The following is a 113541-nucleotide window of genomic DNA, read 5'->3' as shown; positions in this document are numbered from 1 at the left end:
TCGGCGCCGACGTCGTGGTCTATTCCGCGACCAAGCACATCGACGGCCAGGGCCGCTGCCTCGGCGGCATCATCCTGTCGTCGGAAGCCTTCATCGCCGAGCACGTCCACAATTTTATGCGCCAGACCGGCCCGTCGATCTCGCCGTTCAACGCCTGGGTCCTGCTCAAGGGCCTGGAGACGCTGGCCGTGCGCGTGCGCGCGCAGACCGACACGGCTGCGCGCATCGCCGACGTGCTGGCGAGCCATCCCAAGATCTCGCGGCTGATCTTTCCCGGCCGCCCCGATCATCCGCAGGCCGCATTGGTGAAGAAGCAGATGCGCGGCGGCTCGACCCTGGTCGGCTTCGAGGTCAAGGGCGGCAAGCAGGCGGCATTCCGCGTGCTCAACGCGCTCAAGCTCGCCAGGATCTCCAACAATCTCGGCGACGCCAAAAGCCTCGTCACGCATCCGGCGACCACGACGCATCAGCGCCTCAAGCCGGAAGACCGCGCGGCCCTCGGCATCAGCGAAGGCTTCATCCGCTTCTCGGCGGGGCTCGAGCATCCGGACGATCTGATCGAGGACCTGACCGCGGCGTTGGAGAAGGCGTAGCCACACGCTCGCAGTCGTAGGGTCGGCAAAGCAAAGCGTGCCCACCATTCACGATCGCGGTGCCGATGGATGGTGGGCACGACGCGCGAAGAGCGCACCTTTGCCCACCCTACGGCACTACGGCACCGAACCTACATCGGTCGATAAGTCCGCACGTCCGCCGGCACGTTGACGCCGATCTTGATCTGGCCGACGGAGCGGATGATGTCGTCGCCGAGCAGCTGGGCGAAACAGGCATAGCCCCAATCGTTCATGTGCAGACCGTCGGCAATGACGAAGCTCTCGACCGGGATCGATTGGTTCTCGTGCCAGTCGCGCATCACCTCGAAACGCGGGAAGATGCCGACGTGGCGCAGCTCGGCGACCTTGCCGAGCAGCTTCACCATCTTGCCGGCGCTCTCCTTGCGCTGGTTCACGGCCGGCGAATATTGCGGATCGACCAGCACGATGTCGGCGCCGCCCGAGGCCTGGATGCGGGAAATGCCCTCTTCGACTATTTTGGCGGTCTCGCCGGGATCGAGATTGCGCAGCACGGCGTTGGTGCCGACTTGCCAGATCACGAGATCCGGATGCGCGTCGATCACCTGCGTCTGGAGGCGCTTCATCATCTCGGGCGCATCCTCGCCACCAACGCCGGCATTGATGACGGTGATGTCGGCGGTCGGATAGTGCCGGCGCAGCTGCGCGGCGAGACGGTTCGGATAATTGAACTCCGGCGAACTCGCGCCGAAGCCCGCGGTCGACGATGAGCCAAACGCGACGATGACGACGGGCTGGCCGGCGGCGAGCTTGCTTGCGACATGCGGCAGCGAGCCCATCGCCTTCGAGCCGCCCTTCGGCGGCAGGCAGGGCACGCGGCTGAAGATGTCGCCGGCGGATTTCGCGACCTGCTTCACCTTGTCGACGGCGCGCGCCGTGATGCCGCGCTGGTCGGGGGACGTCGCTGCGACGGTAGTCTGGGAGGGCAACGCGAAAGCGGGATTAGCCGATTGCTGCGGAGCCGGCGCGGCCTGGGCCTGCACGGCTTGCTGCGCGCGCGACGGTGACACCGGCGCCAGCAACAACAGCACGGCCGCTGCGGGCGCAGCCAGCCATGCCGTCAGGCAAAAAGGGCGGAGAGAACTCATTAACGCTAGACCTCAATTTTGCTGCTGGGCCGGCCCGAGATGGGCTGCGTCAATCACGAACTGTGCCAACGCCCGGCCAAGGCAATCATGGACCTGTTTCGCCAGCTCGGGCCCGCGGGACGGGCTGAACAGGTCGAACTGACCCTGATCATTCCACTGCCGCATGATCGCGAAACGGTCGAACAGCGGGATGTCATGCTCCTGCGCCACCACCCGCATATTATCGAGATAGGGCGGCACCGAGATCATGGTCTCGGTACGCGGACTGTACTGCAAGTTCATCAACACGACGTCAGCCCCTGCATTTTGCAACGCGGAGACCCCTTCGGTCACTGCGCCGCGAAAATCGTCGGGATCGATGGCTCGGATAGCATCCACCGTCCCGGTCTGCCAGATGACCAAAGTAGGCTTTTTTGCTTCCATCAGCTTAACGAAGCTCGCAGCCGCCTCCTCGGCCGTCTTCTTGCTCTGTATTTCTACGGAGACGTGCACGGCCTCCGATGGAGGCAGCTTGTCCTTCAGGATGGCCTGCATGCGCGCCGGATAGGAGGCATCCTCCGAAGCCGGAATCGTGGTGGAGCGGCTGCCGATGACCAGGATTTCGAGCGGTTTGCCGGCCTTGATGGCATCGGCGACCTTGGGAAGCTGGCTTTCGCTGGTGAGCAGATAGGACGGCAATTCGCAGGCCGCAGGTGCGGCCGGGGCCGCAGGCGCAGCATCGCCCGCGCGCGCCGGCGGCGCGGCGAGGCCACCGCATAGCAGGATCAGGCTCAGGAGAACCCTCGCCTTCATCAACCCCCCCCCGCCATATCGGCGCTGCCGACGGCGCTTTTGGTTTTCGAACCGCTCTTGTCAGCCACGCGCTTGTACCACGAAATCACCCAGGCGACGCCCCACATGACCAGGATTCCCGAGAGACTAATCAGCGCATGCATGGCCGGGCCGCCGGAAACTTCGGCCAGAACGAAATGGCCGGCGAAGGCGAGAAAGACGCCGAGGCAGAAGATCTCGAGCGAATGCGAGCCGCACAGGATCAGCGGCCGCAGCCAGCGCGATTTCAGACCCGGCCAGTCCCGCGGCAGGAAGCGCACCGTGAGCGCGGCCAGCGCCAGGAAATGCGTGAATCGCAGCACGTCGAGGTCGGTCTTGTCGATCGGATACATCCACTGCTCGAGCCGCTTCGGCATCAAATGGGAAAGCTGTGGCACATACCAGGTCAGCGTCACGTAGAACGCCGCCACCAGATAGGCGACCGAGATCCACATCGTTACCGGCGAAGCCAGAATACGAGACATGCGCCGCGCACCTCCGAGCGCACACCATGCACCGAAGACGAAAAGCAATTGCCAGGCCAGCGGATTGAACGCCCAGAATCCGTTCGGATAGGCCGAGAAGTAGAGGTCGTATTCCCAGGTGACCGCGTAGAGCGCAACCGAGAGGCCGAGCGTGACGTCGGGCTTCCATTTCATCGACCACAGGATCAAGGGCAGCGCCAGCATCAGCACGATGTAGAGCGGCAGCACGTCCATGTTGACGGGACGGAAGCGCAGCAGCAGCGCCTGCACGATGGTGACGTCGGGCTGCTTGAGGAAATCCATGATGCCCATCTCTTCGGTGTAGAGCGGGTTCTCGAAGCTGGTCGCGACGTAGGAGATCTCGGCGAGGAAGATCGTGAACAGGAAGACGTGGGCGACATAGATCTGCCAGACCCGCCGCAGGATGCGCGCGGTGGCGATGACGACGCCGCTCTCCAGCATCGCGCGGCCGTAGACGAAGGCGGCGGTATAGCCGGATATGAAGATGAAGATCTCGGTGGCGTCGCTGAAGCCGTAATTGCGGATCGTGAACCAGGTCAAAAGGCTCGTCGGCAGATGGTCGATGAAGATCAGCCACAGCGCGAGGCCGCGAAACAGGTCGAGCCGGAGCTCGCGCTCGCCGATGGCGGGCAGCGAGATGGCCGGCGCGGCGGCGCGCCGCCTGGCGCCTGCGGGCTTGGCACCCGCGGTTCCCGCGATCGTCGATCCCGTCACTTGGTCGGCAATGGTCATCGGGGCCTAAAAACCCTTCCACAAATCGCGACGCCTTGTGGAGTGTACAGGTCCGGTCGTTGTCTCGCAAAGCGACCGGATCACATTGGGCGTACTTCCCCGCCAATTCGGGCGGGACGATGTCGCGAAAGCCGTCCGGCGGCGTTTGGTTCCCGGCCGGATTTCGGTATGATGGCAGCCATGTACCGCGCCGTGACTCGCCAGATTGAAGTGACCGTCGAGCCGAACTTTGTTCCGGAGCAGTCGTCGGCCGACCGCTCGCGCTATTTCTGGTCCTACACCATCGTCATCACCAATTCAGGCGAGGAGACCGTGCAGCTCAAGACGCGGCACTGGATCATCACCGACGCCACCGGCCGCCAGCAGGAGGTCAAGGGCGAGGGCGTCGTCGGCGAGCAGCCGACGCTGGCCCCCGGCGAACGCTTCGAATACACCTCCGGCGTGCCGCTCACGACGGCCTCCGGCTTCATGACCGGCCGCTACCAGATGGTCAGCGCAAGCGGCGAACGCTTTGAGATCGACGTGCCGACGTTTTCGCTCGACAGCCCGGACAACAAGCGGGTGTTGAATTGAGGTGGACGGCGCTGCCGTAGGGCGGGCAAAGGCGCAAAGCGCCGTGCCCACCATTTCAATCAAGATAAAGGTGGTGGGCACGCTCCGCTTTGCCAACCCCACGATAGCTCGCAGCGAGGAAGGATAGGCGCTTACGCCTCTTCCACGCCCGCCTCGTCCGGCGTGAACTGGTACACCGACGAGCAGAACTCGCAGGTCACGACGACCTTGTTGTCCTTGACCATGGCAGTGCGATCGTCCGGCGAGAAGCTCTTCAGCATGGAGGCGACCGCGTCGCGCGAGCAGGAGCATTGCGCCTTCAGGACCAGCGGATTGAACACGCGCACGCCGCGCTCGTGGAACAGGCGAAACAGCAGCCGCTCGCCGGAGAGCTCGGGATCGATCAGCTCGACGTCCTCGACGGTTTCCATCAGCGAGCGCGCCTCGACCCAGGCATCGTCCTCGGCGACGGCGTGCAGCTCGGCGCCTTCGGGCGCGTCGCCGGGATGCAAGTCCGCCTGCCGCGCGCGCTCCGGCGCCTTCGGCAGGAACTGCATCAGCATGCCGCCGGCGCGCCAGCGATGCTTGCCGCCGTCGTTCGAACGCCACTCCTCGCCGACCGCGAGGCGCACCTTGGTGGGGATCTGCTCGGAGCGCAGGAAATATTCGTGGGCGGCCTCTTCCAGGCTGCCGCCGTCGAGCGCGACCAGACCCTGGTAGCGGCTCATGTCGGGCCCCTGGTCGATGGTCATGGCGAGATGGCCGCGGCCGAGCAGCGTGCCGGAGTCCTTGGCATCACCAAGGCGCGCAGCATCGAAGCGCGCATAGGCGCGCAGGCGATCCGGCGCCATGTAGTCGACGACCAGGAACGACACTGGACCGTCGGTCTGGGCCTGGAGGATGAAGCGCCCCTCGAACTTCAGTGCCGATCCGAGCAGCGTCGTCAGCACGATGGCCTCGCCGAGCAGCTTGCCGACTGGCGCTGGATAATCGTGCTTAGTCAGAATCTCGTCGAGCGCCGGGCCGAGCCGCACCAGGCGCCCGCGCACATCGAGCGCGTCGACCTCATAGGGCAGCACGGCGTCATCGATGGGAACCGCTGATGGCGCGCGAACCGGGCCTTCGGACCCGGTTTTCATGTGGGGGGATTGGGAAACCATGGCGCTTTATCTGGGGTCGGAGAGGTGGATTGGAAGGGGCGATTGAGTAGCGTGTTCCGGATACGAGTTGGAGTGCACGAAGCAACCTCAAACTCGATGTCGTCCCGGACAAGCGCAAGCGCAGATCCGGGACCTATAGCCACAGGGTTTGGCGAAGCACATCAGCCTCCTCCAGCCCGCTTCTGGCGCGCTTGTCCGGGACGACAAGTGGTTGTGGCCGGCAAAAACGCCAGCGCATACCTACTTCACCGCGTCAAAGCACCAGGCCAGAATGCCCTTCTGCGCGTGCAGGCGGTTTTCGGCCTCGTCGAACACGACCGATTGCGGGCCGTCGATCACCTCGTCCGTGACCTCCTCGCCGCGATGGGCCGGCAGGCAGTGCATGAACAGCGCGTCGGGCTTGGCCAGCGACATCAGCTTGGCATTGACCTGGTAGGGCTTGAGCACGTTGTGGCGGTGCTCGCCCTCCTTGTCGCCCATCGACACCCAGGTGTCGGTGACGACGCAGTCGGCGCCCTTCACCGCGGCCTCGGGATCGGTGCCCAGCACGATCGACGCGCCGGTCGCCTTGATGAAGTCGCGCATCACCTTTTTCGGTGCGAGCTCGGGCGGGGTTGCGACGTTGAGCTGGAACTTGAAGCGTTCGGCGGCATGGGCCCAGGACGCCAGCACGTTGTTGTCGTCGCCGGTCCAGGCCACTGTCCGGCCCTCGATCGGGCCGCGATGCTCCTCGTAGGTCATGAGGTCGGCCATCACCTGGCAGGGGTGCGAGCGCCGCGTCAGGCCGTTGATGACGGGCACGGTTGCGTATTCCGCAAGCTCCAGCAGGGCCTCGTGATTGAGGATGCGGATCATGATGGCGTCGACATAGCGTGACAGCACACGCGCCGTGTCGGCGATGGTCTCGCCGCGGCCGAGCTGCATCTCGGCGCCGGTGAGCATGATGGGCTCGCCGCCGAGCTGGCGCATGGCGACGTCGAACGAGACGCGGGTGCGGGTCGAGGGACGCTCGAAGATCATCGCCAAGGTCTTGCCTTCGAGCGGCCTGACCGGCTGATGCGCCTTCTGCTTCGCCTTCATCGCGGAAGAGGCCGCGAGCATGCTCTTGAGCTCCGTCAGCGGGAGCTCGTTGATGTCGAGGAAGTGCTTCGGGGGCTTGCTCATCAGCTTGCCGCCCGCTTGGTCTGACTGGACGAGATCGCAGCACAGGCGCGTTCGAGCCGACCGACGCTGTCCTCGATCTCGGCTTCGGTGACGATCAAGGGCGGCAGGAAACGCACGACATTGTCGCCGGCACCGACCGTGAGCAGTTTCTGGTCACGCAGCGCCGCGACGAGATCGCCCGATGGCACCACGGCCTTGATGCCGATCAGGAGGCCCTCGCCGCGCACTTCGCTGACGACCTCAGGGTGACGGTCGATCACGGAGGCGAGCTTCTGTTTGAGCAGCAGCGACATCTTCTGCACGTGGTCGAAGAAGCCGGGCTTGAGCATGACGTCGAGCACGGCGTTCGCAGCCGAGATCGCCAGCGGATTGCCGCCGAAGGTCGAGCCGTGCGAGCCGGGCGTCATGCCGGAAGCCGCCTCCGCGGTCGCAAGGCAGGCGCCGATCGGGAAGCCGCCGCCAAGCGCTTTCGCCAGCGACATTACGTCGGGTTCGACGCCGAAACGGCGATGCGCGAACAGATCGCCGGTGCGGCCCATGCCGGTCTGCACCTCGTCGAACGCGAGCAGCAAGCCTTTCTCGTCGCAGAGCTGGCGCAACGCCCTCAGGAAGGCCGGCGTTGCCGAACGCACGCCGCCCTCGCCCTGGATCGGCTCGATCAGGATGCCCGCGGTCTGCGGACCGATCGCCTTCTTGACGGCCTCGATGTCGCCATGCGGTACCTGGTCGAAACCGTCCATCGGCGGGCCGAAACCTTCGAGATATTTTGCAGAACCGGTCGCCGCCAGCGTCGCCAAGGTGCGGCCGTGGAAGGCGCCCTCGAAGGTGATCATGCGATAGCGATCGGGATGGCCTTTCACCGCGTGATAGCGGCGCACGACCTTGATCACGCATTCCAGTGCTTCGGCGCCGGAATTGCAGAAGAACACGAAATCCGCGAAGCTTTCGTCGCACAGACGCGCGGCGAGTTTCTCGCCGTCAGGGCTCTGGAACAGGTTCGACATGTGCCAGAGTTTCGTCGCCTGCTCCTGCAACGCTGCGACCAGCGCGGGATGGGCATGGCCGAGCGCGTTCACGGCGACACCGGAGGTGAAGTCGAGATAGCGCTCGCCATTGGTCGCGATCAGCCAGCAGCCTTCGCCGCGCTCGAAACCGAGGTCGGACCTGGCGAAAACGGGGAGCAAATGCGGGGCTGCGCTGTTAGTCATGACGGCCACTTGATGTTGCGGACGGCGTGAGCGTGCATTGCGCAACGCACCATCAACCGGCCCGGAAAACGAAACGTGCCGCCTTTTAAGGGCGGCACGCGCGACTATCTTAGGCCTGGTGAAACGGGTGTCAATGCCGCCCGGAAAGCCTCGCGAAACGCTCAATCCGTAGTCTTGCGGTATCGATTTTGCGGGTTTTCGCCACGGAACATGTGGAAGCGAGTCGGCGGACTCTTGCGCGGGAGTCACGCCATATTGTAGCGTTTGGCTTGTCAGATACGACATCTCGTGCGGCAGTTCTGATCTCTAAGTCCTCATGTACCGGCGTAAACGTTCGGGCGTCATTGGCGCGCTCGGCGAGCCTTAAGGGATTCTGACGGCACGGGTTTTTCGAGGCTTAGGCATTCGCCGCGAGGCGCCAGGATGGCAGCCGCACGACGAGGGAAAGGGTGCAATGACGGTTTTGACCTGGTCGGATGATCGCGTCGAGCAACTGAAAAAGCTCTGGGAGGCCGGATTGTCGGCCAGCCAGATCGCGGCAGAGCTCGGCAATGTGACCCGCAATGCCGTGATCGGCAAAGTGCACAGGCTCGGCCTGTCCGGACGCGCCAAGAGCCCCTCATCCGCTGCACCCCGGCCGCGCAAGGCGCGTCCCGCGCAGCACATGATGCGGGTGACGCGGCCGATCTCGCGCGGCAACACCGCGCTAGCGCAGGCCTTCGAAGTCGAGGTCGAGGCCGAACCGGTCACCTACGACAACGTGGTGCCGATGAGCCAGCGGCTGTCGCTGCTGGAGCTGAACGAGGCGACCTGTCACTGGCCGGTCGGCGATCCCTCGAGCCCGGATTTCTTCTTCTGCGGCGGCAAGGCGCTCTCCGGCCTGCCCTATTGCGCCCAGCATTCGCGCGTGGCCTACCAGCCCGCTGCGGACCGCCGGCGCGCGCCGGCAAAGCCGGGTCCGCGGTAAGTCAGTTTGAAGTTCGAGACGGCAGCCGTCATCGAATGACGGCTCCAATAACTCGATGTCGTCCCGGACAAGCGCGCCTCAAGCGCGCGCAGATCCGAGACCCATAGCCACCACAATACCTGGCTAAGGGGGACGCGGAGTTCCCTTCTTCGCGCAACAACCACATCCTGTGGTCATGGGCCCCGGATCTGCGCACGCTTGTCCGGGACGACACTGAGATTGTTGCCGCAGCTCGCTGAGCCAACGTCCGCTAAACCAGTTTACGCCTGCTCCGCCTTCGCAAATCGATCGTCCAGCGCGTAGCCGGCGCCGCGAACGGTGCGGATCGGGTCCTGCTCGCGGCCGAGATTGAGCAGCTTGCGCAGGCGGCCAATATGGACGTCGACGGTGCGCTCGTCGATATAGATGTCGCGGCCCCAGACGCTGTCGAGCAGCTGCTCGCGCGAGAACACTCGGCCCGGGTGCTCGAGGAAGAACTCCAAAAGGCGGTATTCGGTCGGACCGAGATCGATTGGCCGGCCCGAGCGTGCGACGCGGCGCTTGTCGCGGTCGAGCTCGATGTCGCCATAGGCCAGCACGGTGGCGAGCCGCTCCGGGCTTGCGCGCCTGAGCAGGCCCTTCACCCGCGCCAGCAGCTCCGGCACCGAGAACGGCTTGACGATGTAATCGTCGGCGCCGGTCGCAAGCCCCCGCACCCGCTCGCTCTCCTCGCCGCGCGCGGTGAGCATGATGATCGGAAGCTGCTTGGTCTCGGGCCGGGTGCGCAGCCGCCGGCACAGCTCGATGCCGGAGAGGCCAGGCAGCATCCAGTCGAGCACGATCAGATCGGGGATGTGCTCCTTGAGCCGGGTGTCGGCATCGTCGCCGCGCATCACCGTCTCGACGTCATAGCCGTCGCCTTCGAGGTTGTAGCGAAGCAGCTCGGTCAGAGCTTCCTCGTCCTCAACCACCATAATGCGTGCGCCCATCGGGTCGTCGCTCCTTAAGTATTCGGGACCGTCGTGGCGAAGGTCGTCATGTCGCCCTTCGGCCGCTTGTCGGTGATCGCCTGGCCTTCGATCATGTAGAACACGGTCTCGGCGATGTTGGTGGCGTGGTCGCCGATCCGCTCGATGTTCTTGGCGCAGAACATCAGATGGATGCAGAACGAGATGTTGCGCGGATCTTCCATCATGTAGGTGAGGAGCTCGCGGAACAGCGAGGTGCAGATGGCGTCGACTTCCTCGTCGCCCTTCCACACCGCCATCGCCGCCGGCAGATCGTGCGCGGCATAGGCGTCCAGCACCGATTTGACCTGCTGCTGCACGAGGTCGGTCATGTGCTCGAGGCCGCGGAACAGTTTCAGCGGATGGAAATCCGTCTCCAGCGCCGCCACGCGCTTGCCCATGTTCTTGGCGAGGTCGCCGATGCGCTCGAGATCGGTCGCAACGCGCATGGCGCCGACGATCTCGCGCAGATCGACCGCCATCGGCTGCCGGCGCGCGATGGTCAGCACGGCGCGCTCCTCGATCTTCTTCTGGAGCGCGTCGAGCTCGGAATCGATGGCGACCACGCGCTGACCGAGCGCGACGTCGCGGCGGATCAGCGCGTCGACGGAATCGACGATCATGCGCTCGGCGATGCCGCCCATCTCCGCGACCAGCCGGGTGAGTTCCTGGAGGTCGGTGTCGAAGGCCTTTGCGGTATGTTCGGAAGCCATGTGCTGTCTCCTCAGCCGAACCGGCCGGTGATGTAATCCTGCGTGCGCCGATCGGTAGGCGACGTGAAGATCTTGCTGGTGTCGTCGAACTCGATCAACTCACCGAGATACATGAAAGCAGTCTTGTCGGAGACGCGAGCCGCCTGCTGCATGTTGTGGGTGACGATTGCGATTGTGTAGTTCTCGGACAGCTCCTGGATCAGCTCCTCGACCTTGGCGGTCGAGATCGGATCTAGCGCCGAGCAGGGCTCGTCGAACAGGATCACCTCAGGCCGCACCGCGACGGTGCGGGCGATGCAGAGGCGCTGCTGCTGGCCGCCGGAGAGCGACAGGCCGGAGGCATTGAGCTTGTCCTTGACCTCGTTCCACAGCGCGCCGCCGCGCAGTGCCTTCTCGACGCGGTCGTCCATCTCGGACTTCGATATCTTCTCATAAAGACGAATGCCGAAGGCGATGTTCTCGTAGATCGTCATCGGGAACGGCGTCGGTTTCTGGAACACCATGCCGACGCGTGCGCGCAGCAGGTTGAGGTCGAGCTTGCCGTCGAGGATGTTGGTCTGGTCGAGCATCAGCTGACCGGTGGCGCGCTGGCCCGGATAGAGATCGTACATCCGGTTGAAGATGCGCAGCAGGGTCGACTTGCCGCAGCCCGACGGGCCGATGAACGCCGTGACGCGGTGGGTGCCCAGCGTCAGGTTGATGTTCTTCAGCGCATGGTGCTCGCCGTAATAGAAGTTGAGGTTTCGCACCGTCACCTTGGGGGGAGCCTCGGGCAGCGCTGCCGTCTGGGGCAGACCACCGGCCGCGCTCATCGACGACGATACTGAAAGATCACTCATTTTGCGGTCCTCTCGGCGCCAAGGATGCGCGCGCCAATGTTCAGGGCAAGCACGGTCAGGGTGATGAGCAGCGCCCCGCTCCAGGCCAGCTGCTTCCAGTAGGCGTAGGGGCTCTGCACGAAGTTGTTGATGGTCACCGGCAGGTTCGCCATCGTCTTGGTCATATCGAGGCTGAAGAACTGGTTCGACAGCGCGGTGAACAGCAGCGGCGCGGTCTCGCCGGCGACGCGGGCGGTGGCGAGCAGCACGCCGGTAATGAGACCCGCGCGGGCCGAGCGGTAGGCGATCCGCTTGATCACCAGCGAGCGCGGCAGGCCGAGGGCGGAAGCCGCCTCGCGTAGCGCGTTCGGCACCAGCAGCAGCATGTCTTCGGTCGTGCGCAGCACCACCGGGATGACGATGACGGCGAGCGCGAGACAGCCGGCGATCGCCGAGAAGCCGCGCATCGGCACCACCACGGCACCATAGATGAACAGGCCGATGATGATCGAGGGCGCCGACAGCAGGATGTCGTTGATGAAGCGGATCACCGAGGTCAGCCTGTCGTTGCGGCCGTATTCGGCGAGATAGGTGCCGGCGAACATGCCGAGCGGCGCGCCGATGCCGACGCCGATCAAGGTCATCATCAGCGAACCGACGATGGCGTTGAGCAGGCCGCCGTCAGTGGAGCCGGGCGGCGGGGTATTCTCGGTGAAGATCTGCACGTTGAGACCGGCCACGCCGTTGTAGAGCAGCGTGACCAGGATCAGCGCGAGCCAGGTGACGCCGAAGGCGGCCGCAGCCATGCAGAGTCCGCGGACGACGATGTCCTTGCGGCGACGGCGGGAATAAATCGGGTTCATGGCGTCAGTTCCCCGCCTTTTTTTCCAGCCGCATGAGCATCAGCCGCGCCGCTGCGAGCACGAAGAACGTCAGCACGAACAGCAGCAGCCCGAGCAGGATCAGGCCGGACTGGTGCAGGCCGTCGCTTTCGGCGAATTCGGATGCGATCGCTGCCGAGATCGTGGTGCCCGGGGCGAAGATCGACCCCGAGATGCGGAACGAATTGCCGATGATGAAGGTCACCGCCATGGTCTCGCCCAGCGCGCGGCCCAGCGCCAGCATGATGCCGCCGATGACGCCGACGCGGGTATAGGGGATCACCACGCTGCGGACGACTTCCCAGGTGGTGCAGCCGATGCCGTACGCCGCCTCCTTGAGGACCGGCGGCACCGTCTTGAACACGTCGACCGAGATCGCGGTGATGAAGGGCAGCACCATGATCGCGAGGATCAGCGCGGCGTTGAACAGGCTGAGATAGGACGGGGGACCTGCGAAGACCGCGCCGAGCACGGGGACGCCGTCGAAGACCTTGATCATGAAGGGCTGGAAGGTGTTGGCCAGGAACGGGCCCAGCACGAAGAATCCCCACATGCCGTAGATGATCGAGGGGATGCCGGCGAGCAGCTCAATCGCCATGCCGATCGGGCGGCGCAGCCATTGCGGACATAGCTCGGTCAGGAAGATCGCAATGCCAAGGCCGACCGGAATGGCGATCAGCATCGCGATGAAGGAGGTGACGAGCGTGCCATAGATCGGCCCGAGCGCGCCGAGCACCGGCGGATCGGCCGAGGGCGCCCAGCGCTGCGTCCACAGGAACGACAGGCCGAATTCCTTGATCGCCGGGAAGGCGCCGACGACCAGCGACATGATGATGCCACCGAGGATCAGCAGCACCGAGATCGCGCTCAGCCGGGTGATCCAGTAGAAGGTGACGTCACCGAGCTTGAACGCGCCCAACGCCTTGGCGCGATCATACGGTCCGGCGGCATCAACCACATTGCTCTCGACAGCCATCTCAGCCACGCCGATCCCCTGTACCCGTTTTATATACGCTTGTTGTTGGTCTTGCGCCCCGGATGCGGCGCAGCGCGAAGCGGTGCGACGCTGATCCGGGGCCCAGTTCTTGTGGGTCCCGGCTCTGCGCAGCAGCGTTTCACGCTGCGGCGCGTCCGGGACACCGGAGTCGTTAGCTCTTGATGTCGGCAGACCAAGTCTTCTCGATCAGCTTCACGACGCTCTCCGGCATCGGGATGTAGTCGAGCTCTTCGGCCGCCTTCGCACCGTTCTTGAAGGCCCAGGTGAAGAACTTGAGGGCTTCCTTCGAGGCTGCCTTGTCGGTCGCATCCTTGTGCATGAGGATGAAGGTCGCCGCCGTGATCGGCCACGACTTTTCGCCGGGCTGATCGGTCAGGATGACGTAGTAGCCGGGAGCCTTGGCCCAGTCGGCGTTGGAGGCGGCCGCCTGGAAGGCTTCGACCGTCGGCTGCACCGGCTTGCCGGCCTTGTTGACGAGACCGGTGTAGGTCAGCTTGTTCTGCTTGGCATAGGCGTACTCGACGTACCCGATCGAGTTCTTGGTCTGGCCGACGTTGCCGGAGACGCCTTCGTTGCCCTTGGCGCCGACGCCGACCGGCCACTCGACCGCGGTACCCTCACCGACCTTGCTCTTCCAGTCCGCGCTGGCCTTGGAGAGATAGTTGGTGAAATTGAAGGTCGTGCCCGAACCGTCGGAGCGACGAACCACGGTGATCGCGTCCGAGGGCAGCTTCACGTTCGGATTGAGCTTCTTGATCGCGGCGTCGTCCCATTTGGTGATCTTGCCGAGATAGACGTTGGCGAGCGTCTCGCCGTCGAACACCAGCTCGCCCGGCTTCACACCCTCGATGTTGACGACGGGAACGATCGCACCCATCACCATCGGCCACTGAACGAGGCCGTCCTTCTCGAGCTGCTCGGCTTTGAGCGGCGCATCGGTCGCGCCGAAGGTCACGGTCTTGGCCTGGATCTGCTTGATGCCGCCGCCGGAACCGATCGACTGGTAATTCAGACCGTTGCCGGTCTCCTTCTTGTAGGCGTCGGCCCACTTCGAATAGATCGGGAACGGGAAGGTCGCACCGGCGCCCGTGATATCGGCGGCAAAGGCCGCCGTCGCCGACGCGGCGACCAAGCCGGCGGCGACGATCGTTTTGATGAAATTCATGCTGGTCTCCATACAGGGGAGCGAAGCGCCGTCCGCGCCCGATCGCGCTCCCCGTGCCGCCCGCTTTAGGGGTGGTCGGCTGTGCTTTTACGAAGCTTTCGTGACAGTTGGATGACACCGCTAAGGGATTGAAATCACTTCAAAATCAGGCCGGCACCGAGGCCTTCGCTTGGGGGAAGCAGGCGGTAAAGGTGGCGCCCTGTTTGGGCACGCTTTCGATCAAAAGCCGGCCGCGATGGCGGTTAAGAATATGTTTCACCAGCGATAATCCGAGCCCGGTTCCGCCCTGCGAGCGGCTGTCGCCAACGTCGACCCGGTAGAACCGCTCGGTCAGACGCGGCAGATGCTCGGGTGCAATGCCTGGGCCGAAATCCCGCACCATGACCCGGATTTCCTGAGTTCCATCAGGAGCCGCGCCTGAGATCAGGGACACGGTGACGCGCCCGCCCGAGGCGCCGTATTTGAGCGCGTTCTCGATCAAATTCTCGAACAGGCGGAGCAGCTCCTCACGGTCGCCCGCGATCATCACCGGCGCCTCCGGCAGATGGGTCTCGACCTCGACCTGACGCTCGCGCGCCAGCGGCTCGAGCCCGTCGGCGACCTGGAGGATGATCGGCAGCAGGTCGACCAGGGTGTCGGGCCGCACATGCGCCGACAGCTCGACCCGCGACAGCGAGAGCAGATCGTCGATCAGGCGCGCCATGCGGGTGGCCTGGTTGTGCATGATGCCCAGGAAGCGCTCGCGCGCCTTGGGATCGTCCTTGGCCTGGCCCTGGAGCGTGTCGATGAAGCCGGACAGAGCAGCCAGTGGCGTGCGCAGCTCGTGGCTGGCATTGGCGACGAAGTCGGCGCGCATCTCCTCGACCCGGCGCAGCGGCGTCTGGTCGTGGAAGGTCATCAGCATGCATTTGTCGGCGCCGCCGAAGCTGGTCGGCACCGGCACCGGCGTGATGATCAGCTCCATCCAGCGATCGACCGGAACATGGTCGAGATAGGTCGCGCGCCGCGGCTCGGTGGTCGCGATCGACTCGCGCAGCGCCGTGATGATCTCCGGCGAGCGCAGCGCGAACTGGGCGAGCTCGTTCCTGCGCAGCGCCGGCGCGAGCTGGGCGGCGGCGGCATTGAGATGGATGACGCGGCCGGCGCGGTCGAGCAGCACCGCCGGATCCGGCATGCCGGCGACGACCGCGGCCACCGCGGCGCTCTCGACCGGGTTGATGCGCCGGACATCGTCGCGCGAAGCGGCGGTATCGTGCAGGCGCCAGGGGATCAGCGCCGCCGCGGCGATGCACAGGAACACGGCAATGGCATGCAGCGCCGACAGCTCGCCGAGCGAGACTACCACCGACAGCGCCAGCGCCGCGGCGATCAGGATGACGGTCGAGTGCCGCAGCCGGTCGGACCAGGGCTGGGCGGAGGGAGAAGATGGGGCGTCGATCGCCATCGGGGCGGGCTTCTCCTGGAGGGCTTGCGGCGGTCAGGCGCCGCTGTCGCTGCGCTCTCTCACATAAGCGGCTTCGGGCGCCGGGCCGGGGTCGAGCTTGAGCGCCGCCTGCTGCAGGCGCTTGGATCGAGCACCGATTATAACCTCGCGAAACGTCAGCAAGATTACAGAAATCACGAAAGGGGACAGATAATAGAGGACGCGGAACAGCAGCATGCCGCCCAGCAGCTCCTCCCGGTCCATCTGCCAGAGGCCGACCAGCATGGCGGCGTCGAACACGCCGAGGCCTCCAGGCGAGTGGCTGGCAAAGCCGAGCAGCGTCGCCGAGACGAAGATCACTGCAACGACGACGAAGCCGAGATTGGGCTCGTCGGGGACCAGCACGTACATCGCGAGCGCGCAGAAGCCGAGATCGACGATGCCGATCGCGATCTGGAGCAGCGTCAGCGGGCCGCCGGGCAGCACCACGGTCCAGGGCCCGCGGCCGACCACGCGCGGCTGGGTCCAGACCCAGACCACATAACCGACCAGCGCCACGATGATCATCAGCGCCAGCGTCCGGTTCAGCCAGGGCGGAAGCTGGTCGATCGAGGCGGCGGCTTCCGGATGGTAGGCGATGCCGAGGCCGAGCACGGCGGCATTGCCGAGCCAGAAGGTTAATCCGGCGAGGAAGCAGATCTTTGCGACGTCGATCGCGTTCAGGCCATAGGCCGAATAGATGCGGTAGCGCACCGCACCGCCGGTGAAGACGCTGGCGCCGACATTGTGGCCGATCGAATAACTGGTGAAGGCGGCGAGCGCGTTGATACGGTAGGGCACATGGGCGTGGCCGATCGCGCGCACGGCGAACAGATCGTAGAAGGTCAGGGTGAAATAGCCCGCGGCCACGAACAGCGCCGCCATCGCAATCTGGCTCGGCTCGGTGCTCTTGATCGCCTCGAGGACCTCGTTGGTATCGATGCCGCGCAGCATGTGATAGAGCACATAGCAAGCGATGCCGATGACCGCGATGCTGATCACAACTCCAAGCTTATGCAGGATTTGCTTCTGGCGCAGAAACGACGTCGCTCTGCGTATGGCTTCCAGCATCTAGACCTCGAACAACGCTTCAGCGGCCAGGATGGCCGGCGGGCAGGCGGACGACGCACAGGCACTCAGCGAATCCTCGCCGCCGACTCCGGCATCGCGCATGCCCCCTGCTCCTCCACTAGCGCGTTTTGGCGCGGAGTGGAATTCGGCAATTCGAACAAAAACTCGTGCCTTCAATGTTTTAGGCAGGTTGGGGGCTCCGGATGCACAGTTTGGCGCTTTCGGCGGCACGACTTGAGGCGAATCTCATGGCAATCCTGCGCGGCCGCCGTGAAGTTTTGATGATTTCGGCCGTACAATGTTCCGTCACGGCTTAAGCCGACGTCAATCTATGGACGGTGCCCTCCCGTTGAAAGAGGGGCGACCGGCGCTGTTGTTCACGGTTTTCCGACGTGCCGAAAGGCCGCGCGGCCCAGCCCTGCCCCCCGCAGCCAGGATGCTCGGCAACATCACAGCACGGCTGGCGGCGCGGTCCGCGCGACCACCCGGTCGCGCAGCCAGGCACCGATGGTGCAGCCGACGAGGTAGCAGGCGAACATGATCAGGGCGAGGTCGAGCCAATAGCCGAAGCGGCCCGGGACGACGTGCGTGAAAGAGGCTGCGGCCAGGGCGGCGACGAGCACCGCGAGCCAGCGCGCGGTCACCTTCGAGGTGCCGTTGCCGCGCTGTACCACGGAGATCCAGCCCATGCAGAAGCCCAGCAGCACCGAGCCGATCAGCCAGCCCATATGGAACGAGACGAGATAGGGCATCGTCACCTCACCAGAAATTCGATGCGGCGGTTCTGCGCTTTGCCCTCGTCGGTGTCGTTGCCGGCGAGAGGTTGCGTGGCGCCATGGCCGACTGCGGCGAAGCGAGTCGCCGGCAGGCCCGCCTTGACCAGATAGTCGATCACCGCCTGCGCGCGCTTTTCCGAGAGCGCCTGGTTGAAGGCGTCCTCGCCGTCGGCATCGGTATGCCCGGCGACCTCGATATTGGTGGTGGGGCAGCGCAGCGCCGTCTCGATCAGATGATCCAGGATGGCCGCGGAATCCGGATCGATGTCGGCGCGCCTGGCTGCGAAGCGGATCTTGCCCTTGTTCAGCAGCTCCGTGAACAATTGCTGGCAGACCGTGCCATCGACCGGGCCCGCGGCGGGCTTCACCGTGATCTCCGGCTTGTACTGCCAGTTCTTGGGAAAGTCCTTGCCGAGGCCCGCACGGATATCGTTCGCGGCGCCCTCGTAGAGCGCATCGCCCGACAGCTTCACCTCGCGGTCGGACACCACGAGCGTGCCGGTCGACAGCCGCGACAGCGCGCCGAGAGCTGCGACCACCGCAATGTTGAAGGACGCCGGCGCGCCGATGCTGGCCTTGAGGTTGTCGACGACCTTTTCGGTGAAGAATTTTCGCGACGCGCTGGTCGCGATCGCCGCGTGGACATTGTTATCCGGCACGTAGCCGGTCAGCGTCACCGTCGCGGCAACCGGATCCTTGTAGGCCTGGAAGATGTAGGGTGGCGCCTTGACCTCGTTGGCGGCGATCGAAAACCCCTCGGGCAGGTTCTTCAGCGCCGCCGCAATCGCCTCACGGCCGCCGAGGTCGCGCGCCATGCCCGAGAGATTGACCTTGGTGTCCGTGATCGTGATCTTGCCGTCCTTGAGCTTGCCGATCTGGTCGAGCAGCAGCATCGCGGCTGCCTCGAACCGGGGCGGCGAACCACGCGCCAGCCCCATCTGATCGGCGACCTCGACCCCGTTGACCTCCTTGCGCGCCGCCTCCGTCAGCCGCGCCTTCATCGACGGCAGGGGGGCGGAGCCGGACAGCGTCACGCGCACTACGTCACGCTCGGCATTCCAGACGAAAGGCCTGGCTTCGGGAACAAGGCGGGTGCGGTCGTCGACCAGGCGCACGCCGGGGACGATCTCGACCGTCATCACCGCGTCGCGGCGGCCCTCCTCGGAAAAGGCATCGGCAGCCAGGCTGACGTCACGGCCGTCCACCGCGATCCGCGTCTTGTCCAGAACGGTGTCCTTGAGAGCGGCCGAACTGCGCGCCGAGAGGTCCGCCTCGACCGGCAAGGTGTTGTTCCAGGACGCAAATCCCCACATGACGGCCAGGGGAATCAACCCTGGCCACCATTTGCTGGCCCACCTGAAAAGCTTCTGCATCCGACGACCCGAACTCTGGAACTGGTGACAAAACAAACCCTTGGCGGGCTGTCAAACCGGAAATGACGCCCTTCCAAAGGTCCTCCATGGACAATTGGAATAACTTTTTCTTCAAGGGTGTCACCCTAAGTTGAGGGTGGAATGCCAGGGGTCGGCCAGCCGGTCATGAAACAACTCCGTAACAACGTCATCCGCGCCGGGCTGGGAGCACTCTATTTCAGCGGCGCGCACCACCTCCTGCGCCCGCTTTTGTCGGGCGTCGGCGCTATTTTCATGCTGCACCACGTGCGGCCGGCCCGTGAGGCCGCGTTCCAGCCGAACCGGCACCTCGAAGTCACCCCGGAATTCCTGCGCGCGACGCTGAGCCATCTGCGCTCGCGCGAGATCGACATCGTCAGCATGGACGAGCTGCATCAGCGGCTGGTGCAAGGCCGGTTCGGCCGCCGCTTCGCCGCCTTCACCCTCGACGACGGCTACCGCGACAATCTCGACCATGCGCTGCCGGTTCTGCGCGAATTTGACGCGCCACTGGCCGTCTATGTCGCCAGCGATTTCGCCGAGGGCACCGGACGTCTGTGGTGGACTGCGCTGGAAGCCGTGATCGCCAGGGCCGAGCAGATCGACGTGCAGGTCGGCAATTCCGCACTGCGGCTCGATGCAACGACGCCTGCTGCAAAACACGCGGCGTTCGATCGCCTGCACGACTGGCTGCGCGCGCTGCCGGGCGAGCACGATCTCAAGCGCGAGATCGAGGCGCTCTGCGCAAAGTACGGGGTCGACATGGCCGCGCTGTGCCGCAGCCTGTGTCTGTCGTGGGACGAGGTGAAGCGGTTTGCCGCCGATCCGCTGGTGACGATCGGCGCCCACTCCATCAGCCATTGCAATCTCGCCAGGCAGAACGAGGAGATCGCCGCGCAGGAGATGGCGGTGAGCCGCGCGCGGATCGAGCGGGCGCTCGGCCGCAAGGTGCAGCATTTTGCTTACCCCTACGGCGACCGCGACGCTGCGGGCGAACGCGAATTCGCTCTTGCAGCGGCTGCCGGCTTCAAGACCGCCGTGACGACGCGGCCCGGCATGCTGTTCGCCGAGAATGCCGGCCACATGACCGCACTGCCGCGCGTCTCGCTCAACGGCAACTACCAGGACGCGCGGATTCTGCCGGTGCTGACCTCGGGTGCGGCAACCGCGATGTGGAACGGCTTTCGCCGGATCGCGGCGGCGTAGGCCTCAATCTCCCCTGTCGTCCCGGATCTGCACTCCGCTTCGCTCCGTTGTCCGGGACGACGAGCTGAGTTGACTCCCCTCCCCTCCCCGCCCAGAACGTCTCCAACCAAGGGAGGCACCATGTTCAACGATCTGTTCTCGCTCAAAGGCCGCGTCGCGCTCGTGACCGGCGGCTCCCGCGGCATCGGCAAGATGATCGCGGCGGGGTTCCTCAGCGCCGGCGCGGCAAAGGTCTACATCACGGCGCGCAAGGCGGGACCTTGCGAAGCCACGGCGAAAGAGCTGTCAGGCCAATATGACGGCGATTGCATCGCGCTGCCGATCGACATCTCGACCGTCGAAGGCTGCGACAGGCTGGCCTCCGAATTCATCAAGCTGGAGCCGAAGCTCGACATCCTCGTCAACAATGCCGGCGCAGCCTGGGGCGCGGAGTTCGACGAATTCCCCGAGAGCGGCTGGGACAAGGTGATGGATCTCAACGTCAAGTCGCTATTCTTCCTGACCAAGGCGCTGGCGAAACCGCTGCGCGCGGCCGCAAGCGCAGAACATCCGGCGAAGGTGATCAACATCGCCTCGGTCGACGGCATCTTCGTCAATCCCAGCGAGACCTATTCCTACGCCGCCAGCAAGGCCGCCGTGATCCATCTGACGCGGCGCATGGCGACCAAGCTGATCAAGGACAACATCAACGTCACCGCGATCGCGCCGGGCGCGTTCAAGTCCGACATGAACCGGGCCGCGCGCGACCACGCGGATGAAGTTGCCAAGCGCATCCCGGCGCGGCGCATCGGAACCGACGAGGATATGGCAGGCGTGGCGATCTATCTCGCCTCGCGCGCAGGCGATTACGTGGTCGGCAACACCATCGCGGTCGATGGCGGCGTGGTCTACGCGAATGCGGGGCTGGAGATCGCGGGGTAGGCGGGAGAGTTCGAGGCGGCGCTCTCGCCTCACACTCCGAAGTCATGCCCCGGCTCGACCGGAGCATCCAGCACGCCGCGGCGTCTCGATTTATCTCTCTCTGGAATACTGGATCACCCGCTTTCGCGGGTGATGACACCATTTGTGTTGCGCGGCCATTGCGCCTCGCGAGCAGCCCCTACGACTCGATCTTCACGTACTCGAAATCGCCGGGCTTGTTGTCGATGCCGACTTTCGGCGGCGAGATCCAGGAGGCGAACTGGCCGGTCTCGGTGACGGGCTGCATCAAGGAGGTGATGAAGTCGCCGTCCGCGGTCGAAGGCAGCCACTCGTCCTTGCGCTTGGCCCAGGTGGCATCGTCGATCAGGATGCCGTCGGGCGTGGCGTGCACGTCCTTGAACTCGCCGATGTGGCGGTGGAAGGCGACATTGGGCAGCGTCAGCTTGAAGTCGTAGCCGGCGGTCGAGATCACCTTGTTCCAGCGCAGCATGCCCTTGACGCAATCCTGGCTGTAATCGTCGCGCAGGCGCATGTTGAGCGCGGTCAATGCCGGCTCGTCGACCAGCTTGATCTCGCCGTCGATGAACTTGAGCACCGGATAGGTGGCGTTCTTGAGCTGGTGATCGTCGTCGATCTGGGTCTCGTGATAGCGGCCCTTGATGCCGGTGTTGAAGGCGTTGGCCGCGTTGGTCGAGACTTCCGAGCCGAACAGGTCGAGCGACAGCGTGTAGTGCAGGTTCAGCTTCTTCTGGATGGTCGGAAGATCAATCACGCCGAGCGCGCGGACTTTTGCGATGTCGGAGGGATCCGTGATGCCGGCTTCACGCATCGCATCGCAGGTGCGCTGCACGACGCGGGTGATGCCGGTCTCGCCGACGAACATGTGATGCGCTTCTTCGGTCAGCATGAAGCGACAGGTGCGCGACAAGGGATCGAAACCCGACTGCGCGAGGCTGTGCAGCTGCATCTTGCCGTCGCGGTCGGTGAAATAGGTGAACATGAAGAAGGACAGCCAGTCGGGCGTCGCCTCGTTGAAGGCGCCGAGCATGCGCGGCGCGTCGGCATCGCCGGAGCGGCGGCGGAGCAAATCGTCGGCCTCTTCGCGGCCGTCGCGGCCGAAGTATTTCTGGAGCAGGTAGACCATCGCCCAGAGATGGCGGCCTTCCTCGACATTGACCTGGAACAGATTGCGCATGTCGTAGAGCGAGGGCGCTGTCTTGCCGAGATGGCGCTGCTGCTCGACCGAAGCCGGCTCGGTGTCGCCCTGGATCACGATCAGGCGGCGCAGCATGGCGCGATACTCGCCCGGCACTTCCTGCCAGGCGGGCTCGCCAAAATGCTCGCCGAAGGGAACGACGCGGTTCTCTTCCTGGGGAGCAAGTAGAATGCCCCAGCGATAGTCGGGCATGCGGACATAGTCGAACTTGGCCCAGCCGCGCGGATCGACCGAATAGGCGGTCCGCAGGTACACCAGTGATTCCTGGAAGCCTTCCGGTCCCATGTCTTTCCACCAGTCCATGTAGCCGGGATGCCAGCCTTCCAGCGCTTTGAGCACCTGGCGGTCTTCGGCGAGGTTCACGTTGTTTGGTATCTTGGTCGAGTAGTCGACGTTCATGATGTTCATGTTCATGGCCGTGCTCCTTGCGATCTCTTCTCGTCATGCCCGGCCTTGTGCCGGGCATCCACGTTCTGCTTGCTGAGCCAAGACGTGGATGGCCGGGACAAGCCCGGCCATGACGCAGCAAATGTCCTTACACGCGCGTCATATCGAATTTCGGCTTCTGGCCGCTGCCGTAGCGGCGCAGCGCGCCTTCCTCGCCGACCGCGTTCGGGCGCTGGAAGATCCAGTTCTGCCAAGCGGTGAGGCGCGAAAAGATTTTCGATTCCATCGTCTCCGGGCCGACGAAGCGCAGGCTGGCTTCCATGCCGGTGAGGCTGTCGGGCGAGAAGCTGGCGCGCTCTTCGAGGAACACGCGGACCTCGTCGTCCCAGTCGATGTCGTCGAGCGCGAAGGTGACGAGGCCGAGTTCTTCGGCCTGCTCGGCGTCGAGCGCGGTGCCCATGGTGGCTTCGGCGCGCTCGACATCGGCCGGATCGGCCTGGAAGCGCGACGAAAGCCGCGTCAGGCCGTGGCTCATCGGATACGGGCCGAAATTCATCGCGGAGAGTTCGATCGACGGCGGCGGCCGGTTGTCGCCCTGACGCGTGCCGATCAGCATGTAGGAGCGGTCGGCCGCGAAGACGAGCTCGGCGAGCGTCCCGGCAAAGCACGAACCTGGCTCGACCAGCGTCACCAGCGTGCGCGAGGTGACGTCGATGCGCTTGAGCACGCGCTTCCAATAATGGCGGATCTCGTTGACCAGCCAATGAGCCTTGTTGGCTTCGAGGAACGCGTCGGATGCGAGCACATGGGCGCGATCGCCATGGCTCTTGAACACCAGCATGGCAATCTCGAGCTCGTTGATGCGCAGATGCAGGATGGCGTCGTCGAGCTCGCGCGCAACCTGGAGCGGCCAGAACGACGCGCCCTGCGCCATCATGCCGTCGATGTCGGCGGGCGGCGCGGCTTCCGGCGCCTTGATCGAGATCGTGGCGATGCGGGCGGCGCGGTCGATGTCGACCGTGACGAAGCCGTAGCGGAGGCTAGTCTCGTCGATGATGCGCTTGAGCGGCGTCAGCGCGACGCCCTTGCCGCTGCCCTTGCGCTTCGAGCCATCGGCGAATTCCCTGGCGCGCTCGGCGACCTTGGCCTCCAGCTTGGAATTCGGCGCGATCTCGTCGACCAGGCGCCACTGCACGGCGCGCTTGCCCTTCACGCCTTCCTCGATGGTGCAGAAGAAATCGGCGTGGTCGCGGCGCACCTTGCGCTTGTCGACGACGCGCGTCAGCCCGCCGGTGCCCGGCAGCACCGCGAGCAGCGGTACTTCGGGCAGGGCAACGGCGGACGCGCCGTCATCGGCGAGGATGATGTGATCGGTCGCCAGCGCCAGCTCATAGCCGCCGCCGGCGGCCGAACCGCTCACCACGGTGATGAAGCGCTGGCCGGAGTTCTCCGACGAGTCTTCCATGCCGTTGCGGGTCTCGTTGGTGAACTTGCAGAAGTTGACCTTGTGGGCGTGGGTCGAGCCGGCGAGCATGCGGATGTTGGCGCCGGCGCAGAACACGCGGTTCTTGGCGGAGCGCATCACCACGACCTTCACCCCGGGATGCTCGAAGCGAAGCCGCTGGACAACGTCCGCAAGCTCGATATCGACGCCGAGGTCGTAGGAATTGAGCTTGAGCAGGTAGCCCTCGAACAGGCCGCCATTCTCGTCGACGTCCATGGTCAGAGTGGCGACGTCGCCATCGATCGCCAGCTTCCAGTGCTTGTAGCGGGACGGTTCGGTCTGGAAATCGATGAATGTCGCGCCGCCTGCGAGGCGCCGATCTTCCCCGGCCATGGGCCACCCTTGAGCTGATTATGATCTTCGGCGTTAACCGTTAGATGCACAATAGTGCATCTTTTCGAGCTCGTCTAGCCTCTATCGGTCGACGCATGCACTTTGTTTCATGACGACGGCCCGGATTCCGCGGATGTTGCGAGCCCATTCCGATCTGAGCGCGCCTCGGGCGCGTCACACCCAGCCGTCATCATGCGGCACGTCCTTGCAGTCCCGGATCAGCGCGGAGGGCCGCCTTCGCAAATTGCTCGATCGCCTCGAGCGTCGCTGCCGGCGCCTCACGATGGGGGGAATGCCCCGCGCCTGAAATGATTTTCAGGTCAACCGGGCAGTAGCACTCCTGCTGCGCGATCTCGACTTGACGCAGGGTGCCGTATTGGTCGTCCGCACCCTGCAGAACGATGACAGGGACGCGGATATAGGCGAGGTATTCGGAGATGTCCCAGTCGCGGAATTTCGGATCGAGCCAGGCGCCGTTCCAGCCATGGAAGGCGTTGTCGACGTCCTTGTGCCAGCGCGCGAGCTTGGCTTTGAGATCCGTGGTTTCGTAAGCCGTCTTGATCGCGCTGATCGATGTCACCGAGATATCCTCGACGATGAAGTGCGGCGCGATCAGCACCAGACCGTTCAGCCGGTGGTCCTGATGCGCGCCGGCATAGATCGTCGCGATCGAGGCGCCGTCGGAATGGCCGATCAAGAGGCCACGCTTGAAGCCGATCGCGTCGAGCAGTTTCGGCAGCACATCCAGCGCCTCGCGCTGCATGTAGTCGAGCGGCCGCGGCAATATCACCGGGCTCGACTGGCCGTAGCCGGCACGCGAATAGACGAAGACGCCGGCGCCGGTGACCTGCCGGAGCTTTTCCGGAAAATCGCCCCAGAGCCCGACCGAACCGAGGCCTTCGTGCAGCATGACGATGGTCGGCGCGTCGGCTGATGGAGGCGCGAGCCATTTGTATTCGAGGCTGGCGTTGCCGATGGCGAGGAGGCTGGTGGAAGTGAGGTTGGTCATTTTCTTCGCTCTTCTTTCTCCGTCGTCATGCCCGGGCTTGACCCGGGCATCCACGCCTTTCCTCATTTGCGGTCACGCGTGGATGGCCGGGTCAAGCCCGGCCATGACGAGGTATTGTGCACAGCCAGCTAGTTTGCCCCGTCCCGCAATTTGAACCGCTGGATCTTTCCCGTTGCCGTCTTCGGCAGCGAGTCCACCACGTCGATCCAGCGCGGATATTTCCACGGGCCGATCTTCTGCTTGACGTGCTCTTTCAGCATCTCCTGCAGATCCGTCGTCTTCACGCCGGGGCGCAGCACGACGAAGGCCTTGGGCTTCAGCAGGCCTTCCGGATCGGCCTCGGGCACGACGGCGGCTTCCAGCACGGCAGGATGCGTGATCAGCGCGCTCTCGACCTCGAACGGCGAGACCCAGATGCCGGAGACCTTGAACATGTCGTCGGCGCGGCCGCAGAAGGTGTAGCGGCCTTCGGCGTCGCGGACATATTTATCGCCGGTGCGGGTCCACGGGCCTTCAAAGGTGCGGCGGCTCTTGTGGCGCTGATTCCAGTAGCCCTCGCCGGCGGAGGGCGCATCGACCAGGAGTTCGCCGACCTCACCGTCGGCGACGTCCTGCCCGGCCTCGTTGACGAGCCGCACCGCATAGCCCGGCACCGGCTTGCCCGAGCAGCCGTATTTGATGTCGCCCGGCGCGTTCGACAGGAAGATGTGCAACAGCTCGGTCGAGCCGACGCCGTCGAGAATGTCGACGCCGAAGCGCGCTTTCCAGTTGTTGCCGACGGATTCCGGCAGCGCCTCGCCGGCCGAGGTGCAGATGCGCAAGGCGCCGCCGCCGCGCTCGCTCTTCATGGTCTCGTCGTTGAGCATCGCCGCGAACAGCGTCGGCACGCCGTAGAAGATCGAGGGATTGTAGCGGTTCATCAGGTCGAACATGCGCGCCGGCGTCGGCCGCTCGCTGTTCAGGATCGTGGTGGCGCCGACCGACATCGGAAAGGTCAGTGCATTGCCGAGGCCATAGGCGAAGAATAGTTTTGCCGCCGAGAGGCAGACGTCGTTCTCGCGGATGCCGAGCACCTGTTTTGCGTAGGTGTCGGCGGTCGCCTGCAGATTGGAATGGATGTGGCGCACGCCCTTGGGCATGCCGGTCGAGCCCGACGAATAGAGCCAGAATGCCGGCTCGTCCGGATGCGTCGCGGCGGTGGTGAACTGGTCGCTCTCGCCGGCGATCTCCTCGGCGAGTTGCCTGTGGCCGTTCTGCTTGGCGCCGGATACCACGACATGCTCGAGATCCGGCATGCGGCCGACGACGTCCTTGATGACGGGGTAGAGCGCTTCGGAGACGAACAGCACGCGGGCGCGGCAGTCGGCGAGGATGTAGGCGTATTGGTCAGCGGTGAGCAGTGTGTTGAGCGGCACCGGCACGATGCCGGCGCGGATTGCGCCCAGGAACAGAAGCGGGAAATCGACCGTATCCAGCATAATCATCGCCACGCGTTCTTCGCGGCGAACGCCGAGCCGGCGCAGCATGTTGGCGGCGCGGCGGCTCTCACGCTGAAGCTCGCCATAGGTGAGCCGCGAGGCGGTGTCGTCGAAGGCGAGCTTGTCGCCACGCCCCTCCTCGACATTACGGTCGAGCAGCCAGGTCACCGCGTTATAGGATCCCTCGCTCACGGGCTCCTCCCCGAATTTAGAATTATAATTCATAGAAAGACACTGCGCCGGCTTGCTGTCAATGCCAGCAGGCATTATGTTTCATTAAAACGCGCCGCAGGACCTCCGCTCAAGAAGGCCCATGATCCGTAGTCCATGACCGACAGTCCCGACGCCGAACCCCGATTTCTCGAACAGCTTGGCCAACGCGTGCGCACCATGCGCGCGCTGCGCGGCATGTCGCGCAAAGTGCTCGCCAAGGTATCAGGGATTTCGGAGCGCTACATCGCGCAGCTCGAAAGCGGCAAGGGCAATGTGTCGATCGTGCTGCTACGCCGCGTCTCCGACGCGATGGGTGCGCATCTGGAGGATTTGCTCCCATCGGCTGATCCCACCCCGGACTGGCAGATGTTTCGCGACCTGCTGCGCAAGGCAACGCCTGCACAGATCGCACAAGCAAAAGATCTGCTCGCCGGCGGCAGCGCCTCCGCGCCGCGGCGCGCGCCGTTCTGCGGCATTGCGCTGATCGGGCTGCGCGGCGCAGGCAAATCGACGCTTGGGCGGATGCTGGCGAAGAAGGTCGGCTGGAGCTTTGTCGAGCTCAACAAAGAGGTCGAGCAGCAGAACGGCCTGTCGGTCGCCGAGATCATCGCGCTGTACGGCCAGGAAGGCTTTCGCCGCATGGAGCAGGCGGCGCTGCAGCAGCTGCTGGCGCGCAACGAGCTGATGGTGCTGGCGACCGGCGGCGGCATCGTCTCCGAGCCCCTGACCTTCGACCAGATCCTGTCGTCGTTCTACACGATCTGGCTGAAGGCCGAGCCCGAGGAGCATATGGCCCGCGTCCGACGCCAGGGCGATCTGCGCCCGATGGCCGACGATCGCTCCGCGATGGCCGAGCTGCGCAACATTTTGCTGAGCCGCGAGCCGCTGTATTCGCGCGCGACGGCCGTGGTTGATACGGCGGGACTGTCGGTCGATGCTGCCGCCGCGCGGCTGATCGATGCGGTGCGACCGGTGCTGCAGAACGAAGCCCGCAGTTTTGGTCTGCGGAGTGTGGCGCTCTAGCAATGACCGACAGCGACGTCGCAATCTCCATGTTCGAGCGGATCGGCGGCAGCGCCACGATCGACGCCCTGGTCGACCGTTTCTACGACCGCATGGACACGCTGCCGGAGGCAAAGATCATTCGCGCCATGCATGCCGGCGACCTCGGCCTGATCAGGGACGTGCTGAAGCGCTATCTCACCGAATGGACCGGCGGTCCAAAACTCTATTCCGTCGAAAGGGGCCATCCACGGCTGCGGCAGCGCCACATCGGCTTTGCGATCGGCGATGCCGAGCGCGACGCGTGGCTGCTCTGCATGCGCGGCGCGCTTGAGGAGACGGTGACCGACGCCGCTACGCGGCAGGACCTCGACAAGGCGCTGTCCGGGCTCGCCGACTGGATGCGCAACCGGCAACGATCCTAGGCGGCCCGCGAGAGTTCCACGCGGCTAGACCGACCAGTAATTTGGGTGCGGGTAGGGCCGCGAGCGGTCGCCCCAGTCGAATTCATCGCCATCGATCTCGCAGGGGCCGCTGCTCAATTGCTCCGGCGTCAGCTCGACCTGGAAGGCCTGACGGGCCGGATCATATCTCAGTGCGCTCCACTGCAGAGGATAATGGTGGCGGGTACCGAGCAGCCCGCCGGTCTTGATCACGGCGTAGGCGACCGTTCCGCTCACCTTGTCGAGCATCAATCGCTCGATCGTGCCGAGCTTCGTGCCGTTGCATCCATAAACGGCGACGTGCTCCACCCTATCACTGGGAACCATGGTGTGTTGCATGGCGTGCTCCCTGGTTTTGCGTGGAGCAGATTATAGCTCCGTGGATAGGGCTACAGCAATTGCGAACGCACTGCTTCGGCGCCCTCCCGCAGCAGCGGCAAGAAGCGGTCGATCAATTCCTGCTCCGGCACGCGATCGACATGGGCGCCCATGTTGATGGCGGCGACGATCGCGCCGTCATAGCGGCGGACCGGAACCGAGATCGAGCGGAAATGCGGCTCGGCCTCGCGATCGACCAGCGAGTAGTTTTGCGTGCGGTCAGCCGCGATGCGCGCGAGCAGCGCCTTGGGATCGGTCACCGTCTGCGGCGTCAGCGCTTCGCGCTTCATCGCCTTCAGCCGCGCGGCAAGATCGGCATCGTCGAGCTGGCCGAGCATGGCGCGCCCGACCGAAGTGCAGAAGGCCGGGAGGCGGTAGCCGATCTCGAGTCCGCCGGAAAACATGCGGGCCGGACTGCTGCGGGCGACGAACACGACATCGTCACCGTCGAGCACCGCGAGCGAGGAGATTTCGTTTGCTGCGGTCGCGACACGATCGAGCACCGGTTGCACGACCGTGACCAGCTGATTGGACCGCAGATAGGACGCTGCCAGCGTCAGCACATGCGGCGTCAGCGAGAACAGCTTGCCGTCGCCGCTGACGAAGCCGCCACGCTGAAGGGTGAACAGCATGCGCCGCGCGGTGGCACGCGGCAGATCGGCGGCGCGGGCGAGATCGCTCAGCGTCATCGGGCCGGCGGTCGCGCCAAAGCACTGCAGCAGGCGCAGGCCGCGATCGAGGCTCTCGACAAAATCGGTCGCGCGCTCGTCGTTCTCGTTCCGCTTCAGCTTGGGCATGGTGCCAGGGGCAATCCTGCAAAATAGTGCTTGCTGCGTGCCCAACGCATGCCATAATTCGCCCATTCGTTCAATAGGCGAACAAAAACGCCCACAAGGATGCACTCGCCATGATGAGCCAGGAGCAGAACGACCTGATCACCCGCACCGGACTGAAGGATCCGTGCGGCAAGCTGATGCGAAGCTATTGGCAGCCGGCGGCGCTGGTCGATGAGCTCGACGGCGAGCGGCCGATCCGCCCCGTCAAATTGCTCGGCGAGAACCTGGTGCTGTTCCGCGACGAGACCGGACGATACGGCCTGATCGACCGCCACTGCGCGCATCGCGGCGCTGATCTTGCCTTCGGGCGGTTAGAGCATGGCGGCCTGCGCTGCGCCTTCCATGGCTGGCTGTTCGACGCCACCGGCCAGTGCATCGAGACGCCGGCCGAGCCGAAGGATTCAAAGCTGTGCCAGAACATCCGCCAGCGCTCCTATCCCGTGATGAAGAAGAGCGGCATCCTCTGGGCTTATCTCGGCGAAGGTGAGCCGCCGGCATTTCCGGAGCTCGACTGCTTCGTCGCGCCTGATACTCACACCTTTGCGTTCAAGGGCCACATGGCCTGCAACTGGCTGCAGGCCCTCGAAGTCGGCATCGATCCCGCGCACGCGTCGTACCTGCATCGTTTCTTCGAGGACGAGGACACCTCCACTGCCTACGGCAAACAGTTCCGCGGCGCTTCTGCGGGGTCTGATCTGCCGATGACGAAAATCCTGCGCGAATACGACCGCCCGATCATCAATGTCGAGCACACCGAATATGGCCTGCGGCTGATCGCGCTGCGCGAGATCGACGAGGAGCGCACCCATGTGCGCGTGACCAACCAGCTCTTCCCGCACGGCTTCGTCATCCCCATGAGCACGGAGATGACGATCACGCAGTGGCACGTGCCGGTCGATGACGAGAACTGCTACTGGTACGCGATCTTCACCAGCTATTCGAACCCGGTCGACAAGAAGAAGATGCGCGACCAGCGGCTCGAGCTGTACGAACTGCCCGACTATAAATCGCGGAAAAACCGCAGCAACGATTACGGCTTCGATCCGCACGAGCAGCAGACCGCGACCTACACCGGCATGGGCAACGACATCAACGTCCACGATCAGTGGGCGGTGGAATCGATGGGCGCGATCCAGGACCGCACCAAGGAGCATCTCGGATCGAGCGACAAGGCGATCGTGCAATATCGCCGCCTGCTGCGGCAGGAGATCGAGAAGGTTTCGGGCGGCGAGAAGCCGATGCTGTTCCTGGACGAGGCCAACGCACGCAGCATCCAGGGACCGGCGACCATGGACGGCATCGGGCCGACGCGGGGCTGGGAAACCTACTGGATGGAAGTCGACGTCAAGCGTCGCCGGGGCGCACCGTGGACGCCGCCGGTGCCGAAGGAGATCGCCGACAATGTGCATCGGCTGACGGCGGCGGAGTGAGTTTTCGGGCATCGTCATTCGGGGCGATGCGATAGCATCGAACCCGGAATCTCGAGGTTCCGGGTCTGGTCCTTCGGACCATCCCGGAACGACAGCTATCAGGGGAGTAGTCGAGTGACTTTCGTCGCGCGTCATGCGCTGTGGTCGGATGAGCAGAGGGACGCGGCGACGCGCATGCGCCGCCTTGTCGAGGAGAAGAGCCTCGAGGTCATCCGCCTCGCCTTCCCCGACCAGCACGGCATCTTGCGCGGCAAGACCATCATCGCCTCGGAGGCGATCGCCTCGCTGGAGAGCGGCTGCTCCATCACCACGACCATGCTCGCCAAGGACACCTCGCACCGCACGGTGTTCCCGGTGTTCACGTCAGGCGGCGGCTTCGGCATGAAGGAGATGGAGGGCGCGGCCGACGTGCTGATGCTCGCCGATCCCACCACGTTTCGCGTGCTGCCGTGGGCGCCGGCGACGGGCTGGGTGCTGTGCGACCTCTATTTCAACGACGGCCGCCCGGTGCCGTTCGCGACGCGCGGGCTTTTCCGCAAGGTGCTCGACGAACTCGGCAGGCGTGGCCACAATTTCGTTGCGGGCCTCGAGGTCGAATTCCATATCTTCAAGCTCGACGATGCGCATATGCGGCCCGAAGATGCCGGTCAGCCCGGCACGCCGCCGTCGGTCAGCTTGCTCAGCCACGGCTATCAGTACCTCACCGAGCAGCGCTTCGATCAGATGGAGCCGGTGCTGGAGATCCTGCGCCGCGACATCGTCGCGCTCGGGCTGCCTCTGCGCTCGGTCGAGGTCGAGTTCGGACCGAGCCAGTGCGAGTTCACCTTCGCGCCGAAGAAGGGGCTGGAGCCGGCCGACAACATGGTGCTGTTTCGGAGCGCCGTGAAGCAGATCGCGCGCCGCCACGGCTATCACGCCACCTTCATGTGCCGGCCGAAACTGCCGAACCTGTTCGCGAGCGGCTGGCATCTGCATCAGTCGGTCGTCTCGCGCGCGAGCGGCGAGAACCAGTTCATGGCGAAAGACGGTAGCGAGCCGCTCAGCGCGTTCGGCCGCGCCTGGCTCGCCGGCCTGCTCGACCACGCCCGCGCCTCCACCGTGTTCACCACGCCGACCATCAACGGCTACAAGCGCTATCGCTCCTATTCGCTGGCGCCCGACCGCGCGATCTGGGGCCGCGACAATCGCGGCGTGATGATCCGCGTGCTCGGCGGCGCGGGTGACGCCGCCACGCGCCTGGAGAACCGCATCGGCGAGCCCGCCGCCAATCCCTATCTCTACGTGGCCTCGCAGATCCTCTCCGGCCTCGACGGCGTCGACCGCAAGCTCGATCCCGGCCCTTCCGCCGACACGCCCTACGAGACCCAGGCGCCGCTGCTGCCGAAATCGCTGCGCGATGCGGTCGGCGCGCTGAAGGACGATCCGTTCTTCCGCGAGAAGCTCGGGGCGGAGTTCGTGGACTATTACACCCACATCAAGAACGCCGAGATCGACCGCTTCCTGTCCGAGGTGACCGACTGGGAGCACCGCGAATACTTCGAGGTGTTTTGATGGAGATGCGTTTCACGCCCGCGTGAGGCGACTTCGTCCGGCCTGTTCCGACGACATCACCGCGCTCGCCGACGAAGCCATTTTCCCCATCCCTCAAAATCGGCCGGAAACACTCCCCCGGTACCCTCCCTGCATGTGATCAACAATGGAGTTCGGTCATGTGGGGTCAATTGTTTAGCCTGATCTATCGCCTGTCCTGCCGGACCACCTTGATCGAGATCGGCATCCACCGCCCGGGCCGTTAGCAGCCGGCGGACGCCATTTAGGTCAGCTGGTTTGACCAGATAACGGGGATTTCCATGCGCAAGCTGATCCTGATCGCCGCAATGTCGCTGCTCTCAAGTCAGGCCTGTGCCGGTGGCTCGCGAAGCCTGAGCCTTGCGGCGTCCAATGCGAACCAACCGGCAACCGAGCAGCCGGCTGCGCCGGCAGCCATGCCGCCGCAGGCCACGCAAGCGCCACCGGCGAGTGTCCGGACCGCGACGACAACGCCGACGTCAACTCCGCCCGCCGCAACGACGCCAACCGCGACGGCTCCGGTGCAATCGAGCAGCGCGCCGACGGCGAGCACCTCCGAGACGCCGAAGGCGAAACGCAGGCAGCCGTCCGTCGAAACCCGGGTAATCCGCGAACTGCATCGCCACGGGATCTATTGGTGATCGTCCAGCCGCCTACATCCGGCGGAAACGATCACCAGCGATAGCCGAGCGTCGCGATCACCGTCAGCGGCGCACCGCGGTAGCAATAGCCGACCTGGCAGGTGGTGTAGTGCAGATTGAACAGGTTCTTGGCATTGACCTGGAACTGAAGGCCCTTCAACTCCTTCGTCGCCTGGCCAAAATCATATTTCAGCGCCGCGTCGACCAAGGTCACCGAGCTGTTCTTGAACGTGTTGGCGTCGTCACCATAGCTCCAGGACATATGGCGCACGCCGCTGCCGACGCTCAGTCCCGCGAACGGGCCGGCCAGCGGCAGGGCGTAGTTGCCCCACAGCGTCGCGGTATGCGGCGGATTGCCGGAGGGAAACTTGCCGATCGTCGAACTGTCCGCCGCCTGTTTGGTCACCATGTCGAGATAGGTGTAGGACGAGGTGATATCGAAACCGCCGCCGAGGCTCGCGAGCCCCTGCAATTCGAAGCCGCGACTTTGAATCTCGCCGCGCTGGACCGTCACGCCCGTTCCCGTCGTAACCAGGCCGCCATCCTGGGTCAGGTCGAACACTGCCGCGGTGATGAAGCTCCTCGTGCCCTGCGGCTGATACTTCACGCCGACTTCGGTCTGCTTGCCCGTGGTCGGCTTGAAGAAGGCACCCGACGGATCGACGCCGAGATTGGGAAAGAACGACGTCGAATAGGCGACATAGGGCGCAACGCCGGAATCGAATACATAGGTCAGCCCGGCCCGCCCGCTATAGGCCTGGTCGGATTGCGCCTGCCGGGTCAGCGCGAACAGATCCTCGCCGGTGGTGCGGACCCAGTCGCTGCGGCCGCTCAATGTCAGGATCCAGTGGTCGAGCCTGGCCTGGTCCTGAATATACACGCCGGACTGGGTCTGCCGCTGGGCCGTCGATGACGAGATCGCCGGATCGGGAATGGATTCCGGTGCGTAGACCGGCGCGGCCAGATTGAGATCGGAGACACCGAAGCCAAAGCCCTGCTTGTCGTTGAACTTCGACGCGGTGTAGTCGTTGCCGACCAGGAGCGTATGCTGCACAGGCCCGGTCGAGAGCCTGGCCTCGACCTGGTTGTCCATGATGGCCGATTGCAGCGTGTCGTGGACGTAGCCGGTATAGCGCGAGACGACATTACCCACCGGCGCGCCGAGAAAACCGACATAGCGGGTGACCGCATCGACATCGACGTAACGGAATTTCTGGCGGACGGTCACGTCGTTGTTGAACGCGTGCTCGAATAGATAGCCGACACGGCCCTGCTCCTGATCGAGCGAATTGTAGGACGGGCTGCCCGTGAAGATGTCCGTGGTGGTCCCGATTCCCGAGGAATAGGTGAACATTGATCCGGGCGTCTTCGATTTCTGGTAGGCACCAAGAATGGTCAGGGTCGTCGATTGATCCGGCTTCCAGGTGACGGCGGGAGCGATGTAGGTCCTGTTATCCTTGCCGCCGGGCACGAACACGTCGGCGTCGCGCGCCACGCCAGTCAGCCGATACGAAAATTGGCCGTTGGCATCGACCGGGCCTGACAGGTCGAAATTTCCCTGAATGCGCTCGCGGTCGCCGAACAGCGTTTGCACCTCGTGAAACGGCTGGCTGGTCGGCAGCTTGCTCTGGAGGTCGATCAGTCCGCCAGGAGAGCCGAGGCCATAGAGTGCCGAGCTCGGCCCGCGGACCACGGTGATGCTGTCGACCCCATAGGGCTCGGTCTTGAACACGCTGAGACCGGCGCCGACGAGGCGCAGCCCGTCGAGATAGATGCCGTTGTAGGTGATGTCGAAGCCGCGAATCGAAATGGCATCGAAGCGCGGATCATAGCCGGAAGCATCGATGCGGACGCCCGGTTGATAGCCGACCGCCTCGGTCAGCGTCTGCACGGCGCGATCGTTGAGCTCCTTGCGCGTCACGACCGAGATCGACTGCGGCGTCTCGAGCAGAGGCGTGTTGGTCTTCGTGCCGGCCGCGCTGCTGCTTGCAACGTAGCTGGTCTCGCTCGACGCATTGGCGCGACCGGCGCCGGTGTCGGCCGCGTTTCTAGCTGGCGCGGCTCCGGAATTACGTTGTGCCGCGACGCGGCCACGCGGCGACTGCGAAGCTCGCGGAGCGGATTGGGCACGCGGGCGTGCCTGATTCGGTGCTTCCACCGTGACGGGAGGCAAAGTCGCCGCCGGGGTCGAATTGGTCCCGGAGGTCTGTGCGGCCGACGGCGTTGCGTGCAGGACCATTCCGAGGCCGGCCGCTCGCAGACCAGTCCTCACCATCCGTTCCCATCCGGGCGTCCGCCCGTCGCTGCGCTTCATCGTCGTCCCCGAGTTCCAGCTTTAAAACAACCCGGGAGTAACCAGATCGAGGCGCACGCCGCCTTTGCGCGCGCGCAAATCACCTTTGAGCGCACGTGGAGGCTTTCAAATTGACTGACAGTCGCTCGGCGAATGGCCAAAACGCCGGCGGAAGGCCGTGGCGAAATTGGCCGGATGGGCATAGCCGACCCGAAAGGCTGCCTCGGTGACCGACAACCGTTGATGAATCAGAAGGGCACGCGCGGCATCGAGCCGCCGGGCCCTCAAATAGTCGATCGCGCTTTCGCCATACGCCATCCGGAATTTCTGGATGAAGGACCGGCGGCCCAGCCCCGCGTTCCGCGCCAGTTCGTCGATGCTCCAGGGGTAGGCGAGATCGGCGTCGATCCGAGCCTTGACCGATTGCAACCGCATCCGCTGGAGATCGGCCGCCGGATCGGCCTCGATCCGGCCGCGCTCGCCGAACAAGGCGTGGACAACGATCTCGGCGGCATGCGCCGACAGCAACAATTGCGCCGCGGTGCCGGCGACCGGCGGCGAAAACATTTCCGCCGCGACGGCCTGTATGCGCGCAGATGCCGTCAGGGAGACGACGGCCGCACCGGCCTGATCGTTCTTGAACAGCGCCCGAAACGCGTCCCCGAGTCCAAGTCCGTCGATGGAAGCCTGGGGGAGCGCCAGGCCTATCGCGGGACGCTCCTCACACCGAACCGAACGTCTTGCCGCGACGGCTTCGCGCACGGCGATTGCCGTCATCTGTCTTTCAGCGCCGGGCGCACGCGTCGGAATGCCGCGGCTCGCGGCGTCGTCGAACGCAACGGAGATGAACAGGCCCGGCGCGGCGGCCGCGGGCCCGTCGGGGTCGGCTCGAAACTCACCCCTGACGAACACGCAGCCCGGGAAATCCAGCCATTGCGCTGCTGTCGAAGCGCCAGGCAGTGCGGAACCGATGTCGTCTCCAGGCCGTCCGACAATCTGATTGTAAAGGTCCCGCATTCCCATCCGCTTACGCCGCGACATTGACGGCTGGCGGCGGCGCACTCAAGGTCTCTGCGCGCAGTTTGGAGAGCTTCGAAACTGGATATGCGGAAACGATTCTGCGCGCGACGCGCCCAGCGCCGACGATGCGGCGGGCTGCGCTGCGTCAGATTCCCAGATATTTGTGCTGGAGATCCGGCTCCGCCATCAGCTCGTCCGACGTGCCGCTCCACACCGTCTTGCCGCGCTCGATGATATAGTGGCGGTCGCAGATGCGGGCGAGGTGGTCGACGTTCTTGTCGACGACCAGGATCGACTGTCCGCGGCTCTTGAGCAGCGACAGGCAATTCCAGATCTCTTCGCGGATCAGCGGCGCGAGGCCTTCGGTCGCTTCATCCAGGATCAGCAGTTTTGGATTGGTCATCAGCGCCCGGCCGATCGCGAGCATCTGCTGCTCACCGCCGGAGAGCTGGTTGCCCATGTTGGACGCGCGCTCGGCAAGGCGCGGAAACATCACGTAGATGGCGGCCAGCGTCCAGGGATTGGCGGCATCGAAGCGATCGGCGGCGGCCGCAACCAGATTTTCGCGCACGGTAAGGTTCGGGAAGATCTGCCGTCCCTCGGGGACGAGGCCGACGCCGAGCTGTGCAATCCGGTACGATGGCTGGGTCCGCGTCTCCGTACCCGCGAAGCGGATGCTGCCTGCCCGCGCTGGCGTGAGGCCCATGATGGAGCGGATGGTCGTGGTCTTGCCCATGCCGTTGCGGCCCATCAGCGAGACCATCTCGCCCGGCTTGATCGACAGCGACAGGCCGAACAGCACCTGGGACAGGCCGTAGCAGGTCTCGATGCCGTCGACGTCAAGCAGCGTGTCAGCCTTCGCATTTTCAGCCATGGTGCGTCACCACATGCTGGTCGCCGAGATAGGCGCGCCTGACGTCCTCGTTGGCGCGGATCGCGGCCGGATCGCCCGAGGCAATGACGCGGCCATAGACCAGCACCGTGATGCGGTCGGCGAGCGCGAACACCGCGGGCATGTCGTGCTCGACCAGCACGATCGAGACCTCCTTGCGCAGCTCCTGAAGCAGTTGCACCATGCGCTGGGATTCGGTGACGCCGAGGCCGGCCATCGGCTCATCGAGCAGCAGCAGCTTCGGCTTGCTGGCAAGCGCCACCGCAAGCTCGATCTGGCGTCGCTCGCCATGGCTGAGCCTGGACACCAGGACATCGGCGCGGTGCAACAGGCCGACGCGGTCGAGCGCGGCGTGGGCGGCATCGCGCAGGCCCTTCTCCTTGCGCGCATTGGCGAAGAAGCGGAACGAGGTGCCGGCATGCGCCTGCGCCGCCAGCGCGACGTTGTCGGCGGCGGTGAAGTCGAGCAGCAGCGAGGTGATCTGGAACGAACGTGCGAGGCCCAGCGCGCAGCGGCGATAGGCCGGCAAATAGGTGATGTCGCGCCCGCCCAGCGAGACGCTGCCGGAGTGCGGCTCGAGATGCCCCGTGAGCTGGCTGATCAGCGTGGTCTTGCCGGCGCCGTTCGGGCCGATGATGGCGTGCAGCTCGCCGCTAGCGACGTCGAGCGAGACGTTGTCGGTCGCAATGATGCCGCCGAAGCGGCGCACCAGCTTTTCGACGCGGAGCAAGGGTTCAGCCACGGTTGAGCCTCCCGAGCATGCCCATGATGCCGCCGCGCCCGAACAGCACGACCAGCAGCAACAGCGGCCCCATGATCAGCGCCCAATATTCGGTGATCTGCGACAAGAACTCTTCCAGCAGCAAAAACACCACCGCGCCCATGACCGGGCCGAACAGCGAGCCCATGCCGCCCAGGATCACCATCACCATCAGGTCGCCGGAGCGCGTCCAGTACATCATTGCCGGGCTGACGAAATCGGTATTGTTGGCGAGCAGTGCGCCGGCAAGGCCGCACATCATGCCCGAGATGACGAAGCAGACCAGCTGGTAGCGCTTGGCGGGGAAGCCGATCGCCTGCATGCGCTGCTCGTTGGAGCGCAGGCCCTGCACCACGAGACCAAAGCGCGAATTGACGATGCGCCAGATCAGGAAGAGGACGCCGAACAGACATGCGAGGCAGAGATAATAGAACTGCGTGCGGTTCGACAGGTTGATCAGCCCGGAGAAATCGCTGCGCTTGTAGACGGTGAGGCCGTCATCGCCGCCGTAACGCGCCAGCCCCGAGGCGACGTAATAGGCCATCTGCGCGAAGGCGAGCGTGATCATGATGAAATAGACGCCGCGCGTGCGCAAGGAGAGCGCGCCGATCACCAGTGCATAGAGCGCCGACGCCGCCAGCGCGACCGGAAACTGGATGAAGCCGCTTCCGACGCCTTCCTGGGCGAGCATACCGACGGCGTAGCCGCCGATGCCGAGATAGGCGGCGTGGCCAAAGCTCATCATGCCGCCGAAGCCCATGATGAGGTTGAGGCTCGCGGCGGCCAGCGCCAGGATGACGATACGGGTGAGCAGCGTCAGGATGAAGACGTTGCCGCTCAGCTGCGAATACAGCGGCAGCAGCACGAGGCCCGCCAGCATCAGGGCCGTGACGGCCTTGCTCACAGTCAAAGCCTTCATCGACGGTTGGCCGGAAACAGCCCCTCCGGCCGCACCACCAGCACGATCGCCATCAACAGGTAGATCAGCATGGACGACAGCGCGGGCGCGGCGGTGGAGGCGGCGGCGCCGCTCAGCACCTGCCGCAGCAGGTTCGGCAGGAAGGCACGGCCGAGCGTGTCGATCATGCCGACGAAGATCGCGGCGAGGAACGCGCCGCGGATCGAGCCGATGCCGCCGATCACGATGATGACGAAGGCGAGGATCAGGATGTTCTCGCCCATGCCGATCTGCACGGTGAGGATCGGCGCCTGCATCAGCCCGGCTAACCCTGCGAGCGCCGCGCCGAGGCCGAACACCAGCGTGTAGAGCAGCTTGATGTTGATGCCGAGCGCGCCGATCATCTCGCGGTTGGAGGCGCCGGCCCGGATCAGCATGCCGATGCGGGTGCGCATCACGCCGAGATAGAGCAACAGCGCGACCAGCAGCGCCACCACGATGATGGCGAGACGATAGGCGGGATAGTGGATGCCGGGCAGGATCGGCACCGGCACGGTGAGCCAGGCCGGCAGCGGCAGCGCGAGGCCGGCCGGGCCCCAGATCAACCGCACGGCCTCATTGAAGAACAGGATCAGGCCGAAGGTCGCGAGCACGTGGTCGAGATGGTCGCGGCCGTAGAGATGCCGCAACGCGCCCATCTCGAGCACGATGCCGAGCACCAGCGTCGCACCGAGCGCCAGCAGCGCACCGAGCAGAAAGCTGCCGGTCCAGGCCGCGAAGGTCGCGGCGAAATAGGCGCCCATCATGTAGAGCGAGCCGTGCGCGAGGTTGACGAGATCCATGATCCCGAACACCAGCGTCAGGCCGGCGGCGAGCAGGAACAGCAGCAGGCCGAATTGCAATCCGTTCAAGAACTGTTCGACGACGAGCAGCATCAAGACTCTTTCAGGCGCACGCAGGTTCGCGCCGATGTTCGAGCACGGTCGCCATCAGTGAAAGAGCTCCCCCTGCCTCTACAAGGCGGAAAAATGGGTAATGGCAGTATCGTTCCGAGGCAAGAGCGATTCGACACCAAACATGCACTTTGTTGCATGCCAATGCATGCGGTCCAATTGACCCTGCAAGAAGGCTGCCGTGCGGGATGGGTCAACCTGCCGCACCCAAACGATTACCCTCCCCGCGGCTGGCCGTGGGGAGGGTCCGAACGTCGTCAGAGATAAAGGATGCGTCTAGAGCTCCATTCCAATGGAATCGGAATGGAGCTCTGGATTTTTATTTTGACGCGTTTTCTTGACGCGAACCGGTCTCCACTTCGCTCGAAAACGCTTTAGTGCGACGTCATCTGCCGGGGAAGATCATCCGGCTCGGCAAGCATGCTGTTGGCCGTCGAGGCCTCCAGCGCCGCCATCCGGAATAGATAGGCGAGCGTCGCCAATCCGGTGTCTTCAGCCATCTGCGCCAGCTCGAGCGCCATGTCGGACATGTAGCCGAGATTCTCGTCCTTGATCTGCGCCATGATCTGGCTGTCCCGCATCATATTCGACATCTCAGGCGCTCTTTCGTTGCGCGGCAGCAAGGCCGCAGAGGTTGGCACGGGCGACGGCGTCCAGACGTGGGCCGTCCTGTTGCACGATCGAAGCCATGCCGATGCGATCATGCAGGGCATGGACCGTCTGCTCGCGAACGTCGATGATCGCGGCCATCGTCCAGGCATCCTCGACCAGGGCCGGCAGCCCGAGCGGAGTCACGACGAAGCCGGCCTCGTGAAAGCGCGGCAGCCACCAGGTTTCCATGATCGCGCTGACCTGCGCGATACCCTGGCCGAGGCAGAACTCCTGCACCGCCGCCATCAGTTGCAGATTGAGCGCGCCGTCGCGGCGATCACGGACGACGAAATAGCGCGACCATTCCCAGATCAGGGGATCCGAAGGGCAGCCGCGAACCGACGCCAGATGCGGGAAGACCTCGCTCATCATCGAGGGCTTGGTGGTGGGATAGAGCCGGTGACCGCCGACGACGCGCCGGCCCTCCAGCGCCAGCAGATAGACGGTATCCTCGTCGTCGTAGGAATCGATCTCGCGGCGATCAGGCCGACGCAGGGTCTCCCAGCGTCGCTCCTCGACGAAGATGTCGTGGCGCAACCGGAAGTGCTGTTCGAGTACGTCTTCGTAAAGGTGGCGATTGACTGCAGAAATTGCGTGAATCATGAAAACCCCCATTCAGCCGAATGGGGGGCAGAATCTGCCAAAAGATGCAGGTTCGATATTGGGAAATTTCCCAGTATGTCGCTTAGGGGGCGATGATCTTGTGGCGAATCGCCAGTGCCACCGCATGCGTACGGTTGACCGCGCCGAGCTTGCGCGCAGCAGTTGCAAGATGTTCTTCGGCCGTGCGCTGCGTGATGTTGAGGATCTCGCCGATTTCCCAGGCCGACTTGCCTTGCGAGGCCCAGGCAATCACCTCGCGCTCGCGCGGGGTGAGGCGCGTCGACTGACGCGGCGTCGGATCGAGCAGACGGCGAATGTGATCGAAGCCGTACATCGCCATCAGGTGCAGCGCCGGCTTGCTGCGGGGATTGAGGTCGAGATGGACGCCGCCGAGCGACACTGCAGCCTCATAGCCGGTGAGCCCGTGGATCGGCACGATGAAGCCGCGCGACATGCCAAAATCGCCGGCGCGGTTCATCACCTCGGCCGCGGTCGGCTCGAGTTCGGCATCGTATGGCGCTTCCGACCATTCGAAGGGGTTGACCGACTGGCGGCACAGCCGCACCACCGGATCGAAGCGATCATAGTTGTTTTGCGTGTAGAGACTGAACCAGCCCGCCGGCCAACGCTTGGCGAGCACCATCTGCGCAAATCGCTGGTCGGGATTGGGCAGCCCCGTCACGATGATGGTTTCGAAGCCGAAGCGGCCAAAGGCCGTTTCGAGCGCATGCATGGCGTCGGGCACCTTGCGATAGGTCCCGAGGCCCTCGATGAAGTCGAGCGCTTCCCGGCCATAATCCACGGCGGACATCAGTGCGTTTCCTGCCCCTCGATGTCCGGTATAGCACGTCTTTGGCGACTGCCTCAATTCACCGCTTCCGTAGTTTTCCGGTATCCCATTGACCCCGAAGATTTAATCTACTTGTGGAAGAAGTGACGTCACGATACACCTAGGACGTCTGAAGCGGGAACACCACGATGCAAGATGAGGACATGGCCCTCAACAGCGTGCTCGGCCTGGAACTCAACCGCGTGTTTTTCGCCGTCCGTGAAACGGCAAACAAGCAGAAGATCATCGAGTTCGCGCGCGAGGTGCTGCGGAGCGAGCGCACCAAGCCGGTCGATAGCGTTTCGCCGGAAGGACCGGCGAGCTAGTACGCGTTGCAGCAAACGACGCCGATGCAACGACTCTCGCAAAGCTGCCCTCCCCTTCGAGCGCGCCGATCTTGGTCGAAACGCATACTTGTCGCTGGATGACATCGCATCTCTCGTGAGATGATCGGCATTACGATCGTTTCGGATGCCCACGACATGATGACGCTGCGCCAGGTGGAAGTAATCCGGGCCGTGATGGTGACGGGCACCATTGGCGGCGCGGCGAAGCTGCTCAACGTATCGGCGCCGGGGATCAGCCGCCTCGTCAAATACACCGAGCGCTCGCTCGGCATCCGCTTCTTCCAGCGCCAGAACGGGCGTTATTTCCCGACGCCGGAAGCCGAGAACATCTTCGAGCAGATCAACGGGGTCTACAAGAAGGTCGACGATCTCTCCGAGCTCATCTCCAAGATCGGTCGCGGCGGATTGTCGGAGCTGCGCATCGGCTCGGTGCCGAGCATCTCGCAGGTGATGGTGCCGCGCGCGATCGAGCGCGTCCGCCGCCGCTATCCCGATCTCGGCATCGACATCAACATCCTCAAGATCGAGGAAGCCATCGACTATCTCATGCTCGGCCGCGGCGAGTGCGTCGCGATGAGCTACCGGCTGGAGCATTCCGGGCTCGACTTCATGCCGCTCGCCTCCGGCGAGCTCTATTGCATCGTGCCGCCCGGCCACGCGCTCGCCGGCCGCAAGCAGGTCTCCGCCGCCGAGATCACGCGCTATCCACTGATCGGCATCGATCCGAATGATCCCTACGGACGGATCATGGCCGAGATCTTTGCGCGCAACCGGCTCGACTACAACATCACCATCCGCGCGCGCTTCGGCACCACGGTCTGCGCGCTGGTGAAGGCGGGGCTCGGCATCGCCATCATCGACCAGTTCACGGTGGCCCATGGCGGCTACCCCGGGATCGAGCTGTTGAAGATCACCGAGCCGACGCGGTTCGACACCTATATCGCGGTGAAGCGCGGCGCGCCGCTGTCGCTGCATGTCGAGTATTTCATCGAGTCCCTGCGCGCCGAGATGCGCGCGGTCGAGCCGTCCCGCGGCAACGGCAAGGCCGCCCCGGCACGTGGGCGGAAGAAATAACATTATGTTAGGTTTGCCCGATAAATGGGTAATTGTGTTAGGCGAAGGAAAGGCTATCGTCGCACTTGGAATTGCGTGCATTTCGCGGCTAATGACCGGAAATCACCGCTCACCATCAGGCGATAGTCGATTATGTCAAAGCGCGGACCTGCCGCACCCAAGAAGCTCCTGACCGGCCTGATCGGGGCACCGATCGCGCATTCCGCGTCCCCCGCCATGCACGAGCGCGCCGCCGAGGCGCTGGGCCTGCGCGGCCATTACCAGCTCATCGAGGTCGCCGGCGCCGACGCGGCCGGGCTCCGCCTGATGCTCGAGGGCGTGCGGCGGCTGGGCTTTGCCGGCGTCAACGTCACCTACCCCTACAAGGAAGCGGTGGTGCCGCTGCTCGACGCGCTGGCGCCGGGCGCCGCCGCGATGGGCGCGGTCAACACCGTGGTCGTCAGGGACGGCCGGCTGACCGGCCACAACACCGACACCACCGGTTTTGCGCGCGCCGTGGCGCCGCTGCTGGCGCCATCCGGCAACGCGGTGGCCGTGATCGGCGCCGGCGGCGTCGGCAAGGCGATCGCGTTCGCACTGGCGAGCCTGGACGTGACCGACATCCGCATCTTCGACAGCGAGCCGGCGCGCGCCGAGAAACTCGCTTCGCTGCTCGCGAAGCAGGGCGGCGCGCGGGTGGCGGGGAGCGTCGAGGACGCGCTCGACGGCGCCACCGGCCTCGTCAACGGCACGCCGGTCGGCATGCTGCCGAACCGCGGCATGCCAGTCCCGGCCACGTTGCTGCACGACAGACTGTGGGTCGCCGACGCCGTCTATTCACCGCTGATCACACCGCTGCTCGCCGCGGCACAGGGGCGCGGCGCGCGGATCATGACCGGGCGCGAGCTTGCGATCTACCAGGCGGCCGACGCCTTCGAACTGTTCACGGGCCTTGCTCCATCGACCGAGATCATGGGAGAGGCTTTCGACGGAGTGATGGCGGCACGAAGTTCGACCTATCACGCAGCGTAACCGAAGCGGCCGGACACAAGGCCGCGGACAACATCAACGCAAATGGGAGGAGAGACCATGAAATCGACTATTCTGGCAGGCGCGCTGCTTGCCCTCGCGACTGCAACCAGCGTCCACGCCCAGGCGATCAAGCTCGCCAACGTCGCCGAGCTTTCGGGCGGCGGCGCCACCGTCGGCACCAACTGGAAGAACGGCATAGACCTCGCCATCGAGGAGATCAACGCCAAGGGCGGCGTGCTCGGCCGCAAGCTCGAGGTCACCCATGCCGATTCGCAATCGAACCCCGGCGTGGCGCGCGCGCAGGTGCAGAAGGCGCTCGATGCCGAGCCCTATGTGCTGCTCGGGCCCGGTTATTCCGGTTCGGTGAAGGTCACCGCGCCGCTCGCGGCCGAGGCCGGCATCGCGCAGATCATGGGCGGCGAGGCCGCCGAATTGACGCAAGCCGGCAACAAGTTCCTGTTCCGCACCTCGTTCGGCCAGCAGTCCTCAATGCCGAAGGTCGCCAAATACATCCACGACGAGATGAAGGCAAAGACGGTCGCGGTGGTCTGGGTCAACAATGATTTCGGCCGCGGCGGTCGCGACGTCGTCGTCAAGGAGCTCGACCGGCTCGGCTCCAAGGTGGTCGCCGATCTCTCGACCGAAGCGGGCCAGGCCGATTTCGCCGCCGACGTCGGCAAGATCAAGGGCGCCAATCCCGATGCCGTGTTCGTCTATCTCAACGAAGAAGAGAGCGCGCGCATCCTGAAGGAGCTGAAGCGCCAGGGCGTTACCGCGCCGCTGATGGGCGAGACCACGCTGATCGGCCAGAAGGTGATCGAGCTCGCCGGCGATGCCGCCAACGGCGCGCGCGGCCATGTCGGTCTCACCACCGATGCGCCGGTCGACCTGATCAAGGCGTTCCGCGAGAAGTTCTCCAAGAAGTACAATTACGTGCCTGACCATAACGGCCTGAAGGGCTACCTCGCCGTCTACATGGTGAAGGCCACCACCGAGAAGATGGGCAAGGTCGATTCCAAGGCGTTCGCCGACACGCTGCACGGCCTGACCATCAAGGCCACCGAGGAGCCGGGCATCCTGATGGACGTCACCTTCAGCGAGACCGGCGACATCGACCGCCAGAGCTTTCTGGTCGAGGTGGTCGAAGGCAAGCAGGTCGTGAAGCAGGTGCTGCCCAAGGTGAAGTGAGACGCTTCCTTCGCTCCCTCTCCCCGCTCTTCGCGGGGAGAGGGAGCGATAGACCTGAATTCGCGTCGAGTTCACTCGGGCTCTAACGGTCAAAGAGAACCCATGTCCAACCTGTTCGATCTTCTGGTCGCGGGACTTGCCACTGGCGCGATCTATGCGCTGGTCGCGGTCGGCTTCACGCTGCTGTGGCAGACCTCACAGACCATCAATTTCGCCCAAGGCGAGTTCGTGATGCTGCCGGCGTTCCTGATGCTGGCGGCGATGCATGCCGGCGCACCGTTCTGGCTCGCGATCATCCTCGGCATGCTCTTGTCGATGCTTCTGCTCGGCCTCGCCTTCAAGATGCTGCTGGTCGACCCAATGATGCGCCACGGCGTGCTGCCGCTGGCGATCGCCACCATGGCGCTGGCGATCGGTCTCAAGGAGGCCGTCAAACAATTCTTCAGCGCCGAAGCCTCGCCGTTCCCGTCGATCGTGCCGACCGGCGACGTCTCCATCCTCGGCTACGCCGTCTCGCTGCAAAGCATCGGCGTTCTCGTCCTCGCCATCCTTGCTGTCTTCGGCCTGACCGCGCTTCTCAACCGCACCTCGCTCGGCCACCAGATGCAGGCGGCCGCGCAGAACCCGACGGTGGCCCGCATCATCGGCGTGCCGGTCGAGCGCATGATCCTGCTGACGTTCCTGATCAACGCGTTCCTGGTCGCGCTGGCCTCGCTGCTGATCACGCCGATCTACCTTGCGAAGTTCTCGTCCGGCGAAGTGCTCGGCCAGGCCGCTTTCATCGCGGCCATCGTCGGCGGCTTCAACCAGGTGCGCGGCGCGATTGCCGGCGGCCTGCTGATCGGCGTGCTCGATAACCTCGCAGCGTCCTATGTCTCGACGCAATATCGCGCGGCGGTGCCGCTGATCTTCCTGATCCTTGTCATCCTGTTCCGGCCGCAAGGGTTGCTCGGCCGCGCCGAGGAGCGCACGGTATGAGCGGCTTCGCCAAACCGTTGAAGATCGCGCTCAGCCTTGCCGTCATCGCCGCGCTGATCATCGTCCCCATGAACTTCAACCGCTACGGCCTGTTCATCCTGAGCCAATGGGCCGTGATGAGCATCGCCGCGATGGGGCTCAACCTCACGCTCGGCTATGCCGGCCAGGTCTCGCTGGCGCAGGGCGCCTTCGTCGGTATCGGCGCCTATGCGGCGGCGATCATGACCACGCATGGCTGGCCGCTGCCGGCGGCGATCGTGGTCGCCATTGTGCTGAGCTTTGCGGTCGGCTGGGTGCTGGGTTATCCCGCGCTACGCGTGCAGCATCATTATCTCGCCTTCGTCACGCTGGCCTTCTCCACCCTCGCCTTCCTAGTGTTCCGCAACGAGAGCTGGCTCACCGGCGGCATCTACGGCATCGCCAACATTCCGCGGCCGCACATTTTCGGGCTCGCGACCAACAAGCCGCTGCCGTTCTACTACGTCTGCCTCGGCGTGCTCGCGATCGTGTCGTTGGCGGTGTGGTGGCTGATCCGGTCGCCCTGGGGCCGGGCCTTCATGGCGCTGCGGGAAAACCCGCTGCGCGCGCAATCGCTCGGCGTCGACACCCGCCGCTACACGCTGATGGCGTTCGCGATCGGCTCTGCGCTCGGCGGCGTCGCGGGGGCTCTCTATGCGCCGCTGACGCAATATATCGATCCGGTGCCGTTCAACCTGTCGCTCTCGCTCGACCTCTTGATGATGGTGATCGTCGGCGGCGCCGGCTTCTATTTCGGCCCGTTCCTGGGCGCGATGATTGCGGTGCTGCTGCCGGAATGGCTGCGCTTCACCGAGGGTTATTATCTGATGCTCTACGCGGTCGCGGTGATGCTGCTGCTGATCTGGTCACCGAGCGGCATTCTGGGCATCCTCGACCGCTACCTGGCCGAGCGTCGCACCAAGGCGGCCTCCGCGTTGCGCGCGGTCGCAAAATCCCGGCTGGAGACGGCGCAATGAGTGCGGTGCTCGAAGTCACTGGCATCAAGAAGAACTTTGGCGGCATCAGCGCCGTCGACGGCGTCAGCTTCGACGTGCGCGAGGGCGAGATTCTCGGCCTGATCGGACCGAACGGTTGCGGCAAGTCTACGCTGTTCAACTGCATCCTCGGCCAGCTCACGCCATCGGGCGGCGAGGTCAAGCTCGACGGCAAGGTCGTCACCGGCCTGCGGCCCGCCGAACTCAACAAGCTCGGGGTCAGCCGCACCTTCCAGCTGTTGCAGGTCTTCCCAAAACTCTCGGTGCGCGAGAACCTGATCCTCGCGGGACAGGAGCACCAGGGCAACATGGCCTCGCGTCTGGTCGGCCGCTCCGATGCGGGGCTGACCGAGGCCGCCAACCGGATGATCGGCTTCTTCAAGCTCGATCATCTCGCCGCCGAGCCGGCCGGCGGCCTGTCCTACGGTCAGCAGAAGCTGCTCGATGCCGCCATGGCGTTCATGGGCGGACCGCGCCTGGTGCTGCTCGACGAACCCGCCGGCGGCGTCAACCCGTCGATGCTGTCGGACCTGAAGGACCGGCTGGTCGCGATCAACCGCGAGAAGAACGCCACCTTCGTCGTGATCGAGCACAACATGGAGTTCGTGATGTCGCTGTGCTCGCGCGTGATGGTGATGGCGGAAGGCAAGGTGCTGGCGATGGGACGGCCGGATGAAGTGCGCAAGAACCCAGCCGTGATCGAAGCCTATCTCGGACATTAGGAAACGAGCCATGAGCGACCCGATCCTCTCGGTTCACAATCTCGTCGGCGGCTACGGCAAGATGACGATTTTGAACGGCACCACATTTTCTGTGCCGGCGGCCACGATCACCACCATCATCGGCCCGAATGGCGCCGGCAAGTCGACCGTGTTCAAGGCGATCTTCGGCCTGTTGAAGCTGCGCGAGGGCAAGATCAGCTTCGCGGGCCGCGACGTCACGAATTTGAGCCAGCGCACGCTGCTCAATGCCGGCATCTGCTACGTGCCGCAGGGCCGTAACATCTTTCCGGAGCTGTCGGTGCGTCACAATATCGAGCTCGGCGGCGTTTCGGCTGGCAAGGGTATCGATCTGCCGAGGCGGATCGAGGCGGCACTCGACCTGTTCCCGGCGCTGCGGCGGAAATCGACGCAGCAGGCTTCCACGCTGTCCGGCGGCGAGCAGAAGCAGCTCGAGATAGCCCGCTCGCTGCTGCTCGAACCGAAGCTCATGCTGGTCGACGAGCCCTCGATCGGCCTGTCGCCGCTGATGGTGCAGCAGACTTTCGACATCCTCAAAGGCTTGCGCGATCGCGGCGTCACCATCCTGATGATCGAGCAGAACGCGCGCTCGGCGCTGGAGATTTCCGACATCGGCATCGTGCTCGAGCTCGGCCAGACCCGCATGGTCGACGGCGCAAAGCGTATCCTGAACGATCCGCGAATCGGCCAGCTCTTCCTCGGCGGCGCGATGGAGGAGAGTGCGGCATGAGCGCGCAAATGCGCATCGGCGTTGTCGGCGCCGGCCTGATCGGCCGCCGCCATGTGGAATTGATCGCGGCGTCGCCGGATTGCGTGCTGGCCGGCATCGCCGATCCATCACCCGCCGCGAGGGATCATGCGCTGGCGCACGGCGTGCCCTGCTACGCGGACCATCGCGCGCTGCTGGCGCAGGAAAAACCCGACGGGCTCGTCATCGCATCGCCCAACACGCTGCACCTGCCCATGGCGCTCGACTGCGCAGAAGCCGGCGTGCCGGCACTGATCGAGAAGCCGGTGACCGAGACGGTTGCCGCTGCGCAGCGCCTGTGCGCCGCGGTGAGGCGCACCGGCGTGCCGATGCTGGTCGGCCATCACCGGCGGCATAATCCGATCATCAAGGCCGCCCGCGACACGGTGGCGGCCGGCAGGATCGGCCAGCTCACCGCGGTGGTCGGACTCTGGCTCCTGAAGAAGCCCGACGACTATTTCGAAGTTGCCTGGCGGCGCGAGCAAGGCGGCGGGCCGCTGCTGATCAATCTGATCCACGACATCGACAATCTCCGTTTCATCTCCGGCGAGATCGTCGAGGTGCAGGCGCTGACGTCAAACAAGGTGCGGGGCTTTGCGGTCGAAGACACAGCCGCGCTGCTATTGCGCTTTGCCAATAGCGCGCTGGGAACGGTCACCGTCTCCGATGCGACGCCCGCGCCGTGGAGCTGGGAGCTGACCGCGGGCGAGAACACGGTCTACCCCAGGCAGGACCAACCCTGTTACGTCTTCGCCGGCACCGAGGGGTCGCTGTCGGTGCCGACCATGGAACTTTGGTCCTATCCACAGCGCGCGGGCTGGCACGCGCCGCTGTCGCGCAACCCCGTCGAACGCGCGGGAGCCGATCCGCTTGTCGAGCAGCTCCGGCATTTCCTCGCCGTGATCGCGGGCCGCGAGCAGCCGTTGGTCTCGGTCGAGGACGCGATGGGCACGCTCGCCGTCGTCGAGGCTGTCGGCGAGGCCGCACGCACGGGGCACGCGATATCGCCCGGCCGGATCATGGAGCAGGCAGCATGAACAAGCGTTCGATCGCAACGGTCTCCCTCTCTGGCGCGCTTGACGAGAAGCTCCGCGCCATCGCATCGGCCGGCTTCGACGCGGTCGAGATCTTCGAAAACGATTTGCTGTCGTTCGGTGCAAGCCCGCGCGAGGTGGCGCAGCTCTGCAAGGACCTCGATCTGGAAATCTGCACATTCCAGCCGTTCCGCGATTTCGAGGGCATGCCGGAGCCGCAGCGTGCGCGCAACTTTGCCCGCGCCGAACGGAAATTCGACCTGATGCAGGAGCTTGGCACCGACCTGCTGCTCATTTGCTCCAATGTCTCCCCCAGCTCGCTCGGCGGCATCAACCGCGCCGCGGACGATTTTCGCGAGCTCGGCGAGCGCGCGGCCAAACGCGGTTTGCGCGTCGGTTACGAGGCGCTGGCCTGGGGACGCCACGTCAACGACTACCGCGATGCCTGGGAGATCGTGCGGCGCGCCGATCATTCCGCGATCGGAATCGTCCTCGACAGTTTTCACGCGCTGGCACCGGGCTTTCCGGTTCGCGCGATGGCCTCGATCCCCGGCGACAAGATCTTTCTGGTGCAGCTCGCCGACGCGCCGAAGCTCGAGCTCGACATCCTGTCGTGGAGCCGGCACTTCCGCTCCTTCCCCGGCCAGGGCGATTTGCCGGTCATCGAGTTCATGGCAGCGATCGCCGCGACCGGCTATGCCGGTCCGCTGTCGCTGGAGATCTTCAATGACCAGTTCCGCGCCGGCTCGGCCGCTCAGACCGCTGTCGATGGACTGCGCTCGCTGATCCTGCTGGAGGACCAGCTCGCACCGGATTGGCCGAAGTTTGCCGGCGAGCCCCTGGCCCCGAAGGCCAAGAGCCGCGGCACCGGCTTCATCGAGTTTGCCGTCAACGAGACCAAGGCCGGCGAACTGGCCCGCCTGTTCGCGCAGCTCGGATTCCGCAAGACCGGCAGGCATCGCAGCAAGGCGGTCGAGCGCTGGTCGCAGGGCAAGGTCGAGCTCGTCATCAACTGCGAGACCGACGGCTTTGCGCATTCGCACTACGTCACGCACGGCCCCGGCGTCTGCGCCATTGCGCTCGATGTCGACAATGCGGGCCTCGCCATGCAGCGCGCCGAGTCACTGAAGACGCGCACTTTCTACCAGCCGGTCGGTCCGGGCGAATTGGAGATCCCCGCGATTCACGGCGTCGGCGGCAGCCTGCTTTATTTCCTCGATCAGGCCGGCAAGAACTGGGACACCGATTTCGAACCGGTCGCAAGCGACGCGAACGGAGACGCGCTGCTGGCCGTGGATCACATCGCGCAGTCGATGCCCTATGACGAGATGCTGTCCTGGCTGTTGTTCTACACCGGCATTCTCGACCTGACGCGGCTGCCGCAGATGGAGATCGCCGACCCCAGGGGCCTGGTGCAGAGCCAAGCCGTCATCAACGCCGGCCAGAGCCTGCGCTTCGTACTCAACGGCTCCTCCGCCAACCGCACGCTGCCGGCGCGCTTCATCTCGGAGTTCTTCGGCTCAGGCGTGCAGCACGTCGCGTTCTCGTGCCGCGACATCTTTGCGACGGTCGCCGAGATGCGCAAGCGCGGCGCGGACTTCCTCGATATTCCGGACAATTACTACGACGACATCGAAGCGAAGTACGACCTCGCGCCCGAATTGATGGCGCAGCTGCGCGCCAACCACATCCTCTACGACCGCGAGGGCGACGGCGAATTCTTCCAGGTCTACACGCACATTTTCGACGAGCGCTTCTTCTTCGAGATCGTGGAGCGCAGGAATTATCAGGGATTTGGCGCGGCCAATGCCGGCATCAGGCTCGCAGCGCAGGCCCGCGAAGTGCGCCCCGCGAGCATGCCGCGGGTGTAGCTCTGCCCACGCCGTCATTGCGAGCGCAGCGAAGCAATCCAGAACTCCTCCGCGGAAAGACCCTGGATTGTTCGCAATGACGGAAGGGAGGAGATTCCGTCAATCCAATCGACAGAACCCCTTCCCCTCACCCCAACCCTCTCCCCGTAGGAACGGGGAGAGGGAGAGGAGAGAGTGCGCTCAATCAGCCTCACTTCATCGGGCACTTGTCGTGGAAGCGGTCCTGATCGTTCTCCACGATCGTCGCGACCGTCTTCAGGGACAGCTGGCCCTCGGCATCCTTCACCACGTCCTGGAGATAGAAGCTCTGAACCGGGATGTGGTTGTTGCCGTATTTGAACGCACCGCGCAGCGACTTGAAGTTGGCCTTCTCCATCTCGACCTTCATCGCGTCCTTCTTGCTGGTGTCGCCCTTCACCGCGATCACCGCGCTGTTGATCAGCTGGGCCGCATCATAGGCTTGCGCGCCGTAATAGGTCGGACGCAGGCCGGGGTACTTCTTGCGATAGTCGGCGACGAAGCGCTTGTTCTGCTCGTTGGGGAGGTCGTTGACCCATTCCTGCGCGCCGGGAACCCCGAGCGCGTTCTCCTTCTGCAGCGGCAGCGAGAGCTCGTCGACGGTGAACGCCGTATAGAGCGGCATCGTGCTCTTCAGGCCCGCCTGCGTGTATTGATTGAGGAACTGCACGCCGGCGGCGCCGGGATAGAACACGAAGATCGACTCGGCACCGGAGGCGCGCGCCTTGGAGAGTTCGGCGGAGAAGTCGAGCTGGCTCGGCCAGACCGTGTATTCCTCGCCCTTGACCTCACCCTTGAAGGTGCTCTTCACGCCCGCGAGCATGTCCTTGCCGGCCGCGTAGTTCGGCCCAATCAGGAACACGCTCTTGACGCCCTTCTGGTTCATGTAGAGGCCCATCGCCGCGGGCGTCTGGTCGTTCTGCCAGGAGGTCGAGAACACGTAAGGCGAGCAAAGCTCGCCGGCGAGCTGCGACGGGCCGGCATTGGCCGAGATCAGGAAGGTCTTGGAGTCCACCGCGGTCTTGAGCGAGGCCAGCAGCACGTTCGACCAGATGTAGCCGACGATGAAATCGACCTTGTCGGACTGCACCAGCTTCTCGGTCTTCTGCTTGCCGACATCGGGCTTCTGCCCGTCGTCCTCGTAGATCACCTCGACCGGCTTGCCATCCATCTTGCGGCCGATATGATCCAGCGCGAGCTCGAAGGAGTTGCGCATGTCGTTGCCGATCACGGCGGTCGGGCCGCTGAAGGTCGAAACGAAGCCGATCTTGATGGTGTCGCCGGCGACTGCCGGATTTGCCAGCACCAGCGCCGCTGCGCCTGCCAGCCAGAATGCCGTCCTCATATCCACTCCCCTCCTTATTATTGATCCCGAAGCGAGGTGATCGCCGCTCCGGGTCGTCTCCATTGAACGCAAAATCTATCGCGCCGCCAATGGCTCAGCGCCTGCCCCTGCACCATATTTCGCCCCCATCGGGGATAGCAAGAAATATAATTCTACTCACTTCGACCAAGGGATGGTCGAGGCTGCGGCGCTTATTCATAGGGCCTGTCGATGCATCAGGCCTATGCGACGATTGATGACGGCTATTGGACCGCGGCGCCCAATCCGCACTTAAATGAAGCAGAGCAGCAGCGAGATTCGAGGACGCATCATGACCACGACACCGCATCGCGTCGTTATCGTCGGGGCTGGCTTCGGCGGGCTGGAGGCGACCTACCGGCTTGCGGGCGCGCCGGTCGAGATCACGCTGATCGACCGCCGCAACCATCATCTGTTCCAGCCGCTGCTCTATCAGGTCGCCACCGCGTCGCTCGCCACCAGCGAGATCGCCTGGCCGGTCCGGCACCTGATGCGCGACCGGCGCGATGTGACAACGCTGTTCGCGACCGTGAGCGGAGTCGATGCCGACAGGCGCTGTGTGCTGATCGACGACGGCAGCGAGGTGCCTTACGATACGCTCGTGCTCGCCACCGGCGCGCGCCACGCCTATTTCGGCCACGACGAGTGGGAGCAGTTCGCGCCCGGCCTGAAGACGCTGGAGGACGCGACCACGTTGCGCCGGCACATATTGGTGGCATTCGAGCGCGCCGAGCGCGAAACCGACCCGGCCAAACGCGCGGCGCGGTTGACCTTCGTCATCGTCGGCGCAGGCCCGACCGGTGTGGAGCTCGCGGGCACCATCGCGGAGATGGCGCATCACACGCTGCCCGCCGACTTCCGCAACATCGACACCCACAACGCCCGCGTCGTGCTGATCGAGGCCGGTCCGCGCGTGCTGGCTGGTTTTCCCGACGACCTCTCGGCCTATGCGCAGGCGTCGCTGGAAAAGATCGGCGTCGAGGTCGTGCTCGGGCAGGCCGTCACCGAGATCAATCGTGAGGGCGTGGTGTTCGGCAGCAAGTTGCTCGAGGCAAAGACCCGGATCTGGGCCGCCGGTGTGCGCGCTTCGCCCGCCGCCGAATGGCTGGGCGCGCCGGCCGATCGCGCCGGGCGCGTGCAAGTGGAGGCTGATCTTACGATCCCTGGCCATCCCGAGATCTTTGCGATCGGCGACACCGTCAGCATCAACGCCTGGGAGGGCAAGCCGGTGCCCGGCATTGCGCCGGCGGCGAAGCAGCAGGGCCGTCACGTCGCCGAAACCATCAAGGCGCGGCTGCGCGGGGAGGCAAAGGGCGCGTTCCGCTACAAGCACTCGGGCAGTCTCGCGCAGATCGGCAAGCGGCTCGCGGTGATCGACTTCGGACGCATCAAGCTCCGCGGCACCATCGCATGGTGGATCTGGGGCATCGCCCACATCTACTTCCTGATCGGCCTGCGCCATCGCCTCAGCGTCGCCCTGAGCTGGCTCTGGATCTACGCGCGAGATCAGCGGGCGGCGCGGTTGATCACGCAGGGGAGCAGCAAGGTGGTGTAGAGGTGCTCCTCTCGTGTCCCGGACGCGGCGCGGCATGAAATGACGCGACGCAGAGCCGGGACCCAGCGGTCATGGGCCCCAGCTCTGCAGCGCAGCGCTACGCGCCGCACTGCGTGCGGGGCACGAGATCCGCTACTTCACCAGCTCACACCCGCCCTCCGCCATCGGCCGGAACGCCTGCTCCGCCGGAATCGTCGAAACCAGCTTGTAATAGTCGTAGGGATATTTCGACTCCTCCGGCTTCTTCACCTCGAACAGGTACATGGGGTGGACGACGCGGCCGTCCTGGCGGATCGTGGTGTCGCCGAACAGTCTGTCCTTGCCCTTGAACTCCTTCATCTCGGGCACGGCGTTCTTGGCGTTGTCGCTGCCGGTCGCGGCGACCGCGTTGAGATAGGCAAGCGTAGAGGCGTAGACGCCGGCCTGGTTGCCGCTCGGCATCTTGCCGTTCATGCCGGGCCGCGCGGCGAAGCGTTTTGCAAAGGCGCGGGTATCGTCGTTCATGTCCCAGTAGAAGGCTTCCATGAGCTGAAGGCCCTGCGCGACCTTGAGGCCCATGCCATGAACGTCGTTGATGAAGAGCAGGAACGCGACCAGCTTCTGGCCGCCCTGCTGCACCCCGAACTCGGCGGCCTGCTTCACCGCATTGATGGTGTCGCCGCCGGCGTTGGCAAGGCCGATCACCTGCGCCTTCGAACCCTGTGCCTGCAACAGGAAGGACGCGAAATCGGACGTGCCGAGCGGATGTTTCGAGGAGCCGAGCACCTTGCCGCCATGCGCCTCGATGTATTTCTGCGCTTCCGACTCGATGCCCTTGCCGAGCGCGAAGTCGACCGTGAGGAAATACCACTCCTTGCCGCCGCGCGACACCATCGCGGCCGCGGTGGCGTTGCCGGTCGCCCAGGTGTCGTTGACCCATTGGATGGTATTGGGCGAACAGGCCTTGCCGGTGAGATCCGAGCTTGCGGTCGAGGACGCCAGGAAGGTCATGCGGCTGTCGCGCAGCAGCGTGTTGATCGAGAGCCCGACCGCCGAGTTCGGAACGTCGACGACGGCATCGACGCCCTCGACCTCGAGCCATTTGCGCACGATGGCGTTGCCGACGTCGGCCTTGTTCTGGTGGTCGGCATAGACGATCTCGACCTTGATGCCCTTGCCGCCGCCGTTGAAATCCTCGGCCGCCATGCGCGCGGCTTCGACCGAGCCCATGCCGTTGGTGTCCTGGAAAATGCCGGAGATGTCGTTGAGCACGCCGACGCGCACCACATTATCCGAGATCTCGGCGTTCGACGCGCCGCTCATCAAGCTCGCAGCGAACGCAAGCGTCCACGTCAGGTTCTTCATTGGTCCCTCCCCTATTGGTCTTTCGCGTCAGGCCGGCGTGATCGTCACCGGCAGGCTGTCGAGCCCGCGCAGTGTGTTGTTGAAGCGGCGCTTTGGTTCGCCCGCGATCTCGATGCTGGCGATGCGCCGCGCCAGCGCCGAGAGCATCGTCTCGCCCTCGAGCCGCGCCACGAGCTGGCCGACGCACATGTGAATGCCGGAGCCGTAGCCGACATGGCCGGAGGTGCGGCGCGTGATGTCGTAGCTGTCGGGCTTGTCCCAGCGCCGCGGATCGCGATTGGCGGCGGCGAGGAACATCAACACTTTCTCGCCCTCGCCGATCGTCACACCCGACAGCTCGACCTCACGCGTGGTGGTGCGGAAGAAGGTCTGCACCGGACTTTCAAAACGCACGGCCTCCTCGAACGCGTTGCGTGCGAGCGTGGGATCGCCGCGCAGGCGCTGCCATTGATCGGGGAAGCGGGCCAGGCAATAGACCGCCGCGCCGATGCCGTTGACGGTGGTGTCGAGGCCCGCGGAGAGCAGCGACCGCACCAGGAGCGGCGCTTCGGTCGCCGTGATCGCGCCCTCGTCGACATGGGCGTGAATGCAGGCGCCGATGCCGCCCGGCGTCAAATTATCGCGCTGGCACTGGTCGGTGACATAGGCCTGATGCGGCGACGAGCGCGCGATCGCCTCCTGACGCAGCTCATTGGGCGGGCCGAACGCATTGAACACAACACTGGCATAGGGGATGAGATGCTCGCGGCCCTCGGGCTTCAGCCCCAGCGCATCCGGGAAGATCGAAAGCGGATAGGCCTCCGCAAGATCAGTAACAGCGTCGAAGCTGCGCTTTTCGATCAGCACGTCGACCCGCTGCTCCGCCGCCGCGGCAAAGCGGTCGCGCAGCCCCTTCATCACGGTCGGCGACAGCACCTTCGACAGCACGGCGCGGGTGCGGGTGTGCGCGGGAGGATCGGCCTCCAGGATCAGGCTCGGCGGCCGCCACGGCGTCTCTTTCTTGAAATCGGAGAGACCGACGCCGCGGCTGGAGCAGAACGTTGTTGGATCGTTCAGCACGGCATGGACCTCGGCATAGCGCGCCACCCCGTAGACGTTCCACTTGTCGAGATAGACCACCGGGCCTGTCTCCCGCAGCAGCTCATGCGTGGGATAGGGATCGGCAAAAAAATTCATGTCGAAGGGATCGACGTCGAGATGCGGGACGGCCGACGGACCGTTGATTTCCGGGGAGCTGGAAGTGCTCATTGAAGTCCTCCCTCATTTTGATCTTGTGAAAGGGCGGCGCTTACCCTTAGGTCATCGGGAACGCCGCGAGACAGAAACCCGACATGCCGCCGTCTTCGACCAGAGCCCGCCAGAAGCCTGCGCCCACGGAAGTGGGACCGACGCTCGACCTCGACCGCTACGTCCCGGCGATCATCACCTTCATCGCCAACAAGCTCTCGAACAGCGCGACGGCGTTCTACCAGAAGCAGTTCGGCGTCAACGTCACGGAATGGCGGATCATGTCGCTGCTGGCGATCGAGACCGGCATCCCGGCCTCGCGCATCTGCCACGTCATCGGTTTTGACAAGGGCCCGGTGAGCCGCACGCTGGCGGGGCTGGAAAAGCGGGGACTGGTGTCGATCCGCACCGACCCCAACGATGGCCGCACCCATTCGATCTCGCTGACGGCAAGAGGACGCGCCACCCATGACAAGGTCATCGTCGCGGCGTTCGAGCGCGAGCGGCGCCTGTTGTCCTGCCTGAGCAGGGACGAGCGGGAGGTGCTGATCGACCTGCTGCGCCGGCTGCACGAGAATTTGGGCGCCGTGACCGGCGGCAGCCAAGCCTGACGGGCCGCGCGCCGGGCGCGTTCCCCCGTCATGTCGAGGCATGAGACAGCGGCTACCCGCGGCACCCTTGCGGCCGAGCATCGTTTCCTCCGAGATTAGACGCGGCGGTTTCCCCCGCCGTCATCTTGTCCGGGAACGGTTCGCACAGATTAGTTGCTTAGGCAACAAAAGAATCGTGCAAGAATATTGCGACAGAATCACTGGCGTATCGGGCTTGCCCAGCTCTCGTGTCCCGGACGCGCTGCAGCGTGAAGCGCTGCTGCGCAGAGCCGGGATCCATGCAGCCACGCGCACGACGAGAGATGGGCCCCGGCTCGACAGCGCATCACTGCGTGCTGCACTGCGTCCGGGACACGGAAGCAACCAGTGCGGTCATTTCTCAGTTAGGAGGGCAATCCACTCACCCGACGCATTGTCATTCAACCGCGTCACCGCATCGGCGCGCCGCGTCAACACGGCGCGCTGGTTGATGTAACCCTTGTCGGTGATCTCGCCGCCGTCGACCGAGGGCGGCTCGGCAAGCAGCAGCGCGCGCGTGGCGTGGCCGGAGGAATTGGCGCCCTGCTGCTTCAGTTTTGCCAGACCCTGCCCGATCGCAGTCCTGACCCTGTCGTGCGCCAGCACGTCGTTCACATCGGCCGCCTCACCCAAGCCGGCGAGGGCGCGGCAAGCTGCGATGTTCGGGAAGACCAGGAACCGCACCTCGTCACCGCCGTGGCCGGTGACGACGATGTCCTGTGCCAGCGGTGCCAGCGCGGCGATGCCGGCAACGCGCAGCGTGCCGACGCTGACCCAGGTGCCTGAATTGAGCTTGAAGTCCTCCGCGACGCGGCCGTCGAAGAACAGCCCGCGCTCCGGCCGGTCGGCATCGGCGAGCTTCACGGCGTCGCCGATCAGATAAAAGCCCTCCTCGTCAAACGCCTGCCTGGTCAGCTCCGGTGCCTTCCAATAGCCCGGCGTGACGTTGGGTCCGCGCACCCGCACCTCGAGCTTGTCGCCGGAAGGAACGAGCTTCAGCTCGGTTCCGGGGATCGGTACGCCGATATTGCCGGAGCGGTCGGCGAGGAAATGACAGTCGGTGGCGAGCGGTGAGGTTTCGGTCGAGCCCCAGGCCGAGACCATGGGCAGCGCGCGGCCGACGGTCTTGATCGAGAGCTCCTCGAGCGCGTCCCACAGGTTCTGCGGCAGCGCGGCGCCGGCATAGAAGGCGAATCTCACTTCGCCGAAGAAGCGGCGGCGCAGCTCCTCGTCGCCGCGCAGCGCCGCGATCAGCATGTCGAAGCCGCGCGGCACGTTGAAATAGACCGTCGGCATCACGCTTTTCAAATTGGCGAGCGAGGTCGCGAACAGGCCGGGCGCGGGCTTGCCGCCGTCGATATAGAGCGAGCCGCCATTGCGCAGCACCAGATTGAAATTGTGGTTGGCGCCAAAGGTGTGGCTCCAGGGCAGCCAGTCGAGAATGACGAGATCGCCACGGTCCTGCTCGAGGAAGGTCCAGGTCTGCGCCTTGGCCTGCTGGCTCGAGGTCAGCATGCGCTGGGTGTTGATGACGGCCTTCGGCGTGCCGGTCGAGCCCGAGGTGAACAGGAATTTCGCGATCGTGTCCGGCGTCACCGCGGCGAAAGCTTCTGCGACATCGCCCGTCTCAGGCGCTGCCGCGATATCCCGGAAGGCGAGCGCATCGGCATCGCCAGCATTGCCGCTGATGATATGCGCTTTGTGCAGCGGCTTGATCGCGTCCAGCGCCCCGGCAAACGGCCTCGTCGCCGAGACATAGATCGCGCCCGGCTGAAGCAGCGAGATCATGCTCTTGAGCTTATCGAAATCTTTCGACAGCAGCGAATAGGCCGGCGAGATCGCGGCCGAGGGAACACCGACATGCTGGGCGGCCAGCGCGAGTAGCGCGTGATCGATGCTGTTGTCGGAGAGAATGACGACGGGGCGCTCGGCGCTGAGCTCATGCGCCAGAATCCAGGACGCCGCCGCGCGTACGCGCCGCAGGGCACCCGCGTAAGTCATGGTGGCCCAGGGCGTATCGGCGCTGTCACGCTCGGCGAGGAAGATCGTGTCGGGCGTCTGCCGCGCCCATTGCTCCAGCCAGTCGCCGATGCAGCGCGCGCTCTCGCGAAGAGGCTCGCCCGAGCGCAGCACGATGCTGCCGTCGGCGCGATGCTCGGCGACGGTCTTCGGCGCTGCGAACAGGCTTGAAGCCTCACCGCATGGGGCGACTGTCATCGGTTTCCTCCTCCGCCGGTCCCGGGATCGGCCGCAGCCTCGTTCCGGGCTGCTTTGGCCATAATGTTGGGCACGACAATTGTTGTCGTCAACAACAAACTTCCGCATGGGCCACGGAGGCGCTAGGGTCGCGCGGCAGGAGATGGAATTTGACAGCCAGCGTAGCCCGAGCCGATGCCCGCCCCTCCCCGCGCAAGCGCGCCGGCAACGGCGCAGCCCGAGAGATCGACGCGGAGGGGGTCGGCCTCGATGCCCTGGTCGGCCACGCCGGCTACGCGGTGCGGCGCTTCCAGATCTGGATCTTCCAGGACTTCATCAAGACGCTCGGCGAGGTCGACATCCGGCCGACGCAATATTCGGTGCTGACGGTGATCGGCGCCAATCCGGGCCTGTCCCAGATGGCGGTCGCAAAACGCCTCGGCATCGAGCGCGCCCGGCTGGTGCACCTGCTCGACGGTCTCGAACAGCGCAGGCTGGTGAAGCGGATCAAGTCGAAGACGGACCGCCGCTCCCACGCGCTGCACCTCACCCCGCCGGGCGAGACCGCGCTGGCCAAATTCAAGCGGCTCGCCGCGGAGCACGAACGGCATGTCGAGGCGAAGATCGGCAAGGCGAACCGGGAGCGGCTGCTCCAGATCCTCGCTGGCTTCACCTGATCCCGACTGCCCGTGATTTGGGCAGGTGCTCGTAACAGGGCGCCGGTACGACCATCCGCCCGGCCGCCGAAATATCCCACAAGCCACTGATCCCTCGATAATATCCGGAGCAATCGTGTTGCCCGGATTCTGTACACAATGGCACATCGCTTGCTTCAATCCGGGTGAGACCTGTTGCCGGAGTTTTGTCACCATGGGGGCTGAGCAGCCTGAGACGATCGCCGCGATCGTGGCCGCGCATCGCGCGGGCACGATGACGCCTGCGCAAACGATCGCGCGGACCTATCAGCGCATCCGCGACCATAACGATCCCGCGATCTTCATCAGCCTGCGCGAGGAGAAGGACGCGATCGCGGAAGCCGAGAAACTCATCGCGTGTGCGGATGCGGCCAGTCTGCCACTTTACGGCGTGCCGGTTGCGGTGAAGGACAATATCGACGCGCTCGGCTTTCCGACCACGGCGGCCTGCCCGGCCTTCTCCTATATGCCGACCCATGATTCGACCGCGGTAGCGCGGCTGCGCGCGGCCGGCGCCATCATCATCGGCAAGACCAATCTCGACCAGTTCGCGACCGGCCTCGTCGGCGTGCGCTCGCCCTACGGCATCCCCAGAAACTCGATCCGCGAAGATCTCATTCCGGGCGGTTCGAGTTCGGGCTCGGCCACCGCCGTCGGCGCCGGGCTGGTGCCGCTGTCGCTGGGGACCGACACCGCCGGCAGCGGACGCGTGCCGGCAATGCTCAACAACATCGTCGGACTGAAGCCGAGCCTCGGCATGATCTCGACCGCAGGGCTCGTGCCGGCCTGCCGCACGCTCGACTGTATCTCGGTGTTTGCATTGACGGTGGACGACGCCGCGCTGGCGCTGTCGGTGATGGCCGGGCCGGACCAGGCTGATCCGTTCTCGCGTGATCGGCCGCTTGGCGCCATCACGCCGTTCCCGGCCAGCCTGCGCCTCGGCGTGCCGCGCAACGGACAGCTGATTTTCTTCGGCGACAAGAAATCGGAAACCGCCTATGCCGAAGCGCTGAAGCGCTGGACGGCGCTCGGCGCCACGCTGGTCGAGTTCGACCTCGAACCGCTCTACGAGACGGCGCGGCTGCTCTATGAGGGTCCCTGGGTCGCCGAGCGCTATCTCGTGGTCAAGAACCTGCTGGCCTCGGCGCCTGATACGATTCATCCCGTGACGCGCGAGATCACTGCGGCCGGCGCGCGGCTGACGGCGGCAGACACCTTCTCGGCGCTCTACCGCTTGCAGGGCCTGCGCAAGATCGCCGAGCGGACGTTTGCAAACATCGACGCGCTGGTGCTGCCGACGGCGCCGACCGCTTATACGACCGCGCAGGTGCTGGCCAATCCGATCGAGCTCAATAGCCGGCTCGGCACCTACACCAATTTTGTGAATCTGCTCGATCTCTGCGGCCTCGCAGTACCGGCAGCGATGCGTACGGATGGCATTCCGTTCGGCATCACCCTGCTGGCGCCTGCAGGCCGCGATGCGACGCTTGCGAGCATCGGCCGCGTGTTTCATGCGGATACCAAGCTGACGGTGGGCGCGAAGGGCACGGCACAAGCGCCACTCGCGGAGCTTGCCGCTGACAGCGGCGATGAGATTCCGATTGCTGTCGTCGGCGCCCATCTGTCCGGCATGGCGCTGAACGGCGAATTGAAGGCACTGAACGGAAAGCTGATCGAAGCGACCAGAACGGCACCAGACTACAAGCTCTACGCATTGAAGACCACGCCGCCGAAGCCGGGCCTGCTGCGCGTCGAAGCGGGCAAGGGCGCATCGATCGAGCTGGAAATCTGGTCGCTATCGTCGTCGACCTTCGGCAAGTTCGTCAACGCGATCCCCGCGCCGATGGCAATCGGCACGGTCAGGCTCGCCGACGGCCGCAGCGTGAAGGGGTTTCTCGTCGAGCCGGAAGTGCTGGGCGAGTCCCGCGACATCACCGCGTATGGCGGCTGGCGGAAGTTCATGGCGGAAGCTGCGTCGGCATAGGTAGTCTCGTGTCCCGGGCGCGGCACATCACGCAGTGGTGCGCTGCTGAACCGGGACCCATGGAGCGACTTGCGAAGCGGATAGATGGGTCCCGGCTCTGCGGAGCAGCGCTACGCGCTGCACCGCGTCCGGGACACGAGGGCGGACCTACACCGACACCGCGTAGATCTCGTACTCCCCGCGCACCAATTCGATATGCGCACGCATCGCGGCCGCTGCCCCCTGCTTGTCGCCGCGCATGATGGCGACGACGACGCGATCGTGCTCGGCTTGCGACTTGGCGAGACGACCGAGGTTGCGGAACTGGGCGCGTCGGAACGGCTGCACGCGCACGCGCGTCGCCAGCGTGATCTCGGCGATGTAGCCATTCTGCGATCCCGCATAGATCGCGTTGTGGAAGCGCTCGTTGACCTCGTGGAAGCGATCGGGATTGCCGGCGTAACTCAATACCCGCAGCTCTTCGTGGACGGCCTCCAGACCGTGGCGTTCGGGTGCGGACATGCGCTCGGCGGCAAGGCCGGCGCACAGCGCTTCCAGCTCCGCCATCGCCTCGAACATGCTCGTCAGCCGCTCGACCGAGGGCTGCGCCACCACGGCACCGCGATGGGCGCGCGCTTCGACGAGACCGCTTGCCACGAGCTGACGCAGCGCCTCGCGGACCGGGGTGCGCGAGACGCTGAAGCGGCGCGCGATATCGGTCTCGTCCAATGGCGCACCAGGGGCCAGGGTTCCGCGCACGATCTCGTCGGCAAGCTGAAGCCGCAACTCCTCGGCGCGCGTCACCTTGTGCACGCTGGGCTGCGCCCGGTCGACGCGCGGCACAACCGGCTCGGCCGGCAGTGCTCCGGGCGGAAGATCGTCAAGCGTCATACGGTCAGGTCTCTTTCGACTCGTCGATGATGCTGACATGGGCCGCGACGACGCGCCAGCCCTCCGGGAAGCGAATCCAGGTCTGCATCTGCCGGCCGACCTTGCCGGGAGCCGTGTCGCGATAGAACAAGGTGGAGGCAACGGCCGTGTCGCGGCCGTAGCTGGAAATCACCGTCTTGTCGGTGCGGCGGTTGAGGCCGACCGGCGAGCGTCCCGCGCGGAAGCCGGCGATTGCCTCATAACCGTAGAGATTCTCCCCGATGCCGTAGCGCAGCGTGCGGGGATCGTTGCGGAAGAGCTCGCCGAGCACGGCGACGTCATTGGTGATCAGCGCTTGCTCGTAACGCTCGAACGCGACTTTGACTTCCGCGATCACATCGGGGAGATCGATCTCCATTCTAAATTCCTCTCGGCGCGGGCGCGGATACCACGCCCGTCTTCTCCAATGCGTACGCGACGCGCAACGCGATGTCCTCGCGCCACGGCGCGCAAATGATCTGCACGCCGATCGGCAGCGGCTCGAGCGGCACCGGCACCGCGACGACAGGCAAGCCGATGAAGGAGATCGGTTGGGTGTGGATGCCGATATTGGCGCGCACCGGCAACTCGACACCGTCGAGATTGAAATTGACCTGGCCCAGTTTTGGCGCGGTACACGGCGTCGCCGGCGCGATCAGCACATCGACAGACTTGAAGATCTCGGCGATCTGCGCGCGATACCAGCGGCGGAATTTTTGCGCGCGATCGACCAGCGGCGCCGGCACCATGGCGCCCGCGATCAGCCGGTCCCGCACGGCGGGATCAAAATCGTTCGGGCGCTTGCGCAGGCGGTCGAGATGCAGCGAGGCGCCTTCGGTGGTGCTGATGACGTAAGCCGCCGCACGGGCGCGCGCGGCTTCGGGCAGTTCGACCACGCGCGTTGCGCCGAGCGCCTTGGCGACGCGGCTGACGGCTTCGACGGCTTCCGGAAACACGTTCTTCTGGAAGTAGCCGCCGGCGATCGCGATGCGCAGATCCGAAACCGGATTGGCAAGCAGTGGCACCGTCGGCTCTAACCCACGCGTCGTGCAGGCGGCATCGTCCGCATCCGGGCCCTGCATCGCGTCATAGGCGAGCGCAAGATCGCTGACGGAGCGCGCGAACGGGCCGAGATGATCGAAGCTTGCGACGAACGGGAAGGAGCGCGCGCGGGACAGCCGGCCGTAGGTCGGCTTCAGGCCAAAGATGCCGCAGAACGAGGACGGCACGCGGATCGAACCATTGGTGTCCGAGCCGAGTGCGATCGGCACCAGCGCGCCGCCGACGGCGCTGCCGGAACCGCCGGAGGAGCCGCCGCTCATCCGCGTCGTGTCGTGCGGATTGCGCGAGGGACCGTCATGGACGTTCTCGCCGGTGAAATCGTAGGCGTATTCGCCCATGTTGAGCGCGCCGACCAGCACCGCGCCGGCGGCTTCCATCCGCTCGATCAGCGTCGCATCGCGCCCGGCGGGGGCGAGGTCGCGATTGATCTTCGAGCCGGCGCGCGTGGCAAGGCCCGCGACGTCGAACAGGTTCTTCACCGCGAAGGGCACGCCGGCGAGCGGACCGACGGTCTTGCCGGCCGCGATGTCGGCGTCGACAGCGCGTGCTTTCGCGCGCGCGCGATCGGCGGTGACGTCGGTGAAGGAATTGAGGATGGTGTCGCGCTGCTTGATGCGCGCGAGCGCGGCTTCGGTGGCATCGAGCGCCGACATCTTGCCGCCTGCGACCGCGCTCGCGATCTCGGAGGCCGTCATCTCTGGCTTTGTGGTCATGGCAGCGTCAGACGGTGAAGATCGGCGCCGGCTCGGTCTCGTCCGGCAGCGCGAATTCATCGACGAGGCGGCCAAGCCGCAGCGAGACTTCGAGATTGGCGCGAACCGCCGGCCTCCAGGCCTCCTCGACCGGCAGCGCCAGCGCTTTCGATACGGCGTCGATATAATCGTCCAGCGGCTCGGCCATCACTCTCTCAAGCTGATCTCAGTGCACTCTCAGTGAACTTGCAACGGCGGATGCGGGATCGCCGTCAGCAGCTCCTTGGTGTAGTCGTCCTGCGGATCGCTCAAGACCCTCTCGGAAGAACCTTCCTCGACGATTCGACCCGACCGCATCACAATGACACGATCGCACAACAAGCGCACTACGTTCAAATCATGCGAGACGAACAGATAGCTCATACCTAGGCGTGCTTTCAGGTCCTGAAGCAGGTTCAGGACCACGGCCTGCACCGAGACGTCCAGTGCCGCGGTCGGCTCGTCCAGGATGACGAGCTTGGGATGCAGCGCGATGGCGCGGGCGATGCCGACGCGGGCCTTCTGGCCGCCGGACAATTGATGCGGGAACCGATCCAGCAGATTGTGCGGCAGGCCGACCATGGTGGCCAGCTCCTCGCAACGGAAGCGGAGCGCGTCGCGGCCCCGGATGTCGTCGAGCTGCATGATCGGGTCGGCGATGGCGCGCACGGCGGTGAAGCGCGGATTGAGGCTGTCGGTCGGGTCCTGGAACACCATCTGGATGCGGCTGCGCTGCGGCAGGCGGGCGAACGAGGCCGGCGCGATGGCGCCGATGTCCTCGCCGTCGAACTGGATCAGACCGGAGGTCTGGTCGAGCAGCCGCATCACCATCATCGAGGTGGTCGATTTGCCGCAACCGGATTCGCCGACCAGGCCGACGCTCTCGCCGTGGCCGATCGAGAAGCTGATGCCGTCGACGGCGCGGAACACGTCCGGCTCCACAGGCGGCTTGCGGCCGAACAGTTTTCCGAGCGTCGCGGTCGCGCCCTGGCGCGGATATTCCTTGACGAGCTTTTCGATGAGCAGAAGGGGCTTTTGGCCATCCGCGCCGGCTACGGCGGCCGGGCCGGCTGCTGCGCTCGCGGCAGCGGCGGCTGCGCCCTCCTCCTCCGGCAGCAGATCGCGCAAGCTCACGCCGAGCCGCGGCGTCGCGCGCATCAGCTTCTTGGTGTAGGGATGCTGCGGATTGGCGAAGATATCGGCGGCCTTCGCGGTCTCGACCACGCGGCCCTTCTCCATCACCACGACGCGGTCGCAATAGGCGGCCGCAAGGCCGAGATCGTGCGTGATCAGGATGGTCGACATCGCGCGTCGCTTGGTCAGCTCGACAATCAGATCCATCACCGCTTTCTGCGTGGTGACGTCGAGGCCGGTGGTGGGCTCGTCTGCGATCAGCAGCTGCGGATTGCAGGCGAGCGCGAGCGCGATGACGACGCGCTGGCACATGCCGCCTGACAGCTCGAACGGATAGGCGTGGTAGCGCTCGCGCGGGCGGGCGATCTTGACCTGCTCCAGCGCCTCGATCGCCTTTTCGCCGTGATCCGAAACCATCGCCTGCTGCACATGGGTGCGCAGCACGTCCTCGATCTGGTGGCCGACTTTCCGGATCGGGTTGAGCGCAGCGCGCGGGTTCTGGAAGATCATCGAGACTTCGCGACCGCGCAGGTCGCGCATCTGGTCTTCGGTCGCGGCCTTGACGTCGATGCCGGAGAACATCACCGAGCCCTCGGCGATCCGCCCGGCACGGTCGAGGATGCGCATCACGGCGTAGGACGTCACCGACTTGCCGGAGCCGGACTCGCCGACGATGGCAAGCGCCTCGCCCTTCGCGACGGAGATGCTGACGTGCTGCACGGCCTTGACGATGCCGCGGCGGGTGGAGAATTCGACCGTGAGGTCCTGGACGTCGAGCAGCGGCTGGGCGGTCATGGACGGCTCCCGTCACTCAAAAAGTGCGAAAACAACCCCATGCACAGTAGAACGGGATTGGAATCATTGGAGAATTTTTGGCGGACATTTGCCATCACGTCCTCCGCTGGGGGTCGACGATGTCGCGGAGGCCGTCGCCGAGGAGGTTGAAGCAGAATACGGCGATCATCAGCGCCAGGCCCGGAAACAATGCGATCCACCATTCGCCCGACACCATGAAGCCGGCGCCCTCGGCGACCATGATGCCCCATTCGGCGGTCGGCGGCCGGACGCCGAGGCCGATGAAGGAGAGGCCGGCGGCGTTGAGGATGGCGTAGCCCATGGTCAGCGACATCTGCACGATCATGATCGGCATGATGTTGGGCAGGATATGCACCAGCAGGATGCGGAATTCGCCGTTGCCGGACAGCCGCGCGGCCTGCACAAAGCCGGCGTTGCGGCGGACATTGGCTTCGGCGCGCGCGACGCGGGCATAGAGCGGGAAGTTCACGATGGCGGTGGCCAGGATGATGTTCTGCACGGTGTTGCCGAGCGCGGCGACGATGCCCATCGCCAGCACGAACAGCGGGAAGGCCATGATGGTGTCGGCGATGCGGCCGACGATGCGGTCGGTCCAGCCGCCAAAATAGCCGGCCGCGATGCCGGCGAGGCCGCCCATCAAAAACACCAGCGCGACGGAGGCGACTGCGATGAAGGTGTCGAGCCGTGTCGCCACCACGACGCGGCTGAAGATGTCGCGGCCTAATTGGTCGGTGCCGAACCAATGCGCCATCGACGGCGGCTTCAGCGCTGCGGCTGTATCGGACGCCAGCGGGTCGTACGGCACCACATAGGGACCGAAGATCGCGGCGACGAGGATCACGATCAAAAGACCGAAGGCAAAGCCCGTGACCTTGTTCTCGCCAAGGACGTAGCGGGTCTGTTCGAGGAGCGCGACCAGTCCCGAGGTCCGCGCGGGACCGACCGGCTCGACAGCAGGCGCAACGGTACTCATGATTAGCCCTCCAGCCGCACGCGTGGATCGATCACACCGTAGAGAATGTCGATCACGAGATTGAGCAGCACGTACATGACCGCCATGGTCAGCACGAAACCCTGCACCGGCGCGAAGTCCGACGAGATCAGCGCTTCCACCGCGTAGGAACCGATGCCGGGCCAGGCGAACACTTTTTCCACCAGCACGTTGGCCCCGAGCAGGAACGAGAACACCATGCTGAGCGTGGTGATCACAGGCAGCATCGCATTGCGGAACGCGTAGGTGACGATGACGGTCGCCGGCGACAGGCCGCTGGCGCGCGCGGTGCGGACGAACTCCGACGACAGCACCGCCAGCATCGAAGCGCGGGTCATGCGCGCGATCGGCGCCAGCGAGAAGATCGCGAGCGTCGTCGCCGGCAGGATAAGCTGGCTCAGTGCCGAGCGGAACGCCTCGAGGTCACGCGCGATCAGGGTGTCGATCAGGTAGAAGCCGGTGATTGTCGGCGGCGCGCTGTAGAACACGTCTAACCGGCCGAGCGGCGCGGGCGACCAGCCTAGCCGGAAGTAGAACACATAGACCAGCACGAGGCCGGTGAAGAACACCGGCAGCGAGACGCCGGCCGTCGTCGTGACCCGGCAGAGATGGTCGACCCATGATCCCGGCCGCGTCGCCGCCAGCACGCCGAGCGGAATGGCGATCACGATGGAGACGACGAGGCCGATGAGCGTCAGTTCAGCCGAGGCCGGCAGGCGATTGCGGATTTCGGCCGCGACCGGCTGCCCCGTGGTCAGCGAGTTGCCGAAATCGCCGTGGGCGAGATCGTTGGTGTAGCGGAAGAACTGCTCGATCAGCGGCTTGTCGAGGCCGAGCTTTTTGCGGATCTGCTCGACGGCCTCTTTGGTTGCCGCCGGGCCGGCGAAATAGGCCGCGGGATCGCCGGGCAGCGCGCGGGTCAGCAGGAAAGTGACGATGACGACGCCGATCAGCGAGGGAATCGCGAACATCAGGCGCTTGCCGATCATGGTCAGCATGAAGTGGCACTCCACGAAGATGAAACGCTCTCGCTGATCGGCGAGAGCATCACCCCACACTCCGCTGCGTTCCCTCCCCCCTTGTGGGGGAGGGTTAGGGAGGGGGGTGGCTCCGGGAGAGGTCGGAGTTCGTGGCTACCCCCCTCCCTGCCCCTCCCCCACAAGGGGGGAGGGAATGAGAGAGCGGTGGCCGCCTCACTCCGATCAATCAAGCCAACACATGCCGATGCGTCGTCGACGATCAGCATGACCCCTCACCCCTTCGCCAGCGAGCGGTAATCCAGGCGGCGGTGAAACCAGTATTGGTAGCCGCTGATGTTCTTCTGCATCGCGACGTTGACGAAGGGCTGGTACAGCGGGATGCGCGGGATCTCGCTGAAGGCGAGATCGACGAAGCTCTTCACATCCTTGTCGTAGGTCGCGGTGTCGCCGCCGGCGGCGGCCGTTCGGGCGCCGTCGATCAGCTTGTCCATCTCCGGCGACTTGTAGCTCATGGTGTTGAAGACGGAATTGTTGCCGTGATAACACCAATAGAAGAAGTATTCGGGGTAATCGAGCCAGCCCGAGAACACGTTGGTGAAGAGCGGCATCTCCTTCTTGTTCAACTCGGTGCGCCAGTTGGCGCCGGGCACCTTGTTGATGGTGGTCTTGATGCCGATCTGCGCCAGTGACTCCTGCACCAGCACGCAGAGCGGCTCGTTGACGCCGGCGAAGTTCAGATCGAACGAGATCGTGGTCTCGAAACCGTTGGCGAAGCCGGCTTCGCTAAGCAACGCCTTCGCCTTGTCCATGTCGGTATTGTATTTGTGCGGCTGCGGCCAGGCGACCTCGGTCGGCCTGTCCTTCGACGCGCCGAACATCGGATTCGCCAGGCCGAACATCACGGCATCGATGATCTTCTGGTAGGGCAGCGCATAGGCGACCGCCTGACGGACCTTCGGATTGTCGAAGGGCGGCTTCGTGACGTTCATGCCGATATACTGGATGCCGTTGGAGAACGGGAGCGACACCACGTTGAGCTTGCCGCTCGCCTTCATCTCCTGAAAATCCTTGTTCGGCAGCTCGTAGGAGATGTCGGCATCGCCGCGCTCCAACAGCGCACGGCGGTTGCCGGCCTGCGGCACCATGCGCCAGATCACGCGCTTGATCTTCGGCAGCGGACCACAGACCCAGTCCTCGTTGCGCTCCATGATCACTTCGGTACCTGCGGTCCACTTCGTCACCTTGTAGGCGCCGGAGCCCGCGGTCTGCTGCTTGGTGAATTCGAGTCCCCAGGGGTCCTTCTCGCTGGCGTTCTTCTTCACGAGCTCGGAGTTGACGATGCAAGGCACGATCACGGCGAGGTCGGGGACCGTCAGCCTGTCCTTCTTCAGGAAGTCGACCCGCACGGTGTAGTCGTCGATCACGACGAACTGCTCCGGCTTGGTCAGCGAGCCCGCGCTCATCTGGAAGGTCGGAAAGCCGCCGACGCTGACGGCGCGGTCGAGCGACCATTTCACGTCCTTGGCCGTAACCGGCGTGCCGTCGTGGAATTTGGCGTTCTTGCGCAGCTTGAAGGTGACCGACATGTCGTCGATCTTGAACTCCTCGGCGAGCTCGCTCTTGAACTTGTCGCGGTCGTAATAGGGCACGCCGCCGGGACCGGTCTTCATCTCGTGGCTGATCAGCCGGTCATAGCAATTCCACGACACCTCGTAGCCGGGCACGTTGGTGCCGATGCCGTGGATGTCGAGATTGTTCGGGCCGCCTTCCGAGACGATCAGCAGCGTCTCCGAGCGCGCATCGGCATAGGCGGACGAGATCACGGACGGCACGGCCGGAAGCGCCGCGCCGGCGGCCAATCCGGACACGGATTTGAGGAAATCGCGGCGCTTCATGAAAATGCTCCAACACAAAAGTTTCTGGTTGGAACAGGGATTCGCAAGGTTCGTGCCAAGGCTTACGGAATCGTTAATCCGCGCTTAAGGCACTGACAGGACAGAGGATTGTTTGAACTCGGCCGGGTTCATCGCATCCTCGGCATTCGGGTCAATTGCATACAAAGACCCCATAATTGGTTATTTTCTAGGCGCTTCAAGGCCGAAGCCCACTGATTAGCCCTACCTGTCATTCCGGGGCGATGCGCAGCATCGGAGCCCGGAATCCATCGGGCCGCAGAACGCGAGGGCAAATGGATTCAGGGCTCCTCGCTCCGCGGCGCCCCGGAATGACGGAGAGGGGGCGCTCAGTCCGCCCAGATCAGCTCCTGAAGCTCAACCAGATCGCCCGCCTGCTCCTGCCAACCCTCGATGCAGATGTGGCTGTTGAGGTCGCTGGCGCGGTGCAGCAGCATCAGGGCCATCAGCCGGCGCTTGAGCGCGAAGTCCGGCTTCGCATAGCCAAAGCCTTCCAGCAGGCTGCGCACCCGCCCCGGCCGGCCCGCCGCCATGAACGCGCCGGGGCCGAGCAGGTCGTAGTCGCGCCATCCCGCCAGCACGTCGCCAAAATCGAACAGGCCGGCGAGCGACCATTGGCCGTCGTCGCAGCTGAGCAGGAAGTTCTCGGGAATGTATTCGCCGATCAGGATCACCGGCGGTGCATCCATCGGGATCAGTTTTGCGGCGTCGCGCAGGAGATCGTCGAGGCCGGCGATGAATTTCGGCGCAAGGCCAAGACGCGTGTGCCGCGCCCTGCAGCCCTCCATCTGGGCGCGCATGAACGCGTCCCAACGCGGCTCGATTCCAGCGAGGGGGCCGAGCGGGGCGCGCTGCACGGCGGCGATGGTCTCGCCGATCTGGCGCAGCAGGCGCTCCTTCTGCGCTTCGGCTAAGTGCGACCAGACCTCCGAGCCGAGCGTGCCGGCAAGGCGCGTGATGATCAGATAAGGCCAGCCGTCGCGCATCCCTTCGGCGACGATCTCCGGGATCGGCAGATGGAGACGGCCTTTGAGCTGCGTCAGCGAACCGCGCTCGGAGACGAATTGCGGGCGCAGCAGCGGCGGGAAGATCTTCAGGATCAGATCCTTGCCGAGACCGACGACGAGGTTGGTGCCTGTTACAAACACGAGCGGTGCGCTGGTATCGAGACCATGGGCGCGGGCGATGTCGATAGCGATCGGCAGCCATCGCGGCGGATCGGCGCGGAAAGCACGAAAGCTCTCCGCGTCGGTGAAGTGAGGTAGCTTCATCGACATCGCGCGCTCGATGCGTTTGAGTTCGTCATGCCCGGGCTTGTCCCGCCTGCGCGGCCGAAGCCGCTTCGGCGAGGCGAAGGCCGGGGCATCCACGTTCTTCGTACTGTGCAGCAAGGCGTCGATGGCCGGGACAAGCCCGGCCATGACGCTGTGGAAAGACCTTGCGCACCGACGTCAAGCTTCGCTCCACGACTACCGGTCCGGGCTGGCGCGCTCGAACTGGCGTAAGAGCTTGTTGCCGCGCTCGACCGCGGCATCGAGTGCGGCTTGCGCGCTCTTCTGGCCGGCAAAGGCCTGCTCCAGCTCGTCCTCGATCGCGCCGCGGATCAAGACGAAGGAGCCGAGCCGGATGCCCTTCGAATTCTCGGTCGGCGCATGCAGCGTGATCTCCTCGAACGAGATCGCCGAGCCCGGATTGCGCTCGTAAAAACCTTGCGCACGCGTCAGCTCGAAGGCGGCGCGGGTGACAGGCAGATAGCCGGTGTTCTGGTGCCAGGCCGCCTGCACGCCCGGCTGCGACAGATAGGCGAAGAACCGCGCCACGCCCTTGTACTCCTCGCGCGGCCGGTCGCGCAGCACCCACAGCGTGGCGCCGCCGATGATCGAGTTCTGCGGCGCGCCCGCAACGTCGGGCCAGTATGGCATCATGCCGTAGCCGACCTCGAACTTCGAATTGGCCTTGATGTCGGCGCGCGTCGCCGAGGATCCGATGAAGATGCCGCATTCGCCGTTCTGGAAGCGCGGCTCGGCCGACTGCCCGCGGCCGCTATAGTCGAACACCTTCGTCTTCTGCCATTCGGCGAGCTGGGCGACATGCTTCACGACGACGGGATTGCTGATGGTCAGCTCCGCATCCAGCCCTGCAAAGCCATTGGCGCGGGTCGCGAGCGGCAGATTGTGAAACGCGGAGAAATTCTCGATATGGATCCAAGACGGCCAGGACGTGGTGAAGCCGCACACGGCGCCGCGGTCGCGCAGGCGCTTTGCGGCCGCGCCAAGCTCAGGCCAGGTCTTCGGCGGCGTCTCCGGATCGAGGCCGGCGTCGCGGAACATGGTCTTGTTGTAGTACAGGATCGGCGTCGAGGAATTGAACGGGAAGGACAACAGATTGCCGGCCGCATCGGTGTAATAGCCGGAGACCGCGGGCAGGTAATCGGCCAGCGAGAACGGCTCGCCCATGTCCCGCATCATGCTGAACACGGGATAGATCGCGCCCTTGGCCGCGGTCATCGTGGCGGTGGCGACCTCGTTGACCTGGACGATCGCCGGCTGGCTGCGCGAGCGGAAGGCGAAGATCGCCGCCGTCACCGTTTCGGTGTAGTTGCCCTTGTAAGCAGGCACGATGCGGTAGTCGGATTGCGAGGCGTTGAAGTCGGCAGCGAGTTTTTCCAGCTGCCGGCCAAGCTCGCCGGACATGGCGTGCCACCACGCGATGTCGGTGGCGGCGCGCGCCCCGGAGCTCAATGCGAGCGCCATGGAGACGGCGACGACCTGCACAAGGCGTAATGCTGACATCACGATGGCTCTTCCCGCGTCGATTGGCAAAAGGCGACCGCAGCCTGCTTAAGGCCCGGCCTCGGCGGTTTCAACCGGAATGACTATCGGCCGCGTCGCACAATCGCGCTGCGGGGCGGCAGCATGGTCTTCCCTTAACCATCTGCTAGATTGCGTTGAACCTTTTCGTTCCGCCATAGACTTCACCACTGAGGGGTTGAGTGTGCCAGTGCTGAACCGTGCCGAACTCTCGCGGGCCGGGGTGATCTTCGTCGCGCTTCTGCTCGCGATCTGCGCGAGAGGCGCTGCTGCGCGCGAATTCCGCGCCGCCGACACTCAGACCGAGGATTACCCGACCGTCCAGGCGCTGCGCTACATGGGCGCCTTGATCGCCGAGCGCACCGCCGGCCGGCACGAGATCAAGGTGTTCCACTCCCGCCAGCTCGGCGAGGAAAAGGAGACCATCGAGCAGACCCGGGCCGGCGCGATCGACCTCAACCGGACCAATGTGGCCCTGATCGGCAACTTCGTCCCGGCTATGAACGTGCTGGCCATGCCGTTCCTGTTCCGGTCCATCGAGCACATGCAGAAGGTGCTGGACGGGCCTGTCGGCAGTGAGATTCTCGGCAGCTTCGAGCCCTACGGCTTCGTCGGGCTCGCCTTCTACGATTCCGGCGCGCGGTCGATCTACAACGGCGTCCGACCCGTGAAGAGTATCGCCGATCTCAAGGGATTGCGGATCCGGGTGCAGCAATCGGAGTTGATGAGCCAGATGGTCCGCTCCCTCGGTGCCGAGCCCGTCGAGATGCCCTATGGGCAGGTGCTCGCCGGGCTCGCCAACCATCTGATCGACGGCGCCGAAAACAACTGGCCATCTTTCGTGACCACGGACCATTACAAACATGCCGGCCACTACTCACTCACCGAGCACACGATGAGCCCCGAAGTGCTGGTGATCTCGCTGAAGGCCTGGAAAAGCCTGTCGGCCGAGGACCAGATCATCTTCAGGGAAGCCGCGGCCCGCTCCAGCCGGTTCATGCGCGAGAAGTGGCGCGACCTCGAGGAGCAGTCGCAGCGCAAGGCGATCGAGGCGGGGGTCACCATCGTCAAGGACATCGACCACAAGCCGTTCGAGGACGCGATGGCGGCAATCTACGCCAAGGCCGGGCGCGATCCCGCCGCGGCCGCGCTGATCGAACGCATTCGAAAGGTGGAGTGAGGCTTCGTGATCGCGACCGGACACAGCGAGCACGCAGACAGGCCGCCCGGCCCGATCGGGCGGCTGCGCGCGCGTCTGGTCGGCATGCTCAGGGCGGTGCCGATCCGCTGGCGCATCCTGTCGATCGCGGCGCTGAATTCCGCCGTGGTGGTGGTGCTGGTGGGGATGATCTGGAACGGCGCGCAGGTGCTGGGCTCGGCCTGGGACGACGTCCGCCAGGTGCGCGAGTCCGACCGGATCCTGGCGCTGCTCGAAAGCGAGACCGGGCGGCTCCAGAACCTGATCCACCGCTACATCAATCAGCCGAGCCCGGACCTGTTCGCCGAGATCCTGCTGCTGCGCGAGGCGGTGCTGGGCACGCTGACCAACCGTGCCGCCAAGGACCCGATGCTGGCAGGCTCGGTCGAGGAGCTCGAACGGACCACCGACCGATTCCTCAACGGCTTCGGCGAGCTGCGCGGCGTGCAGGCCACCATCGCCAGGACCTATGAGGAGCAGGTGCAGGGCCCGGCCAGGGACATGGCCGGCCTCTATTCCATCATCGAAGGCGCCACCGGCCATCGCGACGCGCTGATCTGGCCCTCGCTCGGCAAATCCCGCGAAGCCTTCACCGCGATGCTGGTGGCGGCCAATTCCTATTATCTGTCGCTGTCGACGGGTGCGGCCGACGACGCGCGCCGCAACACCGAGACCATCGAGAAGACCATCCCGGTGATGATCGACCTTGCCGACAACGATCTTCAGCGCATGGCCTTGCGGCGGCTCGCGGCCCGCACCGCGTCCTTGCGCGAAGGCTTCGCCAAACTCTCCGAGCAGCTCACCAGCCGCACCGAATTGCTGCGCAACACCATCGACGCCAGCCAGGCCGAGGCGATCGGCGCCATCGACGATCTCTCCAGCAAGATGCGCCAGCGCGAGCAGAAGGCGCAGGAGACGTTTGACCGCACGCTTGCCGACATTTCCCGCCGCGTGCTCTCCATTGCGATGATCTTCCTCGGCATCATCCTCGCCGCCGGCGTGCTGATCGCGCTGTCGATCCGGCTGCCGCTGCAGCAGATCATGGCGGCGATGCGCGCGATCACGCTCGGCGATCTCGGCCGCGAGGTGCAGGGCACGCGCGCGCGCGACGAGGTCGGCGCCATGGCGCGTGCGGTGGAGGTGTTCCGCGAGAATGCGATCGCGAAGCGCCAGACCGAGGACGAGCTGCGCGCCTCCAAGGAGAAGGCCGAGAGCGCGCTGCTCGAGCTCAACACCGCGCAGCAGAATTTGATCGATGCCGAGCGGCTCGCCGCGCTCGGCGGCCTCGTCGCCGGCGTCGCCCACGAGGTCAACAACCCGATCGGCATCAGCCTCACCGTCGCCTCCAGCTTTGCCCGGCGCACCGAAATTTTCGAGGCGCAGCTCAAGGGCGACGGGACCCTACGCCGCTCGCAGCTGGAGGAATTCGTGCAGTCCTCGCGCGATGCCTCGCAGCAGCTGGTCGCCAACCTCCAGCGCGCCGGCGAGCTGATCCAGTCGTTCAAGCAGGTCGCGGTCGACCGCTCGCATGCCGAGCGCCGGCAATTCTCGCTGAGCGAGGCCACCGACCAGATCATCGCCAGCCTGCGTCCCGTGCTGAAGCGCTCGCCGATCACGCTCCAGGTCGACGTGCCCGAGGGGCTGCTGCTCGACGGCTATCCCGGCTCCTACGGCCAGATCCTGACCAACCTCTTCCTCAACGCCGCCAACCACGCCTTCGCCGACGGCCGTGCCGGCACCATCACGATCTCGGCGCGGCCGCGCGGGGCCGACGACATCGAGATCATCTTCGCCGACGACGGGGCCGGCATGACCCCTGACGTGCAGCGCCAGGCCTTTGACCCATTCTTTACCACAAGGCGCAATGAAGGTGGCACGGGACTCGGGCTGCATATCGTCTATAACCTCGTTACCCAGCAGCTCGGCGGACGCATGATGCTGGAATCCAAGCTGGGACAAGGCACTACTTTTCGCATTATCATGCCCCGCCTCGCCAGAGGCGGCGCGCAAAGCACAGAGACTGACGGGACTTCTCAATGGCCGAACAGGACGATGTCCTCCACCTGATCGACGACACCGGTACCGCTCCGGAGGACCAGAACGCCCGGAAATGGAAGATCGCCGTCATCGACGACGATCAGGCCGTGCATGACGGCACCCGCTTCGCGCTGTCCGACTACAGCCTCAACGGCCAGGGCCTGGAGATCCTCTCCGCCTATTCCGCGGCAGAGGGTCGCGAGCTGATGGCGGCGCACAGCGACATCGCCGCGGTGCTGCTCGACGTCATCATGGAGACCGACGTCGCCGGCCTCGAGCTGGTCGAGTTCATTCGCAGCGAACTCAGGAACGAGACGGTGCGCATCATCCTGCGCACCGGACAGCCGGGCCAGGCGCCGGAGCGGCGCGTGATCGTGCAGTACGACATCAACGACTACAAGGCCAAGACCGAGCTTACCGCCGACAAGCTGTTCACCTCGCTGACCGCGGCGCTGCGCTCCTATCAGCAGCTCGAGCGCATGGTGCAGACGAGGCGCGGGCTCGAGATCATCATCGACGCCGCCTCGACGCTGTACGACTTCAAGTCGATGCAGCGGCTGGCCGAGGGCGTGCTAACCCAGCTCGCCTCGCTGCTCAACGTCGATTGCGCCGGCATACTGGTCCTGCGCGACAATGGCGGCGTGGACCCCGAGCTCTCGGTGCTTGCCGGCAGCGGCTGCTACAGCCGCTTCATCGGCACCACCTCGTCGAAGGCGCTCGACCCCGATCTGCGCGCGATGGTGGAAGCCGCCTTCCAGGGCCGCAAGAACGAATTCGCCGACCATCGCAGCGTGATCTATTTGCGTACCGGAAGCGGCCGCGAGGTCGTGGTGCTGCTCCAGGCCGAGCGCGAGCTGTCCGAGACCGACCGCTCGCTGGTCGAGATCTTCTCCAGCCGGCTCTCGATCGCCTTCGACAACGTCATCCTCTACCAGCAGCTCCAGGACGCCAATACGCAGCTGGAAGACCGCGTCGCCCAGCGCACCCGGGCGCTGATGCAGGCCAACCGCCGCCTGTCGGCGCAATGGCTGCGGCTGCAGCGCGCCAACGGCTTCAAGAACGAGATCCTCGGCACCGTCGCGCACGATCTGAAGAACCCGCTCGGCGTCATCCTCGGCCGCACCGAGATGCTGAAGGAGCTGATCTCGACCGGTGCGTCGCCGAGCGGCGTGGCCGCCCAGGTCGACCACATCCGCGATGCGACCAAGCGCCTCACCACGATGGTCGATCATCTGATCTCGGACGCGATGGCCGATGCCTTCGACATCACCATCCGCCGCGAGCCGGTCGACGTCGCGGCCCTGGTCAAGGAGGTCGCCGAGGCCAACCAGCCGCTCGCCGTCAACAAGCAGCAGGCGATCAGCGTCACCGCGCCGGCCAACGTCGTCACCATGTGCGATACCGACCGCATCCGCGAGGCGATCGACAATCTGATCAGCAACGCCATCAAATACTCGCCGATCGGCGGCAGGATCGGCGTGGCCGTCAGCCACGAGGGCAGCGAAACCATGGTCCGGGTCAGCGACGAGGGCGCCGGCCTGTCGCCGGAAGACCTCGGCCGCCTGTTCGGCCGGTTCCAGCGGCTGTCGGCAAAGCCGACCGCGGGCGAGAGCTCGACGGGGCTTGGGTTGTCCATCGTCAAGCGTATTATCGACATGCATGGCGGCGAGGTGACGGCGGAGAGCGACGGTCCCGGCAAGGGATCGACCTTCACCATCACCCTGCCCGCGACCGACCTGCCGTGATTTGAGCACCGAGATCTGCAAGATTTTGAAGTGACATGACCCAAAGCCAGCACATCATGATCGTCGACGACGAGGCCCCGGCCCGGGAGATGGTCGGCGATTACCTCAAAATGCACGGCTTCACCGTGACGCTGTGCGACGGCGGCAAGAGCCTGCGCGCCGCGATCGACGGCAGCATGCCGGACCTCGTCGTGCTCGACCTCAACATGCCCGAGGAAGACGGCCTCTCGATCATCCGCGACCTCAAGAGCCGCATCAACGTGCCGGTCATCATGCTCACGGCCACCGCGAGCCCGATCGACCGCGTCGTCGGCCTCGAGCTCGGCGCCGACGATTACGTGGCAAAGCCCTGCGAGCTGCGCGAATTGATGGCGCGTATTCGCTCGGTGCTGCGGCGGAGCGCGCCGGTGAAGGCCGCCGAAGCTACGCCTGCGAAGTCGGACAAGGATCAACTGGTGCGCTTCGGCACCAAATGGCTCGATCTCGAAGCCCAGGCGCTGCGCGACGACGAGGGCAACGAGCATCCGCTCACCGCGTCCGAGTTCGGGCTGCTGAAAGTGTTCGCGGCCAATCCGAAGCGCGTGCTGTCGCGCGAGCGCCTCCTCGAACTCGCCAATGCGCGCGACGCCGAAGCCTTCGACCGCGCGGTCGATCTGCGCATCATGCGCATCCGCCGCAAGATCGAGCCCGACCCGACCAAGCCGGCCGTAATCCGCACCATCCGCGGCGGCGGCTATCTGTTCTCGCCGTCGGGCGAGAAGGCGTAGGAGCGCGCGGCACCCACGGTGTCGTCCCCGGGGCGCGCGCAGCGCGGGCCCGGGACGACGGTGGTGGGTGTGGCGCGACCGAACGCAAGGGCCGGAAATTCGTTCCCTGCGGCTCAGCGCGCCGCCAAACACCCGCCCCGTATTTTCCGTACATTGAAATTCCACGCTTTTTTGCCCCGAATGTTTCGTCGCCCCCTGTCCGACGAAATAATTTGGCGGCGCACGAAACCATTTTCCGCTTTTCGTGCAGACGTCCCGAAACGTTGGCTCATTAACACTTCGGTCCAAGGAAACGCCGCTCGGTTGCGGCGCTACGGGGAGCCAAGTCAATGCCGAACGTCATCGCCATCAACGCCCAAGCCAGCCAGAGCATCATCGCCGCTCAAGCGACCTCGGACGACATGCTTCTCGAAAGCATTGCCGACGGCAACCGGACGTCGATGCACATTCTCTACTGCCGGCACAATGTGCGGGTTTACCGTTTCATCCTGCGCATCGTGCGCGATGCCACCACGGCGGAGGATTTGGTGAGCCAGGTGTTTCTGGACGTGTGGCGGACCGCCGGCCAGTTCCAGGGTCGCTCGCAGGTCTCGACCTGGCTGCTCTCGATCGCCCGCTTCAAGGCGCTGACCGCGATGCGCCAGCGCCGTTTCGAGGACATCGACCAGGAAGACGTGCGCGAGATTGCGGACGATTCCGACACGCCGGAGACATCGCTTGACCGCAGCGACACCAGCGCCATCCTGCGCGCCTGCGTGCAGAAGCTGTCACCCGCGCATCGCGAGATCATCACCCTTGTCTACTACCATGAGAAGTCGGTGGAGGAGGTCGGCCAGATCATCGGCATCCCGCAGAGCACGGTGAAGACGCGGATGTTCTACGCCCGCAAGCAGCTCGCCGGATTGCTTAAGGGCTGTGGTGTCGAGCGCTTCGCCGCGTAAACCTAAGAATTTCAATGGGATAGGACCCCTCTTTCGGCCCTGTCCCGGAACACGGAAGTGTTACCGCCGACGAAACAATTGAAACAAAGCACAACATCCGGCGGAAAAACTTCCCTCCTATAAAGCTCGCATACGGTTTTCGTTAAACCTCCCAAGACCTCCAGCGACCCGGACGATGCCCCCGTCCGGGTCGTTTTGTATTTGGAGGTAGGTGTCTGCGTGGCGGCAGACTCACCGCGCGCTCCCGCCTCGCATCCCGTCACGAAGGCGTGACGCCGCGTAACGATCCGTCCCTCGACCCCGAACTGCCCTCGTGATCCCCATCGCGAGTGCCCGATGCTCGAACTTGTCTTCGCTCTCCTGGCCGGACTCCTCACCATTGCCGCGCCCTGCACGCTGCCGATGCTGCCGATCCTGCTCGGCGCCTCGATCGGGCGCGCCGGGCATTTGCGGCCCGCGATGATCGCGCTCGGCTTCGTCGTCTCGTTCTCGGCGACCGCGCTGCTGCTCGGCGCCATCACGCGCCTGTTCGATTTCGACCCGACCGTGCTGCGCGAGGCCGCCGCGGTCCTGCTGCTCGGCTTCGGCCTGCTGATGCTGTGGCCGGCGCCGTTCGAATGGCTGTCGATCCGGCTCAATGGCTGGCTCGATCTCGGCAATTCCAGCACCGCGCAGCGCGAGGGCGCACTCGGCGGCCTCATCCTCGGCACCACGCTGGGCCTGGTCTGGACGCCCTGCGCCGGCCCCGTGCTCGGCTCGATCCTGACGCTGGTCGCGACCTCCAGGAACGCCTCCTGGGCGGCCGTGCTGCTGATCGCCTACGCCATTGGCGCTGCGATCCCGATGCTGGCGATCGCTTATGGCGGACAGGCCGCGAGCACGCGGGTGCGCAGCCTCGCGCGGATCTCGCCGCGGCTCCAGCAGGGCTTTGGCATCGTCGTGATCGGCTTCGCGGTCGCCGCCTACTTCCAATATGACACGCTGATCGTGGCGTGGCTCACCGGATTCTACCCCGCCGGCCAGATCGGCCTGTGATCACCCTGCATCTCAACCGGAGGACTCGCCCATGACTTTCAAACTGCTCACTTTGGCCGCCGCACTGATCGGCATGGCCGTGACAGGCGCCGTCATCCCCGGCATCTGCGACGAGGCCGCGCGCGCCGCCCCGATTCAGTTTGCGGCAGCGAGCCAGCAGACCGCGCCCGACTTCACCGGCATCACCAACTGGTTCAACTCGAAGCCGCTGAGCCTCGCCGATCTCCGCGGCAAGGTCTTGCTGGTCGACTTCTGGACCTACGGCTGCGTCAACTGCGTCAACACGCTGCCGCACGTCACCGAACTCTATGCGAAATACAAGGACAAGGGCCTCGTCGTGGTCGGCGTGCACACGCCGGAATTCCCGTTCGAGCGCTCGGCGTCCAACGTGCAGGCCGCGCTGAAGCGCCACGGCATCACCTATCCGGTGGCGCAGGACAATGATTCCAGGACCTGGAACGCCTACCGCAACCAATATTGGCCGGCGCAGTACATCATCGACCAGACCGGCAAGATCGTGTTCCAGCACGCAGGCGAGGGCCGCTACGACGAGATCGACCGCACGGTGGCCAAGCTCCTGAACGTCAACAGCTGATCCCGCACGGCCATCGGGCGGCCGATTTGAGGTCTCGCCCTTGTTGCTTGACTCCACGGACCCGTCCGTGGAGTTTCGCAGGCCTCGGAATCAGCCGCCCGCAATGGACGACGCGACGACCAGCACCGACATTCGCCTTCGTGAAGGCGCCTCGATCGCGCAGCGGCTGGTCATGTCCGGCTTTGCGGCCGCCGTCGCGCTGTGCTTCACGCCCGGCCTGTTCACGCACGACACCCTGGAAATCGTCATATCGGTGGTCGCACTGCTGGTGGGAGCGGGGTTCGTCGTCGGCATCATGATGGCGCCGGCGGTGGTGTGGATCATCACGCCGAACGAGATCCTGATCGGGCGGCAAAGTCCGTTCGGAAAGCTTCGCACCCGGGTCGTCGCGAAGGATGAGATCACGGGGTTGCAGGTTCCCGGCAGCAAGCGGGTGAAAGCCCGCTTTCAGCTCGTCTTCACGCTTGTCTCTGGCGAACGCCTGACGTCGCCACCGATCTCCGACGTCACCCATGTTCGCGACACCGTGACCCGGATCGCTGCGCAGTTCGACGTTCCCAATGTCGAGGAGCCGGTCAATCCGCTCGATGCCAGCAATCCCGAGATGCATCTCGGTGAGCCGCTCGAGCCGTTTTCCGTGCGGGACATCCGGATCGTGTCACTGATCGCCATCGCAGTGTGCGCCGTCCCCTACGCCTACAAGCTCTGGCGCGGCCTATCGCCCAGCCATGTCGACATCCTGCTGCTGCCGGTGGGCGCGCTCGCCGCGTTCGCCGTGCACAGATACGCCAACCTCGTGACCGGCGCCTTCTGGATCATCCGCGAGGGCGATATCCGCGTCGAACGCCTGTGGGGCGACGGCACGCCGCGCACGGATCATATCGAGGGACACGACGTCAAGACGATCACCGTCGACCGCCGCGGCCGCTCCGAGGACGAGCACTGCATCGTCACGATCCGCCTGCGCTCGGGGCGACGGTTTCGCAGCCCCCGGATCGGTTCGAGGATCGAAGCCCGCGCCGTCGGGACCGAAATCGTCCGGCGGCTCGGGATCGCGGCGGAGAACAACCGGATCTGAACGCCTGCCCCCGCCGGGCACTGCTTTTCGCGCCATCCCCTGTTTGTGGCATTGCGCGGACCCGTCAAAAAACCAAAGCATTCTCGTGACATACCAGACGGCGCGCCATCAACTTGCCATGAACATGCCCCTCAGGTTTGATGGTTCCGAATGATTTGCGCTGTGGCAGCGGGGAGAGCTTGAAATGACGGATATTCGTCGCCTGACCGGGATGTTGATGGCTGCGGTAGGGCTGGTCCTGTCGGCGCCGCAAGCTTCCGCCCAGCAGCCGGACCGCGGCGACGAGCCGGGCCTGGTCGCCGACGACGGCTTTCAGCTCGAGCCGGAATGGCAGAAGCAGGTCGTCTACTTCCGCACCACCGAAACGCCGGGCACCATCATCATCTCGACTGCCGAACGTCACCTCTATCTGGTGCAGCCGGGCGGACGCGCGATCCGCTATGGCATCGGCGTCGGCCGCGACGGCTTCCAGTGGCAGGGGCTGGTGAACATCACCAACAAGAAGGAATGGCCGGATTGGACGCCGCCGCCGGAGATGATCCAGCGCCAGCCCTATCTGCCGCGTTTCATGGCCGGCGGTCCCGGCAATCCGCTCGGCGCCCGCGCCATGTATCTTGGCACCACCGTCTACCGCATTCACGGCACCAACCGCCCGGACACGATCGGCACCAAAGTGTCCTCGGGCTGCTTCCGTCTCGTCAACAATGACGTCGCCGATCTCTACGATCGCGTCCCTGTCGGCACCAAGGTGGTCATCCGGCAGAAGCCCGAACTCTAGGGGCTGCCGTTCGAGCATGGTCCTCGGAATCATGCTCGCCCGCCTCCATTCAATTCCTTTTCCCGATTTTTCGAGAGAGTAACATGATGCGCACTTTTCGAGGCGGCCTGCTGATCGGGCTCGCGGTCGCCGTGCTGGTCGCCGTTCTGGCCATCATCTATGAATTCTACGACACCCGCACGCTGAAGCGCACCGTTCGCCGCGGCGAGGTGCTGTGCGGCGTCAACAAGGGCCTGCCGGGCTTCTCGATTCCCGACGACAAGGGCAACTGGACCGGCTTCGACGTCGATTTCTGCCGCGCGGTGGCAGCTGCCATCTTCAACGATCCGGGCAAGGCGAAGTTCGTCCCGCTCGATGCCGGCGAGCGCTTCAAGGAGTTGCAGAGCCGCAAGGTCGACATCCTCTCGCGCAACTCGACCTGGAGCATGGCGCGTGAGCTCGACTACGACCTGTATTTCCCGGCCGTCGCCTATTACGACGGCGCAGGCTTCATGCTGCCTCGTTCGCGCAACAAGGAGACCTCGCTGGACCTGACCGACAGCAAGGTCTGCGTCCAGGCCGGCACCACGACGGCGCTGAACGTCGCCGACTACTTCCGCGCCAACAACATGAAGTATGAAGAGGTGAAATTCGACAAGCTGGACGACGTCGTGAAGGCCTACGACACCGGCAAGTGCGACACGCTCTCCGCCGACGTCTCCCAGCTCTATGCGCTCAGGCTCAATCTCGGCAAGCCCGGCGACCACATGATCCTGCCGGACATGATCTCCAAGGAGCCGCTCGCCCCCGTCGTGCGCCAGCGCGACGACGACTGGATGATGATCGTGAAGTGGACGCTCTATGCGATGATCAACGCCGAGGAGCTCGGCGTCACCTCAGAGAACATCGACGAGGCCCTGAAGTCGAAGAAGCCGGAAGTGATGCGCCTCGTCGGCACCGAAGGCAGTTACGGCGAGCAGCTCGGCCTCACCAGGGACTGGGTCGTCCGCATCATCCGCAACGTCGGCAATTACGGCGAGATGTACGAACGCAACATCGGCGAGAAGTCGAAGCTGAAGATCCCGCGCGGCATGAACCAGCTGTGGAATGCGGGCGGCGTGCAGTACGCGCCGCCGATGAGGTAAGCGCGGTTTCTCCGCCGTCATGGCGAGCGAAGCGAAGCAATCCAGAGTCCCTCCCCGGCGACAGCCTGGATTGCTTCGTCGCAAGTGCTCCTCGCAATGACGAGCTTGGGGCACGCGCTGCCCACTATCTCAGCTGTCATCGCCCGGCTTGACCGGGCGATCCGGTATTCCAGAGACGGTTGTGATCGATCGAGGGGCCGCGGCGTACTGGGTCGCCCGGTCAAGCCGGGCGACGACAGCGCGTGTGAGGCACGTCCTCGCGCCTCACGTCGATCCGCCTCAATACCCACGCGCCCGCGCCAGCTGCTCGGTGTGGTAGTTCGCATCCCCGAACAATTCCTCGCACACCCTCGCGCGCTTCATGAAGAAGCCGATGTCGAACTGGTCGGTCATGCCCATGCCGCCGTGCATCTGCACGCCTTCCTGCACCGCGCGCGTGGCAGTGGTGCCGGCGCGGGCTTTCGCGACTGCGACGGCTGATGCGGCCTTGGTAACGTCGGCATCCAGCGCCTGCAGCGCCTTCATCGTGGCGGCGCGGGTGATCTCGATGTCGACGTAGAGCTCGGCGGCGCGGTGCTGCAGCGCCTGGAATTCGCCGATCAGCTTGCCGAACTGCTTTCTGTTCTTGAGGTACTCGACGGTGCGGTTGAACACTTCTTCGCTGAGGCCGACCATTTCGGCCGCGACCGCGCCGCGGCCGATGTCGAGCACGCCGTCGAGCAGGGCCGCGCCCTGATCGACCTCGCCGAGCATGCTGTCGGCATTGACCTCGACATTGGCAAGCTCGATCCGCGCCGCATTGTGAGCATCGACCATGATGGTGCGCTCGATCGCCACGCCCTTGGCCCTGGAGTTGACCAGGAACAGCGTCAGGCCGTCGCGCTCGCCGGCCGAGCCCGCGGTACGGGCGGCGACGATGAAGAGATCGGCGACATGGCCGTCAACCACCAGCGCCTTGGCACCGGAGAGCTTAAAACCGTTGCCGGCGCGCACCGCCTGCAAGCTGGTTTGAAGCGGGCGATGCTTGGCGCCCTCATCGACCGCGAGCGTCGCGAGCAGCGAGCCGTTGGAAATCTTCGGCAGATATTCCGACCTCTGCGCGGCATTGCCGCCGCGGTTCAGGGCCGAGGCCGCGACCACGCTGGTGGCGAGAAACGGCGACGGCATCAAGGTGCGGCCGATCTCCTCCATGACGATGCCGGCTTCCATGAAGCCGAGACCGCTGCCGCCGAACTCTTCCGGCACCAGTAGGCCGGCAAAGCCCATCTCGGCGAAGGAATGCCAGAGTTCCCTGGAGAAGCCGGTGGGGTCCTTGGAATCCCGCAAGCTGCGCAGGTGCGACACCGGCGCCCGGTCGCTGATCAGCCCGCGCGCGCTGTCGCGGAGCATCGATTGTTCTTCGGTGAGGACGAGGGCCATGTGCAATGTCTCTAACGTCTGGCGGAATGCATGTCTGTTGTTGTCATTCCGGGGCACGCGAAGCGTGAACCCGGAATCTCGAGGTTCCGGGTTCGGTCCTTCGGACCGCCCCGGAACGACGGTGGAATTACGCCCCCGGCAGATCGAGGATGCGCTTGGCGACGATGCCGAGCATCACCTCGCTGGTGCCGCCCTCGATCGAGTTCGCCTTGGTGCGCAGCCAGGCGCGCGGACGCGCCCCTTGCCTGGAGCGCTCGCTCTCCCATTCCAGCGCGTCGATCCCGCCGGCCGACATCAGGATCTCGTAGCGGCGCTTGTTGAGCTCGGTGCCGTAATATTTCATCGCCGAGGAGAATGCCGGATGCGCCTGGCCGGCCTTGGCGAGATCGACCGCGCGCTCGGCGCAGGCGGCAAGCGCGGCCTCGTCGACGTCGAAACTGGCGATCCTACCGCGCAGCATCGCATCGTCGAGGCGGCCAACTGCGTCGGTGCCGACCGAGTCGGCTGCGATCTGGCCGAGCGGCCGGCCGACGCCGCGCTCGCCCATGCCCGAGATCATCGCGCGCTCATGCTGGAGCAGATATTTCGCCACGTCCCAGCCGCGGTTGACGGTGCCGACCACATGCGCCTTCGGCACGCGCACGCCATCGAAGAAAGTCTCGCAGAACGGCGAATAGCCGGAGATCAACAGGATCGGCTTGGTCGTCACGCCCTTCGAGGTCATGTCGAACAGGATGAAGCTGATGCCATCGTGCTTCTTCGCGGCGGGATCGGTGCGGACGAGGCAGAAGATCCAGTCGGCGTAGTTGGCGTAGGAGGTCCAGATCTTCGAGCCCGTGATGACGAAATCATCGCCATCGCTCTCGGCGCGGGTCTGGAGTGAGGCGAGATCGGAGCCGGCGTTCGGCTCGGAATAGCCCTGGCACCAACGGATCAGGCCGGCCGCGATCTTCGGCAGATGCTCTTTCTTCTGCGCCTCGTTGCCGTATTTCAAAAGCGCCGGCCCGAGCATCCAGATGCCAAAACTCGACAGCGGCGGACGCGCGCCGATCCTGGCCATCTCCACACGCAGGACCTTGTGCTCGGCGGCGCTGAGGCCGCCGCCGCCATACTCCTTGGGCCAGTCCGGCACGGTCCAGCCCTTGTCGCGCATGCGCTCGAACCAGATGCGCTGCGGCTCGGACGAGAATTTCGCGTTGCGTCCGCCCCAGAACACGTCGGCGTCGGAGGTCGCGGGCTTGCGCATCTCCGGCGGACAATTGGCTTCCAGCCAGGCGCGCGTCTCAATGCGGAAGGTTTCGAGATCGGCGGTCTCAGTCTCGCTGGCCCTGGAGTCAGTCATGGGTCGTTTCCATCATTCAAAATCGGCTTGTTGGCTACGACTCTGGGCCAAGCTCCCGCGGAATTCAACCACTTCTGCACCCGTGCATCGGCTATAGTCGCGGCGACAGCGGTGCTTGAAAACAAAGAGGAAACGACAATGCGCCTGAAACTTCTTTCGCCTGGCGAAATGAACGAGAGTCAACGGCAGACCTACGACGAGTCGATTGCCGGCAAGCGCGGCAAGCCGCCGGCGCCGATGATGGCATGGCTCAACAGCCCCGACATGGCCCGTCACGCCACGCGGCTCGGCGAAGTGCTGCGCTACGACACGATATTCCCTGCAAAGCTTTCGGAGATCGCGATCCTGGTGACGGCGCGGCACTGGACCGCGCATTACGAATGGTACGCGCACAAGCGCCTCGCACTCGCGGGAGGGATGGACCCTAAAATCATCGACGCCATCCGCGACCGCCGCACGCCGGAGTTCGACGATCCCAAGGGCATGATGATCTATGACCTTGCGAAGTCGCTGCATGAGGGCCACGGCGTCGAGAAGCGCCTCTACGACGCGGCGGTGACGCTACTCGGCGAGCGCGGCGTGGTCGAGGTGATCGGGCTGTGCGGCTATTACACGATGGTGTCGATGACGCTGAACACCTTCGCGTTCGGGCTGCCGGAGGGCGAGGTGCCGGAGCTGTCATAGTTTCGCATCTGGAAACGCAGGGTTTCGGGACAGGCCGGTAGCACTGCCCCGGGACCGGACTTAAGTGGAGTTCATCAGGGAGCACCACCATGTCGCAAAACCAAGCCGTCGCCGCCGGCACCAGGATCGGCCACGTCCACCTCAAGGTCGCCGATCTCGATCGCGCGCTCGGTTTCTATTGCGGCGTGCTCGGCTTCGAGCTGATGCAGCGGATGGGCTCGGGCGCAGCGTTCATCTCGGCCGGCGGCTATCATCACCACATCGGGCTCAACACCTGGGAAAGCAAGGGCGGCTCGCCGCCGCCACCGGGCACCACGGGACTATTCCACACCGCGATCCTTTACCCGACGCGGCCGGCACTGGCCGATGCGCTGCATCGCGTGCTCTCGGCGGAAATTGCGCTGGATGGCGCCAGCGACCATGGCGTCAGCGAGGCGCTGTACTTGCGCGACCCGGACCAGAACGGCGTGGAGCTGTATTGGGACAAGCCGCGGGAGCAATGGCCGCTCGGGCCGGATGGCAAGCTGGCGATGTTCACCAAGCGGCTGGATGTTGAGGGGTTGCTGAAGCAGCGGGAGGGGTAAGCCGCCCCTCACCATTGCACGAGCCTCACGATCCATCCGGCCGCATAGAGTCCGACGCCGAACACGGCATGCGTGAGCAGCGTGTTCAGACGCGCCATGTTGGGACGTGGCGCGCGATGGGCTGCAATGCCGAGGCCCATGCCCGGCTGCATGATCAGGAAAGGCGCCGCCGCGCTGCCGATTCCGACGATCAATGCGGGGCCAATACGCGGGGAGTGCAGCCAATCGAGCCCCCAGATCGCCAGCAAGACGGCCGCGAACGCAATGCCGATCAGGTAATGGGCGGTCCAGCCAATCAGGCGTTCGCGTGGAGCCGGATCGGATGCCGCGATCTGAAGATGCCGATATTGTCCGCTCGCGAGCAGGATGAGCCAACGACCTACGAGCCCATAGTCCAGCGATGGGATTCCGAGAACATGCGCGCGAAGAACGCTCCAACCATCGATCACGGCGGTTGCACCGGATCCGATCAAGGCGGCGCCGACCAGAAATTCGGTCATCTCACCCATTCGGCACCTCGCTGCCGCGGGCGGCCCGCGCGCCGATCATCCAGCATGCGGCGGTAAAACGGATCGCATCTGCCTCCACGTAGGGGGCGAAGGCGGGCCGTACCGCATCCACGACCCTTTGGCGCAATCCTCTGTCGGCATCCTGCAGGAGCGTTCCGACGGGTCCCAGCCAACCGACATAGCGAGCGAGTTCGCTGGCAGGAAACTGACATGGAATATCGATCGGCCGGATGTCGATCTCCGTCCAACCGCTCTCCCGCAGGACGGCCATGACCCGATCCTTGTCAGCGAAGGCGAACTGCCCCGGACCGCCGGATGGACGGGCAGGCATATTCGGCAGAAGTGGCGCAGCGGCACGTTCGGCCGCCGTCATGAACGGATTCTCGGCTGCGCTCCGCCATGCAGCGAAGGCGAGGCCGGCGCCTTCGGCGGCAGCGCGCCTCAGATTTGCGAAGGCCGCAACTGAGTCGTCGAAGAACATCACGCCGAGACGTGAAATGATCATATCGAAGCTCGCCCGGTCGAATTTATAGTGCTGCGCATCGGCGCAGATAAAGCTGGCCGAGGCGCCTTCGCGCTCGGCGCGGGCCAGCGCCGCCCCGATCATCGGCGCGGAGATGTCGATGCCGGCCACTCGGCCGCCCTCCCCGAGCTTTCGCGCGACCGCAACGGTCAGACCACCGGTGCCGCAGCCGACGTCGAGGACGCGACGATTCGAGCCGGCAGGAACGGCCTCGCACAGCGGCCGCTCGAATTGCTTGAACATCTCATCCAGGATGTCTTGCGTCTCGACCCAGGCACGCCCGGCAGGACCATTCCAAAGCCTCATCTGCTCGATCGCCTTCTGCTGTACAGCGTCCATGATGATTTTCCCTTTCGTCTTGCCTCGGCGGCGTTGGACGCGGCATAGTGCCAGTTCAAGTGAACTTGAGGTCAAGCGTGATGACGATCGATATCGCCGAAGTCGCACGGCGCTCCGGTGTTCCGGCGTCGACGCTGCGATTCTATGAGGAAAAGCGGTTGATCGCCTCGATCGGCAGGCGCGGCCTGCGCCGGCTGTTCGATCTGGAGGTCCTGGATCGCCTCGCGCTGATCGCGCTAGGGCGCGCGGCGGGCTTCTCGCTCGATGAAGTTGCCCGGATGTTCGCGCCCGACGGACGGCCGCGTATCGACCGGCGGAAGCTTGCCGCCAAGGCCGACGAGTTGGACCGAACGGTCCGCAAGCTCATCGCGATGCGCGACGGGCTGCGCCATGCCGCGGCCTGTCCGGCGCCAAGTCACATGGAATGCCCGCATTTTCGCCGCCTCATGCGGGTCGCGGCATTGGGAACGGCGAGGGCACCCAAGCGGGCACCGCGCGCGCCGCGATCAGGCTGAAGAGGTCGCTCGCCTTGTGTGTCCCCGCACCATGATCAGCGCCGCGGCCATCACCTCCAGCGCGATGCAGAGATAAAACGGCAGTGCATACCCGCCGGAGAAATCGCGCAAGGCCCCGACCACGCCGGGCCCGAACGCATAGGTCACCTGGTTGATCGCGGTGTTGAGGCTGATCAGCACGCCGAATGAGGTGCTGTCGAACTCCTGCTGCACGATCAGCGAGGGCAGCGTGATGAGGTTGCCGACCGAGAACCCGAACACCGCGCAGGCCGCGATCAGCACGTAATCATTATGCAGGTTGATGACGACGCACAGCGCGGCGGCCTGGCACAGGAACGACAGCGCGGACGCAAGCCGCTGGTTGAGGCGGTCGATCACCAGCGAGAACAGCACCCGGCCGACCACTGCCATCGCCGTCAAAACCGCGACTGCCACGGCCGCGCGCTCGCGGCCGATCACGGGATCGAGGAACGAGATCAGGTGCACGATGAAGCCGACTTGGGCGAACAGCACCAAGGCAAAGGCAATGGTCACCGTGAGGAAGCCGACATCGCGCAATGCCCACGCGCGGATTTGCGCCGACGACTGCGGCTTCGCCTTCGCCGCTGCGTTCCTGCCGTGGATATCTGGCGGACTGCTGACGAGAAGGAGAATCACCGGCACGAGTAGTACCAGCATGGCGCCGGCGGCGGTATACATCGCGCCGGCGAAACCGACCTGGCCGATCAACATCACCAGCAGCGGCACGCCGACGATGCCGCCGAAGCTCGCACCGTTGAGCGCCAGGCTGATCGCCATGCCGCGCTTGTGGTCGAACCACAGGCTGATGGTGTTGGTGATCATGGCGAGGCTGGTACCGGCCCAGCCGAAGGCGAGCACGGCGTTCGCCAGATAAAGCTGCCAGGGCTCGCGCACCGCGCCGATCGCAACCGCAGCCGCCGACATCGCCAGCGTCCCCGCGATCAGGCCGAGCCGCGGGCCATATTTGTTGACGGTCTCGCCGACGAAGACGACCAGCAGCGCGCCGAACAGGTAGAAGAACGTGGTGGCCGAGGAGATCAGCGAGGCCGACCAGCCGTGGGCGCGCTGGAGTTCGGCGACATAGACGCTCTGGCCGTAGAAGCCGAGGCCCCAGCCGAAGGTCGCGAGCAGGAAGCAGACCGCGACGATGCGCCAGCCTTCGTAGCGGACGGAGGATTCGTCGATCGGCACGGCGGGGCGTGGATTGTCGAGCATTTCTTTGCTCCTCGCCGTCATTCCGGGGCGATGCGAAGCATCGAACCCGGAATCTCGAGATTCCGGGTTCACCCTTCGGGTGCCCCGGAATGACGGCAGAAATTGAAGGACGTTGATGGCCTGACGAACAGCTTCATGACGAGCATCATGTAACAACCGCGCACCAGAAAATCACTTCGACGGCGATCGAACTATCAACGTTGCTGCCAGCCTCCTGCCAACTCAGATTGCGTCCGGGAACTCGCCCATCGCAGCGTCGAGGCGCGCTTTGCGGCGGCGGGCCCATGACGCCAGCGAGAGCACGGCAAGGCCAAGCACCACCGGCGGGAACACCACCATGTTCACGGCCGACCAGCCGTAATTGGCGAGCAGCTGGCCCGAGGAGAACGAGCCGATCGCCATCATCCCGAACACGAGGAAATCATTGAAGGCCTGCACCTTGTTGCGCTCCTGCGGCCGGTGCGTCTCCAGCACCAGGGCGGAGGCGCCGATGAAGGAGAAATTCCAGCCGATACCGAGCACGATCAGCGTGGCCCAGAAATGCATCGCGGTGAGGCCGGACAGACCGATCATGGCCGCTCCCGCTTCAAGAAGCAGACCAGCTGCGACGATCTTCGGCGCGCCGAAGCGCGCGATCAGCGCGCCGGTAAAGAAGCTCGGCCCGTACATGGCGACGATGTGCCATTGAATGCCGAAATTGGAATCGGACAGGCTGAGGCCGCAGAGCTTCATGGCGAGCGGCGCCGAGGTCATCACCAGATTCATCATGGGATAGGAGATGACGCCGCACAGCGCCGCCGCGATGAAGCGCGGCTGGGTCACGATGTCGAGCAGCGGCCGGCCGCCATGCAGATCGGCAGGCGCCGGCTTGGGCATATCGACGCCGGCGACGATGCCCATCGCGACCAGCGCCACGGCGGCCTGCACCAGGAAGCTGAAGGCGAAGAGATAGGGCGACCAGACGTCCATGGTCCATTGCACGAGCTGCGGACCGAGCACGCCGGCGAAGACCCCGCCCGCCATCACCCAGGACACGGCTTTGGGCCGATAGGCGGCGCTGGCGCCGTCGGCGGCGGCGAAGCGATAGGACTGCGCCACCGCGCCGTAGAGGCCGCCGAGGAAGGTCGCGAGGCAGAACAGCGCGAACGAGCCGCGCAGGATCGCAAACGAGCCGAGCACGCCGGTAAGTGTGCCGAGGCCGGTGCCGACGATGAAGGCGGCGCGGCGGCCGAAGCGGCGCGAGATCGCGCCGGTCGGCAGCGTGCCGGCGGCAAGCCCCACCACATACATCGAGATCGGCACCGTCGCGAATGACATGTCGGGCGCAAGCGTGGCGCCGACGATCGCGCCGGTGGCGAAGATCACCGCCGAGTTGGCACCGGTCAGCGCCTGGGCTGCGGCAAGGCGCACCACATTGGCACGCACGCGGGCGTCGGCGGCGATCACATTGGCTGAAGTCACGTCTAGCATCGGCATTTCCGCCCGGAGGATCTCAAAGTGTTTGGCTGATTCCGGCACTATGGAGGGGCGCGGCAGGGCCGGCAACCGGCGCAAACGGGCGCGGGCCATGCCCCTGACGCAATCAGGCGGATGATATCGGCCGGAGCTCTTGACGGCTTGCGCTCGATCAAATCCTATCCGCCGCGATCTCCAGGAGTTTCGTTCATGTCCGTCGACGACAGGCCCACGCTCAGCGCTCCCGACGACGATCCCTGGCTCTGGCTGGAGGAGATCGAAGGCAAGCAGGCGCTCGACTTCGTCGAACGGCAGAATCAACTGACGCTCAGCGCTTTCGGGGGCGCGGCCTTCGCGCGCGACCGCGACGTCCTCGCGGCGATCTACGATCGTCCCGACAACATCCCCTATGTCAGCCGGCGCGGACATGATCTGCACAATCTCTGGAAGGATGCCGCCAACCCGCGCGGCCTGTGGCGGCGGACGACGCTCGCGGAGTTTCGCAAACCCGATCCGGCATGGGAGGCCATGTTGGATATCGACCAGCTCGCCGCGACGGAAGGCGAGGACTGGCTGCTGAGCGGCATCACCACGCAGATGGGAAGCTCGCGGGCGATCCTGAGCCTGTCGCGTGGCGGCAGCGACGCGGTCACCTTGCGCGAGTTCGACCTCGATACGAAGAATTTTGTGGCGGACGGCTTTACGCTGCCGGAAGCCAAGGGCGGCGCGGACTGGCTCGACGCCGACACGCTGCTGCTGTCGAGCGCCCATGGCGAGGGCATGGCGACCAGCTCGGGATATGCGCGGACGGTTCGCGTGTGGCGACGCGGCCAGCCTGTCGAACAGGCGCAAATGATCATCGAGACCACCGCCGATCACATGGTGATCTATGGCGGCGCCGATGATACGGGGCCTGCGCCGCGGGTCTGGATCGTCGACCAGATCGACTTCTTCAATCATGCGATCTGGCTGCGCGATGCGGCCGGGACAATGACGAAGCTCGATCTGCCGACCGGCGTCTGGATGCAGGCGCATGGCGACTGGTTCGCGATGAAGCTGCGCAAGGACTGGACGGTTCAGGGGCGGACCTATGCCACCGACACCGTGCTCGGCATGTCGCTGTCAGCTTTCCTCGCCGGCAATCGCGATTTCGCGGTCCTGTTCGAGCCGGAGCCACGGCGTGCCCTGCAAGGCCTGTTCTGGACCGCGGGAAAGCTGGTGCTGTCGATCCTCGATGAGCTCCAGCCGCGATTCGAAATCTGTACGCCATCCGCCACCGGCTGGAGCCGCGAAACACTGGGCGGCCTGCCGCAGATCGGCGTCGTCGACATCTGGCCGCTCGATCGCCATGCGTCCGAAAGCAATGGCGATCTGCTCGCCAATGTGCAGGATCCGCTGACGCCGCCGTCGTTGCTGTTGATCGAGCGCGGCGTCGCAAGCCCGACCGTGCTGAAGCAGGCGCCGAGGACATTCACCGCCGATGGTCTCGTGGTGACCCAGCACGAGGCGATCTCGATCGATGGCGAGCGCATCCCCTATGTCCAGACCGGCCCGGCGACCGAAACCGGAGACGCGCCGGTCTATATGAGCGCCTATGGTGGCTTCGCCCATTCGGTGAAGCCGTATTACACCCCCTCGCTCGGTAAGCTGTGGCTGGAGCGCGGCGGCACGATGGTGCAGGCGAATTTGCGCGGCGGCGGCGAGTTCGGCACCCGCTGGCACGATGCCGGCAGGCTCGCCGGCAAGAAACTGTCGCATGACGATTTCGCGGCGGTTGCCGCCGATCTCGTCCGCCGCGGCGTGACCAGCGCGAAGCGGATCGCGGCACAGGGCGGCTCGAACGGCGGCATCCTCATCACCAACATGCTGGTGCGCTATCCCGAGCGTTTCGGCGCACTGTTCTGCACCATTCCGCTGATCGACATGCGCCGCTACACAAAACTGCTCGCGGGCGCGAGCTGGATCGCGGAATATGGCGACCCCGACAAGCCCGAAGAATGGGAGTGGCTGAAGACCTACTCGGCCTATCACAACGTCAAGGCCGGCCAGCCCTATCCACCGATCCTGATCGCCACCACGCGGCGCGACGACCGCGTCCATCCCGGCCACGCGCGCAAGATGGCGGCAAAGCTCCAGACCATGGGCTACGAGGCCTGGTTCTACGAACCGGAAGCCGGCGGTCACGGCTACGGCAAGGACAACAAGGAGCGCGCCGGCTTCGAGGTGCTGGGGTTTCGGTTCCTGAAGGAGAAGATCGGGTGGCGGGACGGGGAGGGCTAGCGCTTGGGGCACTGAAGCTTCCACATCGTCATGGTCGGGCTTGTTCCGGCCATCCACGTCTTGCCGCGTGGGCCAAAGAACGTGGATGCCCGGGACAAGCCCGGGCATGACGACTTCCCGAATTAACCCCGTGCAAACACCAGCGTCAGATTGTTCGCGGGCATCTCGATCGCATCGACGAGGCGAAGGCCGACACCTCGTGCCAGCGTCTCGACATCGCCGATATCGCGCACGCCCCAGTCGGGATTGCCTTCGCGCAACGACGTGTCGAACACGGCGTTGCTGAGTGCGGTGTGCTTGCCGTCGCGCTTGAACGGGCCGTAGAGGAACAGCTTGCCGTCGGCACGCAAATAGCGGCCGGCGCCGGCGAACAGGCCCTCGGCCACCGCCCAGGGCGCGATGTGGATGACATTGGCGCAGAACAGCGCGGCAAGGCTTGTCGGTGCCTGCCCGCTCTTCATCTCCGGGCACCAGTCGGGATCGGTGAGATCGATCCGCAGGGGCGAGCGGACATTTTGCAGGCCGGCATGAACGCGCCAGGCCTCGATGCTCTTGAGGTGGCGCTGATTGAGATCGCTCGGCCACCAGATCAGGCCGGGCGTATGGCGGGCGAAGTGGACCACGTGCTGCCCGGTTCCGCTGCCGAGCTCGACCACGTTGCCGGTCAGGCCGGCGAGATGCTTTTCCAGCGCCGCCCAGAGCGGCTCGTGATTGCGGTGGAAGGCCGGCGCATCGAGCCGCCCATCGGGCTCGACCCGTCCGCCGTCCCCGCCAAATTCAACGACATAGTCAGCCAAGTCAGGTCCCCTTGAAAAAACGAGAACGCGATGAAAACAGGATGAGCGCCCAGACGCCCCGAAAACAGCCGGCCCGCGCTACTGACCTTACCCTTGGGCCAAACACTTAAGCCCAAGCCCTTGGGACCAAATCGGCCGAATAAATAATCTCTTTAGTTGCAATGCGGAAGATATTAACTCCATTTTGTTGCGTGCATAGTCTTGATTGTCAGCAGGTGCCCTTTGTGCTTTGGAACGCGTCTGTTTCGCGATCGAGATCATCGACATACGCCTCGGAATGACGCCTTGACCGCCTTGTCCCGCATGCCCGTCCTGTTCATCTTGCTGGCCATTGCCGCCGGCCTGGCCGGCCCGGCACGGGCACAATCCACCGTCGCCGACGGCCAGAAGCTCGCCTTCGACCGCGGCAAGGGCAATTGTCTGACCTGCCATGTCATCAAGGGCGGCGACCTGCCCGGCACGATCGGGCCGGAACTGACGGACATCAAGGCAAAATACCCTGATCGCAACGAGCTCGTCGCGATCATCTTTGACGAGACCAAGCGCAATCCGCAGACCATGATGCCGCCGTTCGGCCGGAACCGGATTTTGACCGAACAGGAGATCAGCGCGATCGTTGATTTCCTGCAAACCCTGTGACCGCCGGCACCTCAGGAGATTTGAGATGACCACGACCACCGGCCCTGATCCGACGCGGCGCCTGATCCTTCAGGGCGCAGCCTGCGTCGCGCTGCTCGGCCTCGGCAATCTGCCGTTCGGCGCCGCTCCCGCACGCGCGGCGGCGAACGACAAATATCCGGAAGAGGCGTTCAAGCTGAAGAACGAAGCGGACGCGATCAAGGCGCTCTACGGCAAGGCCGCCGAGCCGTCCGACAAGATCAAGCTCGACGCACCCGAGATCGCCGAGAATGGCGGCGTCGTGCCGATCTCGGTGACGACGACGCTCGACAAGGTGACCTCGATCTCGTTCTTCGTGGCCGAGAACCCGAACGCGCTCGCGGCGTCCTACAGGATTCCCGACGGCACGCTGCCTGCTGTCGCCAACCGCCTGAAGATGGCCAAGACCACCAACGTCACCGCGATCGTGGAAGCCGACGGCAAGCTCTACAGCGCGACCAAAGAGGTCAAAGTCACCGTCGGCGGCTGCGGCGGCTAAGCGAGGAGTTCGACATGGCATCCACCATTCGCGTACGCGCCACCGCCAACGGCGACATCACCGAGGTGCAGGCGCTGATCCAGCATCCCATGGACACCGGGCTGGTCAAGGATCCCAAGGGCGAGCTGATCCCTGCGCACTATATCCGGGAGCTCAAGTTCGAATGGAACGGCAAGGACGTCTTCGTCGCCAATTGGGGCACTGCGGTTTCCAAGGATCCCTACGTCAAGTTCAGCTTCAAGGGCGCCAAGAAGGGCGACGACCTCAGGATCTCCTGGACCGACAACAAGGGCGGCTCGGACACGACCACCGCGAAGATCGCGTGATGAAGGCCCGCTCCGCCCTCCTGCTTGGCTCGCTGAGCGCCGCGCTCGTCGCGTTCGGCCTCACCTCTCCACGCGTGGTCGCGGCCGACAAGATCGATCCCGTTGCCGATGCCAAAGCGTTCCAGAACTTCTTCTTCCAGAAATTTCCGGACGTGAAGCACGAGGATTTCGTCAACGGTCCTTATTCGATGAACGCGGACATGAAGCGGCAGTGGCAGGAGAAGGAGGAATTCCCGCCCTACGAGTTCGCGCTCGACGCCGGCAAGGAGATGTTTTCTACGCCGTTCAAGAACGGCAAGAGCTATGCCGATTGCTTCCCGAATGGCGGCATCGGCATCCGCGGGAACTATCCTTACTTCGACGAGAAGGAAGGTAAGGTCGTCACGCTGGAGCTCGCGCTCAACCGCTGCCGTGAGGCCAATGGCGAGGCACCCTATTCCTACGTCAAGGACGAGATGGCCTCGCTGACCGCCTACATGGCCTATACCTCGCGCGGCAAGCCGATGGACATCAGGATTCCCGATGATCCCCGCGCGCTCGCGGCGTTCGAGAACGGCAAGCGCTACTTCTACACGCGGCGCGGCCAGATGAATTTCTCCTGCGCGAGCTGCCACGTGCAGAGCCCGGGCGAGCGCATCCGCGCCGAGATCCTGGCACCGGCGCTCGGCATTGTGAACGCGATGCCGATCTACCGCTCCGAATGGAGCGGCATGGGCACGACCAGCCGCCGCTTCGTCACCTGCAACAGCCAGACCCGCGCTGTTCCGCTGGAGCCGCAGGCCGATGAATACCGCGACGTCGAGTATTTCCTCTCCTACGTCGCCAACGGCCTGCCGATTTCAGGCCCGGGAGCGCGGCCATGAAGCTGTCACTTCCTCTCGCCATGCTGGTTGCGTTGAGCTTCGCGCCAGCGGCGCGCGCGGCAGCCGAGGCGGACTACAAGGCGGCCTATGCCGCCGCGGAGGCCGCCGCCAAGGAGGCCGCCGGCATGCGTAACCAGTGGACCGTGACCGTATCTGCGCTGACAGCAGCGAGGAAGGCGGCCGATGGTGGCGATTTCGACCGCGCCGTCGCCGCAGCGAAGGAAGCCGAAGCCCTCGCCAAAGCTTCGATCTTCCAGGCGACGTCTGAAAAAGAGGCGTGGAAGACCATGGAAATCCGTTAGACTGAGCCCTGCTGGAACAGCCGAGCGATCATTGAGGGGCGGAGAATTCGAGATGGCGATCCGCCGCCGCGATTTCCTGAAGAGTGTGGGCCTTGCTGCCGTCTCGGCCGGACTGCCGCGGCGTGCGCGCGGTGCGGACACCGCGAGCATTTACGACCTCGAACGGTTCGGCAATGCGCGGATCCTGCACATCACCGACGCCCATGCGCAGCTCAACCCGGTCTATTTCCGCGAGCCCAGCGTCAATATCGGCATCGGCGAGATGGCCGGGCGGCCGCCGCATCTGGTCGGCCGCGCCTTCCTGGAGCGCTTCGGGATCCGATCGGACAGCGCCGATGCCTACGCGTTCAGCTGTTTCGAGTTCGAGAAGTCCGCGGGCCGCTTCGGCAAGCTCGGCGGCTTCGCCCATCTGAAGACGCTGATCGACCGTTTGCGCGCCGACGCCGGCGAAAGACACTCTCTGCTCGTCGATGGCGGCGACCTCTGGCAGGGCACCGGGCTCGCCAACGTCATGCAGGGCCGCGACATGGTCGAGGTCGCCAATCTGCTCGGCATCGAGGCGATGACCGGGCATTGGGAATTCACCTATGGCGAGCAGGTGCTGCGCGAGAACCTCGAGCGCTTCAAGGGCGAATTTCTGGCGCAGAACGTTTTCCTGACCGAGGAAGCCGCATTCAACAACGTCCCCGCCTTCGACAAGGCTACGGGGCGCGTGTTCAAGCCCTCTCTTATCAAGGAGCTCGGCGGCCGCCGCGTCGCGATCATCGGCCAGGCCTTTCCTTACGTGCCGATCGCGCATCCCAGGCGGTTCACGCCGGACTGGAGTTTCGGCATCCGCGAGGAGGAGCTCCAGAAGCACGTCGATGCCTTGCGCAATACCGACAAGGTCGATGCGGTCATCCTGTTGTCGCACAACGGCATGGATGTCGACCTCAAGCTCGCAAGCCGTGTCACCGGCATCGACGTCGTTCTCGGCGGCCATACGCACGATGCCGTGCCGCAGCCAATCGCCGTGAAGAACGCGAGTGGGACGACACTCGTCACCAACGCCGGCTCCAACGGGAAATTTTTGGGCGTACTCGACCTCGCGCTCGACAAGGGCAAAGTCAGCGACGTCAGGTATCATCTGCTGCCGGTCTATTCGGAGTTGCTGAAGCCCGACCCTGGAATGGCCGAGCTGATCGGAAAGCTGCGCGCGGTGCACGTGACCGACTGGTCGGAGAAGATCGCAATACCCGACCGCCTGCTCTATCGCCGCGACAATTTCGTCGGCCCCGTCGACGAGCTGATCTGCACCGCGCTGCGCACGGAGCTCAATGCCGAGATCGCGCTGTCGCCGGGCTTCCGCTGGGGCGTTACCGCACTGTCCGGCCAACCGCTGACGATGGAGGATTTGCTCGCGGAAACCGCGATCACCTATCCCGAGACCTATGTGCAGGAGATGACCGGCGCCCAGATCAAGGACGTGCTGGAAGACATCTGCGACAATCTCTTCAACGCCGATCCCTATTACCAGCAGGGCGGCGACATGGTGCGCGCCGGCGGGCTCAGCTACACCTGCATGCCCACCGCGGCGATCGGCAGCCGCATCTCCGAGCTGAGGCTCAAGGGCGGCAAAGTGCTCGCCGCGAGCCACCGCTACAAGGTCGCGGGCTGGGCTTCGGTCAACGGCCAGCAGGGCGCACCGGTGTGGGATGTCGTCGCCAGATATCTGCGCTCGGGCCGGATGTTTCAGGAGCAGCTCGGCTCCGGCGTCACTCTGAAAGACGTCGATGGCAACCCCGGCATTGCAGGACGGGGCTAATGCGCTCGCAATTCATATCCGCGATGCTGCTCGCGCTGCTCGCTTTCGCCGCGGTGCCGCCGGCTTTCGCACAGCAGGTGCCGCTCCAGGACAAGCCGTTCGCCGAGCACAAGATCGTGCTCCAGCTCTCCGACGGCGATGCGAGGAAGCAGGCTTTGGTGCTGAGCGTCGCCAACAATTTGCTGAAGGCCTACGATCCCGACAAGGTCGCGATCGAGGTGGTCGCCTTCGGTCCCGGCATCGATCTGCTGTTGTCAGGCAGCGAGCGGCGCAAACAGGTCGAGAGCCTGATCGCCCAGGGCGTGCGCTTCGACATCTGCCTCAATACGGTGGACACGATCGAGCGGGAGACCGGGAAGCGGCCGGAGTTCATTCCGGCGGCGACACCGGTGCAAGTCGGGGTCGGGCAGATCCTGTTCCTCAGCGAGAACGGGTACACATTGGTGAGGCCCTGAGCCCTTGTCAGGCGCAGCGTCGCGGCACACCCGGTGTCATTCCCTGCGCAGGCGGGGAATCCAGTACGCCGCGGCCTCACGGTATCCTCTCGCCGTCTCTGGAATACTGGATCGCCCGCTTTCGCGGACGATGACAGCGGGGCATCTCGAAGCGGTGAGCCCGGAACGCCGGCCGGGGCACGCAATAAAAATCTTCTAAATCTTCTTGTCTCGGCAGTAGCTTACTTCTCTTTGCGTTCCCATTTGTAGTAGAATCTTGGAAATCAGTTCACGCCGGGTCCTGCCATGATCTTCCGCCAGCTCTTCGACAGCGTTTCGGGCACCTACAGCTATGTCCTTGCCAGCCGCCCCGGCGGCGAGGCCCTGATCCTCGATCCCGTGCTGGAGAAGGTCGACCGCTACTGCCAATTGCTGCGGGAGCTCGACCTCAAGCTGGTCAAGGCCGTCGATACGCACCTTCACGCCGACCACGTCACCGGCCTCGGCGAGTTGCGCGACCGCACCCATTGCATGACCGTGATGGGCGACCAGACCAAGGCGGACGTGGTGGCGATGCGGGTTGCCGATGGCGACAAGGTGACGATCGAGGGCCTGTCGCTCGACGTGATGTACACGCCCGGCCACACCGACGATTCCTATTCCTATCTGATGGGCGACCGCGTCTTCACCGGCGACACGCTGCTGATCCGCGGCACCGGCCGCACCGATTTCCAGAACGGTTCTTCGCGCGCGCAATACGAGTCGATTTTCAATCGGCTGCTGAAGCTGCCGGACGAGACGATGGTGTTTCCCGCGCACGACTACAAGGGCGACACCGTCTCCACCATCGGCGAGGAGAAGCGCTACAATCCGCGGCTCCAGGTACGCTCGGTCGACGAATATATCGAGCTGATGGCGAACCTGAAGCTGCCCAATCCGAAGATGATGGACGTCGCGGTGCCCGCCAACATGCATGTCGGCCTGCATCAGGAGGAGCTGGAGAAAGAGGGCCGCGCGCTTCGCGCCGTCGAGGCGATCCGCATCCTCGGCCGTCCCGACATCCTGCTGGTCGATCTGCGCGAGACCAACGAGCGGATGAAGCACGGCATGCTCGAAGGCGCGCTGCATACGCCTTATCCGTCCGTTGAAGACAGCCTCAAGCCCGGCGGCATGCTGCGCGAGGTCGCGGCCGCCACCGGCCGCCGCGTCGTGTTCTTCTGCGCCTTCGGCGAACGCTCGGCGATGGCTGTCGCGGCCGCCAAGGAAGCTGGGCTCACCAACACTGCGCACATCGCCGGCGGCATTGACGCCTGGAAGAAGGCGGGCGGGCCGGTGGTGCACGGCTGACGTCATTGTCGCGGCCCTTGAGATAAGTCAGGGTCGCCACATATCTTCCGGATAGGGTTCGGATGACGCATCACCATCCGGGAGCAGCCATGGCCAAGACCGCCAAGCCAAGCGAGCCGCCCAAAAAGGTGGACGACAAGGCGAAGAAGCCTCCGCCTCCGCACGATCCCGGCGACGACGATTACGAGGACGGTGATATCGCGACGCCGAAGCGCGACCGCTACGGTCCGGACGACGAACCGTTTTGAGGGGACTGCCGGTTTGATCCGGCGCTAGCGTCACGCTCTCCACTGTCGTCCCTGCGAACGCAGGGACCCATAATCCAGGGAGGAAGATCGCTGTTCGGTACCGGGACTTCTCGCAATCGAGATATCACGCGGTATGGGTCCCTGCGCCCCGTGCGCAATTGCGCACTAGGCAGGGACGACAGATGGGCCGCACTAGCTGCTTGCGCCCGCATTCATGGACAAATAACCGCTGTCCCCGATAGTTTGCGCGTCCCCTCAAGGACGTGAAACGGAATTGTAATGGTCGACGTTCTCGCCGCACCGCAGCATGGCAAGGCGGACAGTGCACTGCGCACGCTGACGGGTATTTCGATCGCGCATTGGGTCAGCCATTTCCATCTGCTGGTGCTGCCGATGCTGTTTCCGTTCCTGAAGAGCCAGCTCGGCGTCGGCTATATCGAGCTCGGCTTCGCACTCACGGTGTCCGCGGCCGTATCCGGTCTCACCCAGGCGCCGACCGGGTATCTGGTCGACCATTTTGGCGCGCGCAGAATCCTGCTGGGCGGGCTCGCGCTCGGCGGCTTTGCGCTGATCCTGCTCGGCCTGCACCTCAGCTATGCCTCGCTGATCGCCTGCGCGGTGCTGCTGGGTCTTGCCAACAGCGTCTATCACCCCGCCGATTACGCGATCCTCGCCAGGCACATGGACGAAGCGCGGATGGGCCGTGCCTTCTCGATCCATACCTTTGCCGGCTATCTCGGCGGCGCCGTGGCGCCGGCGATCGTCGCTGCTCTCGTCACCGTCTCCGGCGGCACGGGTGCGCTGATCGCGTCGGGTACGATCGGCCTGCTGGTGGCGCTGCTGCTGGTCGTCATGAACATTCCCGATGCCGGCGCGCACAAGACAAAGCCCGGTGCGACGGATGCGCCGAAGCAGGCCGTGATTACACCGGCACTGATCACGCTCACCGTGCTGTTCATGCTGCTCAGCCTCTCGGTCGTCGGCATCAACAATTTTGGCGTGGTGGCGCTGATGAGCGGTTACGGCGCGTCCTACTCCGCTGCCAACATCGCGCTCACCGCGTTCCTCGCCGCCAGCGCCGCGGGCGTGCTCGCCGGCGGCTTCCTCGCCGACCACACCGAGCGCCACGGCTATGTCGCCGCGGCCTGCTTTGGCGCCAACGCGGCGATCGTGCTGCTCATCGCGCTCGTGACGCTGCCCGGCTGGACCCTGACGGCCGCGATGATGATGGCGGGCTTCCTCTCCGGCGTGATCGCACCTTCGCGCGACATGCTGGTGCGCAATGCCGCGCCTCCCGGCGCCGCCGGCCGCGCCTTCGGCATCGTCTCCACCGGCTTCAATCTCGGCGGCATCATCAGCCCGCTGCTGTTCGGCTGGATCATGGATCAAAGCGCGCCGCACTGGGTGTTCGGGGCATCCGTGATCTTCATGCTCGCAACAGTGGTGCTGTCGCCGTTCACCGAGCGGCGGGCGCAAGGCAAGGCTTAGCTGCAAATTGAGTCGTCGTCCCCGCGAACGCGGGGATCCATAACCACGGGGAGAAGTGTGGCGCGAATCTGGTAACTCCGAGTCTTCGCCAAACCACTGCCTGTGGCTATCGGTCCCGGATCCGCGCTTCGCTTGTCCGGGACGACAGTTGTGATTGGGGCCGGGAGCGCCGCCTTACGTCGGCGACACCGCGCCTTTCAGCGCCGCGGCCTGCGGAGCGGCACCACGGCTCAGCCTGGCCTTTTCCGTGTTCGGCCAGAGCAACAGCAGACCGATGACACCAGAGCCAACCATGACCACCGCGTTGATGGTGAAGCCGGTCATGTAGCCGTCGAGCATGTTTCCGGCGCGCTGGATCACGGTGCCCATGACGGCGGGCGCGATAATGCCGGCGAGCGTGTAGAGCGCACCGTAGATGGCGAGAACCGCGCCGCGTTGCGAGGCCGGGGTGAACTCGCCGAGCATGGGCGGGCAGACCACATAGATCGCACCGCACAGGCCCGAGCCGACCACGAGCAGCGCGATCTGGAGGCCGGCGCCCTGGACATGCGGCATCACCGCCAGGATCACGCCACCGATCACCAGCGGCACCGAACCGAACACGCCGCGGGCGAGGCGCGTCGTCACGCCGCGCGCCATCAGCACCTGCGAGATCCAGCCGGTGAGGATGACGACGGTCGCGCCGAACACCCAGGGCAGGATCGAGACGAAGCCGGCCTGCTGCTGCGAGAAGCCGAGCCCCTTGACGATGAAAGGCGTGAACCAGGTGAGACCGAGCGACAGGGCCCAATAGGCGCCGAAGGTCGCCGCCACGCAGCCGATGAAGGTGCGCGAGGTGAGGAGCTGAAGATACGGGATTCTCGGCTCGTTCGCCGCGAGAAACTGCGTGTCCTCCAGCGGGCCTTCCTTGCCGAGCGCGAGCCAGGCTGCGACCCAGATCAGTCCGACGACGCCGAGCGCGCCGAAGGCATAGTGCCAGGAATGGTTGACGATGATCCAGTTCAGCGCCGGCACCGCCAGGATCACGCCGAAGGCCGAACCCTGCGACAGGATCGCGGTCGGCAGCGTGCGCTTCTCGTCGGGGAACTATTTGTAGATCGCGTGCATCGCGACCGAAGCCGCCGGTCCCTCGCCGGCGCCGAGCGCGATGCGGCAGATCACGAGTGTGGTGAAGCTGACGGTACCAACCATCGGGAACTGAGTGAGCGCCCAGATCACGGCCAATGTCAGCAGCACCCAGCGCGTCGGCACCTTGTTGACGATGAAGCCGACCACGATGGCCGAGATCGAGAACAGGAAAAAGAATGACGAGCCGAGCAGGCCGAACTGCTCCGGCTCGAGCTTCAGCTCGGTCATGATCGGAACGCCGGCCAGACCGACGACGATCTTGTCGGCGAAGTTCACCAGCATGAACAGAAACAGGAGAAAGGTAACGCTCCAGGCGCCCTTCGGTGTTGGCTTGGACATCCCCGTCGTCTTCTCCGCCGCTTCGGGCGTTGCCTGAGCGCTCATGATTCTCCCCGCATGTCTTTTTGTCGGCACTTTTTGATTTGACCGTCCTCGGAGCTAACAACGGGTTGGAAGCCAACGCAACCCCGGCATTTCCACGGCAGGTGTGCTACGCAGCATCGAGTTCATTCCGTCCGGCGCAACGATCTTGCTGAGTATCCGAAACCTCTCCAAAACCTTCTCCTCGGCCGGCGAGCCGGTCCATGTGCTGCGCGGTGTCGACCTCGAGCTCGGGGCCGGCGAGCGCGTCGCGCTGACCGGCGAATCCGGCAGCGGCAAGAGCACGCTGTTGCACCTGATCGCAGGCCTGGATGCTGCCGACGGCGGCTCGATCCGGCTGGAGGACACCGAGGTCACCAAACTGTCCGACACGGGGCGCGCAGGCTTGCGACGCGACCGGATCGGCCTCGTGTTCCAGCAATTCAACCTGATCCCGAGCCTCTCGGTCGCGGACAATCTCGTCTTCCAGGCGCGGATTGCCGGCCGGCAGGATGCGGCCTGGACCAGGGAGCTGGTCGAGCGGCTCGGGCTCGGCGGGCTGCTCAGGCGTTATCCAGAACAATTATCAGGCGGACAGCAGCAGCGCGTCGCGATCGGCCGTGCCCTGGCGACAAGGCCCTCGCTCCTGCTCGCGGACGAGCCGACCGGCAATCTCGACGAGCAGACTGCCGACGACGTGCTGGCGCTGGCGCGCGACCTCGTCGCGCGCACCGGCTGCGGCTTCCTGATGGCGACGCACAGCCTGCATCTGGCCGGCACGCTCGACCGCCACCTCACTTTGCATGCGGGACGAATCGCATGAGGCGGGCACTGTGGGTTCTTGCGGTGTTGCTGAGCCATTGGCGGCGGCACAAGATGCAGTTCGCGACGCTCCTGATCGGCCTGATCGCGGCGACCGCGCTGTGGAGCGGCGTGCAGGCGATCAACCAGCAGGCCCGCAACGCCTATGATCGCGCGGCGGCGACGTTTGGCGGCATGCGCACGGCAATGCTGGTCGCGCCTGATGCCGCGACCTTCTCGCAAGATCTCTTCGTCAAGCTCCGTCGCGCCGGCTGGCCGGTCTCGCCGGTGCTGGAAGGCCGCGTTCAGGTCAACGGCCGCTCGGTGCGGCTGCTCGGGATCGAACCGGTGACGATGCCGGCGGACGTCGGTAACGCGCCGCGCCTTGGTGCCCCGGACTTGAGCCGTTTCGTCGCCCCGCCCGGCCAGACGCTGGTGGCGCGGGAGACGCTGACCGATTTGCAGGAGCAAGAGGGCGCGGCCGCTTCGATCGGCAGCGGCGCAAAACTGCCGCCGCTGCGCGTGCTGCCGCAGCTCGTGCCCAATGTGCTCGTCGTCGATATCGGCGTGGCGCAGCGGCTGCTGAACAAGCCGGATCAGGTGTCACGACTGCTCATTGGCCGGTCGAAGGGCAAGCCGGCGCCGCTGGAAAGCGTCGTCGGCGACCAGTTGCAGCCGGTCGAGCCGAATGCGGAGACGGAGCTGGAGCGCCTCACCGACAGTTTTCATCTCAACCTCACCGCCTTCGGCCTGCTGTCGTTCTTCGTCGGCCTCTTCATCGTGAACTCGGCCGTCGGCCTTGCCTTCGAGCAGCGGCTGCCGATGCTGCGCACGCTGCGAGCGTGCGGCGCGTCGGCCCGGCTGGTCAACACGGTGCTGGTGATAGAGCTCGTGGCACTGGCGCTGGTCGCCGGGCTGATCGGGCTCGTCTGCGGCTATTTCATTGCGGCCGCGCTGTTGCCCGACGTCGCGGCATCGCTGCGCGGGCTCTACGGCGCGCAGATCCCGGGACAACTCACGCTGCGCAGCGAATGGTGGCTCGCCGGCATCGGCATCAGCATCGCCGGCGCGCTGGTCGCAGCCGCCACCAGCCTGATCAAGGCGATCCGGATGCCGGTGCTGGCGACCGCGCAGCCATACGCCTGGCAGCAGCGGCAGCGCCGCTGGCTGATCCTGCAAAGCGGTGCGGCCTGCGCGGTGTTCGCGGTCGCAATACTGCTGCTTCACTACGGGCAATCGCTGATCGCGGGTTTTGGCGTGCTGGCCGCATTGATGCTGGGCGCCGCGCTGATCCTGCCGGCTCTCCTCGAAATCATTCTGCTCGCAGGCCAGCGCCGGGCGAAAGGACCGCTCGCGCTGTGGTTCTGGGCGGACAGCCGGCAGCAGCTCTCCGGATTGTCGCTCGCCCTGATGGCACTGCTGCTCGCGCTCGCCGTCAATGTCGGGGTGTCCACCATGGTCGAAACCTTTAGCCGCACCTTCATAGGCTGGCTCAACGGACGGCTCGCGGCCGATGTCTACATCAGCGCCTCCGACAACGCGCAAGGCGTCGCGATCCGAAACTGGCTGAAGCAGCGCAGCGACGTGCAGGCGATCCTCTCGGGCGGACGCGCGGAGGCGCAGGTTCGCGGCCAGCCGGTGGAGCTGCTCGGCCTGCCCGATCACGCGCTCTATCGCGAGCGCTGGCCATTGCTGGAAGCCGCGCCACGCGCCTGGACCCGGCTCGTGCCGGGCAATGCCGCCTTCATCAGCGAGCAGCTCAGCCGCCGCCTCAACATCCGCGTCGGCGACGTCATTGACGTGCCGGCGCCGGGCGGGACCTGGGAGCTCGACATCGCCGGCATCTATGCCGACTACGGCAACCCCAAGGGCCAGCTCGCCGTCAATGTCGCGGCGCTGATCCGGCAGTTTCCGCAGACGCCGCAGACGCGGATCGGCCTCATCGTCGCAAAGGAGAATATTTCCGGCCTGATCGTGGCGCTGCAAAAGCAGTTCGCGCTCGACGACCGCAGCGTCGCCGACCAGGCGACGGTGAAGGCGGAATCGATCCGCATCTTCAACCGCACCTTTGCGGTGACCTCGGCGCTGAACGCCTTCACCCTCGGCGTGGCCGGCATCGCATTGCTGACCAGCCTGCTGACTCTGGCGAATTCCCGCCTGCCGCAGTTGGCACCGCTCTGGGCGATCGGCATCACGCGGCCGCGCCTTGCCGTGATCGAGCTGACCAAGACATTGTCGGTTGCGCTGTTCACCTCGCTGCTGGCGGTGCCGCTCGGGCTGTTGGTGGCGTGGTGCCTGATCGCGATCGTCAACGTCAAGGCGTTCGGTTGGCGGCTGCCGTTCCATGTGTTTCCGCTGCAACTGGTCGAGCTGGTCGCGGTCGCGCTGATCGCCTCGCTGCTTGCCGCGCTGCTGCCGATGATCCGGCTGGCGCGGATGCAGCCGGCGAGCCTCGTCAAGGTGTTTGCCAATGAGCGCTGAGAAGATGTCACGGCGCGCCTTCACCGGCGGCATCGCCGCACTCGCGCTCCCGCGCCGCGCCGGCGCGCAAGGCTATGCCGGGCTCGGCGAGACCGCCGACGGCTTTGCAAGGGTCACGCCGGGAAAGACGTTCGCCTTCCCCGCCGATCACGGGCCGCATCCGGAGTTTCGCATCGAGTGGTGGTATCTCACGGCGAACCTCACGGATGGCAGCGGCGCACCTTGCGGCCTGCAATGGACGCTGTTCCGCCAGGCGGCGCAGCCGGGTCCGCAGGGCGAGGGCTGGGCCAACCAGCAGATCTGGATGGCGCATGCCGCGGTGACGCGTGCCGACACCCACCGCTTCAACGAGACGTTTTCACGCGGCGGCATCGGGCAGGCCGGCGTCATCGCAACACCGTTTGCGGCCTGGATCGATGATTGGGAGATGAAGGGGTCTGAGCGCATTGACGATCGCACTCTGGCGCCGATGACGCTGAAGGGCTCCGGCACCGACTTCAGCTATGCGCTCACGCTGGAAGCTGACCGTTCCGTCGCGTTGCAAGGCGATCGCGGCTACAGCCGCAAATCCGAGCGCGGCCAGGCCTCCTACTATTACAGCCAGCCGTTCTACCGCGCGCGCGGCACGCTCACCATCGACGACAAGCCGGTCGAGGTGGCGGGCCAGGCCTGGATGGACCGCGAATGGAGCAGCCAGCCGCTCGACGCCGACCAGACCGGCTGGGACTGGCTGTCGCTGCATCTTTCGTCCGGCGACAAGCTGATGCTGTACCGGCTGCGCCAGAAGGACGGCAAGGACCATCCGTTCGGCAACTGGATCAGCGCGTCCGGTGAGACGCAGATGATCGCGGGTGGCGATATCCAGATGATTCCGAAAGCGACGGCGGAGGTCGCCGGACGCAAGCTGCCGGTGGAATGGCAGATCGCGATCCCCTCGCGGTCATTCTCAATAGCTTGCAAGCCGCTCAATCCGAGGGCCTGGATGGGCACCGGCTTCTCCTATTGGGAGGGACCGATCAGCTTTGCCGGTACCCATGACGGCGTTGGCTATCTCGAGCTGACCGGGTATTGAAGGCGCGGTCCCTTCAAGGAAGCTCGCGATGTATCATCTCACCGCCCTCGTCACGTTGCTGGCGATCGCATTCTATTTCTTCACCAGCATGAACGTCTCGCGGTCGCGGACCAGGACGGGCGTCAAGGTGCCGGCGATTTCAGGCCATCCGGATTTCGAGCGCGCCTTCCGCATCCAGATGAACACGCTGGAATGGATGCCAGTCTTCCTGCCGGCGCTCTGGCTGTTCGCGATCTATATCAACGACGCCATCGCGGCGGGGCTCGGCGCCGTCTGGATCGTCGGCCGCATCGTCTATTTCATCGGCTATTCGAAGGCCGCCGCAAAGCGCGGTCCCGGGTTTGCGATCCAGGGCATCGCAGCGATTGCGCTGTGGGCGGGAGCGCTGGGCGCGGTGCTGCTGCGGCTGGTGTGAGTGGGCAAGCCAACACGCGCGCTCGTGTCCCGGGCGCGGTGCAGCGTGTAACGCTGCGCCGCTGAACCGGGACCCATTTTGGTGCCGACACGGGGAGAAGCGTGGGTCCCGGCTCTGCGCAGCAGCGTTTCACGCTGCAGCGCGTCCGGGACACGAGAGGCTCACTTCGTCAGCGGGCAGCCGCTGTCCTTGGCGGTGAAGAACGCCTTGTCGCCCGGGACGGTGGCGAGCAGCTTGTAATAGTCCCAGGGCTTCTTCGATTCCGACGGCTTCTTGACCTCGAACAGATACATGTCGTGCACCATGCGGCCGTTTTCGAGCACCTTGCCGCCTTGCGCAAAGTCGTCGTCGACCGGCAGCTCCTTCAGCTTCTTGGCGACCGCTTCGGTGTCCTTGGTGCCGGCGGCCTTGACCGCCCTGAGATAGCTCAGCGTCGCCGAATAGGTGCCGGCATGGATCATGTTCGGCATCCGCCCGGTGCGCTTGAGGAAACGTTCGCCGAGATTGCGTGTGCGGTCGTTGACGTCCCAGTAATAGCCCTCGGTCAGCACCAGGCCCTGTGCGGCCTGCAAGCCGAGGCCGTTCACTTCGGCGAGCGTCATCAAGAGGCCGGCGAGCTTCTGGCCACTGGCGACGATGCCGAACTCGGACGCCTGCTTGATCGAGTTGGTGGTGTCGAGGCCGGCATTGGCAAGGCCGACGATCTTCGCCTTCGAGCTCTGCGCCTGGAGCAGGAAGGACGAGAAGTCCGAGGAGTTGAGCGGCACGCGCACCGAGCCGACCACCTTGCCGCCATTGGCGGTGACGATCTCGCTGGTGTCCTTCTCCAGCGCATAGCCGAACGCGTAGTCCGCGGTGAGGAAGAACCAGGTGTCGCCGCCGGCCTTGGTCAGCGCACCGCCAGTGCCGACGCCGAGCGCGCGGGTGTCGTAGGCCCAGTGGAAGCCGTAGGGCTGGCACGCATCGCCGGTCAGGCGCGAGGTCGCGGCGCCGACGACGATATCGATCTTCTTCTTTTCCTTGGAGAGCTCGTGGATCGCAAGCGCGACCGAGGACGTCGTCAGCTCCGTGATCATGTCGACGTGCTCGACGTCGTACCAGCGCCGCGCGATGGACGCGGCGAGATCCGGCTTGTTCTGATGGTCCGCCGTGACGAGCTCGATCTTCTGGCCCAGCACCTCGCCGCCGAAATCCTCGATCGCCATCCTGGCGGCCTCAACCGACCATTTGCCGCCGTAATCGGCATAGACGCCGGACTGGTCGTTGAGGATGCCGATCTTGACGCCCTGTGCGAAGGCCGGCGCGGCGAGCATCAGGGCAGAGATTGCGACGGCGGCAAAAAGTGCTGATTTCATTCGTTAAGCTCCCAGCAGTTTTCTGTTTTGAAATCGCGCGGATAGTAGTGAAGAACCCCGGGCCTGCCCATCCATTTCGGCCTAGGCCGTTAGTAT

General features: G+C 64.9%; 105 protein-coding genes and 1 pseudogene (1 of these 106 cut by a window edge). 52 read left to right on the top strand and 54 right to left on the bottom strand.

Features of this window, described 5'->3' with window-relative positions; translation table 11 throughout:
* On the top strand, positions 1-593 hold the final stretch of the coding sequence (locus tag QSV46_RS19935; protein WP_314955086.1) for an O-succinylhomoserine sulfhydrylase. 604 nt of this gene lie to the left of the window's left edge; only the last 593 of its 1197 coding nucleotides appear in the window; its start codon lies beyond the left edge, outside the window; the stop codon is at positions 591-593.
* A gap of 131 nt (positions 594-724) precedes the next feature.
* Here the strand turns inward: QSV46_RS19935 and QSV46_RS19930 are convergent, their stop codons facing one another.
* From QSV46_RS19930 to QSV46_RS19920, 3 genes are read right to left on the bottom strand one after another with little or no spacing between them, the layout of a single operon-like run.
* The gene (locus tag QSV46_RS19930; RefSeq protein ID WP_314955083.1) at positions 725-1720 is read right to left on the bottom strand and encodes an SGNH/GDSL hydrolase family protein; all 996 of its coding nucleotides are present in this window, start codon (positions 1718-1720) and stop codon (positions 725-727) included.
* Positions 1721-1732: 12 nt separating this feature from the next.
* Positions 1733-2512 (bottom strand): SGNH/GDSL hydrolase family protein, encoded by a 780-nt coding sequence (locus QSV46_RS19925; protein ID WP_314955080.1) that lies wholly within the window; start codon positions 2510-2512, stop codon positions 1733-1735.
* Positions 2512-3768, bottom strand: a complete 1257-nt coding sequence (locus QSV46_RS19920; protein WP_314955077.1) for an OpgC domain-containing protein — start codon at positions 3766-3768, stop codon at positions 2512-2514. Before QSV46_RS19920 ends, QSV46_RS19925 begins: the two co-directional genes overlap by 1 nt.
* A gap of 180 nt (positions 3769-3948) precedes the next feature.
* Here QSV46_RS19920 and apaG point away from each other — a divergent pair, with 180 nt between their 5' ends.
* Positions 3949-4341, top strand: a complete 393-nt coding sequence (gene apaG / locus QSV46_RS19915) for a Co2+/Mg2+ efflux protein ApaG (RefSeq protein WP_270163833.1) — start codon at positions 3949-3951, stop codon at positions 4339-4341.
* 131 nt (positions 4342-4472) lie between these two features.
* Here apaG and QSV46_RS19910 read toward each other — a convergent pair whose 3' ends face one another.
* From QSV46_RS19910 to QSV46_RS19900, 3 genes are all read right to left on the bottom strand, one after another.
* Positions 4473-5459 (bottom strand): Hsp33 family molecular chaperone, encoded by a 987-nt coding sequence (locus QSV46_RS19910; RefSeq protein WP_314955074.1) that lies wholly within the window; start codon positions 5457-5459, stop codon positions 4473-4475.
* Positions 5460-5720: 261 nt separating this feature from the next.
* A complete protein-coding gene (argF, locus tag QSV46_RS19905) occupies positions 5721-6644 on the bottom strand; it encodes an ornithine carbamoyltransferase (RefSeq protein WP_314955071.1) in 924 nt (307 codons plus the stop codon).
* Positions 6644-7852 carry an aspartate aminotransferase family protein gene (locus QSV46_RS19900; RefSeq protein WP_314955069.1) on the bottom strand — a complete coding sequence of 403 codons (1209 nt, stop codon included), beginning with the start codon at positions 7850-7852 and terminating at the stop codon, positions 6644-6646. The genes argF and QSV46_RS19900 overlap by 1 nt, the downstream gene beginning before the upstream one ends.
* A 454-nt stretch (positions 7853-8306) precedes the next feature.
* Between QSV46_RS19900 and QSV46_RS19895 the strand changes: the two genes are divergently transcribed.
* Complete coding sequence (locus QSV46_RS19895; RefSeq protein ID WP_211384160.1) at positions 8307-8819, top strand: GcrA family cell cycle regulator; 513 nt, start codon at positions 8307-8309, stop codon at positions 8817-8819.
* 260 nt (positions 8820-9079) lie between these two features.
* On the opposite strand, the gene phoB is transcribed toward QSV46_RS19895, so the two are convergent.
* The 10 genes from phoB to QSV46_RS19845 all read right to left on the bottom strand — a co-directional run bounded on the left by phoB (position 9080) and on the right by QSV46_RS19845 (position 19061).
* A complete protein-coding gene (gene phoB / locus QSV46_RS19890; RefSeq protein WP_014491300.1) occupies positions 9080-9787 on the bottom strand; it encodes a phosphate regulon transcriptional regulator PhoB in 708 nt (235 codons plus the stop codon).
* Between the two features lie 14 nt (positions 9788-9801).
* A complete protein-coding gene (phoU, locus tag QSV46_RS19885; RefSeq protein WP_314955055.1) occupies positions 9802-10518 on the bottom strand; it encodes a phosphate signaling complex protein PhoU in 717 nt (238 codons plus the stop codon).
* 11 nt (positions 10519-10529) lie between these two features.
* Positions 10530-11357: a phosphate ABC transporter ATP-binding protein PstB gene (gene pstB, locus QSV46_RS19880; RefSeq protein WP_314955052.1), complete on the bottom strand. Its 828-nt coding sequence runs from the start codon at positions 11355-11357 to the stop codon at positions 10530-10532.
* Positions 11354-12199, bottom strand: coding sequence for a phosphate ABC transporter permease PstA (pstA, locus tag QSV46_RS19875; protein WP_314955049.1), 846 nt, complete (start codon positions 12197-12199; stop codon positions 11354-11356). The genes pstB and pstA overlap by 4 nt, the downstream gene beginning before the upstream one ends.
* Positions 12200-12203: 4 nt before the next feature.
* Positions 12204-13193, bottom strand: coding sequence for a phosphate ABC transporter permease subunit PstC (gene pstC, locus QSV46_RS19870; RefSeq protein WP_314955234.1), 990 nt, complete (start codon positions 13191-13193; stop codon positions 12204-12206).
* 172 nt (positions 13194-13365) lie between these two features.
* Positions 13366-14379, bottom strand: a complete 1014-nt coding sequence (pstS, locus tag QSV46_RS19865) for a phosphate ABC transporter substrate-binding protein PstS (RefSeq protein WP_314955046.1) — start codon at positions 14377-14379, stop codon at positions 13366-13368.
* 145 nt (positions 14380-14524) lie between these two features.
* The gene (locus QSV46_RS19860) at positions 14525-15823 is read right to left on the bottom strand and encodes an ATP-binding protein (protein ID WP_314955044.1); all 1299 of its coding nucleotides are present in this window, start codon (positions 15821-15823) and stop codon (positions 14525-14527) included.
* A gap of 33 nt (positions 15824-15856) precedes the next feature.
* Complete coding sequence (locus QSV46_RS19855; RefSeq protein WP_314955041.1) at positions 15857-16912, bottom strand: lysylphosphatidylglycerol synthase domain-containing protein; 1056 nt, start codon at positions 16910-16912, stop codon at positions 15857-15859.
* A 449-nt stretch (positions 16913-17361) separates the two neighbouring features.
* Positions 17362-17664: a hypothetical protein gene (locus QSV46_RS19850; protein WP_314955039.1), complete on the bottom strand. Its 303-nt coding sequence runs from the start codon at positions 17662-17664 to the stop codon at positions 17362-17364.
* A 2-nt stretch (positions 17665-17666) separates the two neighbouring features.
* Positions 17667-19061 (bottom strand): OmpA family protein, encoded by a 1395-nt coding sequence (locus QSV46_RS19845; RefSeq protein ID WP_314955037.1) that lies wholly within the window; start codon positions 19059-19061, stop codon positions 17667-17669.
* A gap of 165 nt (positions 19062-19226) precedes the next feature.
* Between QSV46_RS19845 and QSV46_RS19840 the strand changes: the two genes are divergently transcribed.
* The gene (locus QSV46_RS19840) at positions 19227-20285 is read left to right on the top strand and encodes a polysaccharide deacetylase family protein (protein WP_314955034.1); all 1059 of its coding nucleotides are present in this window, start codon (positions 19227-19229) and stop codon (positions 20283-20285) included.
* A gap of 120 nt (positions 20286-20405) precedes the next feature.
* Positions 20406-21206, top strand: coding sequence for an SDR family oxidoreductase (locus tag QSV46_RS19835; protein ID WP_314955031.1), 801 nt, complete (start codon positions 20406-20408; stop codon positions 21204-21206).
* Between the two features lie 178 nt (positions 21207-21384).
* On the opposite strand, the gene boxB is transcribed toward QSV46_RS19835, so the two are convergent.
* From boxB to QSV46_RS19815, 4 genes are all read right to left on the bottom strand, one after another.
* The gene (boxB, locus tag QSV46_RS19830; protein ID WP_314955028.1) at positions 21385-22836 is read right to left on the bottom strand and encodes a benzoyl-CoA 2,3-epoxidase subunit BoxB; all 1452 of its coding nucleotides are present in this window, start codon (positions 22834-22836) and stop codon (positions 21385-21387) included.
* A 121-nt stretch (positions 22837-22957) separates the two neighbouring features.
* Entirely contained in the window at positions 22958-24646 is a 1689-nt protein-coding gene (gene boxC, locus QSV46_RS19825; RefSeq protein WP_314955026.1) for a 2,3-epoxybenzoyl-CoA dihydrolase, read from the bottom strand.
* A gap of 190 nt (positions 24647-24836) precedes the next feature.
* Complete coding sequence (locus QSV46_RS19820; protein ID WP_314955023.1) at positions 24837-25655, bottom strand: alpha/beta hydrolase; 819 nt, start codon at positions 25653-25655, stop codon at positions 24837-24839.
* 128 nt (positions 25656-25783) lie between these two features.
* Complete coding sequence (locus QSV46_RS19815) at positions 25784-27325, bottom strand: benzoate-CoA ligase family protein (protein ID WP_314955020.1); 1542 nt, start codon at positions 27323-27325, stop codon at positions 25784-25786.
* A 135-nt stretch (positions 27326-27460) separates the two neighbouring features.
* Between QSV46_RS19815 and QSV46_RS19810 the strand changes: the two genes are divergently transcribed.
* A complete protein-coding gene (locus QSV46_RS19810; protein ID WP_314955017.1) occupies positions 27461-28369 on the top strand; it encodes a helix-turn-helix transcriptional regulator in 909 nt (302 codons plus the stop codon).
* A 2-nt stretch (positions 28370-28371) separates the two neighbouring features.
* The gene (locus tag QSV46_RS19805; RefSeq protein ID WP_314955016.1) at positions 28372-28773 is read left to right on the top strand and encodes a group II truncated hemoglobin; all 402 of its coding nucleotides are present in this window, start codon (positions 28372-28374) and stop codon (positions 28771-28773) included.
* 24 nt (positions 28774-28797) lie between these two features.
* On the opposite strand, the gene QSV46_RS19800 is transcribed toward QSV46_RS19805, so the two are convergent.
* Positions 28798-29130: a PRC-barrel domain-containing protein gene (locus QSV46_RS19800; protein WP_314955013.1), complete on the bottom strand. Its 333-nt coding sequence runs from the start codon at positions 29128-29130 to the stop codon at positions 28798-28800.
* 50 nt (positions 29131-29180) lie between these two features.
* Positions 29181-29966, bottom strand: coding sequence for an IclR family transcriptional regulator C-terminal domain-containing protein (locus QSV46_RS19795; protein ID WP_314955010.1), 786 nt, complete (start codon positions 29964-29966; stop codon positions 29181-29183).
* Positions 29967-30076: 110 nt separating this feature from the next.
* Here QSV46_RS19795 and QSV46_RS19790 point away from each other — a divergent pair, with 110 nt between their 5' ends.
* From QSV46_RS19790 to QSV46_RS19780, 3 genes are all read left to right on the top strand, one after another.
* Positions 30077-31435 carry an aromatic ring-hydroxylating dioxygenase subunit alpha gene (locus QSV46_RS19790; RefSeq protein ID WP_314955007.1) on the top strand — a complete coding sequence of 453 codons (1359 nt, stop codon included), beginning with the start codon at positions 30077-30079 and terminating at the stop codon, positions 31433-31435.
* Positions 31436-31549: 114 nt separating this feature from the next.
* Positions 31550-32986 (top strand): glutamine synthetase family protein, encoded by a 1437-nt coding sequence (locus tag QSV46_RS19785; RefSeq protein ID WP_314955004.1) that lies wholly within the window; start codon positions 31550-31552, stop codon positions 32984-32986.
* A 299-nt stretch (positions 32987-33285) separates the two neighbouring features.
* Positions 33286-33645: a hypothetical protein gene (locus tag QSV46_RS19780; RefSeq protein ID WP_314955001.1), complete on the top strand. Its 360-nt coding sequence runs from the start codon at positions 33286-33288 to the stop codon at positions 33643-33645.
* Between the two features lie 31 nt (positions 33646-33676).
* Here QSV46_RS19780 and QSV46_RS19775 read toward each other — a convergent pair whose 3' ends face one another.
* The 9 genes from QSV46_RS19775 to QSV46_RS19735 all read right to left on the bottom strand — a co-directional run bounded on the left by QSV46_RS19775 (position 33677) and on the right by QSV46_RS19735 (position 42526).
* Positions 33677-35920 carry a TonB-dependent siderophore receptor gene (locus tag QSV46_RS19775; protein ID WP_314954999.1) on the bottom strand — a complete coding sequence of 748 codons (2244 nt, stop codon included), beginning with the start codon at positions 35918-35920 and terminating at the stop codon, positions 33677-33679.
* 144 nt (positions 35921-36064) lie between these two features.
* Positions 36065-36955 (bottom strand): AraC family transcriptional regulator, encoded by an 891-nt coding sequence (locus tag QSV46_RS19770; RefSeq protein WP_314954998.1) that lies wholly within the window; start codon positions 36953-36955, stop codon positions 36065-36067.
* A 148-nt stretch (positions 36956-37103) separates the two neighbouring features.
* Positions 37104-37832, bottom strand: coding sequence for an ABC transporter ATP-binding protein (locus QSV46_RS19765; protein ID WP_314954996.1), 729 nt, complete (start codon positions 37830-37832; stop codon positions 37104-37106).
* Positions 37825-38592 (bottom strand): ABC transporter ATP-binding protein, encoded by a 768-nt coding sequence (locus QSV46_RS19760; protein WP_314954993.1) that lies wholly within the window; start codon positions 38590-38592, stop codon positions 37825-37827. Before QSV46_RS19760 ends, QSV46_RS19765 begins: the two co-directional genes overlap by 8 nt.
* Complete coding sequence (locus QSV46_RS19755) at positions 38585-39529, bottom strand: branched-chain amino acid ABC transporter permease (protein ID WP_314954991.1); 945 nt, start codon at positions 39527-39529, stop codon at positions 38585-38587. Before QSV46_RS19755 ends, QSV46_RS19760 begins: the two co-directional genes overlap by 8 nt.
* The gene (locus tag QSV46_RS19750; RefSeq protein WP_314954988.1) at positions 39526-40443 is read right to left on the bottom strand and encodes a branched-chain amino acid ABC transporter permease; all 918 of its coding nucleotides are present in this window, start codon (positions 40441-40443) and stop codon (positions 39526-39528) included. The genes QSV46_RS19755 and QSV46_RS19750 overlap by 4 nt, the downstream gene beginning before the upstream one ends.
* A gap of 392 nt (positions 40444-40835) precedes the next feature.
* Positions 40836-41054, bottom strand: a complete 219-nt coding sequence (locus QSV46_RS19745) for a hypothetical protein (RefSeq protein ID WP_314954986.1) — start codon at positions 41052-41054, stop codon at positions 40836-40838.
* A gap of 1 nt (position 41055) precedes the next feature.
* Entirely contained in the window at positions 41056-41715 is a 660-nt protein-coding gene (locus QSV46_RS19740) for an acyl-homoserine-lactone synthase (RefSeq protein ID WP_314954983.1), read from the bottom strand.
* An 82-nt stretch (positions 41716-41797) separates the two neighbouring features.
* Complete coding sequence (locus QSV46_RS19735; RefSeq protein ID WP_314954980.1) at positions 41798-42526, bottom strand: LuxR family transcriptional regulator; 729 nt, start codon at positions 42524-42526, stop codon at positions 41798-41800.
* A 167-nt stretch (positions 42527-42693) separates the two neighbouring features.
* Here QSV46_RS19735 and QSV46_RS19730 point away from each other — a divergent pair, with 167 nt between their 5' ends.
* The 10 genes from QSV46_RS19730 to QSV46_RS19685 all read left to right on the top strand — a co-directional run bounded on the left by QSV46_RS19730 (position 42694) and on the right by QSV46_RS19685 (position 52548).
* Complete coding sequence (locus tag QSV46_RS19730) at positions 42694-42870, top strand: hypothetical protein (RefSeq protein ID WP_314954976.1); 177 nt, start codon at positions 42694-42696, stop codon at positions 42868-42870.
* Between the two features lie 156 nt (positions 42871-43026).
* Entirely contained in the window at positions 43027-43965 is a 939-nt protein-coding gene (locus QSV46_RS19725; RefSeq protein ID WP_314955231.1) for a LysR family transcriptional regulator, read from the top strand.
* A gap of 132 nt (positions 43966-44097) precedes the next feature.
* On the top strand, positions 44098-44976 hold the full coding sequence (locus QSV46_RS19720; RefSeq protein WP_314954973.1) for a shikimate dehydrogenase: 879 nt from the start codon (positions 44098-44100) through the stop codon (positions 44974-44976).
* Positions 44977-45033: 57 nt separating this feature from the next.
* Complete coding sequence (locus QSV46_RS19715) at positions 45034-46164, top strand: ABC transporter substrate-binding protein (protein WP_314954970.1); 1131 nt, start codon at positions 45034-45036, stop codon at positions 46162-46164.
* A 102-nt stretch (positions 46165-46266) separates the two neighbouring features.
* Positions 46267-47142 carry a branched-chain amino acid ABC transporter permease gene (locus QSV46_RS19710; protein WP_314954967.1) on the top strand — a complete coding sequence of 292 codons (876 nt, stop codon included), beginning with the start codon at positions 46267-46269 and terminating at the stop codon, positions 47140-47142.
* Complete coding sequence (locus QSV46_RS19705; protein WP_314954964.1) at positions 47139-48137, top strand: branched-chain amino acid ABC transporter permease; 999 nt, start codon at positions 47139-47141, stop codon at positions 48135-48137. Before QSV46_RS19710 ends, QSV46_RS19705 begins: the two co-directional genes overlap by 4 nt.
* A complete protein-coding gene (locus QSV46_RS19700) occupies positions 48134-48877 on the top strand; it encodes an ABC transporter ATP-binding protein (protein WP_314954962.1) in 744 nt (247 codons plus the stop codon). Before QSV46_RS19705 ends, QSV46_RS19700 begins: the two co-directional genes overlap by 4 nt.
* A gap of 10 nt (positions 48878-48887) precedes the next feature.
* Positions 48888-49625 (top strand): ABC transporter ATP-binding protein, encoded by a 738-nt coding sequence (locus tag QSV46_RS19695; protein ID WP_314954960.1) that lies wholly within the window; start codon positions 48888-48890, stop codon positions 49623-49625.
* Positions 49622-50680 (top strand): Gfo/Idh/MocA family oxidoreductase, encoded by a 1059-nt coding sequence (locus QSV46_RS19690; RefSeq protein ID WP_314954959.1) that lies wholly within the window; start codon positions 49622-49624, stop codon positions 50678-50680. Before QSV46_RS19695 ends, QSV46_RS19690 begins: the two co-directional genes overlap by 4 nt.
* Positions 50677-52548 (top strand): bifunctional sugar phosphate isomerase/epimerase/4-hydroxyphenylpyruvate dioxygenase family protein, encoded by a 1872-nt coding sequence (locus QSV46_RS19685; protein WP_314954956.1) that lies wholly within the window; start codon positions 50677-50679, stop codon positions 52546-52548. Before QSV46_RS19690 ends, QSV46_RS19685 begins: the two co-directional genes overlap by 4 nt.
* A gap of 190 nt (positions 52549-52738) precedes the next feature.
* On the opposite strand, the gene QSV46_RS19680 is transcribed toward QSV46_RS19685, so the two are convergent.
* A complete protein-coding gene (locus QSV46_RS19680; protein ID WP_314954953.1) occupies positions 52739-53911 on the bottom strand; it encodes an ABC transporter substrate-binding protein in 1173 nt (390 codons plus the stop codon).
* A gap of 310 nt (positions 53912-54221) precedes the next feature.
* Between QSV46_RS19680 and QSV46_RS19675 the strand changes: the two genes are divergently transcribed.
* The gene (locus tag QSV46_RS19675) at positions 54222-55484 is read left to right on the top strand and encodes an NAD(P)/FAD-dependent oxidoreductase (protein WP_314954950.1); all 1263 of its coding nucleotides are present in this window, start codon (positions 54222-54224) and stop codon (positions 55482-55484) included.
* Between the two features lie 132 nt (positions 55485-55616).
* Here the strand turns inward: QSV46_RS19675 and QSV46_RS19670 are convergent, their stop codons facing one another.
* Positions 55617-56828, bottom strand: coding sequence for an ABC transporter substrate-binding protein (locus QSV46_RS19670; protein WP_314954948.1), 1212 nt, complete (start codon positions 56826-56828; stop codon positions 55617-55619).
* 27 nt (positions 56829-56855) lie between these two features.
* Complete coding sequence (locus QSV46_RS19665) at positions 56856-58076, bottom strand: cytochrome P450 (RefSeq protein ID WP_314954945.1); 1221 nt, start codon at positions 58074-58076, stop codon at positions 56856-56858.
* A gap of 83 nt (positions 58077-58159) precedes the next feature.
* Here QSV46_RS19665 and QSV46_RS19660 point away from each other — a divergent pair, with 83 nt between their 5' ends.
* Positions 58160-58666 carry a MarR family transcriptional regulator gene (locus QSV46_RS19660; RefSeq protein WP_314954942.1) on the top strand — a complete coding sequence of 169 codons (507 nt, stop codon included), beginning with the start codon at positions 58160-58162 and terminating at the stop codon, positions 58664-58666.
* 372 nt (positions 58667-59038) lie between these two features.
* Here the strand turns inward: QSV46_RS19660 and QSV46_RS19655 are convergent, their stop codons facing one another.
* A complete protein-coding gene (locus QSV46_RS19655) occupies positions 59039-60901 on the bottom strand; it encodes a feruloyl-CoA synthase (protein WP_314954939.1) in 1863 nt (620 codons plus the stop codon).
* A gap of 149 nt (positions 60902-61050) precedes the next feature.
* Between QSV46_RS19655 and QSV46_RS19650 the strand changes: the two genes are divergently transcribed.
* Together QSV46_RS19650 and atzF are read left to right on the top strand one after the other, a co-directional pair.
* The gene (locus QSV46_RS19650; protein WP_314954935.1) at positions 61051-61557 is read left to right on the top strand and encodes a MarR family winged helix-turn-helix transcriptional regulator; all 507 of its coding nucleotides are present in this window, start codon (positions 61051-61053) and stop codon (positions 61555-61557) included.
* A gap of 193 nt (positions 61558-61750) precedes the next feature.
* Positions 61751-63559, top strand: coding sequence for an allophanate hydrolase (gene atzF / locus QSV46_RS19645; RefSeq protein WP_314954932.1), 1809 nt, complete (start codon positions 61751-61753; stop codon positions 63557-63559).
* Between the two features lie 147 nt (positions 63560-63706).
* Here the strand turns inward: atzF and QSV46_RS19640 are convergent, their stop codons facing one another.
* The 10 genes from QSV46_RS19640 to ugpB all read right to left on the bottom strand — a co-directional run bounded on the left by QSV46_RS19640 (position 63707) and on the right by ugpB (position 74866).
* The gene (locus QSV46_RS19640; protein ID WP_314954929.1) at positions 63707-64429 is read right to left on the bottom strand and encodes a GntR family transcriptional regulator; all 723 of its coding nucleotides are present in this window, start codon (positions 64427-64429) and stop codon (positions 63707-63709) included.
* A 4-nt stretch (positions 64430-64433) separates the two neighbouring features.
* Positions 64434-64826 (bottom strand): oxalurate catabolism protein HpxZ, encoded by a 393-nt coding sequence (hpxZ, locus tag QSV46_RS19635; RefSeq protein ID WP_314954926.1) that lies wholly within the window; start codon positions 64824-64826, stop codon positions 64434-64436.
* 1 nt (position 64827) lies between these two features.
* A complete protein-coding gene (locus tag QSV46_RS19630; RefSeq protein ID WP_314954923.1) occupies positions 64828-66222 on the bottom strand; it encodes an AtzE family amidohydrolase in 1395 nt (464 codons plus the stop codon).
* Positions 66223-66229: 7 nt separating this feature from the next.
* Positions 66230-66409, bottom strand: coding sequence for a DUF4089 domain-containing protein (locus tag QSV46_RS19625; protein WP_028148078.1), 180 nt, complete (start codon positions 66407-66409; stop codon positions 66230-66232).
* Between the two features lie 29 nt (positions 66410-66438).
* Positions 66439-68169, bottom strand: a complete 1731-nt coding sequence (locus QSV46_RS19620) for an ABC transporter ATP-binding protein (protein ID WP_314954905.1) — start codon at positions 68167-68169, stop codon at positions 66439-66441.
* A 94-nt stretch (positions 68170-68263) separates the two neighbouring features.
* Entirely contained in the window at positions 68264-69163 is a 900-nt protein-coding gene (locus QSV46_RS19615; protein WP_314954902.1) for an ABC transporter permease, read from the bottom strand.
* Positions 69164-69165: 2 nt separating this feature from the next.
* Complete coding sequence (locus QSV46_RS19610) at positions 69166-70179, bottom strand: ABC transporter permease (RefSeq protein ID WP_314954900.1); 1014 nt, start codon at positions 70177-70179, stop codon at positions 69166-69168.
* A gap of 254 nt (positions 70180-70433) precedes the next feature.
* The gene (locus tag QSV46_RS19605; protein ID WP_314954897.1) at positions 70434-72056 is read right to left on the bottom strand and encodes an ABC transporter substrate-binding protein; all 1623 of its coding nucleotides are present in this window, start codon (positions 72054-72056) and stop codon (positions 70434-70436) included.
* Between the two features lie 347 nt (positions 72057-72403).
* Positions 72404-73351, bottom strand: a complete 948-nt coding sequence (locus tag QSV46_RS19600) for an aminoglycoside 3'-phosphotransferase/choline kinase family protein (RefSeq protein WP_314955228.1) — start codon at positions 73349-73351, stop codon at positions 72404-72406.
* Between the two features lie 192 nt (positions 73352-73543).
* Complete coding sequence (gene ugpB / locus QSV46_RS19595) at positions 73544-74866, bottom strand: sn-glycerol-3-phosphate ABC transporter substrate-binding protein UgpB (RefSeq protein ID WP_314954895.1); 1323 nt, start codon at positions 74864-74866, stop codon at positions 73544-73546.
* Between the two features lie 202 nt (positions 74867-75068).
* Here ugpB and QSV46_RS19590 point away from each other — a divergent pair, with 202 nt between their 5' ends.
* From QSV46_RS19590 to QSV46_RS19545, 10 genes are all read left to right on the top strand, one after another.
* Positions 75069-76064: a TRAP transporter substrate-binding protein gene (locus tag QSV46_RS19590; protein WP_314954892.1), complete on the top strand. Its 996-nt coding sequence runs from the start codon at positions 75069-75071 to the stop codon at positions 76062-76064.
* 84 nt (positions 76065-76148) lie between these two features.
* Positions 76149-78149: a HAMP domain-containing sensor histidine kinase gene (locus QSV46_RS19585; RefSeq protein WP_314955226.1), complete on the top strand. Its 2001-nt coding sequence runs from the start codon at positions 76149-76151 to the stop codon at positions 78147-78149.
* Complete coding sequence (locus tag QSV46_RS19580) at positions 78119-79864, top strand: DUF3369 domain-containing protein (protein WP_314954888.1); 1746 nt, start codon at positions 78119-78121, stop codon at positions 79862-79864. Before QSV46_RS19585 ends, QSV46_RS19580 begins: the two co-directional genes overlap by 31 nt.
* A gap of 35 nt (positions 79865-79899) precedes the next feature.
* A complete protein-coding gene (locus QSV46_RS19575) occupies positions 79900-80631 on the top strand; it encodes a response regulator (protein ID WP_314954885.1) in 732 nt (243 codons plus the stop codon).
* A 329-nt stretch (positions 80632-80960) separates the two neighbouring features.
* The gene (locus tag QSV46_RS19570) at positions 80961-81572 is read left to right on the top strand and encodes a sigma-70 family RNA polymerase sigma factor (protein ID WP_314954881.1); all 612 of its coding nucleotides are present in this window, start codon (positions 80961-80963) and stop codon (positions 81570-81572) included.
* A gap of 336 nt (positions 81573-81908) precedes the next feature.
* The gene (locus QSV46_RS19565; RefSeq protein ID WP_314954878.1) at positions 81909-82607 is read left to right on the top strand and encodes a cytochrome c biogenesis CcdA family protein; all 699 of its coding nucleotides are present in this window, start codon (positions 81909-81911) and stop codon (positions 82605-82607) included.
* 31 nt (positions 82608-82638) lie between these two features.
* On the top strand, positions 82639-83202 hold the full coding sequence (locus QSV46_RS19560; protein WP_314954875.1) for a thioredoxin family protein: 564 nt from the start codon (positions 82639-82641) through the stop codon (positions 83200-83202).
* Between the two features lie 103 nt (positions 83203-83305).
* Positions 83306-84280: a hypothetical protein gene (locus tag QSV46_RS19555; RefSeq protein WP_314954873.1), complete on the top strand. Its 975-nt coding sequence runs from the start codon at positions 83306-83308 to the stop codon at positions 84278-84280.
* Between the two features lie 184 nt (positions 84281-84464).
* On the top strand, positions 84465-85058 hold the full coding sequence (locus tag QSV46_RS19550) for a L,D-transpeptidase family protein (protein WP_314954870.1): 594 nt from the start codon (positions 84465-84467) through the stop codon (positions 85056-85058).
* Positions 85059-85144: 86 nt separating this feature from the next.
* Positions 85145-86182, top strand: coding sequence for an amino acid ABC transporter substrate-binding protein (locus QSV46_RS19545; protein WP_314955223.1), 1038 nt, complete (start codon positions 85145-85147; stop codon positions 86180-86182).
* A gap of 279 nt (positions 86183-86461) precedes the next feature.
* On the opposite strand, the gene QSV46_RS19540 is transcribed toward QSV46_RS19545, so the two are convergent.
* Together QSV46_RS19540 and QSV46_RS19535 are read right to left on the bottom strand one after the other, a co-directional pair.
* A complete protein-coding gene (locus QSV46_RS19540; protein WP_314954868.1) occupies positions 86462-87601 on the bottom strand; it encodes an acyl-CoA dehydrogenase family protein in 1140 nt (379 codons plus the stop codon).
* 127 nt (positions 87602-87728) lie between these two features.
* Positions 87729-88943 carry an acyl-CoA dehydrogenase family protein gene (locus tag QSV46_RS19535; RefSeq protein ID WP_314954865.1) on the bottom strand — a complete coding sequence of 405 codons (1215 nt, stop codon included), beginning with the start codon at positions 88941-88943 and terminating at the stop codon, positions 87729-87731.
* Positions 88944-89081: 138 nt separating this feature from the next.
* On the opposite strand from QSV46_RS19535, the gene QSV46_RS19530 reads away from it, so the two are divergent.
* Both QSV46_RS19530 and QSV46_RS19525 read left to right on the top strand, forming a co-directional pair.
* A complete protein-coding gene (locus tag QSV46_RS19530) occupies positions 89082-89627 on the top strand; it encodes a carboxymuconolactone decarboxylase family protein (RefSeq protein ID WP_314954863.1) in 546 nt (181 codons plus the stop codon).
* A gap of 89 nt (positions 89628-89716) precedes the next feature.
* Positions 89717-90211: a VOC family protein gene (locus QSV46_RS19525; protein WP_314954860.1), complete on the top strand. Its 495-nt coding sequence runs from the start codon at positions 89717-89719 to the stop codon at positions 90209-90211.
* 8 nt (positions 90212-90219) lie between these two features.
* Here QSV46_RS19525 and QSV46_RS19520 read toward each other — a convergent pair whose 3' ends face one another.
* Positions 90220-90720: a DUF2938 domain-containing protein gene (locus tag QSV46_RS19520; RefSeq protein WP_314954858.1), complete on the bottom strand. Its 501-nt coding sequence runs from the start codon at positions 90718-90720 to the stop codon at positions 90220-90222.
* Complete coding sequence (locus QSV46_RS19515) at positions 90713-91486, bottom strand: class I SAM-dependent methyltransferase (RefSeq protein WP_314954857.1); 774 nt, start codon at positions 91484-91486, stop codon at positions 90713-90715. The genes QSV46_RS19520 and QSV46_RS19515 overlap by 8 nt, the downstream gene beginning before the upstream one ends.
* A gap of 176 nt (positions 91487-91662) precedes the next feature.
* Between QSV46_RS19515 and QSV46_RS19510 the strand changes: the two genes are divergently transcribed.
* Complete coding sequence (locus QSV46_RS19510) at positions 91663-92097, top strand: helix-turn-helix domain-containing protein (RefSeq protein WP_314955220.1); 435 nt, start codon at positions 91663-91665, stop codon at positions 92095-92097.
* On the opposite strand, the gene QSV46_RS19505 is transcribed toward QSV46_RS19510, so the two are convergent.
* Together QSV46_RS19505 and QSV46_RS19500 are read right to left on the bottom strand one after the other, a co-directional pair.
* Complete coding sequence (locus QSV46_RS19505) at positions 92089-93333, bottom strand: MFS transporter (RefSeq protein WP_314954856.1); 1245 nt, start codon at positions 93331-93333, stop codon at positions 92089-92091. The two genes, QSV46_RS19510 and QSV46_RS19505, sit on opposite strands and share 9 nt — an antisense overlap.
* Positions 93334-93555: 222 nt before the next feature.
* Positions 93556-94803: an MFS transporter gene (locus QSV46_RS19500; RefSeq protein WP_314954855.1), complete on the bottom strand. Its 1248-nt coding sequence runs from the start codon at positions 94801-94803 to the stop codon at positions 93556-93558.
* Between the two features lie 195 nt (positions 94804-94998).
* On the opposite strand from QSV46_RS19500, the gene QSV46_RS19495 reads away from it, so the two are divergent.
* Positions 94999-97068 (top strand): prolyl oligopeptidase family serine peptidase, encoded by a 2070-nt coding sequence (locus tag QSV46_RS19495; RefSeq protein WP_314954854.1) that lies wholly within the window; start codon positions 94999-95001, stop codon positions 97066-97068.
* Positions 97069-97190: 122 nt separating this feature from the next.
* On the opposite strand, the gene QSV46_RS19490 is transcribed toward QSV46_RS19495, so the two are convergent.
* Positions 97191-97865 carry a DUF938 domain-containing protein gene (locus QSV46_RS19490; protein ID WP_314954853.1) on the bottom strand — a complete coding sequence of 225 codons (675 nt, stop codon included), beginning with the start codon at positions 97863-97865 and terminating at the stop codon, positions 97191-97193.
* 285 nt (positions 97866-98150) lie between these two features.
* Here QSV46_RS19490 and soxX point away from each other — a divergent pair, with 285 nt between their 5' ends.
* The 10 genes from soxX to QSV46_RS19440 all read left to right on the top strand — a co-directional run bounded on the left by soxX (position 98151) and on the right by QSV46_RS19440 (position 105833).
* Positions 98151-98504, top strand: coding sequence for a sulfur oxidation c-type cytochrome SoxX (soxX, locus tag QSV46_RS19485; protein WP_314954852.1), 354 nt, complete (start codon positions 98151-98153; stop codon positions 98502-98504).
* A gap of 25 nt (positions 98505-98529) precedes the next feature.
* Positions 98530-99021 (top strand): thiosulfate oxidation carrier protein SoxY, encoded by a 492-nt coding sequence (gene soxY / locus QSV46_RS19480; RefSeq protein ID WP_314954851.1) that lies wholly within the window; start codon positions 98530-98532, stop codon positions 99019-99021.
* 14 nt (positions 99022-99035) lie between these two features.
* Positions 99036-99347 carry a thiosulfate oxidation carrier complex protein SoxZ gene (gene soxZ, locus QSV46_RS19475; RefSeq protein ID WP_314954850.1) on the top strand — a complete coding sequence of 104 codons (312 nt, stop codon included), beginning with the start codon at positions 99036-99038 and terminating at the stop codon, positions 99345-99347.
* Positions 99347-100210: a sulfur oxidation c-type cytochrome SoxA gene (soxA, locus tag QSV46_RS19470; RefSeq protein WP_314954848.1), complete on the top strand. Its 864-nt coding sequence runs from the start codon at positions 99347-99349 to the stop codon at positions 100208-100210. The genes soxZ and soxA overlap by 1 nt, the downstream gene beginning before the upstream one ends.
* The gene (locus QSV46_RS19465; RefSeq protein WP_314954846.1) at positions 100207-100512 is read left to right on the top strand and encodes a hypothetical protein; all 306 of its coding nucleotides are present in this window, start codon (positions 100207-100209) and stop codon (positions 100510-100512) included. The genes soxA and QSV46_RS19465 overlap by 4 nt, the downstream gene beginning before the upstream one ends.
* A gap of 52 nt (positions 100513-100564) precedes the next feature.
* Positions 100565-102316, top strand: a complete 1752-nt coding sequence (gene soxB / locus QSV46_RS19460) for a thiosulfohydrolase SoxB (RefSeq protein ID WP_314954838.1) — start codon at positions 100565-100567, stop codon at positions 102314-102316.
* A complete protein-coding gene (locus QSV46_RS19455) occupies positions 102316-102771 on the top strand; it encodes a hypothetical protein (RefSeq protein ID WP_409997182.1) in 456 nt (151 codons plus the stop codon). Before soxB ends, QSV46_RS19455 begins: the two co-directional genes overlap by 1 nt.
* Before the next feature lie 285 nt (positions 102772-103056).
* Positions 103057-104097 carry an MBL fold metallo-hydrolase gene (locus QSV46_RS19450; RefSeq protein WP_314954836.1) on the top strand — a complete coding sequence of 347 codons (1041 nt, stop codon included), beginning with the start codon at positions 103057-103059 and terminating at the stop codon, positions 104095-104097.
* Positions 104098-104186: 89 nt separating this feature from the next.
* Positions 104187-104345, top strand: coding sequence for a hypothetical protein (locus tag QSV46_RS19445; protein WP_314954833.1), 159 nt, complete (start codon positions 104187-104189; stop codon positions 104343-104345).
* 279 nt (positions 104346-104624) lie between these two features.
* On the top strand, positions 104625-105833 hold the full coding sequence (locus tag QSV46_RS19440; protein ID WP_314954830.1) for an MFS transporter: 1209 nt from the start codon (positions 104625-104627) through the stop codon (positions 105831-105833).
* Positions 105834-106007: 174 nt separating this feature from the next.
* Here the strand turns inward: QSV46_RS19440 and QSV46_RS19435 are convergent.
* A pseudogene (locus tag QSV46_RS19435) lies at positions 106008-107345 on the bottom strand (MFS transporter).
* Between the two features lie 145 nt (positions 107346-107490).
* Here QSV46_RS19435 and QSV46_RS19430 point away from each other — a divergent pair.
* The 4 genes from QSV46_RS19430 to QSV46_RS19415 are packed head-to-tail and all read left to right on the top strand — an operon-like array spanning position 107491 to position 112090.
* Positions 107491-108144 carry an ABC transporter ATP-binding protein gene (locus QSV46_RS19430; RefSeq protein WP_314954826.1) on the top strand — a complete coding sequence of 218 codons (654 nt, stop codon included), beginning with the start codon at positions 107491-107493 and terminating at the stop codon, positions 108142-108144.
* The gene (locus QSV46_RS19425; RefSeq protein WP_314954823.1) at positions 108141-110603 is read left to right on the top strand and encodes an ABC transporter permease; all 2463 of its coding nucleotides are present in this window, start codon (positions 108141-108143) and stop codon (positions 110601-110603) included. Before QSV46_RS19430 ends, QSV46_RS19425 begins: the two co-directional genes overlap by 4 nt.
* Entirely contained in the window at positions 110593-111675 is a 1083-nt protein-coding gene (locus tag QSV46_RS19420) for a lipocalin-like domain-containing protein (protein WP_314954820.1), read from the top strand. Before QSV46_RS19425 ends, QSV46_RS19420 begins: the two co-directional genes overlap by 11 nt.
* Before the next feature lie 28 nt (positions 111676-111703).
* The gene (locus QSV46_RS19415) at positions 111704-112090 is read left to right on the top strand and encodes an MAPEG family protein (RefSeq protein WP_314954817.1); all 387 of its coding nucleotides are present in this window, start codon (positions 111704-111706) and stop codon (positions 112088-112090) included.
* Between the two features lie 161 nt (positions 112091-112251).
* Here the strand turns inward: QSV46_RS19415 and QSV46_RS19410 are convergent, their stop codons facing one another.
* Complete coding sequence (locus QSV46_RS19410) at positions 112252-113445, bottom strand: ABC transporter substrate-binding protein (protein WP_314954814.1); 1194 nt, start codon at positions 113443-113445, stop codon at positions 112252-112254.
* Positions 113446-113541: the final 96 nt, after the last annotated feature.

This window comes from Bradyrhizobium cosmicum, assembly GCF_032290525.1.
GTDB classification, from domain to species: domain Bacteria; phylum Pseudomonadota; class Alphaproteobacteria; order Rhizobiales; family Xanthobacteraceae; genus Bradyrhizobium; species Bradyrhizobium cosmicum_A.
This window is presented reverse-complemented; position numbering and strand designations above follow the sequence as displayed.

Excerpts from the sequence above, each read along its gene's own strand:
- QSV46_RS19930 (WP_314955083.1), bottom strand. The coding sequence starts at position 1,720 with ATGAGTTCTCTCCGCCCTTTTTGCCTGACGGCATGGCTGGCTGCGCCC.
- QSV46_RS19925 (WP_314955080.1), bottom strand. The coding sequence starts at position 2,512 with ATGAAGGCGAGGGTTCTCCTGAGCCTGATCCTGCTATGCGGTGGCCTC.
- QSV46_RS19920 (WP_314955077.1), bottom strand. The coding sequence starts at position 3,768 with ATGACCATTGCCGACCAAGTGACGGGATCGACGATCGCGGGAACCGCG.
- apaG (WP_270163833.1), top strand. The coding sequence starts at position 3,949 with ATGTACCGCGCCGTGACTCGCCAGATTGAAGTGACCGTCGAGCCGAAC.
- QSV46_RS19910 (WP_314955074.1), bottom strand. The coding sequence starts at position 5,459 with ATGAAAACCGGGTCCGAAGGCCCGGTTCGCGCGCCATCAGCGGTTCCC.
- argF (WP_314955071.1), bottom strand. The coding sequence starts at position 6,644 with ATGAGCAAGCCCCCGAAGCACTTCCTCGACATCAACGAGCTCCCGCTG.
- QSV46_RS19900 (WP_314955069.1), bottom strand. The coding sequence starts at position 7,852 with ATGACTAACAGCGCAGCCCCGCATTTGCTCCCCGTTTTCGCCAGGTCC.
- QSV46_RS19895 (WP_211384160.1), top strand. The coding sequence starts at position 8,307 with ATGACGGTTTTGACCTGGTCGGATGATCGCGTCGAGCAACTGAAAAAG.
- phoB (WP_014491300.1), bottom strand. The coding sequence starts at position 9,787 with ATGGGCGCACGCATTATGGTGGTTGAGGACGAGGAAGCTCTGACCGAG.
- phoU (WP_314955055.1), bottom strand. The coding sequence starts at position 10,518 with ATGGCTTCCGAACATACCGCAAAGGCCTTCGACACCGACCTCCAGGAA.
- pstB (WP_314955052.1), bottom strand. The coding sequence starts at position 11,357 with ATGAGTGATCTTTCAGTATCGTCGTCGATGAGCGCGGCCGGTGGTCTG.
- pstA (WP_314955049.1), bottom strand. The coding sequence starts at position 12,199 with ATGAACCCGATTTATTCCCGCCGTCGCCGCAAGGACATCGTCGTCCGC.
- pstC (WP_314955234.1), bottom strand. The coding sequence starts at position 13,193 with ATGGCTGTCGAGAGCAATGTGGTTGATGCCGCCGGACCGTATGATCGC.
- pstS (WP_314955046.1), bottom strand. The coding sequence starts at position 14,379 with ATGAATTTCATCAAAACGATCGTCGCCGCCGGCTTGGTCGCCGCGTCG.
- QSV46_RS19860 (WP_314955044.1), bottom strand. The coding sequence starts at position 15,823 with ATGGCGATCGACGCCCCATCTTCTCCCTCCGCCCAGCCCTGGTCCGAC.
- QSV46_RS19855 (WP_314955041.1), bottom strand. The coding sequence starts at position 16,912 with ATGCTGGAAGCCATACGCAGAGCGACGTCGTTTCTGCGCCAGAAGCAA.
- QSV46_RS19850 (WP_314955039.1), bottom strand. The coding sequence starts at position 17,664 with ATGCCCTATCTCGTCTCGTTCCATATGGGCTGGCTGATCGGCTCGGTG.
- QSV46_RS19845 (WP_314955037.1), bottom strand. The coding sequence starts at position 19,061 with ATGCAGAAGCTTTTCAGGTGGGCCAGCAAATGGTGGCCAGGGTTGATT.
- QSV46_RS19840 (WP_314955034.1), top strand. The coding sequence starts at position 19,227 with ATGAAACAACTCCGTAACAACGTCATCCGCGCCGGGCTGGGAGCACTC.
- QSV46_RS19835 (WP_314955031.1), top strand. The coding sequence starts at position 20,406 with ATGTTCAACGATCTGTTCTCGCTCAAAGGCCGCGTCGCGCTCGTGACC.
- boxB (WP_314955028.1), bottom strand. The coding sequence starts at position 22,836 with ATGAACATGAACATCATGAACGTCGACTACTCGACCAAGATACCAAAC.
- boxC (WP_314955026.1), bottom strand. The coding sequence starts at position 24,646 with ATGGCCGGGGAAGATCGGCGCCTCGCAGGCGGCGCGACATTCATCGAT.
- QSV46_RS19820 (WP_314955023.1), bottom strand. The coding sequence starts at position 25,655 with ATGACCAACCTCACTTCCACCAGCCTCCTCGCCATCGGCAACGCCAGC.
- QSV46_RS19810 (WP_314955017.1), top strand. The coding sequence starts at position 27,461 with ATGACCGACAGTCCCGACGCCGAACCCCGATTTCTCGAACAGCTTGGC.
- QSV46_RS19805 (WP_314955016.1), top strand. The coding sequence starts at position 28,372 with ATGACCGACAGCGACGTCGCAATCTCCATGTTCGAGCGGATCGGCGGC.
- QSV46_RS19800 (WP_314955013.1), bottom strand. The coding sequence starts at position 29,130 with ATGCAACACACCATGGTTCCCAGTGATAGGGTGGAGCACGTCGCCGTT.
- QSV46_RS19795 (WP_314955010.1), bottom strand. The coding sequence starts at position 29,966 with ATGCCCAAGCTGAAGCGGAACGAGAACGACGAGCGCGCGACCGATTTT.
- QSV46_RS19790 (WP_314955007.1), top strand. The coding sequence starts at position 30,077 with ATGATGAGCCAGGAGCAGAACGACCTGATCACCCGCACCGGACTGAAG.
- QSV46_RS19780 (WP_314955001.1), top strand. The coding sequence starts at position 33,286 with ATGCGCAAGCTGATCCTGATCGCCGCAATGTCGCTGCTCTCAAGTCAG.
- QSV46_RS19775 (WP_314954999.1), bottom strand. The coding sequence starts at position 35,920 with ATGGTGAGGACTGGTCTGCGAGCGGCCGGCCTCGGAATGGTCCTGCAC.
- QSV46_RS19770 (WP_314954998.1), bottom strand. The coding sequence starts at position 36,955 with ATGCGGGACCTTTACAATCAGATTGTCGGACGGCCTGGAGACGACATC.
- QSV46_RS19765 (WP_314954996.1), bottom strand. The coding sequence starts at position 37,832 with ATGGCTGAAAATGCGAAGGCTGACACGCTGCTTGACGTCGACGGCATC.
- QSV46_RS19755 (WP_314954991.1), bottom strand. The coding sequence starts at position 39,529 with ATGAAGGCTTTGACTGTGAGCAAGGCCGTCACGGCCCTGATGCTGGCG.
- QSV46_RS19750 (WP_314954988.1), bottom strand. The coding sequence starts at position 40,443 with ATGCTGCTCGTCGTCGAACAGTTCTTGAACGGATTGCAATTCGGCCTG.
- QSV46_RS19745 (WP_314954986.1), bottom strand. The coding sequence starts at position 41,054 with ATGTCGAATATGATGCGGGACAGCCAGATCATGGCGCAGATCAAGGAC.
- QSV46_RS19740 (WP_314954983.1), bottom strand. The coding sequence starts at position 41,715 with ATGATTCACGCAATTTCTGCAGTCAATCGCCACCTTTACGAAGACGTA.
- QSV46_RS19735 (WP_314954980.1), bottom strand. The coding sequence starts at position 42,526 with ATGTCCGCCGTGGATTATGGCCGGGAAGCGCTCGACTTCATCGAGGGC.
- QSV46_RS19730 (WP_314954976.1), top strand. The coding sequence starts at position 42,694 with ATGCAAGATGAGGACATGGCCCTCAACAGCGTGCTCGGCCTGGAACTC.
- QSV46_RS19725 (WP_314955231.1), top strand. The coding sequence starts at position 43,027 with ATGATGACGCTGCGCCAGGTGGAAGTAATCCGGGCCGTGATGGTGACG.
- QSV46_RS19720 (WP_314954973.1), top strand. The coding sequence starts at position 44,098 with ATGTCAAAGCGCGGACCTGCCGCACCCAAGAAGCTCCTGACCGGCCTG.
- QSV46_RS19715 (WP_314954970.1), top strand. The coding sequence starts at position 45,034 with ATGAAATCGACTATTCTGGCAGGCGCGCTGCTTGCCCTCGCGACTGCA.
- QSV46_RS19710 (WP_314954967.1), top strand. The coding sequence starts at position 46,267 with ATGTCCAACCTGTTCGATCTTCTGGTCGCGGGACTTGCCACTGGCGCG.
- QSV46_RS19705 (WP_314954964.1), top strand. The coding sequence starts at position 47,139 with ATGAGCGGCTTCGCCAAACCGTTGAAGATCGCGCTCAGCCTTGCCGTC.
- QSV46_RS19700 (WP_314954962.1), top strand. The coding sequence starts at position 48,134 with ATGAGTGCGGTGCTCGAAGTCACTGGCATCAAGAAGAACTTTGGCGGC.
- QSV46_RS19695 (WP_314954960.1), top strand. The coding sequence starts at position 48,888 with ATGAGCGACCCGATCCTCTCGGTTCACAATCTCGTCGGCGGCTACGGC.
- QSV46_RS19690 (WP_314954959.1), top strand. The coding sequence starts at position 49,622 with ATGAGCGCGCAAATGCGCATCGGCGTTGTCGGCGCCGGCCTGATCGGC.
- QSV46_RS19685 (WP_314954956.1), top strand. The coding sequence starts at position 50,677 with ATGAACAAGCGTTCGATCGCAACGGTCTCCCTCTCTGGCGCGCTTGAC.
- QSV46_RS19680 (WP_314954953.1), bottom strand. The coding sequence starts at position 53,911 with ATGAGGACGGCATTCTGGCTGGCAGGCGCAGCGGCGCTGGTGCTGGCA.
- QSV46_RS19675 (WP_314954950.1), top strand. The coding sequence starts at position 54,222 with ATGACCACGACACCGCATCGCGTCGTTATCGTCGGGGCTGGCTTCGGC.
- QSV46_RS19670 (WP_314954948.1), bottom strand. The coding sequence starts at position 56,828 with ATGAAGAACCTGACGTGGACGCTTGCGTTCGCTGCGAGCTTGATGAGC.
- QSV46_RS19665 (WP_314954945.1), bottom strand. The coding sequence starts at position 58,076 with ATGAGCACTTCCAGCTCCCCGGAAATCAACGGTCCGTCGGCCGTCCCG.
- QSV46_RS19660 (WP_314954942.1), top strand. The coding sequence starts at position 58,160 with ATGCCGCCGTCTTCGACCAGAGCCCGCCAGAAGCCTGCGCCCACGGAA.
- QSV46_RS19655 (WP_314954939.1), bottom strand. The coding sequence starts at position 60,901 with ATGACAGTCGCCCCATGCGGTGAGGCTTCAAGCCTGTTCGCAGCGCCG.
- atzF (WP_314954932.1), top strand. The coding sequence starts at position 61,751 with ATGGGGGCTGAGCAGCCTGAGACGATCGCCGCGATCGTGGCCGCGCAT.
- QSV46_RS19640 (WP_314954929.1), bottom strand. The coding sequence starts at position 64,429 with ATGACGCTTGACGATCTTCCGCCCGGAGCACTGCCGGCCGAGCCGGTT.
- hpxZ (WP_314954926.1), bottom strand. The coding sequence starts at position 64,826 with ATGGAGATCGATCTCCCCGATGTGATCGCGGAAGTCAAAGTCGCGTTC.
- QSV46_RS19630 (WP_314954923.1), bottom strand. The coding sequence starts at position 66,222 with ATGACCACAAAGCCAGAGATGACGGCCTCCGAGATCGCGAGCGCGGTC.
- QSV46_RS19625 (WP_028148078.1), bottom strand. The coding sequence starts at position 66,409 with ATGGCCGAGCCGCTGGACGATTATATCGACGCCGTATCGAAAGCGCTG.
- QSV46_RS19620 (WP_314954905.1), bottom strand. The coding sequence starts at position 68,169 with ATGACCGCCCAGCCGCTGCTCGACGTCCAGGACCTCACGGTCGAATTC.
- QSV46_RS19615 (WP_314954902.1), bottom strand. The coding sequence starts at position 69,163 with ATGAGTACCGTTGCGCCTGCTGTCGAGCCGGTCGGTCCCGCGCGGACC.
- QSV46_RS19610 (WP_314954900.1), bottom strand. The coding sequence starts at position 70,179 with ATGCTGACCATGATCGGCAAGCGCCTGATGTTCGCGATTCCCTCGCTG.
- QSV46_RS19605 (WP_314954897.1), bottom strand. The coding sequence starts at position 72,056 with ATGAAGCGCCGCGATTTCCTCAAATCCGTGTCCGGATTGGCCGCCGGC.
- QSV46_RS19600 (WP_314955228.1), bottom strand. The coding sequence starts at position 73,351 with ATGTCGATGAAGCTACCTCACTTCACCGACGCGGAGAGCTTTCGTGCT.
- ugpB (WP_314954895.1), bottom strand. The coding sequence starts at position 74,866 with ATGTCAGCATTACGCCTTGTGCAGGTCGTCGCCGTCTCCATGGCGCTC.
- QSV46_RS19585 (WP_314955226.1), top strand. The coding sequence starts at position 76,149 with ATGCTCAGGGCGGTGCCGATCCGCTGGCGCATCCTGTCGATCGCGGCG.
- QSV46_RS19580 (WP_314954888.1), top strand. The coding sequence starts at position 78,119 with ATGGCCGAACAGGACGATGTCCTCCACCTGATCGACGACACCGGTACC.
- QSV46_RS19575 (WP_314954885.1), top strand. The coding sequence starts at position 79,900 with ATGACCCAAAGCCAGCACATCATGATCGTCGACGACGAGGCCCCGGCC.
- QSV46_RS19570 (WP_314954881.1), top strand. The coding sequence starts at position 80,961 with ATGCCGAACGTCATCGCCATCAACGCCCAAGCCAGCCAGAGCATCATC.
- QSV46_RS19565 (WP_314954878.1), top strand. The coding sequence starts at position 81,909 with ATGCTCGAACTTGTCTTCGCTCTCCTGGCCGGACTCCTCACCATTGCC.
- QSV46_RS19560 (WP_314954875.1), top strand. The coding sequence starts at position 82,639 with ATGACTTTCAAACTGCTCACTTTGGCCGCCGCACTGATCGGCATGGCC.
- QSV46_RS19555 (WP_314954873.1), top strand. The coding sequence starts at position 83,306 with ATGGACGACGCGACGACCAGCACCGACATTCGCCTTCGTGAAGGCGCC.
- QSV46_RS19550 (WP_314954870.1), top strand. The coding sequence starts at position 84,465 with ATGACGGATATTCGTCGCCTGACCGGGATGTTGATGGCTGCGGTAGGG.
- QSV46_RS19545 (WP_314955223.1), top strand. The coding sequence starts at position 85,145 with ATGCGCACTTTTCGAGGCGGCCTGCTGATCGGGCTCGCGGTCGCCGTG.
- QSV46_RS19540 (WP_314954868.1), bottom strand. The coding sequence starts at position 87,601 with ATGGCCCTCGTCCTCACCGAAGAACAATCGATGCTCCGCGACAGCGCG.
- QSV46_RS19535 (WP_314954865.1), bottom strand. The coding sequence starts at position 88,943 with ATGACTGACTCCAGGGCCAGCGAGACTGAGACCGCCGATCTCGAAACC.
- QSV46_RS19530 (WP_314954863.1), top strand. The coding sequence starts at position 89,082 with ATGCGCCTGAAACTTCTTTCGCCTGGCGAAATGAACGAGAGTCAACGG.
- QSV46_RS19525 (WP_314954860.1), top strand. The coding sequence starts at position 89,717 with ATGTCGCAAAACCAAGCCGTCGCCGCCGGCACCAGGATCGGCCACGTC.
- QSV46_RS19520 (WP_314954858.1), bottom strand. The coding sequence starts at position 90,720 with ATGGGTGAGATGACCGAATTTCTGGTCGGCGCCGCCTTGATCGGATCC.
- QSV46_RS19515 (WP_314954857.1), bottom strand. The coding sequence starts at position 91,486 with ATGTTCAAGCAATTCGAGCGGCCGCTGTGCGAGGCCGTTCCTGCCGGC.
- QSV46_RS19510 (WP_314955220.1), top strand. The coding sequence starts at position 91,663 with ATGACGATCGATATCGCCGAAGTCGCACGGCGCTCCGGTGTTCCGGCG.
- QSV46_RS19505 (WP_314954856.1), bottom strand. The coding sequence starts at position 93,333 with ATGCTCGACAATCCACGCCCCGCCGTGCCGATCGACGAATCCTCCGTC.
- QSV46_RS19500 (WP_314954855.1), bottom strand. The coding sequence starts at position 94,803 with ATGCTAGACGTGACTTCAGCCAATGTGATCGCCGCCGACGCCCGCGTG.
- QSV46_RS19495 (WP_314954854.1), top strand. The coding sequence starts at position 94,999 with ATGTCCGTCGACGACAGGCCCACGCTCAGCGCTCCCGACGACGATCCC.
- soxY (WP_314954851.1), top strand. The coding sequence starts at position 98,530 with ATGACCACGACCACCGGCCCTGATCCGACGCGGCGCCTGATCCTTCAG.
- soxZ (WP_314954850.1), top strand. The coding sequence starts at position 99,036 with ATGGCATCCACCATTCGCGTACGCGCCACCGCCAACGGCGACATCACC.
- soxA (WP_314954848.1), top strand. The coding sequence starts at position 99,347 with ATGAAGGCCCGCTCCGCCCTCCTGCTTGGCTCGCTGAGCGCCGCGCTC.
- QSV46_RS19465 (WP_314954846.1), top strand. The coding sequence starts at position 100,207 with ATGAAGCTGTCACTTCCTCTCGCCATGCTGGTTGCGTTGAGCTTCGCG.
- soxB (WP_314954838.1), top strand. The coding sequence starts at position 100,565 with ATGGCGATCCGCCGCCGCGATTTCCTGAAGAGTGTGGGCCTTGCTGCC.
- QSV46_RS19455 (WP_409997182.1), top strand. The coding sequence starts at position 102,316 with ATGCGCTCGCAATTCATATCCGCGATGCTGCTCGCGCTGCTCGCTTTC.
- QSV46_RS19450 (WP_314954836.1), top strand. The coding sequence starts at position 103,057 with ATGATCTTCCGCCAGCTCTTCGACAGCGTTTCGGGCACCTACAGCTAT.
- QSV46_RS19445 (WP_314954833.1), top strand. The coding sequence starts at position 104,187 with ATGGCCAAGACCGCCAAGCCAAGCGAGCCGCCCAAAAAGGTGGACGAC.
- QSV46_RS19440 (WP_314954830.1), top strand. The coding sequence starts at position 104,625 with ATGGTCGACGTTCTCGCCGCACCGCAGCATGGCAAGGCGGACAGTGCA.
- QSV46_RS19425 (WP_314954823.1), top strand. The coding sequence starts at position 108,141 with ATGAGGCGGGCACTGTGGGTTCTTGCGGTGTTGCTGAGCCATTGGCGG.
- QSV46_RS19420 (WP_314954820.1), top strand. The coding sequence starts at position 110,593 with ATGAGCGCTGAGAAGATGTCACGGCGCGCCTTCACCGGCGGCATCGCC.
- QSV46_RS19415 (WP_314954817.1), top strand. The coding sequence starts at position 111,704 with ATGTATCATCTCACCGCCCTCGTCACGTTGCTGGCGATCGCATTCTAT.
- QSV46_RS19410 (WP_314954814.1), bottom strand. The coding sequence starts at position 113,445 with ATGAAATCAGCACTTTTTGCCGCCGTCGCAATCTCTGCCCTGATGCTC.